General features: G+C 64.8%; 103 protein-coding genes, 1 tRNA gene, 1 other RNA gene and 1 pseudogene (1 of these 106 cut by a window edge). 60 read left to right on the top strand and 46 right to left on the bottom strand.

Annotation, left to right across the window (positions count from 1 at the left end; genetic code table 11):
* Positions 1-60, top strand: partial view of a hypothetical protein gene (locus tag N2605_RS01570; protein ID WP_036014049.1) — the 3' end only. It extends 267 nt beyond the left edge of the window; the window shows 60 of its 327 coding nt (coding positions 268-327); its start codon lies beyond the left edge, outside the window; the stop codon is at positions 58-60.
* A 184-nt stretch (positions 61-244) separates the two neighbouring features.
* Complete coding sequence (locus N2605_RS01565; RefSeq protein ID WP_260345636.1) at positions 245-1,036, top strand: phytanoyl-CoA dioxygenase family protein; 792 nt, start codon at positions 245-247, stop codon at positions 1,034-1,036.
* Between the two features lie 107 nt (positions 1,037-1,143).
* Here the strand turns inward: N2605_RS01565 and N2605_RS01560 are convergent, their stop codons facing one another.
* The 6 genes from N2605_RS01560 to N2605_RS01535 all read right to left on the bottom strand — a co-directional run bounded on the left by N2605_RS01560 (position 1,144) and on the right by N2605_RS01535 (position 7,280).
* On the bottom strand, positions 1,144-1,545 hold the full coding sequence (locus tag N2605_RS01560) for a THO complex subunit 5 (RefSeq protein ID WP_260345634.1): 402 nt from the start codon (positions 1,543-1,545) through the stop codon (positions 1,144-1,146).
* 327 nt (positions 1,546-1,872) lie between these two features.
* A complete protein-coding gene (locus N2605_RS01555; protein WP_225152040.1) occupies positions 1,873-2,775 on the bottom strand; it encodes a hypothetical protein in 903 nt (300 codons plus the stop codon).
* A gap of 87 nt (positions 2,776-2,862) precedes the next feature.
* The gene (locus tag N2605_RS01550) at positions 2,863-4,728 is read right to left on the bottom strand and encodes an adenylate/guanylate cyclase domain-containing protein (protein WP_260345631.1); all 1,866 of its coding nucleotides are present in this window, start codon (positions 4,726-4,728) and stop codon (positions 2,863-2,865) included.
* Positions 4,729-4,966: 238 nt separating this feature from the next.
* On the bottom strand, positions 4,967-5,323 hold the full coding sequence (gene queD / locus N2605_RS01545) for a 6-carboxytetrahydropterin synthase QueD (protein WP_036014055.1): 357 nt from the start codon (positions 5,321-5,323) through the stop codon (positions 4,967-4,969).
* Positions 5,324-5,407: 84 nt separating this feature from the next.
* Positions 5,408-5,484: transfer RNA gene (locus N2605_RS01540), tRNA-Arg, on the bottom strand.
* 296 nt (positions 5,485-5,780) lie between these two features.
* On the bottom strand, positions 5,781-7,280 hold the full coding sequence (locus tag N2605_RS01535; protein ID WP_036014057.1) for a sensor histidine kinase: 1,500 nt from the start codon (positions 7,278-7,280) through the stop codon (positions 5,781-5,783).
* A gap of 350 nt (positions 7,281-7,630) precedes the next feature.
* On the opposite strand from N2605_RS01535, the gene rpmH reads away from it, so the two are divergent.
* From rpmH to dapE, 11 genes are all read left to right on the top strand, one after another.
* Complete coding sequence (gene rpmH / locus N2605_RS01530) at positions 7,631-7,765, top strand: 50S ribosomal protein L34 (RefSeq protein WP_008542748.1); 135 nt, start codon at positions 7,631-7,633, stop codon at positions 7,763-7,765.
* Between the two features lie 27 nt (positions 7,766-7,792).
* Positions 7,793-8,179 carry a ribonuclease P protein component gene (rnpA, locus tag N2605_RS01525; protein ID WP_225134005.1) on the top strand — a complete coding sequence of 129 codons (387 nt, stop codon included), beginning with the start codon at positions 7,793-7,795 and terminating at the stop codon, positions 8,177-8,179.
* A gap of 16 nt (positions 8,180-8,195) precedes the next feature.
* Positions 8,196-10,046 (top strand): membrane protein insertase YidC, encoded by a 1,851-nt coding sequence (gene yidC, locus N2605_RS01520; RefSeq protein WP_036014059.1) that lies wholly within the window; start codon positions 8,196-8,198, stop codon positions 10,044-10,046.
* A 114-nt stretch (positions 10,047-10,160) separates the two neighbouring features.
* On the top strand, positions 10,161-10,814 hold the full coding sequence (yihA, locus tag N2605_RS01515; RefSeq protein WP_036026511.1) for a ribosome biogenesis GTP-binding protein YihA/YsxC: 654 nt from the start codon (positions 10,161-10,163) through the stop codon (positions 10,812-10,814).
* Complete coding sequence (locus N2605_RS01510; RefSeq protein WP_225151140.1) at positions 10,814-11,179, top strand: DUF423 domain-containing protein; 366 nt, start codon at positions 10,814-10,816, stop codon at positions 11,177-11,179. The genes yihA and N2605_RS01510 overlap by 1 nt, the downstream gene beginning before the upstream one ends.
* 166 nt (positions 11,180-11,345) lie before the next feature.
* Positions 11,346-12,233, top strand: a complete 888-nt coding sequence (gene argB / locus N2605_RS01505; RefSeq protein ID WP_036014067.1) for an acetylglutamate kinase — start codon at positions 11,346-11,348, stop codon at positions 12,231-12,233.
* Positions 12,234-12,394: 161 nt separating this feature from the next.
* Positions 12,395-13,381 carry a DUF1036 domain-containing protein gene (locus N2605_RS01500; RefSeq protein ID WP_036026517.1) on the top strand — a complete coding sequence of 329 codons (987 nt, stop codon included), beginning with the start codon at positions 12,395-12,397 and terminating at the stop codon, positions 13,379-13,381.
* A gap of 194 nt (positions 13,382-13,575) precedes the next feature.
* Positions 13,576-14,265 carry a pyrimidine 5'-nucleotidase gene (locus tag N2605_RS01495; RefSeq protein WP_225183430.1) on the top strand — a complete coding sequence of 230 codons (690 nt, stop codon included), beginning with the start codon at positions 13,576-13,578 and terminating at the stop codon, positions 14,263-14,265.
* A 199-nt stretch (positions 14,266-14,464) separates the two neighbouring features.
* Positions 14,465-15,310: a 2,3,4,5-tetrahydropyridine-2,6-dicarboxylate N-succinyltransferase gene (gene dapD, locus N2605_RS01490; RefSeq protein ID WP_225150856.1), complete on the top strand. Its 846-nt coding sequence runs from the start codon at positions 14,465-14,467 to the stop codon at positions 15,308-15,310.
* 234 nt (positions 15,311-15,544) lie between these two features.
* The gene (locus N2605_RS01485; RefSeq protein WP_225114335.1) at positions 15,545-16,138 is read left to right on the top strand and encodes a DUF805 domain-containing protein; all 594 of its coding nucleotides are present in this window, start codon (positions 15,545-15,547) and stop codon (positions 16,136-16,138) included.
* Positions 16,135-17,301 carry a succinyl-diaminopimelate desuccinylase gene (dapE, locus tag N2605_RS01480; RefSeq protein ID WP_260345612.1) on the top strand — a complete coding sequence of 389 codons (1,167 nt, stop codon included), beginning with the start codon at positions 16,135-16,137 and terminating at the stop codon, positions 17,299-17,301. Before N2605_RS01485 ends, dapE begins: the two co-directional genes overlap by 4 nt.
* 170 nt (positions 17,302-17,471) lie before the next feature.
* Here the strand turns inward: dapE and truA are convergent, their stop codons facing one another.
* From truA to def, 3 genes are all read right to left on the bottom strand, one after another.
* Positions 17,472-18,209 carry a tRNA pseudouridine(38-40) synthase TruA gene (gene truA / locus N2605_RS01475; RefSeq protein ID WP_036014097.1) on the bottom strand — a complete coding sequence of 246 codons (738 nt, stop codon included), beginning with the start codon at positions 18,207-18,209 and terminating at the stop codon, positions 17,472-17,474.
* A gap of 138 nt (positions 18,210-18,347) precedes the next feature.
* Complete coding sequence (fmt, locus tag N2605_RS01470) at positions 18,348-19,271, bottom strand: methionyl-tRNA formyltransferase (RefSeq protein ID WP_260345611.1); 924 nt, start codon at positions 19,269-19,271, stop codon at positions 18,348-18,350.
* A gap of 136 nt (positions 19,272-19,407) precedes the next feature.
* The gene (gene def / locus N2605_RS01465) at positions 19,408-19,935 is read right to left on the bottom strand and encodes a peptide deformylase (RefSeq protein ID WP_260345610.1); all 528 of its coding nucleotides are present in this window, start codon (positions 19,933-19,935) and stop codon (positions 19,408-19,410) included.
* 169 nt (positions 19,936-20,104) lie between these two features.
* Between def and N2605_RS01460 the strand changes: the two genes are divergently transcribed.
* The 3 genes and pseudogenes from N2605_RS01460 to N2605_RS01450 all read left to right on the top strand — a co-directional run bounded on the left by N2605_RS01460 (position 20,105) and on the right by N2605_RS01450 (position 23,296).
* On the top strand, positions 20,105-21,304 hold the full coding sequence (locus N2605_RS01460) for a DNA recombination protein RmuC (RefSeq protein WP_260345609.1): 1,200 nt from the start codon (positions 20,105-20,107) through the stop codon (positions 21,302-21,304).
* A 133-nt stretch (positions 21,305-21,437) separates the two neighbouring features.
* Positions 21,438-21,739, top strand: a pseudogene (locus N2605_RS01455) (GIY-YIG nuclease family protein).
* A gap of 195 nt (positions 21,740-21,934) precedes the next feature.
* Positions 21,935-23,296 carry an AmpG family muropeptide MFS transporter gene (locus tag N2605_RS01450; RefSeq protein WP_260345608.1) on the top strand — a complete coding sequence of 454 codons (1,362 nt, stop codon included), beginning with the start codon at positions 21,935-21,937 and terminating at the stop codon, positions 23,294-23,296.
* Positions 23,297-23,430: 134 nt separating this feature from the next.
* Here the strand turns inward: N2605_RS01450 and N2605_RS01445 are convergent, their stop codons facing one another.
* The 5 genes from N2605_RS01445 to ffs all read right to left on the bottom strand — a co-directional run bounded on the left by N2605_RS01445 (position 23,431) and on the right by ffs (position 26,932).
* A complete protein-coding gene (locus tag N2605_RS01445) occupies positions 23,431-23,865 on the bottom strand; it encodes a hypothetical protein (protein ID WP_036041781.1) in 435 nt (144 codons plus the stop codon).
* A gap of 88 nt (positions 23,866-23,953) precedes the next feature.
* Positions 23,954-24,556: a recombination mediator RecR gene (recR, locus tag N2605_RS01440; protein WP_036026497.1), complete on the bottom strand. Its 603-nt coding sequence runs from the start codon at positions 24,554-24,556 to the stop codon at positions 23,954-23,956.
* Between the two features lies 1 nt (position 24,557).
* Complete coding sequence (locus N2605_RS01435) at positions 24,558-24,878, bottom strand: YbaB/EbfC family nucleoid-associated protein (protein WP_036014105.1); 321 nt, start codon at positions 24,876-24,878, stop codon at positions 24,558-24,560.
* A gap of 26 nt (positions 24,879-24,904) precedes the next feature.
* Positions 24,905-26,740 carry a DNA polymerase III subunit gamma/tau gene (locus tag N2605_RS01430; protein ID WP_225127007.1) on the bottom strand — a complete coding sequence of 612 codons (1,836 nt, stop codon included), beginning with the start codon at positions 26,738-26,740 and terminating at the stop codon, positions 24,905-24,907.
* Positions 26,741-26,835: 95 nt separating this feature from the next.
* Positions 26,836-26,932: signal recognition particle sRNA small type (gene ffs / locus N2605_RS01425), an RNA gene on the bottom strand.
* 199 nt (positions 26,933-27,131) lie between these two features.
* On the opposite strand from ffs, the gene N2605_RS01420 reads away from it, so the two are divergent.
* The 4 genes from N2605_RS01420 to N2605_RS01405 all read left to right on the top strand — a co-directional run bounded on the left by N2605_RS01420 (position 27,132) and on the right by N2605_RS01405 (position 30,039).
* Positions 27,132-27,551, top strand: coding sequence for an HIT domain-containing protein (locus N2605_RS01420; protein ID WP_036041788.1), 420 nt, complete (start codon positions 27,132-27,134; stop codon positions 27,549-27,551).
* A 10-nt stretch (positions 27,552-27,561) separates the two neighbouring features.
* On the top strand, positions 27,562-28,503 hold the full coding sequence (gene nudC / locus N2605_RS01415; RefSeq protein WP_225150836.1) for an NAD(+) diphosphatase: 942 nt from the start codon (positions 27,562-27,564) through the stop codon (positions 28,501-28,503).
* Positions 28,504-28,514: 11 nt separating this feature from the next.
* Complete coding sequence (locus tag N2605_RS01410; RefSeq protein WP_260345605.1) at positions 28,515-29,432, top strand: sugar kinase; 918 nt, start codon at positions 28,515-28,517, stop codon at positions 29,430-29,432.
* A gap of 97 nt (positions 29,433-29,529) precedes the next feature.
* A complete protein-coding gene (locus N2605_RS01405) occupies positions 29,530-30,039 on the top strand; it encodes an Lrp/AsnC family transcriptional regulator (RefSeq protein WP_025032510.1) in 510 nt (169 codons plus the stop codon).
* A 162-nt stretch (positions 30,040-30,201) separates the two neighbouring features.
* On the opposite strand, the gene N2605_RS01400 is transcribed toward N2605_RS01405, so the two are convergent.
* The 4 genes from N2605_RS01400 to N2605_RS01385 all read right to left on the bottom strand — a co-directional run bounded on the left by N2605_RS01400 (position 30,202) and on the right by N2605_RS01385 (position 36,452).
* Entirely contained in the window at positions 30,202-31,701 is a 1,500-nt protein-coding gene (locus N2605_RS01400) for a phosphomannomutase/phosphoglucomutase (RefSeq protein WP_036026482.1), read from the bottom strand.
* Between the two features lie 201 nt (positions 31,702-31,902).
* Positions 31,903-32,415, bottom strand: coding sequence for a TIGR02281 family clan AA aspartic protease (locus N2605_RS01395; protein WP_260345604.1), 513 nt, complete (start codon positions 32,413-32,415; stop codon positions 31,903-31,905).
* 127 nt (positions 32,416-32,542) lie between these two features.
* Positions 32,543-35,017, bottom strand: coding sequence for an ATP-dependent helicase HrpB (gene hrpB / locus N2605_RS01390; protein ID WP_260345603.1), 2,475 nt, complete (start codon positions 35,015-35,017; stop codon positions 32,543-32,545).
* 118 nt (positions 35,018-35,135) lie between these two features.
* A complete protein-coding gene (locus tag N2605_RS01385; protein WP_225157260.1) occupies positions 35,136-36,452 on the bottom strand; it encodes a UDP-glucose dehydrogenase family protein in 1,317 nt (438 codons plus the stop codon).
* A 203-nt stretch (positions 36,453-36,655) separates the two neighbouring features.
* Between N2605_RS01385 and N2605_RS01380 the strand changes: the two genes are divergently transcribed.
* The 3 genes from N2605_RS01380 (at position 36,656) to N2605_RS01370 (ending at position 41,903) form a co-directional block, all read left to right on the top strand.
* A complete protein-coding gene (locus N2605_RS01380) occupies positions 36,656-37,723 on the top strand; it encodes an acyltransferase family protein (protein WP_225157259.1) in 1,068 nt (355 codons plus the stop codon).
* Positions 37,724-37,917: 194 nt separating this feature from the next.
* Positions 37,918-40,998 (top strand): DNA polymerase I, encoded by a 3,081-nt coding sequence (gene polA / locus N2605_RS01375; protein ID WP_260345602.1) that lies wholly within the window; start codon positions 37,918-37,920, stop codon positions 40,996-40,998.
* A 269-nt stretch (positions 40,999-41,267) separates the two neighbouring features.
* A complete protein-coding gene (locus N2605_RS01370; protein ID WP_260345601.1) occupies positions 41,268-41,903 on the top strand; it encodes a LysE family translocator in 636 nt (211 codons plus the stop codon).
* 159 nt (positions 41,904-42,062) lie between these two features.
* Here N2605_RS01370 and N2605_RS01365 read toward each other — a convergent pair whose 3' ends face one another.
* Positions 42,063-42,689, bottom strand: a complete 627-nt coding sequence (locus N2605_RS01365; RefSeq protein ID WP_036026473.1) for a glutathione S-transferase family protein — start codon at positions 42,687-42,689, stop codon at positions 42,063-42,065.
* 184 nt (positions 42,690-42,873) lie between these two features.
* Between N2605_RS01365 and pyrE the strand changes: the two genes are divergently transcribed.
* The gene (pyrE, locus tag N2605_RS01360) at positions 42,874-43,437 is read left to right on the top strand and encodes an orotate phosphoribosyltransferase (RefSeq protein ID WP_036014130.1); all 564 of its coding nucleotides are present in this window, start codon (positions 42,874-42,876) and stop codon (positions 43,435-43,437) included.
* Positions 43,438-43,654: 217 nt separating this feature from the next.
* Positions 43,655-44,458 (top strand): DUF2865 domain-containing protein, encoded by an 804-nt coding sequence (locus tag N2605_RS01355; RefSeq protein WP_036026471.1) that lies wholly within the window; start codon positions 43,655-43,657, stop codon positions 44,456-44,458.
* A 61-nt stretch (positions 44,459-44,519) separates the two neighbouring features.
* Here N2605_RS01355 and N2605_RS01350 read toward each other — a convergent pair whose 3' ends face one another.
* From N2605_RS01350 to N2605_RS01320, 7 genes are all read right to left on the bottom strand, one after another.
* Positions 44,520-44,951 carry a hypothetical protein gene (locus N2605_RS01350; protein WP_036026470.1) on the bottom strand — a complete coding sequence of 144 codons (432 nt, stop codon included), beginning with the start codon at positions 44,949-44,951 and terminating at the stop codon, positions 44,520-44,522.
* Positions 44,952-45,221: 270 nt separating this feature from the next.
* Positions 45,222-45,893 carry a ligase-associated DNA damage response endonuclease PdeM gene (gene pdeM / locus N2605_RS01345; RefSeq protein ID WP_260345600.1) on the bottom strand — a complete coding sequence of 224 codons (672 nt, stop codon included), beginning with the start codon at positions 45,891-45,893 and terminating at the stop codon, positions 45,222-45,224.
* 42 nt (positions 45,894-45,935) lie between these two features.
* Positions 45,936-48,521 (bottom strand): ligase-associated DNA damage response DEXH box helicase, encoded by a 2,586-nt coding sequence (locus N2605_RS01340; protein WP_260345599.1) that lies wholly within the window; start codon positions 48,519-48,521, stop codon positions 45,936-45,938.
* A gap of 250 nt (positions 48,522-48,771) precedes the next feature.
* Complete coding sequence (locus N2605_RS01335) at positions 48,772-49,137, bottom strand: nuclear transport factor 2 family protein (protein WP_036014140.1); 366 nt, start codon at positions 49,135-49,137, stop codon at positions 48,772-48,774.
* 113 nt (positions 49,138-49,250) lie between these two features.
* Positions 49,251-49,601 (bottom strand): RidA family protein, encoded by a 351-nt coding sequence (locus tag N2605_RS01330; RefSeq protein ID WP_025032572.1) that lies wholly within the window; start codon positions 49,599-49,601, stop codon positions 49,251-49,253.
* 128 nt (positions 49,602-49,729) lie between these two features.
* Entirely contained in the window at positions 49,730-50,647 is a 918-nt protein-coding gene (locus tag N2605_RS01325) for a CE1 family esterase (RefSeq protein ID WP_225183418.1), read from the bottom strand.
* A 3-nt stretch (positions 50,648-50,650) separates the two neighbouring features.
* Entirely contained in the window at positions 50,651-52,309 is a 1,659-nt protein-coding gene (locus N2605_RS01320; RefSeq protein WP_260345598.1) for an FAD-binding dehydrogenase, read from the bottom strand.
* A 282-nt stretch (positions 52,310-52,591) separates the two neighbouring features.
* Here N2605_RS01320 and N2605_RS01315 point away from each other — a divergent pair, with 282 nt between their 5' ends.
* The 6 genes from N2605_RS01315 to N2605_RS01290 all read left to right on the top strand — a co-directional run bounded on the left by N2605_RS01315 (position 52,592) and on the right by N2605_RS01290 (position 56,974).
* Positions 52,592-53,113 carry a Clp protease/crotonase-like domain-containing protein gene (locus N2605_RS01315; protein ID WP_036041816.1) on the top strand — a complete coding sequence of 174 codons (522 nt, stop codon included), beginning with the start codon at positions 52,592-52,594 and terminating at the stop codon, positions 53,111-53,113.
* A 145-nt stretch (positions 53,114-53,258) separates the two neighbouring features.
* Complete coding sequence (locus N2605_RS01310; protein WP_036014155.1) at positions 53,259-53,453, top strand: hypothetical protein; 195 nt, start codon at positions 53,259-53,261, stop codon at positions 53,451-53,453.
* Positions 53,454-53,477: 24 nt separating this feature from the next.
* The gene (locus N2605_RS01305) at positions 53,478-54,068 is read left to right on the top strand and encodes an SCO family protein (RefSeq protein WP_036014156.1); all 591 of its coding nucleotides are present in this window, start codon (positions 53,478-53,480) and stop codon (positions 54,066-54,068) included.
* Positions 54,069-54,157: 89 nt separating this feature from the next.
* Positions 54,158-55,093: a transporter substrate-binding domain-containing protein gene (locus N2605_RS01300; RefSeq protein WP_036014158.1), complete on the top strand. Its 936-nt coding sequence runs from the start codon at positions 54,158-54,160 to the stop codon at positions 55,091-55,093.
* 196 nt (positions 55,094-55,289) lie between these two features.
* Positions 55,290-56,207 (top strand): sulfite exporter TauE/SafE family protein, encoded by a 918-nt coding sequence (locus N2605_RS01295; RefSeq protein WP_225152064.1) that lies wholly within the window; start codon positions 55,290-55,292, stop codon positions 56,205-56,207.
* On the top strand, positions 56,204-56,974 hold the full coding sequence (locus N2605_RS01290) for a TIGR02186 family protein (protein WP_260345596.1): 771 nt from the start codon (positions 56,204-56,206) through the stop codon (positions 56,972-56,974). Before N2605_RS01295 ends, N2605_RS01290 begins: the two co-directional genes overlap by 4 nt.
* 64 nt (positions 56,975-57,038) lie before the next feature.
* On the opposite strand, the gene N2605_RS01285 is transcribed toward N2605_RS01290, so the two are convergent.
* Positions 57,039-57,950 carry a DMT family transporter gene (locus N2605_RS01285; protein WP_225114582.1) on the bottom strand — a complete coding sequence of 304 codons (912 nt, stop codon included), beginning with the start codon at positions 57,948-57,950 and terminating at the stop codon, positions 57,039-57,041.
* 109 nt (positions 57,951-58,059) lie between these two features.
* On the opposite strand from N2605_RS01285, the gene N2605_RS01280 reads away from it, so the two are divergent.
* Positions 58,060-58,923 (top strand): LysR family transcriptional regulator, encoded by an 864-nt coding sequence (locus N2605_RS01280; protein ID WP_036026460.1) that lies wholly within the window; start codon positions 58,060-58,062, stop codon positions 58,921-58,923.
* A 23-nt stretch (positions 58,924-58,946) separates the two neighbouring features.
* Here the strand turns inward: N2605_RS01280 and N2605_RS01275 are convergent, their stop codons facing one another.
* Positions 58,947-59,180, bottom strand: coding sequence for a hypothetical protein (locus N2605_RS01275; RefSeq protein WP_057027807.1), 234 nt, complete (start codon positions 59,178-59,180; stop codon positions 58,947-58,949).
* Between the two features lie 203 nt (positions 59,181-59,383).
* Between N2605_RS01275 and N2605_RS01270 the strand changes: the two genes are divergently transcribed.
* The 3 genes from N2605_RS01270 (at position 59,384) to N2605_RS01260 (ending at position 63,155) form a co-directional block, all read left to right on the top strand.
* Positions 59,384-61,900: a glycogen/starch/alpha-glucan phosphorylase gene (locus N2605_RS01270; RefSeq protein ID WP_109145472.1), complete on the top strand. Its 2,517-nt coding sequence runs from the start codon at positions 59,384-59,386 to the stop codon at positions 61,898-61,900.
* Between the two features lie 97 nt (positions 61,901-61,997).
* Complete coding sequence (locus N2605_RS01265) at positions 61,998-62,336, top strand: hypothetical protein (RefSeq protein WP_260345594.1); 339 nt, start codon at positions 61,998-62,000, stop codon at positions 62,334-62,336.
* 3 nt (positions 62,337-62,339) lie between these two features.
* A complete protein-coding gene (locus N2605_RS01260) occupies positions 62,340-63,155 on the top strand; it encodes an acyl-CoA thioesterase (RefSeq protein WP_260345593.1) in 816 nt (271 codons plus the stop codon).
* A 211-nt stretch (positions 63,156-63,366) separates the two neighbouring features.
* Here the strand turns inward: N2605_RS01260 and N2605_RS01255 are convergent, their stop codons facing one another.
* The 3 genes from N2605_RS01255 to N2605_RS01245 all read right to left on the bottom strand — a co-directional run bounded on the left by N2605_RS01255 (position 63,367) and on the right by N2605_RS01245 (position 68,672).
* Positions 63,367-64,983 (bottom strand): phosphoenolpyruvate carboxykinase, encoded by a 1,617-nt coding sequence (locus tag N2605_RS01255; protein ID WP_109145474.1) that lies wholly within the window; start codon positions 64,981-64,983, stop codon positions 63,367-63,369.
* Positions 64,984-65,269: 286 nt separating this feature from the next.
* Positions 65,270-67,858, bottom strand: a complete 2,589-nt coding sequence (locus tag N2605_RS01250; RefSeq protein WP_260345592.1) for a CHAT domain-containing tetratricopeptide repeat protein — start codon at positions 67,856-67,858, stop codon at positions 65,270-65,272.
* Positions 67,859-67,922: 64 nt separating this feature from the next.
* Positions 67,923-68,672, bottom strand: coding sequence for a HugZ family pyridoxamine 5'-phosphate oxidase (locus N2605_RS01245; RefSeq protein WP_036026441.1), 750 nt, complete (start codon positions 68,670-68,672; stop codon positions 67,923-67,925).
* Positions 68,673-68,913: 241 nt separating this feature from the next.
* Between N2605_RS01245 and N2605_RS01240 the strand changes: the two genes are divergently transcribed.
* From N2605_RS01240 to N2605_RS01220, 5 genes are all read left to right on the top strand, one after another.
* Entirely contained in the window at positions 68,914-69,615 is a 702-nt protein-coding gene (locus N2605_RS01240; protein WP_008542552.1) for a response regulator transcription factor, read from the top strand.
* A 113-nt stretch (positions 69,616-69,728) separates the two neighbouring features.
* A complete protein-coding gene (locus N2605_RS01235) occupies positions 69,729-71,525 on the top strand; it encodes a sensor histidine kinase (RefSeq protein ID WP_225130995.1) in 1,797 nt (598 codons plus the stop codon).
* The gene (locus tag N2605_RS01230; protein WP_260345585.1) at positions 71,522-72,046 is read left to right on the top strand and encodes an HPr kinase/phosphorylase; all 525 of its coding nucleotides are present in this window, start codon (positions 71,522-71,524) and stop codon (positions 72,044-72,046) included. The genes N2605_RS01235 and N2605_RS01230 overlap by 4 nt, the downstream gene beginning before the upstream one ends.
* Before the next feature lie 133 nt (positions 72,047-72,179).
* Positions 72,180-72,581 carry a PTS sugar transporter subunit IIA gene (locus N2605_RS01225; protein WP_007597752.1) on the top strand — a complete coding sequence of 134 codons (402 nt, stop codon included), beginning with the start codon at positions 72,180-72,182 and terminating at the stop codon, positions 72,579-72,581.
* A complete protein-coding gene (locus tag N2605_RS01220; RefSeq protein WP_036014186.1) occupies positions 72,578-72,895 on the top strand; it encodes an HPr family phosphocarrier protein in 318 nt (105 codons plus the stop codon). Before N2605_RS01225 ends, N2605_RS01220 begins: the two co-directional genes overlap by 4 nt.
* 65 nt (positions 72,896-72,960) lie before the next feature.
* Here N2605_RS01220 and N2605_RS01215 read toward each other — a convergent pair whose 3' ends face one another.
* Positions 72,961-74,586: a glycosyltransferase family 39 protein gene (locus N2605_RS01215; protein WP_260345584.1), complete on the bottom strand. Its 1,626-nt coding sequence runs from the start codon at positions 74,584-74,586 to the stop codon at positions 72,961-72,963.
* A gap of 112 nt (positions 74,587-74,698) precedes the next feature.
* Between N2605_RS01215 and lepA the strand changes: the two genes are divergently transcribed.
* The 3 genes from lepA (at position 74,699) to N2605_RS01200 (ending at position 79,263) form a co-directional block, all read left to right on the top strand.
* Entirely contained in the window at positions 74,699-76,510 is a 1,812-nt protein-coding gene (gene lepA / locus N2605_RS01210) for a translation elongation factor 4 (protein ID WP_036014191.1), read from the top strand.
* A gap of 546 nt (positions 76,511-77,056) precedes the next feature.
* Positions 77,057-78,022 (top strand): ABC transporter substrate-binding protein, encoded by a 966-nt coding sequence (locus N2605_RS01205; RefSeq protein ID WP_260345583.1) that lies wholly within the window; start codon positions 77,057-77,059, stop codon positions 78,020-78,022.
* A 251-nt stretch (positions 78,023-78,273) separates the two neighbouring features.
* Positions 78,274-79,263, top strand: a complete 990-nt coding sequence (locus N2605_RS01200) for an ABC transporter substrate-binding protein (RefSeq protein WP_260345582.1) — start codon at positions 78,274-78,276, stop codon at positions 79,261-79,263.
* A 105-nt stretch (positions 79,264-79,368) separates the two neighbouring features.
* Here the strand turns inward: N2605_RS01200 and N2605_RS01195 are convergent, their stop codons facing one another.
* Together N2605_RS01195 and N2605_RS01190 are read right to left on the bottom strand one after the other, a co-directional pair.
* A complete protein-coding gene (locus tag N2605_RS01195; RefSeq protein ID WP_260345581.1) occupies positions 79,369-79,782 on the bottom strand; it encodes an SRPBCC family protein in 414 nt (137 codons plus the stop codon).
* Between the two features lie 266 nt (positions 79,783-80,048).
* The gene (locus tag N2605_RS01190; protein WP_260345579.1) at positions 80,049-80,666 is read right to left on the bottom strand and encodes a TetR/AcrR family transcriptional regulator; all 618 of its coding nucleotides are present in this window, start codon (positions 80,664-80,666) and stop codon (positions 80,049-80,051) included.
* Between the two features lie 216 nt (positions 80,667-80,882).
* On the opposite strand from N2605_RS01190, the gene N2605_RS01185 reads away from it, so the two are divergent.
* The 3 genes from N2605_RS01185 (at position 80,883) to N2605_RS01175 (ending at position 84,585) form a co-directional block, all read left to right on the top strand.
* Positions 80,883-81,335, top strand: coding sequence for a (2Fe-2S)-binding protein (locus tag N2605_RS01185; protein WP_260345578.1), 453 nt, complete (start codon positions 80,883-80,885; stop codon positions 81,333-81,335).
* A 29-nt stretch (positions 81,336-81,364) separates the two neighbouring features.
* Positions 81,365-83,527, top strand: coding sequence for a xanthine dehydrogenase family protein molybdopterin-binding subunit (locus tag N2605_RS01180; RefSeq protein WP_260345576.1), 2,163 nt, complete (start codon positions 81,365-81,367; stop codon positions 83,525-83,527).
* A 113-nt stretch (positions 83,528-83,640) separates the two neighbouring features.
* Entirely contained in the window at positions 83,641-84,585 is a 945-nt protein-coding gene (locus tag N2605_RS01175; protein ID WP_260345575.1) for a Kelch repeat-containing protein, read from the top strand.
* A 130-nt stretch (positions 84,586-84,715) separates the two neighbouring features.
* Here N2605_RS01175 and N2605_RS01170 read toward each other — a convergent pair whose 3' ends face one another.
* Together N2605_RS01170 and N2605_RS01165 are read right to left on the bottom strand one after the other, a co-directional pair.
* Complete coding sequence (locus N2605_RS01170) at positions 84,716-85,669, bottom strand: tetratricopeptide repeat protein (protein WP_260345574.1); 954 nt, start codon at positions 85,667-85,669, stop codon at positions 84,716-84,718.
* A gap of 143 nt (positions 85,670-85,812) precedes the next feature.
* On the bottom strand, positions 85,813-87,114 hold the full coding sequence (locus N2605_RS01165; RefSeq protein WP_260345573.1) for a serine hydrolase domain-containing protein: 1,302 nt from the start codon (positions 87,112-87,114) through the stop codon (positions 85,813-85,815).
* A 194-nt stretch (positions 87,115-87,308) separates the two neighbouring features.
* On the opposite strand from N2605_RS01165, the gene N2605_RS01160 reads away from it, so the two are divergent.
* From N2605_RS01160 to N2605_RS01150, 3 genes are all read left to right on the top strand, one after another.
* The gene (locus tag N2605_RS01160) at positions 87,309-88,529 is read left to right on the top strand and encodes an MFS transporter (RefSeq protein ID WP_260345572.1); all 1,221 of its coding nucleotides are present in this window, start codon (positions 87,309-87,311) and stop codon (positions 88,527-88,529) included.
* A gap of 190 nt (positions 88,530-88,719) precedes the next feature.
* Complete coding sequence (locus N2605_RS01155) at positions 88,720-89,667, top strand: ABC transporter substrate-binding protein (RefSeq protein ID WP_225157245.1); 948 nt, start codon at positions 88,720-88,722, stop codon at positions 89,665-89,667.
* A gap of 82 nt (positions 89,668-89,749) precedes the next feature.
* A complete protein-coding gene (locus N2605_RS01150; protein ID WP_260347545.1) occupies positions 89,750-90,211 on the top strand; it encodes a GNAT family N-acetyltransferase in 462 nt (153 codons plus the stop codon).
* Positions 90,212-91,106: 895 nt separating this feature from the next.
* On the opposite strand, the gene N2605_RS01145 is transcribed toward N2605_RS01150, so the two are convergent.
* Together N2605_RS01145 and N2605_RS01140 are read right to left on the bottom strand one after the other, a co-directional pair.
* The gene (locus N2605_RS01145) at positions 91,107-91,271 is read right to left on the bottom strand and encodes a helix-turn-helix domain-containing protein (RefSeq protein WP_162130849.1); all 165 of its coding nucleotides are present in this window, start codon (positions 91,269-91,271) and stop codon (positions 91,107-91,109) included.
* Positions 91,272-91,517: 246 nt separating this feature from the next.
* Positions 91,518-93,683, bottom strand: coding sequence for a putative bifunctional diguanylate cyclase/phosphodiesterase (locus N2605_RS01140; protein WP_260345571.1), 2,166 nt, complete (start codon positions 93,681-93,683; stop codon positions 91,518-91,520).
* 452 nt (positions 93,684-94,135) lie between these two features.
* Between N2605_RS01140 and mepA the strand changes: the two genes are divergently transcribed.
* The 4 genes from mepA to modC all read left to right on the top strand — a co-directional run bounded on the left by mepA (position 94,136) and on the right by modC (position 97,660).
* Entirely contained in the window at positions 94,136-95,080 is a 945-nt protein-coding gene (gene mepA / locus N2605_RS01135) for a penicillin-insensitive murein endopeptidase (RefSeq protein WP_260345570.1), read from the top strand.
* A gap of 366 nt (positions 95,081-95,446) precedes the next feature.
* Positions 95,447-96,232 carry a molybdate ABC transporter substrate-binding protein gene (gene modA, locus N2605_RS01130; RefSeq protein ID WP_260345569.1) on the top strand — a complete coding sequence of 262 codons (786 nt, stop codon included), beginning with the start codon at positions 95,447-95,449 and terminating at the stop codon, positions 96,230-96,232.
* Positions 96,233-96,299: 67 nt separating this feature from the next.
* Positions 96,300-96,995, top strand: coding sequence for a molybdate ABC transporter permease subunit (gene modB, locus N2605_RS01125; protein WP_225114603.1), 696 nt, complete (start codon positions 96,300-96,302; stop codon positions 96,993-96,995).
* 2 nt (positions 96,996-96,997) lie between these two features.
* Positions 96,998-97,660, top strand: coding sequence for a molybdenum ABC transporter ATP-binding protein (gene modC, locus N2605_RS01120; protein ID WP_036014214.1), 663 nt, complete (start codon positions 96,998-97,000; stop codon positions 97,658-97,660).
* 15 nt (positions 97,661-97,675) lie between these two features.
* On the opposite strand, the gene N2605_RS01115 is transcribed toward modC, so the two are convergent.
* Both N2605_RS01115 and N2605_RS01110 read right to left on the bottom strand, forming a co-directional pair.
* Positions 97,676-97,936, bottom strand: a complete 261-nt coding sequence (locus N2605_RS01115; protein ID WP_260345567.1) for a PepSY domain-containing protein — start codon at positions 97,934-97,936, stop codon at positions 97,676-97,678.
* A gap of 136 nt (positions 97,937-98,072) precedes the next feature.
* Complete coding sequence (locus N2605_RS01110) at positions 98,073-99,866, bottom strand: potassium/proton antiporter (RefSeq protein WP_036026415.1); 1,794 nt, start codon at positions 99,864-99,866, stop codon at positions 98,073-98,075.
* 208 nt (positions 99,867-100,074) lie between these two features.
* Between N2605_RS01110 and N2605_RS01105 the strand changes: the two genes are divergently transcribed.
* The 4 genes from N2605_RS01105 (at position 100,075) to radC (ending at position 104,811) form a co-directional block, all read left to right on the top strand.
* Positions 100,075-101,391 carry a mechanosensitive ion channel family protein gene (locus tag N2605_RS01105; RefSeq protein ID WP_225145590.1) on the top strand — a complete coding sequence of 439 codons (1,317 nt, stop codon included), beginning with the start codon at positions 100,075-100,077 and terminating at the stop codon, positions 101,389-101,391.
* 120 nt (positions 101,392-101,511) lie between these two features.
* Positions 101,512-102,330, top strand: coding sequence for a type I methionyl aminopeptidase (gene map, locus N2605_RS01100; protein ID WP_036014218.1), 819 nt, complete (start codon positions 101,512-101,514; stop codon positions 102,328-102,330).
* Positions 102,331-102,703: 373 nt separating this feature from the next.
* Positions 102,704-104,005, top strand: a complete 1,302-nt coding sequence (locus tag N2605_RS01095; protein ID WP_260345566.1) for an adenylate/guanylate cyclase domain-containing protein — start codon at positions 102,704-102,706, stop codon at positions 104,003-104,005.
* Positions 104,006-104,097: 92 nt separating this feature from the next.
* Positions 104,098-104,811: a RadC family protein gene (gene radC / locus N2605_RS01090; protein WP_260345565.1), complete on the top strand. Its 714-nt coding sequence runs from the start codon at positions 104,098-104,100 to the stop codon at positions 104,809-104,811.
* A gap of 4 nt (positions 104,812-104,815) precedes the next feature.
* Here the strand turns inward: radC and N2605_RS01085 are convergent, their stop codons facing one another.
* From N2605_RS01085 to N2605_RS01060, 6 genes are all read right to left on the bottom strand, one after another.
* On the bottom strand, positions 104,816-105,622 hold the full coding sequence (locus N2605_RS01085) for a tetratricopeptide repeat protein (protein ID WP_260345564.1): 807 nt from the start codon (positions 105,620-105,622) through the stop codon (positions 104,816-104,818).
* A gap of 63 nt (positions 105,623-105,685) precedes the next feature.
* Complete coding sequence (locus N2605_RS01080; RefSeq protein ID WP_036014220.1) at positions 105,686-106,408, bottom strand: AprI/Inh family metalloprotease inhibitor; 723 nt, start codon at positions 106,406-106,408, stop codon at positions 105,686-105,688.
* A complete protein-coding gene (locus N2605_RS01075; RefSeq protein WP_036014221.1) occupies positions 106,408-107,397 on the bottom strand; it encodes a 2-hydroxyacid dehydrogenase in 990 nt (329 codons plus the stop codon). Before N2605_RS01075 ends, N2605_RS01080 begins: the two co-directional genes overlap by 1 nt.
* Positions 107,397-108,215, bottom strand: a complete 819-nt coding sequence (locus tag N2605_RS01070; RefSeq protein ID WP_057027478.1) for an ABC transporter permease — start codon at positions 108,213-108,215, stop codon at positions 107,397-107,399. Before N2605_RS01070 ends, N2605_RS01075 begins: the two co-directional genes overlap by 1 nt.
* Complete coding sequence (locus N2605_RS01065; protein WP_225141010.1) at positions 108,212-109,027, bottom strand: ABC transporter ATP-binding protein; 816 nt, start codon at positions 109,025-109,027, stop codon at positions 108,212-108,214. Before N2605_RS01065 ends, N2605_RS01070 begins: the two co-directional genes overlap by 4 nt.
* Positions 109,028-109,218: 191 nt before the next feature.
* Positions 109,219-110,241, bottom strand: a complete 1,023-nt coding sequence (locus N2605_RS01060) for an ABC transporter substrate-binding protein (RefSeq protein WP_036014224.1) — start codon at positions 110,239-110,241, stop codon at positions 109,219-109,221.
* Positions 110,242-110,394: 153 nt separating this feature from the next.
* Here N2605_RS01060 and N2605_RS01055 point away from each other — a divergent pair, with 153 nt between their 5' ends.
* The 3 genes from N2605_RS01055 to N2605_RS01045 all read left to right on the top strand — a co-directional run bounded on the left by N2605_RS01055 (position 110,395) and on the right by N2605_RS01045 (position 112,766).
* On the top strand, positions 110,395-111,201 hold the full coding sequence (locus N2605_RS01055) for a creatininase family protein (protein WP_225127055.1): 807 nt from the start codon (positions 110,395-110,397) through the stop codon (positions 111,199-111,201).
* Positions 111,202-111,341: 140 nt separating this feature from the next.
* Positions 111,342-111,605 (top strand): hypothetical protein, encoded by a 264-nt coding sequence (locus N2605_RS01050; RefSeq protein ID WP_036014244.1) that lies wholly within the window; start codon positions 111,342-111,344, stop codon positions 111,603-111,605.
* A gap of 207 nt (positions 111,606-111,812) precedes the next feature.
* Positions 111,813-112,766, top strand: coding sequence for a DUF1194 domain-containing protein (locus N2605_RS01045; protein WP_225141012.1), 954 nt, complete (start codon positions 111,813-111,815; stop codon positions 112,764-112,766).
* Positions 112,767-113,069 lie beyond the last annotated feature (303 nt).

Genomic DNA, 113,069 nt, shown 5'->3' with positions numbered 1-113,069 from the left:
GAGCTGCCGGAGCGCATCGAGATCCACCGCATCCTGATCGACGAGCAGGGCCTGCGGTGAAGGCCTCGCTCATCCGCTTGTCCGTGTCTTGATTCCCCGCTCCGCCGCGCTATACGTTCCCGCCATGATGTTCATCTCCACATTCTTCCCGCTGATCTGAACGGCCGAACGTCGTTCCGGCGCTCCTGCGCCACTCAGATCAAACGGCTACGCGCGCTGCGGTAGCCGAACGGAGAGATGTGCAATGCCCAAGACCGAACAGGTTGGCCTGACGCCCCGTCAGGTCCTGACCTTCATCGACGACGGTTTCGTCAAACTCGAGAATGCCTTCAGCACCGACCTTGCCAAGCAATGCAGGGACGAGCTGTGGGCGGATATCGGCCTGTCGCCGGACGAGCCCGAACATTGGACCCAGCCCGTTGTCCGGGTTGGCGCCAAAGCGACGCGCCCCTTCATTGAAGCCGCGAACACGCCGCGTCTGCACAAGGCCTATGATCAGCTCGCCGGCGAAGGACGCTGGCTTGCGCCCAGGGGCCTCGGAACCTTTCCGATCCGCTTCCCGTCATCGCAATCGCCAGGCGACGATGGCTGGCATGTGGACATGAGCTTTGGCACAGCCCATGCCGACTTCATGGAATGGCGTGCCAATGTGAAGAGCAGCGGCCGTGCGCTGCTGATGCTCTTCCTGTTCTCGGACGTCGGAAACGATGATGCGCCCACGCGAATCCGGAAAGGCTCGCATGCGGCCATCGCGCGGGAGCTACTGCCCCATGGCGAGGCGGGCGCAACGCTCCGGCAACTTGCTGCCGGCGACTGGGCGTCGACAAGGGATCGCGAGGTTGAACTTGCGACCGGCAAGCCAGGCACCGTCTATCTGTGCCACCCGTTCCTGGTTCATGCCGCGCAACCCCACCGCGGGAAAGAGCCGCGCTTCATGGCACAGCCTCCGCTGCTGCCGAAGCGCGAATTCGATCCGGCGCTGCCACCTTCGCCGGTTCAGATCGCGATCCGGCGGGCTTGCGGGCTGACGGTCTAGGCGGATGACATCCGGGACCTCCGAGGGTCCCGGCGGTTGCTGTCGTCTTGCATCGTTTTGCGAAACCGCATCACGCCGGCAGCGGCACGCTCAAAGGCACGGATTCTTCACCGGTGGTCGCTTGACGGACAAGAGCGTGTGTTCAAAGTTGAAACTCGCAAGTCGTGCGAAGCGGACCGCAATGCAATGCTCATGGGACGAATAGGGTTGGCTTCGCACAGCTTGCGGCGATCGTCGTCGGATTGCCCGCGCACCACGTCCCCGACGTGCTGCTTACGTTGCCGAATGGCATCCTGAAGCTCCGATTTGGTCACGGGAACGATGCTGTTCTCAACGATGAACTCGTTCATGCGAGCTATCGCATCGTCCAGATCGGCTTCAAAGGCTTGATCTTCGCTCGGCTGGCAAGCTTCGGTGTAGGCTCGAACCCCGACATAAATCTCCCAACTGCATTGCACGGCTCCGCGTCCGCTATTGTCGAACCCGGTACTCATGATTTCGGTCGCCATCGCGCTCCAAAAAGAAGGACACCCCCGAGGAGAGATCTATACGTCGCGTCGCCTTGCCCTTGTCATTGACGCCATCGACCACCTTTGCGTCGGACCGCTTCGTCAAGGCATCCCACAACGGAGACCACTGTGCCTCCTGGGCATCGGCGGTGAGGGCTGATAGCAGCAGCGCGGCAGCGACACAGATCAAGTCACTGGCTGCGGACCATGTGCGACGCTTAGACATCAAGGGCTTTCCAGCAGACCGTGCGGTGTGGGACGATAGCTGCGCCCGCGGCAAACGCAATCCAGAATTGCGCGACGCAAGTGTGACCCCGACCACCGTCGTCACAGTTTCCCATACACCCGCGCGGCAACCGCCTTCAGGCGCTCGACCGAGCCGGACTGCGGATGCGGCTTGACCGGGGCGAACAGGATCGAAGCCTGGCGGCCGTTCTTCCAGACATGGATGTGGACGGCGTTGCCGTTGCCCTTGGTGCAGGAATGCTCGCCGAAGGCTTCGCGGCCGAGCTCGGGGATCGCCACGTGCGTGCATGGCCCTGCACGCTTCATCATGCCGATGGCGGTATCGCGCGAGGTCGTGATCACCGCGACGGTCATGGTGTTGGCCTCACGATCGAACATCATGCAGCTGCCTGCCCCGGTCCGCTGCACCGTCAGCGTGCCGTTGTCGAGAAAGCCGTCGGCATCCGCGGCCGTGAGCCACTCGCAATTGCCGAACCGCTCGCTGCTCCTGCTCACATTGCCGACGGCAACGCGCGCGGCCTCAGCGATCGGCGCGAGCAGCGCATCATCGGCACGCCGGCCGACCGGATAGACGCTGATCTGCAGGATGTAATCGCCGGACAGGGCGACGACCGAGGCCTCCTGGCGTTCCGCGCCCGCCGCGCTCGTTCCACCCTGGCCCTCGTCGCCGATTCCGGACACTGCGCTCAGCGGCATGCGTTCGCCAAGCGTCTTGACGAAGGTCGCGTACAATTCCCTGGCGCGGTCCTTGTCGGGATTGCGGAACACGGAGAGCATCATCGTGTCGCCGCGCCCGGCCTGGTAGATGCAGCCGCGGCCGTCCTGGTTCGAAATCAGCGACCATTTCAGCGCCGGCATCGCCCGGGCGAGCTCCTGGGCGCTGATGAACGGGCAGGTTTCGGCCGCGCGCGCGGGAAGCACCGGGGCGGCTGCGATGGCAAGGAATAAAACGAAGCGGGAGAATAGATGATCGATCGTGCGCATCGGACGAACTTACCATCGAAACGGCGCGCGCGACGAGATGAAACTGAGAACTGCTATCTCATTGAATTTCAGCTACACAGAATCCTATTACGCAGCCCCCGGTGCCTTCGCCACCGTCAGGTCCTTCAGGAACTGCTCCATCAGCGGCTTGTTGCCAAACCGGCGATAAGAGCGCTCTGCCTCCAACGAAAATGTCGGTTGGGCCCCTACTAAGCTTGCCATCGTCAGCTGCGCCGCTTCTATATCACCGCGCCGCCCTTGCAGCGCAGCCTGGATGAGCAGGCAGTTGGCATCGCGCGGCGCCCTTACAAGGCATTCGGAGATCACGGTAGCCGACTCATCGCGACGATCAGCGGCGTAAAGAGCCTGGCCATGCACATAGGCGTAATATTCCGGTGCCATGGGATGAAGGCGACGTGCCCGTTCGGCATTGGCAACGGCGTCCGCGTAGTCCCCGAAACGGACTTGTGCTTTTGCCAATGCCATCATGCTATCCGGGTCATTGGGATTCAGTTCGACGGCGCGCTTGGCGGCCTGCAAGCCGCCCGCATAATCGCCCTGCACCGCCAGCCCGAAGCTGATCACCTGATAGCCGAGCGAGAGATTGGGATCGAGGCGCACAGCCTGGCGCGCTTCGCTAAGACCTAGTTCCAGCTCATGCGCTGTCGCCCGACCACTCGACCTCTTGGCCACATCCGCGATGTAAGTGAGGGCCAAGCCCGCACGGGCGACGGCATAGGCCGGGTCCATTTCCAGCGCGCGCTGATATAGGCCGCGTGCCTCCATAAGTGCTTCCGCATCCTGGACGCCATGCCGGTATCGATGACGGGCCCGCAGCAGAAGATCGTAAGCCTGGAGGTTGTCGGTCGGCCGTTGCGCGGCAGCGATGGCTTCACTTCGGCCGATATACGGCGCGAGCTGGGCGACGATTTCCGTGGTCAGCTCGCTTTGTACGGTGAAGACGTCGGCAACCTGCCTGTCGAAGCTGCGCGACCAAAGGTGCGCGCCCGATTTCACGTCGATCAGCTGCGCCGAGACGCGAAGCCGGTCCCCCTCGCGGCGCGCGCTGCCTTCCACCACGTAGGAAACGCCCAGCTTTGCCCCGAGCTTGCGCATATCGTTGTCTTGCCCGCGCACGGCATAGGTGGAGTCGCGCGCGATGATCTGAAGCTCGGAATTCCTTGCGAGCGCCGTGGTCACATCCTCGGTCAGCCCGTCTGCAAAGTACGACTGGTCCCCGCCCATGGTCGCAAAGGGCATGACCGCAACTGACGGGCGCGGGTCGGCGCGGGTCTGGTCGAAAGATAGCGCGGCCGGGAGCCGGCTGACCATCGCCGCCAGGGAAAGCGGTTGGATTTGGGTGCCGATGAGGACAAGGGCTACGGCGGCGACGCCATACGACCAGCGCGCAGCGGTACCGCGTAGAACGCGCGGGACTTTTCGCCAGCGAGACCACGAGGATTGCGCGCGTCGGACCCGGTAGACGTTAAGACGGTCGGGAATGTTTTTGGCGCGCCTGCGGCCCACACGCGCGAACACATCGCCGCGATTGCGGTCTGCGGCCATGACGACAGCGCCGCTAACAAAGATGCTGCCGGGATCGGCCATCGTCTCGAGCCGTGTGGCGACATTAACGCCGTCGCCGTACATATCGCCATTATCCTCGATGACATCACCGAGGTTGATGCCTATGCGCAGCTCAAACGGGGCGTTGTCGAACCCTTGCTGGATGGCAGAGCCCGCATCAACGGCTTCGTTGACGCTGGGAAACATCGCCAGAAACCCGTCCCCGGTCTTCTTGAAGATGCGTCCACCATGCTGCGCGACTGTGGGCTCGATCAGATTGTCGAAGACCGTGCGCAGTTCTTTATAGGTGGAGGCCTCGTTTTCGGCCATCATCAGGCTGTAGCTGACGATGTCGGCGGCCATGATCGCGGCGAGCTTGCGTTCCATCAACAGTTTCCCTGTACAGGGGCCAGGCACAACTGGCATTGCGGACATTCTACGCCAGCTTGAAATTAAACCTTCCAACCCGCATGCGGTGATCAACACAGCTCATATATTCGTGAGTAATGAGACCCGTCCGGCGGCGCGCAAGCAGCACCACTCCGCTCATACGGCTGATCCTGAGTTGCCCTGCGGGTTCCCATATGGCGACGGTGAGGCCGGCTGCTCGGTCAGCGGGCCGTCGTCACCGCCCCTGATATTCGGCCCAGCAATCCGTCGTTTCATAAACGCGGACCGCCCACAGCTGCGGCAGGCTGGGCTTCAAGCGGTCCCAGATCCAGACCGCGATATTCTCGGCGGTCGGATTCGCGAGGCCGTCGACCTCGTTCAGGCACTGGTGGTCCAGCGCCGCCATGATGCCGGCGAAGCTTTTCTCGATATCGAAGAAATCAGCGACGAAGCCGGTGTGCGGGTCGACCGGCCCATCCAGCTGGACCTCGACCCGATAGGAATGACCATGCAGCCGGCTGCACCTGTGAGTCTCGGGCACGTTTGGCAGCCGATGCGCCGCCTCAAACTTGAACGCCTGCGATATCCTCATCCAGCTCCCCACACGGCATGGCCATCCGGTCTCGGGCCGGTCTGGCGACCAGATGCTGTCCTGTCCTGACCTTTCGGCAAAGAATGGCGCGCCCGGAACGATTCGAACGTCCGACCCTCAGATTCGTAGTCTGATGCTCTATCCAGCTGAGCTACGGGCGCGTGTTTCGCAAACAGCGCGGGCAGGGCCCGCAAGCAGCCCCCGGCGGAGCCGGAGGGGGTGCGAAAGAGCGCTCTGACTAACCGCTCTTGTCCCGATTGGCAAGGTCCGGCTCGCCGGTATTTTGGGGCATTTCCGCACTTCTCTTCGTCATTCCGGGGCGCGACGAAGTCGCGAGCCCGGAATCCATAACCACCAGCCGGGGTTATGGATTCCAGGCCCGACCCTTCGGGTCGTCCCGGAATGACGGAAGGAATGGCGATGGCCCAGCTCGTTTCAGTCGGCCGCTGGCCTAGCCTTAAGCCCTCTGGCGCTCGTTGCGGATGGAGAGCAGTTCCACGGGACGGTCGGGGATGACGATGCGGAACGTGGCGCCGATGGTGCCCTCGACCAGGTGGATCTCGCCGCCATGGGCGCGGACCAGCTCGGCGGCGATGGCGAGGCCAAGGCCGCTGCCGCCGGGGCGGCCCGAGGTCTGGAAGGCCTCGAACAGGCGCTCCCGGGTCTTCGGGGGAACGCCGGGGCCGGTGTCGGAGACCTCGAGAATGGCGACGGCGCCTTCGCGCTTTCCGGTGATCCGGATCTGCTGCACGCGCCCCTCACCCGCCGCATGGCTTTCGAGCGCCTGGGCGGCGTTGCGGACGAGGTTGAGCAAGACCCGGAACAGCTGGTCGGGATCGGCGTCGACCGCGAGCCCGCGCTCGATCGCGGCGACCCAGGCGATCGAGGCGTCGTTGGCGAGCCCCGCGGTCTCCCGCACCTCCATCACAACAGGCTCGATCAGGATCATGCGGCGGTCGGGCGCGGCCTCCTGGGCGCGGCCGTAGGACAATGTCGACTGGCAGAAGGCGATGGCGCGCTCGAGCGAGCGCACGAGCTTGGGCGCAAAGCGCTGCACGCGCGGATCCGGCACGCTGGCGAGCTGATCCGACAGCAGCTGGGCCGAGGCGAGCAGATTGCGCAGATCGTGGTTGATCTTGGAGACGGCGAGGCCGAGGGCAGCGAGCCGGCTCTTCTGATTCAGCATCGACATCAGGTCGCGCTGCATGTCGGACAATTCGCGCTCGGCGACCCCGATCTCGTCGCTGCGCTGGCTCGGCACGATGATGCCGGCCGAGCTCTCGGGATTCTCGTGGAAGCCGACCAGGCTCGCGGTCAGCCGCCGCATCGGGCGCACGAAGAGATAATGAAGCGCGAGATAGACGAGGCCCGCGGTCAGCACCGCGATGATCAACGCGACCACGACGAGGTTGCGGGAGAAGCGGTACATCTGCTTCCGCAGCGGCAGCTCGTCGGTGACGATCTCGATGAACTGGGCATTGCCGACCCCGGGGCCGACGATGCGGATGGCCTGGTTGCCGGTCTCCAGCATCATCCGGAACGAGCCGGTGATGGCCTCCCAGGCCGTCATGTCGCGCAGGTCGATGTCGTGCTCGATGGCGGCCGGAATGTTGTCGCTGGCGAGCAGCCGGCGCTGCTGGCCCATCTTGATGGCAACAGCACGGGCGTTGATGCTCTTCAGGATCTGCCGCGACAGCGAATCGGGGACCATGCCGAGCGGCGCCGCATCCAGCACCAGCGCCGCGGTGTTGGCCGCCGCGACGCGATCATTCAGCCGGTTGACCCAGAAATTCGCGATGGCTGGCACGTAGAGCAGCACCGCGGCGATCATCACCAAGGGAATGGTGAGCAGCAGCAGCTTGCCGGACAACCCGAGCCCGCGCGAGCCGCGGGGCCGCGTCGCCGGCTGGTCTGGCTGATCCAGATCCTGGATCGGCTGGCGATCTGTGGCTGGCACGAAACTCGCCCCTGTTGGCCTTGGCTGATGGAGGATGCGACCCGACCGATGTCCGGTCAAATTACGGATCGCTAATCTGCCGAGGTGTGATGTAAGCGCTGATAGCGCGAGTCGCCACCTCAAGGGTTAAAAACGCCGCGCAAACAGCGATATTCACCACAATCGCGCGCTTGTGCGGCGTTGACGAAGACAAGGCGCTCCCTTATAAGCCGCGCGAATTGTCCGCGATGACCCGGTGCGACACCGGGAGCGGCTCTCTTGGGGCCGAAAAAGGGCCCGTTTTGGGCCGCATCTTCCGGACTTTACCATCAATTCTACAGGCAAATTGCCCGGTCAGCGGAGAAAAACCCGTGAAGCGGACTTATCAACCCAGCAAACTGGTGCGCAAGCGCCGTCACGGCTTCCGCGCCCGTCTCGCCACTGCCGGCGGCCGCAAGGTTCTCGCCGCCCGCCGCGCCCGCGGCCGCAAGCGTCTGAGCGCCTGAGCCGGACCCCCTTTTTGGGATTTCATCATGGATCGGCTGAGGCAGCGGGCGGATTTCCTCGCCGTTGCCAATGGCGCGCGGGTGAATAGTCCCGCGTTCGTCCTGCAAAGCCGCCGCCGCGATGATTCCGGCCCTGTCAGGATCGGCTTCACCGTCACCAAGAAGAACGGCAACGCCCCCGAGCGCAATCGCATCCGGCGCCGGTTGCGCGAACTGGTGAAGCGGCTCGATCCGACATCGATGCAGCCCCACCATGATTATGTCCTGGTCGGACGAAAGGACGCGCTCTCGCGCGACTTCGCCACCATGCTCGACGATCTGCGCATAGCGTTCACGAAGCCCGCGCGGCATACGGCCAAAGCGCGCGGCCACAGGCCGGGTCACGTCGCAGCGACCAGCCGCAAACCGGATTGATGACGAGACAATCGAGATGACCGACAATCGCAATACCATCCTCGCCGTCATTCTGTCCGGCCTGGTGCTGATCGCCTGGCAGTACTTCTACAACGTGCCGCAGATGGAGAAGCAGCGCGCCCAGCAGCAGGCGCAGTCCGAGCTCCAGAAGGGCAGCACGCCGCAGCCGGGCGCGTCCCCGACGCCGGGCAGCGCGCCGCAGCCCGGCGCGGCCCAGCCGTCGACGCCGGCCGCGAGCCCGCCCCAAGCGGTCGTTTCGCGCGAGACTGCCATTGCAGCGAGCCCGCGCGTCAAGATCGAGACGCCGCGGATCGCCGGCAGCATCTCGCTGAAGGGCGGCCGCATCGACGACATCGCGCTGGTGCAATATCGCGAGACGGTCGATCCGAAATCGCCGCCGATTGTCCTCTATTCGCCGTCGGGCACGGCGGAGCCCTATTACGCCGAGTTCGGCTGGGTCGCGGCGACGGGCGTGACGGCAAAGATGCCGGATGCCCAGACCGTCTGGCAGCAGGAGGGCAGCGGCAGCCTGACGCCGTCGACGCCCGTGGTGCTGAAATGGGACAATGGCGACGGCCTGACTTTCCGCCGCACCATCGCCGTCGACGACCATTATCTCTTCACCATCAAGGACGAGGTGAGCAATGTCGGCAACGCGCCCGTCACGCTCTATCCGTTCGCGCTGATCTCGCGCCACGGCGCGCCGCATGTCTCCGGCTACTATATCCTGCATGAGGGCCTGATCGGCTATCTCGGCGAACACAGGCTGCAGGAATATGCCTACAGCAAGATCGACGAAGCCAAGCAGGTGAACTTCAAGGCCACCAATGGCTGGCTCGGCATCACCGACAAATACTGGGCCTCCGCGCTGCTGCCGGATACCAACGCCCAGCTCCAGGCACGTTTCTCGTCGAACCCGGTCGGCAAGGTCCATACCTACCAGACCGACTATCTGCTCGACCCCGTCACCGTCGCGATCGGCGGCACCGCGACGGCCAACGCGCGGCTGTTCGCAGGCGCCAAGGAAGCCGGCGTGGTCGGCATCAACTTCCCGCTCGCGGGCCTCGGCGGCTACAACAAGGCGCTCGGCCTCAACCAGTTCGACCTGCTGATCGACTGGGGCTGGTTCTATTTCCTCACCAAGCCGATGTTCCTCGGCCTCGACTTCTTCTTCCGCTTCTTCGGCAATTTCGGCGTCTCGATCCTGCTCGTCACGGTGATCGTGAAGCTGTTGTTCTTCCCGCTGGCGAACAAGTCCTACGCCTCGATGGCGAAGATGAAGTCGATCCAGCCGCAGCTGCTGGCACTGAAGGAGCGCTATCCCGACGACAAGGTGAAGCAGCAGCAGGAGATGATGGAGATCTACCGCAAGGAGAAGATCAATCCGGTCGCCGGCTGTCTGCCCGTGCTGATCCAGATTCCGGTGTTCTTCGCGCTCTACAAGGTGCTGTTCGTCACCATCGAGATGCGGCACGCGCCGTTCTTCGGCTGGATCAAGGACCTCTCCGCGCCGGACCCGACCAACCTCTTCAACCTGTTCGGGCTGCTCCCGTTCGATCCGACCACGATTCCGGTGTTCGGCTATTACCTCGCGCTCGGCATCTGGCCGATCATCATGGGCATCACGATGTGGATCCAGATGAAGCTGAATCCGACGCCGCCGGATCCGACCCAGCAGATCATCTTCAACTGGATGCCGCTCATCTTCACCTTCATGCTGGCGGGATTCCCGGCGGGCCTCGTGATCTACTGGGCCTGGAACAACCTGCTCTCGGTGGTCCAGCAGGGCTACATCATGCGCCGCAACGGCGTGAAGGTGGAATTACTCGACAATCTCAAGGCGACGTTCGCGAGGAAGGCGACGTAAGCGTCGTCATTGCGAGGAGCCCTTGCGACGAAGCAATCCAGAGTCCCTCGGCGGATACATTTCTGGATTGCTTCGCTTCGCTCGCAATGACGCAAGGAAACAGCGAGGCTTCGCATGACCGACGACAAAGATGCGAAGCTGATCGAGGCCGGGCGAAAACTGTTCGCTCGTGACTGGCAGTTCATCTGGGCCTCCCCTTCGATCGAAACGCTGCCGCCGATGGCGGGGCTGGAGATCGCCTTTGCCGGGCGCTCCAATGTCGGCAAGTCGAGCCTGATCAACGCGCTCACGGGCCGCAACGCGCTGGCGCGCACCTCGCATACGCCGGGCCGCACCCAGGAGCTGATCTTCTTCGAGGTCCCCGGCAAGAACGACCTGCGCCTCGTCGACATGCCCGGCTACGGCTATGCCAAGGCGCCGAAGAGCCAGGTCGCGTCCTGGACCGAGCTGATCCACAAATTCCTGCTGGGACGCGCCAGTCTCGCGCGCGTCTACGTGCTGATCGATGCGCGGCACGGGATCAAGGATGTCGATCTCGAGGTGCTGAAGACGCTCGACCGCTCCGCCGTCAGCTACCAGATCGTGCTGACCAAGGCCGACCAGGTGAAAGTCGCCGAGCTGCAAGCACGCATCGCCGAGACCGAGGCCGTGCTCGCCAAGCATCCGGCCGCGTTCCCGACCGTGCTCGCGACCTCGTCGCGCAGCGCGACCGGCATGGCCGAGCTTCGCGCCGCGATGGCGAAGCTCCTGGAAGAGCGGGCCTCGTGATGGCAGCGCACCGCCTGCTGATCGGGCTTGCCGGCTTGATGGGCGCCGCCGGCGTCGCGCTGGCCGCCGCGTCCGCCCATGGTGCCGACGCGAGCCGTCTTGCCTCCGCCAGCGCCATGCTGCTGTTTCATGCAAGTGCCATACTTGCGACCATCGCCTTGCTCACGCGCGGCCTTCTGCACGGCGGAATTGGAATCGTGGCGACGTTCGGCTTCGCGATCGGTGCCGCGCTGTTCGCAGGCGACCTCACCTTGCGGCAGTATGCCGGGCACGCGCTGTTTCCGATGGCGGCGCCGACGGGCGGGATGGTGATGATTGCGAGCTGGCTGGCGGTAAGCGTGGCGGCGGTGGCGGCGAAGCGCTGAATCCGTAGCCCGGATGGAGCGAAGCGCAATCCGGGGCCGGTGTCTGCGGCGACGAATCCCGGATTACGCTGCGCTCCATCCGGGCTACATAGCTGCCACACCTTTGCGCTGTCCCCGCCAATCGGATAGAACGCGCACCATTCGACCCGCCAGCGAGACCCGCGACATGACCGACATCTCTCCGCTCGACCAGGCCCGCATCCTGTCCGAAGCGCTGCCGCACATGCAGCAATATGACGAGGAAACCATCGTCATCAAATATGGCGGCCATGCCATGGGCGACGAGGAGACCGCGAAGAACTTTGCCCGCGACATCGTGCTCTTGGAGCAGACCGCGATCAATCCGGTGGTGGTGCATGGCGGCGGGCCGCAGATCGCGACCATGCTCAAGCGTCTTGGGATCGTCTCGGAATTCGCCGCGGGCCTGCGCATCACCGATGCCGCGACCATCGAGATCGTCGAGATGGTGCTCGCCGGCTCCGTCAACAAGCAGATCGTCGGCTACATCAACGAGGCCGGCGGCAAGGCGGTGGGCCTGTCGGGCAAGGACGGCAACATGGTGAAGGCGACCAAGACGACGCGCACCATCGTCGATCCCGACTCGAACATCGAGAAGGCGATCGATCTCGGCTTCGTCGGCGACCCCGAGAAGGTCGACCTCACTTTGCTCAACCAGCTGATCGGCTACGAGCTGATCCCGGTGCTGGCGCCGCTCGCAACCTCGAAAGAGGGCCAGACGCTGAACATCAACGCCGACACCTTTGCAGGGGCCGTCGCCGGCGCGCTGAAAGCCAAGCGCCTGCTGCTGCTCACCGACGTGCCCGGCGTGCTCGACAAGTCGAAGAAGCTGATCCCGCAATTGTCGGTGAAGGACGCGCGAAAACTGATCGCCGACGGAACCATCTCCGGCGGCATGATCCCGAAGGTCGAGACCTGCATCTACGCGCTGGAGCAGGGCGTCGAGGGCGTCGTCATCATCGACGGCAAGATGCAGCACGCGGTGCTGCTCGAGCTCTTCACCAACCAGGGCACGGGCACGCTGATCCACAAGTGATGCGGGAACGCGAGCAGCGGAAGAAGGTCGTCATGCCCGGGCTTGTCCCGGGCATCCACGACCTTTCTTCTCGCGGCAAAGACGTGGATGGCCGGGTCAAGCCCGGCCATGACGATTTGAGAGAGCGTCATCCACGCCGCTCCCCCCTCACCCGCTTCCTGATGACGCTGCCTGCCGCAACTGTCTCCTTCTTCTTCTCCTCGGCGCCGGCGATCGCCGACCTCAAGATCTGCAACCGCATGTCCTATGTGGTCGAGGCCGCGATCGGCATCGACGACAAGGCGGCCACCGCGACGCGCGGCTGGTTCAGGATCGATCCCGCCGCCTGCCGCGTGGTGGTGCAGGGCACGCTGACCGCCGACCGCATCCTGCTCAACGCGCGCGCGCTCGGCGTCTACGGCGCGTCCCCGATCCCGCAAAGCGGCAACGACATGCTGTGCGTCGCGCAGGACAATTTCGTCATCGCGGCGGCGCGGCAGTGCCGCAGCGGCCAGACGCAGGTTCCCTTCACGCAGGTGACGCCGACGCAAAGCCCGGACGGCAACCTCGTCGCTTATCTCGCCGAGGATTCCGAATATGACGACGAGCAGGCGCGCCTCGCCGGCATCCAGCGGCTCCTGGTGATCGCAGGCTACGACGCCGCGCCGATCGATGGCGTCGACGGGCCAAAGACGCAGAGCGCGCTGGCCGCATTCCTGAAGAGCCGGGGCTTGTCGTCCGACATCGTGGGCTCGCAGAACTTCTTCAAGACCATGGTCGATGCCGTGCAGACGCCGTCCGCGACCGGCCTCACCTGGTGCAACGACACGCCGCACAAGGTGATGGCGGCGATCGCGACCGACGACGGCAAGGCCGTGACCAGCCGCGGCTGGTATCGCATCGATCCCAAGACCTGCCTGCACCCCGATGTATCAGGCCAGCCGAAGCAGATCTTCAGCTTCGCGGAAGCGGTCGACGCCGACAACCGAATCGTCAAGCTGAAGGACAAGCCGCTGAACTGGGGCGGCGACCGGCAGCTCTGCACACGCGAGACCAAGTTCGAGACCAGCGAGCAGACCGATTGCGGCGCGCGCGGCTTTGCGCCAACGGGCTTCGGCGCGGTAGACATGTCGAGCGGCGGCAAGACGCTGCGCTTTGCCGTGCCGTGAGATTGGCGCAATGATCAGCACGCAAGCATCCACAAGCTCCGCCGTCGTCCCCGCGAAGGCGGGGACCCATAACCCCAGGGAGTGGTTGCGGAGGGAAGCTGGTCACCCCGAGTCTTCGCAAAACTCCTCCCTGGGGTTATGGGTCCCGGGCTCGCGCTTCGCGCGCCCCGGGACGACAAGTTGAGAATGCCGATATGACCTTCCCCCGCAGCTTCAACCATGTCGACACCTGGGTGTTCGACCTCGACAACACGCTCTATCCGCATCACGTCAATCTGTGGCAGCAGGTCGATGCGCGGATCGGGGAGTTCGTCTGCAACTGGCTGAATGTCGGCCCGGAGGAAGCGCGGGCGATCCAGAAAGACTATTATCGCCGCTTCGGCACCACGATGCGCGGCATGATGACCCTGCACGGCGTCTCCGCCGACGACTACCTCGCCTATGTCCACAAGATCGACCACTCTCCGCTGGAGCCGAATCCGGCGCTTGGCGCGGCCATCGCAAAGCTGCCGGGCCGCAAGCTGATCCTCACCAACGGCTCGGTCGACCATGTCGATGCCGTGCTGGCGCGGCTCGGCTTCGCCGGCCATTTCGACGGCGTGTTCGACATCATCGCCGCCGAGTTCGAACCGAAGCCGGCGGAGCAGACCTACCGCAAGTTCCTCGGCCAGCATGCGGTCGATCCGACCCGCGCCGCCATGTTCGAGGACCTCGCCCGCAACCTCACCGTCCCCTACCGGCTCGGCATGACCACCGTGCTGGTGGTGCCCGACGGCACCAAGGAGGTGGTGCGCGAGGACTGGGAGCTGGAAGGCCGCGGCGCCGCCCATGTCGACCACGTCACGGATGATCTGGCGGGGTTTTTGGCAAAGTTGTCGGGGTGATTTCGTAGCCTGGATGGAGCGCAGCGTAATCCGGGGCTGGCGTAGCTGCGGAGAGACTGTCCCGGATTGCGCTTCGCTCCATCCGGGCTACGGGTCTTCCCGGGTGGTGATCCAGAACGCAGCCTTGACTCCGCTCCGCCAAATCCCGAAAAAGCGCTCCAATTCTCGCGAAACCACGCGCTTCCCAGAGGAAATCACGATGTCCCTTGCAGCCCTCGAATCCACCATCAACAGCGCCTTCGAGGCGCGTGAAGGCATCTCGACCACGACCAAGGGCGAGGTGCGCGAGGCCGTCGACCAGTCGCTGGAGATCCTTGACAAGGGCGAGGCGCGCGTTGCCGAGCGCGGCAGCGACGGCAAGTGGAAGGTCAATCAATGGCTGAAGAAGGCCGTGCTGCTGTCGTTCCGCCTCAACGACATGGACGTCATTGGCGGCGGCCCCGGCAAGGCAAGCTGGTGGGACAAGGTGCCCTCGAAGTTCGAAGGCTGGGGCCCAAACCGCTTTCGCGATGCCGGTTTTCGCGCGGTGCCGGGTGCGGTGGTGCGCCGCTCGGCCTTCATCGCCAAGAACGTCGTCTTGATGCCGTCCTTCGTCAATCTCGGCGCCTATGTCGATGAGAGCACGATGGTCGACACCTGGGCCACCGTCGGCTCCTGCGCGCAGATCGGCAAGCGCGTGCACATTTCCGGCGGCGCCGGCATCGGCGGCGTGCTCGAGCCGCTGCAGGCCGAGCCTGTCATCATCGAGGACGATTGCTTCATCGGCGCGCGCTCGGAAGTCGCCGAAGGCGTGATCGTGCGCAAGGGCGCGGTGCTGGCGATGGGCGTGTTCCTGGGAGCCTCGACCAAAATTGTCGACCGTGAGACCGGCGAGGTCTTCATGGGCGAAGTGCCCGAATATTCCGTCGTGGTGCCCGGCGCGCTGCCCGGCAAGCCGATGAAGAACGGCCAGATCGGCCCGAGCACCGCTTGCGCCGTGATCGTCAAGCGCGTCGACGAGCGCACGCGGTCGAAGACCAGCATCAACGAGCTGCTGCGGGATTGATGCTATCTCCTCCCCCTCTCCCCGTTCTTACGGGGAGAGGGTTGGGCTGAGGGGCCTCTCTCCGCGGATGAGATAGCCGCGAGACCTGTACCCCCTCACCCGGATCGCAAGAGCGATCCGACCTCTCCCCGCAGGCGGGGAGAGGTGAAAGAGCCCCTCGCAGCACCCGTCGAACCCAACTTCCCTCCATCGCGACCAATGTCCGGGCGGCCCGTTCCGCCCGGAGCCGCTCGCATGGACTGGACCCGGTTTCTCTTCCGCTTCGACGGCCGTATCAACCGCGCCAAATATTGGCTGGCCGGGCTGATCATCCTCTGCTGGATGATCTTGATGGCCGCGATCGTGGCGGCGTTCGACCCCCGCCCCTTCCGCTTTTCGGTCGACGACATCTTCAAGGTCGTCGATCCCGAAACCTATCGAGATGTATCGCGCGCCGACCTCCCGCTGATCCTGGTCAAGCTGATCGGCACGCCGCTGTTCACATGGGTGTTCGCCGCGACCTCCGTCAAACGGCTCCATGACCGCGACAAGAGCGCCTGGTGGGGGTTGCCCTTCTTTGTCCTGCCCGGCCTCATCAACCAGTTCCTGGACCGGATCAGCAACGATTATATCGGCTTCACGCTCGGGCTGATCTCGTTCATCCTCGCGACCTGGGGCGGCATCGAGCTGCTGTTCTTCCGCGGCGCGAAGAGGACCAATCGTTTCGGCGCCGATCCGCTCCACGTCCCGCCCACGGGAAGGCCGGGTTGGGATCAGCAGCGTGAGCTCGAAATGCCGGCGCAGAAGGCTGGCCCACCGCCGCAATGGCATGTTAAGCGGGGCGCATGACCGATGCTCTCTCCATTGCCCGCGACCTGATCCGTTGCCCTTCAGTCACTCCGGCCGATGCCGGCGCGCTCGGGGTGCTCGAAAAAATCCTGGGCGCTGCCGGTTTCACCTGTCACCGCGTGACCTTCAGCGAGGAAGGCACCGCCGACGTCGACAATCTCTACGCTCGGATCGGCACCGACGGTCCGCACATCACCTTCGCAGGCCACACCGATGTGGTGCCGCCCGGCGACGAGAGCGCCTGGAGCGTCGGCGCGTTCTCCGGAGAGGTGAAGGACGGTGTGCTGCATGGCCGCGGCGCGGTCGACATGAAAGGCGGCATCGCCTGCTCGGTCGCCGCGGTGCTGGAGCATCTCGCCGCCAACGGCGGCAAGCCGCGCAGCGACGGAAAGGGCTCGATCTCGTTCCTGATCACCGGCGACGAGGAAGACGTCTCGATCAACGGCACCATCAAGCTGCTGAAATGGGTCGCCGATCGCGGCGAGAAATTCGACCATTGCGTGCTCGGCGAGCCTTCCAACGTCGAGACGCTCGGCGACACCATCAAGATCGGCCGGCGCGGCTCGCAATCCGGCACGCTCGTCGTCGACGGCGTGCAGGGCCACGTCGCCTATCCGCACCGCGCCTCCAATCCGGTGCCTGACATCTCGCGGCTGATCGTCGCGATCTCCGACGAGCCGCTCGACCATGGCAGCGCGCAATTCCAGGCGTCCAATCTCGAATTCGTCTCGGTCGACGTCGGCAACAAGGCCTTCAACGTCATCCCCGGCGAGGCCCGCGCAAGATTCAACATCCGCTACAACGACAACCACACCCAGGCGAGCTTGCGTGAATTGGTGGAGACGCGTCTCGCCAAAGCCTGCGGCAACCGCATCAAGGCCCGCATCGTGTGGGAGCCCTCCAACTCGAACGTGTTCGTGACCAAGCCGGGTCCGTTCACCGATCTCGCGGTCTCCGCGATCGAGGAGGTGACGGGACGCAAGCCCGAGCTCTCGACGTCAGGCGGCACGTCGGATGCGCGGTTTATTTCAAGCTATTGCCCCGTGATCGAGTTCGGCCTGGTCGGGCAGACCATGCACCAGGTCGACGAGCGCGTGCCGGTGGCGGATCTGGAGAGGCTGACGAAGGTGTATCGCGGGATTTTGGCGCGGTATTTTGCTTGAGGCAGTGTTGCCTCCACAAACACGACCGTCATCGCCCGGCTTGACCGGGCGATCCAGTATTCCAGAGACGGCAGTGATTGAGCCGAGGCCGCGGCGTACTGGATGCCCGGTCAAGCCGGGGCATGACACCGAGGTTTGGCGAGAGCATGCCCACTCTCTGCGCCGCTCGCCTAATAATCCACCTTCATCAAATACAGCCCCTCAGGCGGGGCGACGATGCCGCAGGCGGTGCGGTTGCGGGCTTTGAGTGCGGCGGAGAGATCGTCGGCGGTCCAGCGGCCCTCGCCGACCCAGACCAGGGATCCCACCATCGAGCGCACCTGGCTGTGCAGGAACGAGCGCGCCGAGGTGATGACGTTGATCTCGCGGCCATCGCGGATCACGTCCAGCTGGTCGAGCGTCTTCTCCGGCGATTTGGCTTGGCACTCGGTGTCGCGAAAGGTGGTGAAATCGTGCTTGCCGAGCAGGCGCTGCGCCGCCGCGTGCATTGCGTCGGCATCGAGCTTGCGCGGCACGCGCCAGGCGTGGCCGACATCGAGCGCGAGATTGGCGCGAGTGTTGACGATGCGATAGCGGTAGTGGCGCTTGACCGCCGAGAAGCGCGCCTCGAAATCGTCGGGCACGATCTCGGCCTCGAGCACCGCGATCGGATGCGGGCGCAGATGCGCGTTGAGCCCGTCGCGAAAACGGCCCGGCGGAAACTGCTTGTCGACGTCGACATGCGCGACCTGGCCGCGCGCATGCACGCCGGCATCGGTGCGGCCGGCACCGTGCACGCGCAGATCCGCCCCGGTCATCGCCTTCACGGCCGCCTCGAGCGCGCCCTGCACCGACGGCAGCGTGTCCTGCACCTGCCAGCCGAAGAACGGCGCGCCGTCATATTCGATGGTGAGCTTGTAGCGGGGCATCGTGTCCAGTTTCGTCGTCATTGCCCGCCTTGTGCGCTGTTGCGCACTGGGGCGGGCAACCCAGTACTCCGCGGCTTATCCGATTGACCGAGAAGCCTCGGCGTACTGGATACCCCGCCTTCGCGGGGTATGACAGTGTCAGGTGAATTTGGATCCCGCCTTTAACGGCACGCCGCGCAGGAAGTCCGCGGCCTGCATGCGGGCCTTGCCCTCGCGCTGCAGCTCGATGATGCGGATGGCGCCGTCGCCGCAGGCGACGGTAAGCTGATCGTCGAGCATTTCGCCAGGCGCGCCGGCGCCTTGCGCCAACTCGCAACGCAGGATTTTGACGCGGGCATCGTCAAGCTCGCTCCAGGCGCCGGGGAACGGCGAGAGGCCATGGACGTGGCGCAGCACTGCGCGCGCCGGCTTTGTCCAGTCGATCCGCGCCTCCGCCTTCTCGATCTTGGCGGCATAGGTGGCGCCGTCCTCGCTCTGCGCCTTGAGCTGGAGCCCGCCGCGTTCGAGCGCGGCCATCGCGCGCACCATCAGGTCGGCCCCCAACCGGGACAGGCGATCGTGCAGGTCGAGCGCGGTCATGCTGTCGGTGATCGTGATGCGCTCGGCCATGGCGACGTCGCCGGTATCTAAGCCGACATCCATCTTCATCACCATCACGCCGCTCTCGGCATCATCAGCCATGATGGCGCGGTTGATCGGCGCGGCGCCGCGCCAGCGCGGCAACAGCGAGGCGTGCAGATTGTAGCAGCCGAGTTTTGGCGCATCGAGGATCGCCTGCGGCAGGATCATGCCATAGGCGACGACGACGGCCGCGTCCGCATCGAAGGCGCGGAACTCGGCCAGCGCCTGCTCGGTCTTCAGAGTCTTCGGCGTCAGCACGGGAATGCCGAGCTTTCGCGCGGCCTCCTCGACCGGCGTCGGCTGCAATTGCAGGCCGCGCCGGCCGCCCGGCTTGGGCGCGCGGGTGTAGACCGCCGCGATCTCGTGCCCATGCGCGACCAGCTCGAGCAGCGTCGGCACGGAGAAATCGGGCGTGCCCATGAAGATGAGGCGAAGGGGCATTTGACGAGACAATCCTTGAAACGAGCAAGGTACTCGTCATGGCCGGGCTTGTCCCGGCCATCCACGTTCGTCCTGCTCGCGGCGGCAAAGAACGTGGATGCCCGGGACAAGCCCGGGCATGACGGCGGAGGAATTATCACTCCGCCGCGCGCTTGGCGGCTTTCTCGAACTTCTTCATGACGCGGTCGCGCTTGAGCTTGGACAGATAGTCGACGAACAGCACACCGTTGAGATGGTCGATCTCGTGCTGGATGCAGGTGGCGTAGAGGCCTTCGGCATCCTCCTCGTGCACCTTACCGTTGAGATCGGTGAAGCGCACGCGCACCTTCGCGGGCCGCTCGACCTCCTCGTAATATTCCGGGATCGAGAGGCAGCCTTCCTCGTAGACCGACAGTTCCTCGGACGAGGCGATGATCTCTGGATTGATGAAGACGCGCGGCAGCGGCTTGGTCTCGCCGTTCTCATCGCGCTTGGCGAGGTCCATGGTGATCAGGCGCAGCGGCTGCGCGACCTGGATCGCCGCCAGCCCAATGCCGGGCGCGTCGTACATGGTCTCGAACATGTCGTCGGCAAGCTTGCGGATCTCCGCCGTGACCTTCTCGATCGGCTTGGAGACCAGGCGCAGCTGCTTGTCGGGCAGGATGATGATTTCTCTGAGGGCCATGGCCGCGATTTAAGCCGCGCGCCGGATGCGGTCAATGCGGCCCGGAACCCCTTAACCCCTCGCTAACCATAAAACTTCACCTTTCATTAACCATGACAATTAGGGCCCGGTTAACCCAGAATGTTCCCTCTTCGTTCGCGAGAGCGCAGCGAATCGGCTACAAGGCGGCATGAACGAGATCATTGTCATGCTGGGCGACTGGCCGGTGCGCATCGTCGATGCGCTGATCGGCTTCGGTGCGCTCGTCCTCATCCTGCTGGTTGTGATTGCGGTTGTGATCGCGCGCTCGGGGCGGCGTGGCGCGGAACTCGCCATGGCGAACGCAATCCGTGCCGACGAGCTCGAGGAGCGGCTCGCCCAGGTGCTGCACGCCCAGAGCGAGGCCTCGGGGCGGGTCGACGCCATGACCCAGGCGCTCGCCGGCCGCCAGGCCGAGATGGCGCGCGCCGTCAACGAGCGACTTGATTCGGTGACGCATCGGGTCGGCCAGTCCATGGAACATTCGACCCGCAACACCATGGAGAGCCTGCGCGCGCTGCATGAACGGCTCGGCATCATCGACAACGCGCACAAGAACCTCACCGACCTCACCACGCAGGTGACCACCCTGCGCGACGTGCTCGCCAACAAGCAGTCGCGCGGCGCGTTCGGCCAGGCGCGGATGGAGGCGATCGTCCAGGACGGTCTGCCCAAGGGCTCCTACGAGTTCCAGTTCACGCTCTCGACCGGCAAGCGGCCGGACTGCGTCGTGTTCCTGCCCGATCAGCGCCCGCTCTGCATCGACGCGAAGTTTCCGCTGGAGGCGATGACGGCGCTGCACGACGCCCGCACCGACGAGGAGCGGCGCGTTGCCACGCAGCGGCTGCGCGGCGACGTGATGAAGCATGTCAGCGACATCGCGGAAAAATACCTCGTCACCGGCGAGACCCAGGAGATGGCGCTGATGTTCGTGCCGTCGGAATCGGTCTACGCCGAGATCCACGACGGCTTCGACGACGTGATCCAGAAAGCCTATCGCGCCCGCGTCGTGCTGGTATCGCCGTCGCTGTTGATGCTCGCGATCCAGGTGATGCAGCAGATCATGAAGGACGCGCGCATGCGCGATGCCGCCGACCAGATCCGCACCGAAGTGATCAAGCTCGGCGACGATTTGGGACGCCTGCGCGACCGCGTGCTCAAGCTGCAAAAGCATTTTGCCGACGTGAACGAGGACGTCCGCCAGGTGCTGATCTCCGCCGACAAGATCGAGAAGCGCGCAGGCCGCATCGAGGAGCTCGATTTCAGCAAGAGCGATGCGCCGGAGACACCGCGGCTGGTGGCGAAGGGAGCGGCAGAGCTGTTTCCGCGCAAGCTCCAGGCGGGGGAGTGAGACTAGGGCACACTGTCGTGCCCCGCGAAGGCGGGGCATCCAGTACGCCGTGACGATCGTTGTTAAGCCGACGTGCCGGCGTTTACTGGATCGCCCGCCTTCGCGGACGATGACGGCGGAATGGAAGGCGAAGATGGATCCACGCCAGTACGACGTGTACATTCTCGCCAGCCGAATTGGCGGCACGCTCTATATCGGCGTGGCGAACGATCTCATCCGCCGGTGGCGCAGCACAGGTTGAAGGTCATCGAAAGCTTCACGGAAAAGTACGACGTCGCCCGACTTGTCTACTTCGAGCAGTTCGACGATCCCGAGAATGCGATCAAGCGGGAGAAGCGGTTGAAGAAGTGGAATAGGGCCTGGAAGGTCCGCTTGATCGAGCAGCATAACCCAAACTGGGATGACCTCTATCCTGGGATAGCCGGACCGTCATGATGGCGTCATGCTCAATGTCATGCCCCGCGAAGGCGGGGCATCCAGTATTCCGCAGCCCGTGTGGTTGAACCAAGACGCCGCGGAGTACTGGATCGTCCGCCTTCGCGGACGATGACACCGAGCGTGTTGGAAGCTCTCCCGTCTCACCAGCTACCGCGAGAGTCTTTTCTCCCAGAATCTGCTAACACGCCCCCCATGACCGCACCCGACGCGACCTCCCCCGCCGCGACTTCCACCGCCTCGCCCTCCTGGCGCGACAGCCTTGCTGTTTACCTGCAGCCGCGGGTGCTGATCGTGCTGTTTCTCGGCTTCTCCTCGGGGCTGCCGCTGGCACTGTCGGGATCGACGCTGCTGGTGTGGATGGCCGAGGCCGGGGTTGATCTTGGAACGATCGGGCTGTTTGCGCTGGTTGGAACGCCCTACACGCTCAAATTCCTGTGGGCGCCGCTGGTCGATGCGCTGCATGTGCCGTTCTTCACGCATGCCTTCGGACGCCGCCGCGGGTGGCTGGTGTTTGCGCAGCTGCTGCTGATCGGCGCGATCCTGCTGTTGGCGCTGACCGATCCGGCACGTTCGCCACTGCTTGTCGCGCTCGGCGCGCTGCTGGTCGCGACGATGTCCTCGACGCAGGACATCGTGGTCGATGCTTTCCGCGTCGAGAGCCTGCCCGAAAGCGAGCAGGCCGCCGGCATGGCCGCCTATGTCGCCGCCTATCGCATCGGCATGTTGGTATCGACCGCAGGCGCCCTGTTCATCGTCACCGGCTTCGAGGCGATCGTCCCGCGTGGCGCCGCCTGGATGTGGGGCTATGTGGTGATGGCGGCTCTGGTGCTGATCGGCACGGTGACTGCGCTCGCCGCTACCGAGCCCGCACAATCCGCGCGCGCCGAGGCCGCCACGCAGGACGACGGCGCGCTCACGCGCGTGTTCCATGCCGCGCTGGGCGCGTTCTCGGAATTTCTGAGCCGCAAGGAAGCATGGGTCGTGCTCGCCTTCGTCGTGCTGTTCAAGTTCACCGACGCGTTTTCCGGCAACATGACCGTGCCGTTCGTCATCGACATCGGCTTCACGCGGAACGATTATGCCGTGATCGTCAAAGGCGTCGGCATCGTCGCGACCCTGGCCGGCGGCTTTGCCGGCGGCTTTGTGGCCCGGCGCTATTCGCTCGCGACCAGCCTGTGGATCGGCGGCATCGTGCAGGCGATGTCCAATTTGTCGTTCTCGTGGCTGGCGCTGGTCGGCGTCAACGAATGGGCGCTGACCCTCGCGATCACCTCCGACAATTTCTGCAACGCCATCGGCACCGTGATCTTCGTCGCCTATCTCTCGGCGCTGTGCCAGAACCCGCTGCACACGGCGACCCAATATGCACTGCTGACGGCGCTCGCCGCGGTGGGACGGACCTATTTGTCGTCGGGCGCAGGCTATCTGGCGAAAGCGACGGGCTGGCCGATGTTCTTCGCGATCTCCGTCCTCGTCGCCATCCCGAGCCTGATGCTGCTTGCGTATTTGCAGAAGCGCGGGCATTTCGAGGCACTGGGGCCGGTGCGGGTGTAGGCACCCCTGTCATGCCCCGCGAAGGCGGGGCATCCAGTACTCCGAGACAGTCGTGATCGACCAAGAAGCTGCGGCGTACTGGATCGCCCGCCTTCGCGGGCGATGACACCGGAATCGGGGAGACGACTCCACCCCTACTGCTTCTTGATCAGGCTCCACTTCGTGATCACGGCCTCGCTCATCTGGCCGGGATCGCTGGCGCAGGCGACCTCGTCCACCTTCACGGAGATCTCCTTGCCGACGAAGGATTTCAGCTGGGCGGCCTGCGCCTCGCTGGAGGTGACGAGCTGGAACGTCTCGGGGCCGGTTTCGAGATTGCAGAGCCCGTTCGGCGGCGGCAGGCGGCGCGGTTCCGACGTGATCTGGTAGGTCGCGACGCGCTTGCCGTTCTTGACGTCGCGCACCTTCATCGCGTTGAGCTCGCCGGAGAGCACATCGCCAGTGTTGATCGGCTTGCCGGGCTTGGACGGCGGCAGCGCCGCGTCGCCCTGCTGCGCGGAGATGGCCGGGGTCACCAGCATCAGCATCGTCGCGACCAAAGCCCATCGCGTGGCGAAAAGTTTCGTCATGTCGTCCGTTCCGTAAAGTCTGGATGGAGATTCCTGTTTTGACGCGTTTTCTTCACGCGAACCGGTATCCACTTCGCTCGAAAACGCTCTAGAACAGGGTGCGCTGCCGCATCGCAGCCGATAGCGTACCTTCATCGAGATAATCAAGCTCGCCGCCGACGGGAACCCCGTGGGCGAGCCGCGTCACCTTCACATTGGCGTCCTGAAGCAGGTCGGTGATGTAATGCGCCGTGGTCTGGCCGTCCACCGTCGCATTCAGCGCTAGGATGATTTCATGCACTTGCGAATCATGCGCGCGCGCCACCAGCGCGTCGATGGTGAGGTCCTGCGGGCCGACGCCGTCGAGCGGCGACAATGTCGCGCCCAGCACGTGATAGCGCCCCTGGGTGGCATTGGCGCGCTCCAGCGCCCAGAGGTCGGCGACATCGGCGACGACGACGATGATGGCAGGATCGCGCTTCGGATCGGTGCAGACGGTGCAGGGGTTTTGCGTGTCGATGTTGCCGCAGGTCTTGCAGACCTGGACCTTGTCCAGCGCCACCTGCAAGGCGCTCGACAACGGCATCATCAGCGCTTCGCGCTTCTTGATCAGATGCAGCGCCGCGCGCCGCGCCGAGCGCGGACCGAGGCCCGGCAGCCGCGCGAGCAGCTGGACCAGCCGCTCGATCTCGGGACCTGCAACAGCGCCCATCTTATTGGCCGAACAGCCCCGGCGGCAGGCCGAGCCCGCCGGTGAGGGCCTGCATCTTCTCCTGCATGGCGGTCTCGGCCTTGCGGCGCGCATCAGCGAGGGCGGTGACGAGCAGGTCTTCCAGCACCTCGCGCTCCTCGGCCTTCATCAGCGAAGGATCGATCTTGATGCTCTTGACGTCCATCTTCGCGGTCATGCGCACGGCGACGAGACCGCCGCCGGAAATGCCTTCGACCTCGACGTTGGCGAGCTGGTCCTGCATCTCCTGCATCTTGGATTGCAGCTGCGCCGCCTGTTTCATCATGCCGAGAAAATCAGCCATGGGTGCGTGTCCTTGGAAAGAATGGTTCAGAGATCGTCGCCGTCGGAACCGTCGGGCGGATCGTCGCTGCCATAGTCGGCGTTAATATCGGTTTCCGGCGTCTCGGGAGCAAGCCTGCGGACCTCGACGACCTTGGCGCCGGGGAAACGCGACAGCACCTCCTGCACGCGCGGATCGGCTTCCGCGGTACGGGCATGCTCCTGCTTGGCCGCCTGGTTCACCGAACGCAAAGTCGGCTGGCCCTGCTCGTTGGAGACGATCACGGTCCAGCGGCGGCCGGTCCACAGCTCGAACTTCTTCGCAAGTTCCGAGATCATGGTCTTGGAAGCGTTGGGCTCGAGCGCGACTTCCAGCCGCCCCTCCTCGAAACGGACGAGGCGCATGTCGCCTTCGAGCGCGCTCTTGGTCATGATGTCGCGCTTCTGCCCTGCGAGCGCAACCAGCTGGGTGAAGCTCGCGATGCGCAGCTGGGGCGCCGCCCCTTGCGTATCCGGCGCGGGGGCCGCCATCTGCGGCCGGGCGCCACCGCCAAACGCTGGAGCCGAGGCTGTCGGCATGCGCACGGGCGCAGCTGACATCGGCGCTGCGGAGGCAACCGGCGCGGCCGGCGCGCCGTTGCGCGCGCTACTTCCGCCGTTCACGACCGGCGAGCCGCCGCCGTTCTGCTCGAGCATTCTGATCGCTTCGTCGGGCGTCGGCAGGTCGGCGACATAGGCGATGCGCACCAGAACCATTTCGGCCGCGGCTGCGGGACGCGTTGCGGCCTGCACCTCGGCGATGCCCTTAAGCAGCATCTGCCACATCCGCGACAGCACGCGCATCGAGATCTTGGAGGCGAACTCCTTGGCGCGCACCCGCTCGGTCTCGCCATAGGCGACGTTGTCGGCGGTCGCCGGGATGACCTTCACACGGGTGACGAAATTGACGAACTCGGCGAGGTCCGAGAGCACGACGATGGGATCGGCGCCGACATCGTATTGGTCGCGGAACTCCTTGAAGGCGGACGCGATGTCGCCGCGCGCCAGCGACTCGAACAGGTCGATGACCCGGGTGCGGTCGGCAAGGCCCAGCATCTGCCTGACGGCATCGGCCTTCACCTGCCCCGCCGCATGCGCGATCGCCTGGTCGAGCAGCGACAGCGAATCGCGCACCGAGCCCTCCGCGGCGCGCGCAATGATGCCGAGCGCTTCCGGCTCGATCTCGACGTTTTCCTTCGCCGCAATGCTGGCGAGGTGCTTCATCAGCACGTCGGCCTCGACGCGGCGCAGGTCGAAGCGCTGGCAACGCGACAGCACAGTGACCGGAACCTTGCGGATCTCCGTCGTCGCGAACACGAACTTGGCGTGCTCGGGCGGTTCCTCCAGCGTCTTCAGGAAGGCGTTGAACGCCGCCGTCGACAGCATGTGGACTTCGTCGATGATGTAGACCTTATAGCGGGCGCTGGCCGGGGCATAGCGCACGCTGTCATTGATCTGGCGGACGTCGTCGACGCCGGTATGCGAGGCCGCGTCCATCTCCAGCACGTCCATGTGCCGGCTTTCCATGATCGCCTGGCAATGAACTCCCAACGTCGGCATGTGGATGGTCGGCCCCTTCACCGATCCATCCGGCATCTCGTAGTTGAGTGCGCGGGCGAGAATGCGCGCGGTGGTGGTCTTACCGACCCCGCGGACGCCGGTGAGAATCCAGGCCTGCGGAATGCGGCCGGTCTCGAACGCATTGGAGACGGTACGGACCACGGCCTCCTGGCCGATCAGGTCGTCGAACGAGGATGGGCGGTATTTGCGCGCCAGAACCCGGTAGGGCGCATTGCCGGCCTGGCCGGCGCTATCGGGATCGGGAGGGGCGCCAGCGTCGGTCATCGGTCGATCCGCAATGAAATGTCTCTTGGCCGGCTTTTGCGGAAAGGAGCGCGCTGGCGGCTGGTGCCGCCGGCGCTGGTTCGCTCGAAAAACAGGTAGGAGACTGACGAGCGACCCGATCCGGACCTCGTTAGGGCTGCTTCCTTCCGGACCTGACCCGGTTGGCGAGTGGCTCGTCCACCGCCAATCTCCCGGTCCCTATTTGGGGCCAAAGGGAGCGGAAAGCAAGCGGGGTCTGGGGCTGTTCCGACGGCGCTTGGGGACTTCCGGCGCCGAATTCGCCCTCATTCGGCCTGCCCCACCGGGTCCGACGCATAAGGACCACGGCGCATACGGATGTTGTCTGGGGGCGTGGTCTCTGCGACGGTAAGAATCAATCCAGAGAGCCTTCATGCCCGAACCCGCCTGGTCGCTGCACTCCCGCTTGAAAGAGGACACCATCGATATCGGCGATCTGCCGCTGTCGAAGGTGCTGGTCATCAAGGACGCGCATTATCCCTGGCTGCTGCTGGTGCCGCGGCGCGCCGATACGGTCGAGATCATCGATCTCGACGAGGTGCAGCAGGCGCAGTTGATGACCGAGATCTCCCGCGTCTCGCGCGCGCTGAAGGAGATCACCAAATGCGACAAGCTCAACATCGCCGCGCTCGGCAACCTCGTGCCGCAGCTGCATGTCCACATCATCGCACGCCGCACCAGTGACGCCGCCTGGCCACGGCCGGTGTGGGGCGTGATGCCGCCGCTGGCACACGACGCCGCGGAGGTTCAGAATTTCATCAGCGCGCTTCGCCGCAAGATCTGGTTGGGTTGAAAGAACAATAATGTCAGCATTCAACGCGTTTCCGCTGGGGCAGCCGGCCTTCGTCACCAACGTCCTCGACCGCGCCGCGCATCTGCGCCGCGACGACGAAAAGCTGTTCGCGCTGGAGCAGAAGCCATCCTCGCGCGCCTACGTGGTCTATCGCGACTCGCTGCTGGTAAAGCGCGAGGGCGACAAGGTGCGCGCGCTGCTCGGAATCGACGAAGCGCTGAAATGCGGCGCCAATCCCGGCACGGTGTTCCTCGGGCTTCGCGACGGTGCGGCCGTGTTCGGCATGGGCCTGTCGCAGGCCGCCGCCGAGAAGCTGGTCGGCCGCGAGGATTATACCGTGACCGAGCTGCGCGGCATGGCGATGCAGGGCGCGATCCCGCCCGAGGAGCTCTCGGCCGTCGCGATGGCGAAGTCGATGGTGGGATGGCATCAGCGCCACGGCTATTGCGCCAATTGCGGCGTACGCACCAGCATGAAGGAAGGCGGCTGGAAGCGCGACTGCCCGAGTTGCAAGGCCGAGCATTTTCCGCGCACCGATCCGGTTGTGATCATGCTGGTGGCGTCCGGCGACAAGTGCCTGCTCGGACGCCAGAAGCAGTTTCCGGCAGGGATGTATTCCTGCCTCGCCGGCTTCGTCGAGGCGGCCGAGACCATCGAGGACGCGGTGCGCCGCGAGATCTTTGAGGAGTCCGGGATCCGCTGCACCGACGTGCAATATTACATGACCCAGCCCTGGCCCTATCCGTCGTCGCTGATGATCGGCTGCAGCGCGCGGGCGTTGAACGAGGACATCGTCGTCGATCGGATGGAGCTGGAAGACGCGCGCTGGTTCACGCGCGAGGAGGCGGCGAAGATGCTGACGCGGACGCATCCTGACGGGCTCGCCGGCCCGCATCCGTTCGCGATCGCCCATCATCTGCTCGGCCGCTGGGTACACGACAAGAGCAGCTGAGCCGAACGACGATGGCCGGGACCGCGCCGCGCATCCTCTGCATCGGCATGCCGGTGCGCGACCTCATCCTGCGCGTCGAGGCCTTGCCCGAACGCGGCAGCAAGGCGAACGCCAGCCATCTCGCCGAAGTGTGCGGGGGCAACGCGCTCAACGCTGCCATCGCGATGGCGCGGCTCGGCGGCCGCGTCGCGTTCGGGGGGCCGATGGGCGATGCGCGGGAGACGTCGACCGCTTTCATCCTCGCGCAGATGGCGCAGGAGGGCGTCGATAGCACGCACATCGTGCGCATGCCGGGCCTGAGCACGCCGGTCTCGGCGATCATGATCGAGCCCTCCGGCGAGCGGACGCTCACCATCTATCGCGATCCCGCGCTGTGGACCGTGAGGCTGCCCGAGGCCGATGCGCTGCTTGCCGATTGTCAGGCGGTGCTCGTCGAAAGCCGCTGCGCGGCGTTCGCGACCTCGTTTTGCGCCGAGGCACGCCGGCGCGGCATTCCCGTCATCGTCGGCGTCGACCGCGCGATGGCGCTGCAGGACGGCCTGCTCACGGCCGCCTCGCATCTGCTGTTCGCCAGCGCCCAGCTGCAGGAGACGGCCGGCATCGCTGACGACGGTGCGGCCTTGAAGCGCCTGGCGGAGCTGACGCCCGCCTTCCTCGCGGCCACCCGCGGCCCGCACGGCGCGATCTGGCTGAACCAGGCGGGCACGCTGGAGGAAACACCAGCCTTCCCGGTCCAGGCGGTCGATACGCTCGGCGCCGGCGACGTCTTCCATGGCGCGTTCGCGCTCGGCCTCGCCGAGGGTAAGGGGTTGCGGGAAGCGATGCGATTCGCCGCGGCCGCCGCAGCGCTGAAATGCATCCGCCATGGCGGCGGCCTGGCTGCCCCGCAACGCGCTGAAGTTGAAGAGCTTTTACAAGGCAAGCTCTAGAGCGATTCCACTGACGCGCCGAGATTATGGGCTTGCCGTGGAAAGATTTTCTCTATATCAGGGAAATCTGCCCCTGAAATGAAACAAAGTTCTTCAAATGACTGATGTCGCCGTCCAAATTCCCGAGACCAGCCGCCGCCTCGACGCCATCGACCGCAAGATCCTGATGGTGCTCCAGGAAGACGCCTCCCTCTCCGTCGCCGAGATCGGCGACCGAGTCGGCCTGTCCTCGACCCCCTGCTGGAAGCGCATCCAGCGCCTGGAGGCCGACGGCGTGATCATCAAGCGCGTCGCCCTCGTCGACCAGAACAAGATCGGGCTCGGCATCTCCGTGTTCGTGTCGGTCGAGAGCTCCGATCATTCGGATGCCTGGCTGAAACGGTTCGCCGAGGCCGTCAGCGCCATGCCGGAGGTGATGGAGTTCTATCGCATGGCTGGCGACGTCGATTACATGCTGCGCGTCGTGGTCGCCGACATGCAGGCCTATGACGTGTTCTACAAGAAGCTGATCAGCGCCGTGCCGCTGAAGAACGTCACCTCGCGCTTCGCGATGGAAAAGATCAAGTCGGTGACGGCGCTGCCGATCCCGGCGGTGGTGGCGGCTTAATTTACGCCACACGGAAAGTGTCATCGCCCGATTTAATCGGACGATCCAGTATTCCAGAGACGCCGGTGATAGAATCGAGAAGCCGCGGGGTACTGGATGCCCCGGTCAAGCCGGGGCATGACAGCGGAGCGAGAGGGACGGATCGCCTCTCTCAGGTGCTCCTCAAATCTTCTGATTGTACTCGCCGACTTCGGGATGCGTGCGCAGCACGCTGTTCACCATCTCGAACATGTCGTGCATGCGCTGCTCCGAGACCGGGCTTTCGACCACGACGACGAGCTCGGGCTTGTTGGACGAGGCGCGCACCAGGCCCCAGCTGCCGTCCTCGACCGTGACGCGCACGCCGTTGACGGTGACGAGATCGCGGATCGCCTGCCCCCCGATCTTCGCACCCTTCGCTTGCAGGCCTTCGAAGTGCTTCACCACCTTGTCGATGACGCCGTATTTGGTCTCGTCGGCGCAATGCGGCGACATGGTCGGCGACGACCAGGTCTTCGGCAGCGCGTTCTTCAAATCGGCCATCGACTTGCCGGGCGCGCGGTCGAGCATGTCGCAGATCGCGAGCGCCGAGACCAGGCCGTCATCATAGCCGCGGCCATAGGGCTTGTTGAAGAAGAAGTGGCCGGACTTCTCGAAGCCCGCGAGCGCGCCGGTCTCGTTGGTACGGCGCTTCATGTAGGAATGACCGGTCTTCCAATAGGCGGTCTTTGCGCCCTGCTTCTGCAGGACGGGATCGGTGATGAACAGGCCGGTCGATTTCACGTCGACAATGAACTGCGCGTCCTTGTGGATCGCCGACATGTCGCGCGCCAGCATCACGCCGACCTTGTCGGCAAAGATCTCCTCGCCGGTGTTGTCGACCACGCCGCAGCGGTCGCCATCACCGTCGAAACCGAGGCCGACATCGGCCTTGTGCTGCAGCACTGCGTCGCGGATCGCGTGCAGCATCTCCATGTCTTCCGGATTCGGGTTGTATTTCGGGAAGGTGTGGTCGAGCTCGGTGTCGAGCGGGATCACCTCGCAGCCGATCGCTTCCAACACCTGCGGCGCGAATGCACCGGCGGTGCCGTTGCCGCAGGCCGCGACCACCTTGAGCTTGCGCTTGAGCTTCGGACGAGAGGTGAGGTCGGCGATGTAGCGCGCCGGATAGTTCTCGTGGAACTGGTAGGAGCCCCCGGCTTTGTTCTTGAATTCCGCGTTCAGGACGATCTCCTTCAGCCGCGTCATCTCGTCAGGGCCGAAGGTCAGCGGGCGGTTGGCGCCCATCTTCACGCCGGTCCAGCCATTGTCGTTGTGGGAGGCCGTAACCATCGCAACGGCGGGCACGTCGAGATCGAACTGCGCGAAATAGGCCATCGGCGTCACCGCAAGACCGATATCGTGCACCTTGCAGCCCGCCGCCATCAGGCCGGAGATCAGCGCGTATTTGATCGAGGCCGAGTAGCCGCGGAAATCGTGGCCGGTGATGATCTCCTGTTTGACGCCGAGCTCGGCGATCAGCGCGCCGAGCCCCATGCCGAGCGCCTGCACACCCATCAGGTTGATTTCCTTCTGGAACAACCAGCGCGCGTCGTATTCGCGAAAGCCCGTCGGCTTCACCATCGGCTCGGATTCGAAGGCGTAGGTGTTGGGCAACAATACGGATTTCGGCTTCGGGAACATTGAGTCGGTCTCGTGAAAGGGGGGGGCGGGAGTTGCTGCAGGCTTAGCGAATGCCAAACCGCAGCGAAAGGCGGGAATGAAGGCTTATGGCCGATAATTGCGGCAGTTTGGTAACGAAGAAACGTTACCGGGAGGGCGGCCGGAGCAAGGATATCATCTTCTTGAAATTGGCGACCGCGCGATCGCGCGGGGGGCGCGCCTCTACTGCTCCAGCACCATCTGCCCGTTGGCGTACTCAAAACGCTTCAGGCGGGACAGAAAGGAGAGGCCAAGCAGGTTCTCCGACAGCGCCTCGTCTGGCAGGACCATGGCATCGACGTCGCGCACGATGAGACCGCCGACGTCGAGCATGGCGATGCGGGTGCGCGCGGCCTTGATGGTGCCGTTGGCGGTGGAGACGGTGGCGTTGTACTCGCCGCGCGAGGGACGGAGACCAAACCGGGCGGCCGAGGTCTCGTTCAGCGCAACGACGGAGGCGCCGGTATCGATCATGAAGCCGATGCGCTGGCCGTCGATGCGGCCCTCGGCCTGGAAATGACCGCGGGCGTCACGGGCAATGGCCAGGCTGCGGCCGCCGGCCGGCGCTGTGGCCGCGACTGCGACCGTCGTGCGCGGCACTGACGTGGCGGAAGCCGAGCTCATCTTGTCCGCCATCTGCGCCATGAAGGTGCCGAGGACGATCATGACGGCCGCGATGATCATAATGTTACGCATCACACCACTTCCGAGCCGAAAGCTCGATTTCATCACGCGACGAGGCCGGCGGCGAGCGAAGGCACGCCGGGGCTCCTGTCATTTTGACGAAAAGGATGAGCGGAGGGTTAATGCCGGTTGCGAGTTCTCACGTCCCGCGCGGCTTCGCCCGCCTTGTCGGCACGGCGCTCGCGGGATCGTCGGGCCAGGGGTGACGCGGGTAGCGGCCGCGCAGGTCGGAGCGGACGGCGGCGTAGCTGCCGCGCCAGAAGCCGGGCAGATCGCGCGTCACCTGCACCGGACGCTGGGCCGGCGACAGCAATTCCAGCACCAGCGGCACCTTGCCGGCGGCGATCGAGGGATGGGTGTTGAGGCCGAACAATTCCTGCAGCCGCACCGCGATGGTCGGTCCCTGCTCGGCCTCGTAGTCGATCGCGAGCACGCTCCCCGTAGGCGCCTCGAAATGGGTCGGCGCCTCGCGATCGAGCCGTGCGCGCATCTCCCACGGTAACAGCGCCATCAGGGCATCGGAGAGATCGCCCGCGGAGATGTCCTTGAGCGCGATCTTGTCGTAGAGCGCCGGCACCAGCCAATCATCGCGCCGCGCGATCAGGCCGTCTTCCGACAGGTCGGGCCAGCTGTCGCCCTCGGCCTTGCGCAGGAACATCACGCGATCACGCCATTGCTTGGCGGCCTTCGACCAGGGCAGCCGGTCGAGGCCCGCGGCGATCAGGCCATCTGCGAAGATGCGCGCGGTGTCCTCCGAGGGCGATACTGATAGCGTCGCCTCGGACAGCGTGATCGCGTGCAGCACGCGCTTGCGCCGCGCCCGCAGCGCCATCGCGCCGCGATCAAAGGAGATTTCCTCGGCGGTCTCGATATGCTCGGCGAAATGCCGCTCGATCTCGTCCTCGGTGATTTGCGCGGCGAGCAAGATGCGACCGCTCGCCGCCGTCCCCGTCATCTCACCGATCGCAATGTAGGGCGCACGGGCGAGCGAGGAGGTCTGCTCGATGGAAGCGCCGCGGCCGTTGGCCAGCACGAAACTGCCATTGCCGCGATTGCGCGCGACGCGGTCCGGAAACGCGTAAGCGAGCATCAGGCCGGTCGAGAGATCCTCCTGTTGCGCCACCTTCTCCGACGCCGCGACCTGCGAGGCCCAGCGGCGCGCGAGATCGCGCGCGCTTGCCGCGCGCGGCGAGCGGTCGCGGCGAAACTGGTCGCGGCGGTGCTCGAGATCGACGCTGTCGCCGCCCAGGCCGCGCTCGGTGATGATGGCCGCGATCTCGGCGGCGGCTTCGCCCTCGCCGGCTCGATGCGAATCCACGATCATGCGCGCCAGCCGCGGCGGCAGCGCCAGCGCACGCAGGCTCTTGCCTTCGGCGGTGATGCGACCGTCGCCGTCGAGCGCGTTGAGCTCGCTCAGCAGGCTCTTGGCTTCCTTCCAGGCCGGCTGCGGCGGCGGATCGAGGAACGATAGAGCCGCGGGATCGCTGACGCCCCATTGCGCCAGATCGAGCACCAGCGAGGACAGGTCGGCGCTGAGGATTTCCGGCTGGGTGTACGGCGCGAGCGATGCGGTCTGCGGCTCGTCCCAGAGCCGGTAGCAGACGCCGGGCTCGGTGCGGCCGGCACGGCCGCGGCGCTGGTCCACCGCCGCGCGCGAGGCGCGCACGGTCTCGAGCCGGGTCAGGCCGATATCGGGCTCATAGCGCGGCACGCGGGCAAGACCGCTATCGACGACGATACGCACGCCCTCGATGGTGAGCGAGGTCTCCGCGATCGAGGTTGCCAGCACCACCTTGCGCGTGCCCTTGGGTGCCGGCGCGATGGCGCGGTCCTGCACGGCGGCATCGAGCGCGCCGAACAGCGGCACGATCTCGACGGAGGCGTCCTGCACGCGCTCGGAGAGGAAATTCTGCGTGCGGCGGATCTCGGCGGCGCCTGGCAGGAAGGCCAGCACCGAGCCGCTATCGGCGCGCAGCGCAGATGCGATCGCATCCGCCATCTGCCGCTCGATCGGCGCGTCCGCCTTGCGGCCGAGATAGCGTGTCTCGACCGGAAACGCACGGCCCTCGCTCTCGACGACGGGGGCATCGCCGAGCAGCCTTGCCACCCGCGCACCGTCGAGCGTCGCCGACATCACCAGGATGCGCAAATCCTCGCGCAAGCCGGTTTGCGCATCACGCGCCAGCGCGAGGCCCATGTCGGCGTCGAGCGAGCGCTCGTGGAATTCGTCGAACAGGATCGCGGCAACGCCGGAGAGTTCGGGATCGTCGAGGATCTGGCGGGTGAAGATGCCCTCGGTCACCACCTCGATGCGCGTCGCGCGCGAGATCTTCGAGCCGAAGCGGACACGATAGCCGACGGTTTCGCCGGCGCGCTCGCCGAGCGATTTGGCCATGCGGTCGGCACTGGCGCGCGCGGCGATGCGGCGCGGCTCCAGCACGATGATCTTCTTGTCCTTGGCCCAGGGCGCATCGAGCAAGGCCAGCGGCACGCGCGTGGTCTTGCCGGCGCCGGGAGAGGCCACCAGCACTGCGGCGTTGCTGGCCTCCAGCGTACGCGACAAATCGTCGAGCACGGCATCGATCGGGAGGGGCGTGTCGAAACTGCGGGGCAAGATCTATCCACTCGTCATGCCCGGGCTTGTCCCGGGCATCCACGTCCTCGACCAGAAAACAGACGTGGATGGCCGGGACAAGCCCGGCCATGACGAATTTATGTGGAGCTGGGAACGATCAGCCCTGCACCGCCGGCCGACCGACGCTCTCGTAGACGAAGCCGGCGGCTTCCATGTCTTCGGGGCGGTAGATGTTGCGGAGGTCGACGACGACCGGCTGCGCCATGGTCGCCTTCAACCGGTCGAGATCGAGCGCGCGGAACTGGACCCATTCGGTGACGATGACGAGAGCGTCGGCGCCTTGCGCGCAGGCATAGGCGTCCTCGCAATAGGTGATATCGGGCAATTCGCCCTTGGCCTGCTCCATGCCGACGGGATCGAACGCCTTCACCTTCGCGCCCATGTCGATCAGGCCCGTTACCAGCGGGATCGACGGCGCATCGCGCATGTCGTCGGTGTCGGGCTTGAAGGTGAGGCCCAGCACCGCAACGGTCTTGCCGCGCAGATTGCCGCCGAGCGCCTGGCTCACTTTGCGCGCCATCGCGCGCTTGCGGTTCTCGTTGACCGCCAGCACCGATTCGACGATGCGCAAGGAGACGTCGTAGTCCTGCGCGATCTTGATCAGAGCCTTGGTGTCCTTCGGGAAGCACGAGCCGCCGAAGCCGGGACCGGCATGCAGGAATTTCGTGCCGATGCGGTTGTCGAGCCCGATGCCGCGCGCGACCTCCTGAACGTTGGCGCCGGCCTTCTCGGACAGATCGGCGATCTCGTTGATGAAGGTGATCTTGGTCGCGAGGAACGCGTTGGCGGCGTATTTGATCATCTCGGCAGTGCGGCGCGCGGTGAACATCAGCGGCGCCTGGTTCAGCGACAGCGGACGGTAGATGTCGCCCATCACCTTGCGGCCGCGCTCGTCGGAGGTGCCGACCACGATGCGATCCGGGAATTTGAAATCGCGGATCGCCGCACCCTCGCGCAGGAACTCAGGGTTCGAGGCGACAACCACGTCGGCCTTGGGATTGGCCTCGCGGATGATGCGCTCGACCTCGTCGCCGGTGCCGACCGGCACGGTCGATTTCGTCACCACCACGGTGAAGCCGGAAAGCGACTGCGCGATCTCTTTCGCGGCGGCGTAGACGTAAGACAGGTCGGCGTGTCCGTCGCCGCGGCGCGAGGGCGTGCCGACCGCGATGAACACGGCATCGGCATCGGCGACCGGCTGCTTCAGGTCGGTGGTGAAGTCGAGCCGCTTGGCTTTCACATTGTTCGCGACCAGCTCGTCGAGGCCAGGCTCGTAGATCGGGATCTCGCCGCGATGGAGTGCCGCGATCTTCCTCTCGTCCTTGTCGACGCAGGTGACGTCGTGGCCGAAATCCGCAAAGCAGGCGCCGGACACCAATCCCACATAGCCCGTGCCGATCATCGCAATTCGCATGAAAAATCCTGTTCCAGCTTGGTTAACGGACGTCCAACTCAGCCCAATCCGGGGCGGTTTAGCATTTTCCCGAGGCCATGGAACAGTCCGCATGCAAAAACCGGCCCGCGATTTGAACCGGTAAAGAAGTCGGAAACTACTGGGCTCCAAACTGCCCCAGGCCCGCACAGGCACGGGCGGAACGCGCCTCGAAAAGGGACACCATGGCACGATCAGGCACAATCGCGGCGGCCAGCCCCTCCACGGCCGCTTCGGGCGCGCGTATCGACTGGGTCGACTACGCCAAGGGCATCTGCATCGTCATGGTGGTGATGATGCATTCGGTGCTGGGGGTGGAGCTTGCCGCCGGGCAGACCGGGTTCATGCACGTGCTCGTAGCCTTCGCAAAGCCGTTCCGGATGCCGGATTTCTTTCTGATTTCGGGCTTGTTCCTGTCCCTGGTGATCGATCGGGACTGGCGAACCTATCTCGACCGCAAGGTGGTGCATTTCGCCTATTTTTATGTCGTCTGGGTGACAATCCAATTTGGTTTCAAGGCCCCGGCCTTTGCGGCCGAGACCAGCTGGCAGCATGTTGGCCTGCTGTATCTCGAATCTTTCATCGAGCCGTTCGGCACGCTGTGGTTCATCTATCTGTTGCCGGTCTTCTTCGTCGTCACGAAACTGACACGCAAGGTCCCATCGCTCGCGGTCTGGCTCGTCGCCGCCGCGCTGGAGACCGCGCACATCACGACCGGCTGGACCGCCATCGACGAGTTCTGCGCACGCTTCATCTATTTCTATTCGGGCTATTTGTTCGCGCCCTACGTGTTCGCCCTGTCGGACCGGGCGCGGAAGCATCCGGCGCTGGCGCTTGCAGCGCTCGCTGCCTGGGCGCTGATCAATGCCGGCCTCGTCGCAGCGGGCGCCAGCGAGTGGGCGATCGTCTCGCTCGCGCTCGGCTTCGCCGGCGCCTGCGCCATCATCGCCGCGGGCACGCTGCTCGCGCGGGCGCACTGGCTCAACTTCCTCCGCTTCTGCGGCGAGCATTCGATCGTGATCTATCTCGCCTTCTTCTTGCCGATGGCGGCGACGCGGACGCTGCTGCTGCGCACGGGCATCATTCCTGATATCGGCACGGTGTCGCTGCTCGTCACTATCGCCGGCGTGCTCGGTGCGCTGGCGATCTGGCAGGTCGCGCTCCGCCTCAATGCGCGCTTCCTGTTCGAGCGGCCCGATGCGTTCTGGATCGCGCCGAGGAAGGCGGGCGTGCGGTTACAGGCAGCGGAGTAGCTGCCCTCTCGGTGTCGTCGCCCGGCTTGACCGGGCGACCCAGTAGCGGAGGCGCCAGCGATTGAACCGAGAAGCCGCAGCGTACTGGATTCCCCGCTTTCGCGGGGAATGACAGCGGGGGATAGTCGCGCTACCGGCCCAAAAATCTGCCTCCCAAGGCTGTCAAAGTCCGCAAAAATTCATACATTGCGGCCATGCCCAAGACATCTCCGAAGACCACCGCCAAAGCTGACATCAAGGCCGCGCCGAAAGCTGCCGCAGAGACCAAGCCCGCTGTTGCCAAGGCTGCTGCCAAACCGGTCGCGGCAAAGGCGGCCGGAAAGGGCGACCACGTCTTCCTGGTCGATGGTTCCTCCTACATCTTCCGCGCCTATCACGCGCTGCCGCCGCTGAACCGCAAATCCGACGGGCTCCAGGTCAACGCCGTGCTCGGCTTCTGCAACATGCTGTGGAAGCTGCTCCGCGAGATGCCCGAGGACAATCGGCCGACGCATCTGGCCATCATCTTCGATAAGTCGGAGATCACCTTCCGCAACAAGATCTATCCGGACTACAAGGCGCACCGGCCGCCGGCCCCCGACGATCTCATTCCGCAATTCGCGCTGATCCGCGAAGCCGTGCGCGCCTTCGACCTGCCCTGCCTGGAACAGATCGGCTTCGAGGCCGACGATCTCATCGCGACCTATGTGCGCCAAGCCTGCGAGCGCGGCGCCAGCGCCACCATCGTGTCGTCCGATAAGGACCTGATGCAGCTCGTCACCGATTGCGTCACGATGTACGACACCATGAAGGACCGCCGCATCGGCATATCAGAGGTGATCGAGAAGTTCGGCGTGCCGCCGAACAAGGTGGTCGAGGTGCAGGCGCTCGCGGGCGATTCCACCGACAACGTGCCGGGCGTACCCGGCATCGGCATCAAGACCGCGGCGCAGCTGATCACCGAATATGGCGATCTCGACCAATTGCTGTTCCGCGCCGGCGAGATCAAGCAGCCCAAGCGGCGCGAGGCGCTGCTCGAGAATGCGGAGAAGGCGCGCATCTCGCGGCAACTCGTGCTGCTCGACGACAAGGTCGAGTTGGAGGTGCCGCTGGACGACCTCGCCGTCCACGAGCCCGACGCGCGCAAGCTGATCGCCTTCCTCAAGGCGATGGAATTCACGACGCTGACGCGGCGCGTCGCCGAATATGCGCAGATCGATCCTGCCAATGTCGATGCCGATCCCGGCTACGCCAGCGGCGCCAGCGTGTTCACGACGCTGCCGCCTTCGGACGTCGTGCCCACACCAGGCACGGGAACTCCGGCGCCAGCCCGGCCGAACCAGCCCAACAAATCGGCAGGCAAGGAGGACAAGGCTGCGAGCCCGAAGGGTGCGCCGATCTCGCTCGCCGTCGCGCGCGAAGAGGCGCTGCGCAAGCTTCCTGTCGATCGCGGCAAATACCAGACCATCAAGACGCTGAAGGAGCTCGACGCCTTCATTGCGCGCATCCATGACGCCGGCCATGTCGCGATCGAGACGAGAGCGAGCTCGATCGATCCGATGCAGGCCGATCTCTGCGGCATCGCGCTGGCGCTGGCGCCGAACGAGGCCTGCTACGTGCCGCTGGCGCACAAGCAATCCGGCGGCGGCGCCGGCCTGTTCGATGCCGGCCTCGCGCCGGATCAGGTCAAGCATGACGACGCGCTGCAAGCGCTGCGGCCGGTGCTGGAATCGACGGGCATCCTCAAGATCGGCTTCGACGTCAAGTTCACGGCCGTGATGCTGGCGCAGCACGGCATCACCCTGCGCAACATCGACGATGCGCTGCTGATCTCCTACGTGCTCGATGCCGGCCGCGGCTCGCATGCGCTCGAATCGTTGTCGGAGCGCTGGTTCGGCCATGCCATGCTGAAGGACAGCGAGCTGCTCGGCAGCGGCAAGGGCAAGATCACCTTCGACCAGGTGCCGATCGACAAGGCCGCACCGCTGTCAGCCGAAGGCGTCGACATCGCGTTGCGGGTGTGGCGCGTGCTGAAGCCGCGCCTGGTTTCCGAGCACATGAGTGCGGTCTACGAGACGCTGGAGCGGCCGCTGGTCTCCGTGCTTGCGCGTATGGAGCGGCGCGGCATCTCGATCGATCGCCAGGTGCTGTCGCGTCTGTCCGGCGACTTCGCCCAGACCGCAGCGCGCGTCGAGGCCGAGATCCAGGAGATCGCGGGCGAGCCGGTCAATGTCGGCAGCCCCAAGCAGATCGGCGACATCCTGTTCGGTAAGATGGGATTGCCTGGCGGCACCAAGACCAAGACCGGCGCGTGGTCGACCACCGCACAGGTGCTCGACGAGCTCGCCGAGCAGGGCCACGACTTCCCGAAGAAGATTCTGGAGTGGCGCCAGGTCTCCAAGCTGAAATCGACCTACACCGACGCGCTGCCGACCTACGTCAACCCGCAGACCCACCGCGTGCACACCACCTACGCGCTGGCTGCGACCACGACGGGGCGCTTGTCGTCGAACGAGCCGAACCTGCAGAACATTCCGGTGCGTACCGAGGACGGCCGCAAGATCCGCCGCGCCTTCATCGCCACGCCCGGGCACAAGCTGGTCTCGGCCGATTATTCACAGATCGAGCTGCGGCTGCTGGCCGAGATCGCCGATATTCCGGTGCTGAAGCAGGCGTTCCGCGATGGGCTCGACATTCACGCCATGACCGCGTCGGAAATGTTCGGTGTGCCGATCAAGGGCATGCCGAGCGAGATCCGCCGCCGCGCGAAAGCGATCAATTTCGGCATCATCTACGGCATCTCCGCCTTCGGCCTCGCCAACCAGCTCGGCATCGCGCGCGAGGAAGCCTCCGCCTACATCAAGAAGTATTTCGAGCGGTTCCCCGGCATCCGCGCCTATATGGACGAGACGCGCGATTTCTGCCGCAACCACGGCTACGTCACCACGCTGTTCGGCCGCAAGTGCCACTACCCCGACATCAAGGCTTCGAATGCCTCGGTGCGCGCCTTCAACGAGCGCGCCGCGATCAACGCGCGGCTTCAGGGCACCGCCGCCGACATCATCCGCCGCGCCATGACCCGCGTGGAGGATGCGCTGGCCGCGAGGAAGCTGTCGGCGCAGATGCTGCTCCAGGTGCACGACGAATTGATCTTCGAGGTGCCGGACGACGAGGTCGAGGCAACGCTCCCCGTCGTGCAGAAGGTGATGCAGGATGCGCCGTTCCCGGCCGTGCTGCTCTCGGTGCCGCTGCATGTCGACGCCCGCGCCGCGAACAATTGGGACGAGGCGCACTAGCGCACTTCCTTACCTCTCCCCGCTTGCGGGGAGAGGTCGGATCGCTCCTGCGATCCGGGTGAGGGGGTACAGGTTCATCGACGACCGCCGGTTGGAGAAAGCCCCTCACCCCAACCCTCTCAGGGCGAGCGAAGCTCGTCCCGGCCCCGTAAGAACCGGGGCGAGGGAGCACACCGGCGCAAGACCTCGATTGTCCTCCGAGCAATTGCGCGATGGCCGCGCGATCCCGCGCATACTAGAACCGTGCCATCTCCCGCACCGGTTCAACCATGCCCCACACCTCCGCCTTGCTCGGCTTCGCCCTCGTCAGCCTCGGCCTCGTGCTCACGCCGGGACCGAACATGATCTACCTGATCTCGCGCTCGATCACGCAAGGCGGCGCGGCCGGCATCGTCTCGCTCGGCGGCGTGGCGCTCGGCTTCGTGTTCTACATGCTGTGCGCGGCGTTCGGTATCACGGCGCTGTTGCTCGCCATTCCTTTCGCCTATGACGCGCTGCGCTTTGCCGGCGCCGGCTATTTGCTGTGGCTCGCCTGGCAGGCGGTGAAGCCGGGCGGACGCTCGCCGTTCCAGGTGAGGAAACTCGCGGTCGACAGCCCGCGCAAATTGTTCGTGATGGGCTTCATCACCAACCTGCTCAACCCGAAGATCGCGATGCTGTATCTGGCGCTGCTGCCGCAGTTCATCGATCCCACAGCGGGCAGCGTGCTGACGCAGTCGGTGGTGCTGGGCGCGATCCAGATCGCGATCAGCGTCAGCGTCAACGCGATGATCGCGCTCGCGGCCGGATCGATCGCGCTGTTCCTGGCGAACCGGCCGAGCTGGATGCTGGTGCAACGCTGGCTGATGGGCGCCGTGCTGGCGGGACTCGCGGTGCGGATGGCGGTGGAAGCGAAGAGGGTGTGAGGATGGTCTTCACCTCTCCCCGCCTGCGGGGAGAGGTCGAATTCGATCGCAGATCGAATTCGGGTGAGGGGGTACAGGTCTCTCGACCATCTCGCATGGGGAGAGAGGCCCCTCACCCCAACCCTCTCCCCGTAAGAACGGGGAGAGGGAGAAGAGAGCTTAATCCAGCTTCGCCTCCATCCCCCGCTTCACGGCCGGGCGCGCCATCAGGGCCTCGTACCAGCGCTTGACGTTGGGGAAGTCGGCCAGATCAACCTTGTGGCGAGGATGGCGCCAGGCCCAGCCCAGGATGGCAAAATCGGCAACCGAGAGCTCGCCGGCGACGAAGTCGCGCCCCTCCAGGCGGCGGTCGAGCACGCCGTAGAGCCGGCGGGTCTCGGCCATGAAGCGCTTCAGGCCGTAGGCCCGGTCCTGCTCGTTCTCGAGTGCGATGAAATGGTGTACCTGGCCAGGCATCGGGCCGAAGCCGCCCATCTGCCACATCAGCCATTCGTAGACCGGAATGCGCTGGATAAGCGATTTCGGCAGGAATTTGCCGGTCTTTTCGCCGAGATAGAGCAGGATCGCGCCGGATTCGAAGATGCTGACGGGCTTGCCCTCAGGCCCCTCGGGGTCGACGATCGCGGGGATCTTGTTGTTGGGCGAGAGGTTGAGGAACTCGGGCGCCATCTGCTCGCCCTTGGTGATGTTCACCGGGATCACCTTATAGGGCAGCCCCATCTCCTCCAGCGCGACCGAGATCTTGCGGCCGTTCGGCGTGTTCCAGGTATAGAGCTCGATGGTCATTCCGTGTCCTTCCCCAAGAGGCTTGCCCGAAGGCTTGCCCCCTCACCTACTCCAGAAGGTTGCGCCCTCACAACCGGCGGACCGGGATGGCCGATCCCTGTTGACGGGAGACGCCCCCTCTGGAATGTCGCGTCGGTCGCGGATAAATTCCGCCCCCACCAAAAACGCTGTTTGAGGGACCGCCGTGTCGAAATCCGCCTCCCGCGCCCGCCTGTTCGAGATCATCCGCCGGCGCTCATTCGGCCGCGGCGAGGTGACGCTCGCGTCGGGCCGCAAGAGCGATTTCTACTTCAACCTCAAGCCGACCATGCTCGACCCCGAGGGCGCAACGCTGCTCGCCGAGCTGACTTACGAGGCGCTCAAGGACGACCAGCTCGATTTCATCGGCGGTCTCGAGATGGGCGCGGTGCCGCTCGCCGGCGCGCTGGCGCAGATCTCCTGGATCAAGGGTCATCCGATCGCGGCCTTCTTCGTGCGCAAGAAGCCGAAGGAGCACGGCGCGAAGCTCGCGATCGAGGGCCTGCCCAAGGGCGAGACGCTGGCGGGCAAGCGCGTCGTGATCGTCGAGGACGTCACCACCACGGGCGGCTCGGCGATGAAGGCGGTGGAATCGGTGCGCGAGGCCGGGGCCAATGTCGTGCTGGTGCTGACCATGGTCGATCGCGAGGAAGGCGCCACCGACACGTTCGGTGCGGCTGGCCTGCCGTTCCGCTCGCTGTACAAGGCGTCGGAATTCTTGAAGGGGTGAAGTGGCGGAAATTTCTCCGCCGTCATGCCTCAATGTGTCCCGGTAGCAACCACCCGTCCAAAGCTGCGCCCAGCCTTAAAGAGGCCACCGCCTCGTCTTGAAACCGCCTACGCTCAACTGCTCATTTACCATCCCGCTTTATGGTGAATCGTGTGCTGAGATCGCTCGGTCCCAGCCGATTCAGTAGCGTCGGGTGGAGTAAGCATTGCGTACAGTCATGTCCCATGCGCGCCGGCGGCGTCGCGCTTCGCTTGTGGCCGCCATGCTGGCAGCGCCGCTGCTGGCGGCGCCGACCTCGGTTGCAGCCGAAGGCCTGTTCGATTTCCTCTTCGGCGGAATGCAGCAGCGGCCGCAGCGCGAGGTGCCGCCGGCGAACTCCCACGTCGATCCCTTCAGCAGCCAGCAGAATGGCGCCACGCCGCAATATGTGCCGCCGACCCGCTCGGCCGCGGCCGGTGGCTCGGGACCGGCCTTCTGCGTACGCAGTTGCGACGGGAAATACTTTCCGCTGATGCGCGGTCTCGTCTCACCCGCGCAGATGTGTCAGGCGTTCTGTCCTGCCAGCGCGACCAAGGTCTATTTCGGCTCGTCGATCGACGGTGCCTATTCACAGACCGGCGAGCGCTACGCCGACAGCGAGAACGCGTTCGCCTACCGCAAGGCGCTGCGCGCCGACTGCACCTGCAACGGCCGTGAACCCGTCGGTCTTGCCCCGGTCGACCTTGCGCTGGATTCCTCCCTGAAGGCCGGCGACGTGATCGCCACCAGCGACGGCCTCGTCGCCTATACCGGCGTCCGCGTCGGCAACGACCAGGCTGCGGATTTCACCCCGGTTGCCTCCTATCCCGGCCTCACCGCGCAGGTTCGAGCGCGGCTCGGCGAGATGAAGGTGGCGCCGGTGCGCGCCGAGACGGTGTCGGCAGATGCGCCAGCGTCAAACGAGATCGTGCGCGAGCCGCTGCCGGACGTGACAGTGCCGAAGACCGCCGCGAAGCCGGCGAAGCGGGCGGGGTTGGATTAAGCCTCACCTGTAACCACACCGTCATTGCGAGCGTAGCGAAGCAATGACGGAATTTGCGGCACTACCTCCCGATGATCACGCCGATCACATTCGGCGCCGCCAGATATTTCTCCTCGATCGCGGCGCGCGCGGAGGCGCGGTTCTCCGGCGTCAGGAGGCCGCGCTTCTCGGCCAGGATCATCCAGCAGAAGCCCCACCAATCGGTCAGCATGCCCTGATCGCCGACGAGGTCATAGCCCTGCTCCGCCGCGAAGATGCGCGCATGCGCTTCGTCCAGCGTGTCGAGAAACAGATGATCCTCGGACGAGAACAGATCGTCGCTGACATCGTCGATGGTGTAGCCCCAGATCGACTGGCACACCGCGTTGAACTCGCGGTCGAACTGGTCGTCATCGACCCTCTGGCGCCGCGCGGCCTGATGCAGCCGTGACAGCGAGCGCGCGAAATCGGCGATCCGGGTGAGGGCAAACTGGTCGAAGGCAATGGTGGACATGTAGTCCTCGCAAAGTCGGACAGACGCTAGATATTGTATCGGCGAGGCGCCGAATCACAATGATATATCAAAGACTTGCTAAAGTGTTCTTAATTTGTTCTGGGCGCGCGTGGAATCGAAAGGGGCCGCCCGAGGCGACCCCTTTGCCGGTTGCAATCTTGTTCGGGATGAAATCCAGCCCCGGCAAGCGCGGACGTTAATACCGACAGCGGGCTTTGCGCGATTCCGGAAAAATACCGGTCGTAGTGCTGTCCTAATGCAGCCGGCGCCTCAATGGCAGCGCGAGGCCGCAATGGCGTGGACGCGGCGGTCGCCGAGGAGATGGGCGACAAAGCCATTCGCCGGAAAGATCTTTGCGAAGGCTGGATCGCGGACGCTGAGGCCCCCCGCGTAAGCACCGAATGCCGGCATCACCGCCCGCATCCCGTCGCTGGCGAAGCAGCGGCGCTCCATCGAGCGGCCACGCGCCGAGACACGCGCCTTCGGATGCAGATGGCCGGCGATCTCGCCGTGGGCGCCGGTCGGCTCGTGGCGGAAGGTGATCGGGCCGATTGCGACTTCGTCCGCGATGGTGCCGCCAATATCGCGCGGCAGCATGGGGTCGTGATTGCCGGAAATCCAGATCCAGTCGCGGCCGGTCTGGAGTGCGGCCAAGGCGTCGCGGTCCTCGGCGGACAGGCGCTCATGCGCGCTGCGGTCGTGAAAACTGTCGCCGAGCGCGATGACCACTCGCGGATCATGGCGGGAGATGACAGCAGCGAGCCGGCCGAGCGTCGCAATGGTATCGTAAGGCGGCAGCAGGACGCCGCGCGTGGCGAAGCTCGAGCCTTTCTCGAGATGCAGGTCGGAGACGACGAGCAGGCGCTGCTCGTCCCAGAACAGCGCGCCGGAGAGATCGGCCGCAAAGGTCACATCGCTGATCGTGACTCTGGAAACGCGCATGTCCTCGACATCTCCCGAAATCAGCGCGCCTGCCGTCACGTCTTACCCGCTTCTATCCATCGCCTCTTTGACGAGCTCGTCGGCGGCTTCCGCCAAAAGCTCGTCTGCAGCTTCGCCATAAACTGACTCGCGGCCGATTTCCAGCATCACGGGCACGGCGAGCGGGGAGACGCGGTCGAGTTCCCGGTGCGTGATGCGGCCGTGGATGCGCATCAGCATGTCGCCGAGCCGGCGCAAATCGAGCAGGCCGGTGGCGGCATCGGCGCGCGCAGCGCGGAGCAGGACGTGATCGGCCTGGTGCTTGCGCAACACGTCGTAGACGAGATCGGTCGAGAACAGCACCTGACGGCGGCTCTTCTCCTCCCCGGTGTGGCGGCGCGCGATCAGGCCGGAGATGATGGCGCAGTTGCGGAAGGTTCGCTTCATCAGCGCGGATTCGGCGAGCCAGGCTTCGAGATCATCGCCGAGCATGTCAGGATCGAACAGCGCGTTGAGGTCGATCCGCCCATCGCGGATCATGAAGGAGAGATCACCGAGCCCCCAGATCGCCACGGCATATTCATTGGCGACGAAGCCGAGCGGACGCGCGCGAGCGCGCTCCAGCCGGCGCGTCAGCAGCATGCCCAAGGTCTGATGCGCGAGACGGCCCTCGAAGGGGTAGCAAACGAGATAATGCTTGTTGGCCCGCGGAAAGCTCTCGACCAGCAGCTCGCGGACCGCCGGCACTCTGCTGACATCCTTCTGCAGCGACAGCCAGTCGCGCACCTGCTCCGGCAAGCCGCCCCAGGCGCGGCCATCATCGAGCAGGCGGCGCACGCGCTCGGCGAGATAGGTCGAAAGCGGAAACTTGCCGCCCATGTAGGACGGCACCTTCGGGTCCTTGTCATGCGCGCGCGAGACATAGACCTGGTCCTCCACCAGCGTCTCGTAGCGCACCACCTCGCCCGAGAACACGAATGTGTCGCCGGGGGAGAGGCCCTCGATGAAGGCTTCCTCGATCTCGCCGAGCAGTCGGCCGCCGCGTGCGATCACGCCTGTGGATCCTGCACCGCTGCCGCGCGAACGCACCAGCCGCACCTTCAGCATGTCGTCCTCGACGATGGTGCCGACATTCATGCGGTAGCTCTGCCGCACCTTGGGATTGGCGACGCGCCAGCGTCCCTCCTTGTCCTGCTTGATGCGAGCAAAGCGCTCATAGGTCTTCAGCGCATAGCCGCCGGAGGCGACGAAATCGACGACGTCGTCGAAATCCTGCCGCGACAGGCTTGCGTAGGGCGCGGCGGTGCGAACCTCGCCATAGAGCTCGTCGCTGAAGAACGGCTCGCCACAGGCACAGCCCAGAACATGCTGAGCCAGCACGTCGAGAGCGCCAGTGCGCAAGGGCGGCGTATCCTGCGCATTCTCGGCGATGGCGTCGATGGCGACGCGGCACTCCAGCACTTCAAAACGGTTGGCGGGCACCAGCACCGCGCGGGAGGCCTCGTCGAGGCGGTGATTGGCGCGGCCGATGCGCTGCATCAGACGCGAGGAGCCTTTTGGCGCGCCGATATTGACGACGAGATCGACGTCACCCCAGTCGACGCCGAGGTCGAGCGAGGAGGTGCAGACCACGCCGCGCAGCCGGCCCGCCGACATGGCGTCTTCGACCTTGCGGCGCTGGGCGACGTCGAGCGAGCCGTGATGCAGCGCGATGGCAAGGCCATCGTCGTTCATGCTCCAGAGATTCTGGAACAGCATCTCGGCCTGGCTGCGGGTGTTGACGAAGACCAGCGTGGTCTTGTTGGCCTTGATCAGCTCGTAGATTTCAGGGAGCGCGTGACGCGCGCTGTGACCGGCCCAGGGCAGCCGCTCGCGCGTATCGAGCATCTCGACCACGGGCGGCGCGGCGCCGCCGGCGACGACGATGTCGGCTGCCCGCTCCTTGCCGTCGGGCTGCGGCACCAGGAAGCGCGCGAGCTGCTCTGGCTCGGCTACGGTCGCGGACAAGCCGATCGCGCGCATCTGCGGCGCGAGGCGCCACAATCGCGCCAGCCCGAGGGAGAGCAGATCGCCCCGCTTGGACGTGACCAGCGCGTGCAGCTCGTCGAGCACGATGCGCTTGAGAGAGGAAAACAGGAACGGTGCGTCGTCGGAGGAGAGCAGCAGCGCGAGCTGCTCGGGCGTCGTCAGCAACACGTCGGGCGGATAGCGCCGCTGCCGCTGACGGCGCGACACCGGCGTATCGCCGGTGCGGGTCTCGACCTTGATGGGCAAGTCCATCTCGGCGATCGGACGCTCGAGATTGCGCGCGATGTCGACGGCGAGCGCCTTGAGCGGCGAGATATAGAGGGTGTGCAGGCCGCCGCTGCGCTGCACGCTGCGGCCGGTGGAGACGAGGTTCTTCTTCGCGCCCGCGTTGCGCGTCAGCGGCTGCGCCGACAGCTCGACCAGCGTCGGCAGAAATCCGGCCAGCGTCTTGCCGGCGCCGGTCGGCGCAATCAGCAGCGCCGACCGGTCCTCGCGCGCCTTCTCCAGCAGCGCCAATTGATGCGCGCGCGGCGACCAGCCGCGGGCTGCGAACCAGGCCTGGAAGCGATCCGGCAGCAGCGCGGCCGGCTCGGTCGATGTTTGGAGGATACGGGGCGGCACGGCATGACAGGTAAGCCGTAGGGATGGCTTCGTCGAGGGGGGCTATGGCCTGCGACAGGGCGATCGCACACGCGCTGTCCATTTGAGGCACGATAGACTCGACATCGTCATGGCCGGGCTTGTCCCGGCCATCCACGTCTTACCCGCGGCACGAAGAACGTGGATGCCCGGGACAAGCCCGGGCATGACGACCGCTTGTGAGGTCCAAATTTCGGTCCTCTCCTCGCCTGCGCGACGAGGGCCAGCGCTCTCACGCCCCGGCCGGGACCTGATCGAGAAATCCGGTCACGCTTCTGATCCGGCCGTCCTTCAGCACGGCGAAATCGGTGCCCTTGATCGGGCTGTCGGCGCCGTCAGGGCCAAGTCCCCACGAGAAGCGGATGTGATCGCCGTAGCCGTTGGGCTCGCCGATCAGCTTGAATGTGAAATCGGGAAAGCGCTGCTGCACACCTGCGATCAGCGCCTCGATGCCGTCCTGGCCGTCGCCCTTCATCACGGGGTCGACGTAGCTCGCATCCGTTGTCCAGCTTTCGCTCAGCAGCTCGCGGCGGCGGCCGGCACTGCGCTCGTTCCAGAGCTCGATGTAGCGGCGGGCGATGGTGACGGGGTCGGTCATGGTTCTCTCCTTCGATGGCGCCGTGTTGTCCGGCTGACTGTGACTATCGAAGGTTCACGCGCGTTGATCGATTACCTCGGAGGTCATCAACGCGCGTGAGGTTTTCGCAAAAATTACTTCGCCGCCGTCACCATGATCTCGACGGTGTATTGCGGGGCGGCCAGCTTGGCTTCGACGGTGGCGCGCGCAGGCGTATTGCCGGGCGAGACCCAGGCGTCCCACACAGCGTTCATCTCTGCGAAGGTCTTCATGTCGGTGATGTAGATCGTGGCCGAGAGCAGCTTCGACTTGTCGGTGCCGGCCTTGGCGAGGTGACCGTCGATGGTCGCCAGGATGTCCTGGGTCTGCTTCGTCACGCTTTCGCCGGCCGCCTTGTTGGCGACGACACCGGCGAGATAGACGGTGTTGCCGTGCACGACGACCTGGCTCATGCGCGGGCCGGTTTCAAAACGCTGAATGCTCATCTGGATCTCCTGGCTGGAATGGCGGCCCTGTCTAGCCCAGCGGTTTGCACTGTGCCACCCCTTGGCACGCGTGCGTTGCCTGCCACGCATGCGTTGCCCGGCACGCATGCGTGGGCCAGCAACGCTGCTCACGGAAACCGACTGAAGAACGTCCAGATCGTTTCGGCGCCGTCGATGTCGCCGTTCTGCGCTCCGAGCAGGTTTCTGGCGACCTTCGGGAATCGGGCATCCGGAGCAAAGCCTGGCATGCGGTGGCCGCCGTGGTTGATGCGATAGAGCACGACGTCGTGCCCAGCCGGACAGCGCGAGCTGATCCGCGTCACCGTGGACTGGTCCGCCGGCGTCGCGTCGGGCATGTCGGTGATCCCGGCGTCGTCGGTCTCGCAGCCATTGAGCCTGCGCCAGAACGCCAGCGTCTCGTCCGTCGACCAGAATCCCTCTGCGGCAAAATAGCTCGATCCGCGCCCGCCCTCATAAGGGACCAGCGGATCTTCGGTCCCGTTCATGAGCAGCATCGGCAGCGGCCGCGACGGATGACAGGTGACGGCGGCTTCATCGTTGAGGTTCATGATCACACTCGCAGCCGCCGCAAACAGATCGGCCCGCGCGCAGGCCATGGTCATCGCCATGGCACCGCCATTGGAGACGCCGGCGACGTAGACGCGCTTCGCATCGGCCGTGCCGTCGGCCACCAGCTTCTCGACCAGCCTTGCGATGAAGGCGACGTCATCGGTGCCGACCGGTGGTCCGCGCAGGGCCGGCCCCGCCTTGGTGCGCGCGTCCGCCCATGCGTTGTTGAGCCCGTCCGGAAACACCACGGCGAGGCCCTCGCGCTTGGCGACCTGCGGCCAGGCCGTCCGTGTGACCATGTCGGCGCCGCGCTGGGTCTTGCCATGCAGCACGATTACGAGCGGTGCGGGCCGCTTGGCTGGCAGTTGCGCGGTGTAGGAGCGCTTCACCCCGTTGACATCGACCGTATCGGCGGACGCAGCCGAAGCTGCCGTCAAAGCAGCGATCAGCGTGGCGATGCGCATCCGCCGCCGCATGGTCTAGCCCACTGCCTTGGCGGCGGCACGGCCCGCATTACGGCCCGAGAACAGGCAGCCGCCCAGAAAGGTGCCTTCCAGCGAGCGATAGCCATGCACGCCGCCGCCACCGAAGCCGGCGGCCTCGCCGACGGCGTAAAGGCCGGGAATGACGCGGCCCTCCTCCCCGAACACGCGGGAGTCGAGATCGGTCTCGAAGCCGCCCAGCGTCTTGCGGGTGAGGATGTTGAGCTTCACCGCGATCAGCGGTCCATGCGCGGGATCGAGGATGCGGTGCGGGGAAGCGGTGCGGATCAACTTGTCGCCGATATAGCGGCGCGCATTGTGGATGTTCATGACCTGCGCATCCTTGACGTAGGGATTGGCGATCTCGCGGTCACGCGCCTCGATCTGCATCCTGATGTGCTCGAGCTTGAGGAGATCGCTGCCGGCGAGCTTGTTCATGGCCGCAACGAGCTCATCGAGCTTGTCGCGGACAATGAAGTCGACACCATGGCTCTTGAACGCCTCCACCGGCGCCGGCGCGCCCTTGTTGGTGGCGCGGCGAAGCGTCATGCGCCAGCTCTTGCCGGTCAGGTCCGGGTTCTGCTCCGAGCCCGACAGCGCAAACTCTTTCTTGATGATGCTCTGGGTCAGGATGAACCAGGAATAGTCGTAGCCGGTCGACATGATGTATTTGAGCTGGCCGAGCGTGTCCGAGCCCGGGAATAGCGGCGCCGGCAGCCGCGTGCCTGTGGCGTCGAACCACATTGAGGAAGGACCCGGCAGGATGCGGATGCCGTGACGCGGCCAGATCGGGTTCCAGTTCTGGATGCCCTCGACGTAGTGCCACATGCGGTCGCGGTTGATCAGCCGCGCGCCGGTCTTTTCCGTGATGCCGATCATGCGCCCATCGACATGCTCGGGCACGCCGGAGATCATGAACTTCGGGGGCTCGCCGAGCCGCTTCGGCCAGTTCTGCCGCACCAGCTCGTGGTTGCCGCCGATGCCGCCGGAGGCGACGATCACGGCCTGCGCCTTCAGTGCGAAGTCGCCGACCACGTTGCGCGAGGAGCTCTTGCCGCGCTCTGCATCATCGGGCGCAAGAACGACGCCGCTGACGCCATCCACCGTGCCATTGGTGACCGAGAGCGCATCGACGCGATGGCGAAATCGGAAGATCAATCGGCCGGTCTTCATCGCCTCGCGCGCGCGGCGCTCGAACGGCTCGACGATGCCCGGGCCGGTGCCCCAGGTGACGTGGAAGCGCGGCACCGAATTGCCGTGGCCCATCGCATCATATCCGCCGCGCTCGGCCCAGCCGACCACGGGAAAGAAGCGATGGCCCATCGCGCGCAGCCAGCCGCGCTTCTCGCCGGCCGCGAAGGCCACATAGGCTTCGGCCCATTGGCGCGGCCAGAAATCCTCGTCGCGGTCGAAGCCGGCGGTGCCGAGCCAGTCCTGCATGGCAAGCTCGTAGGAGTCCTTGATGCCGAGCCGGCGCTGCTCCGGCGAATCGACCAGGAACAATCCGCCGAACGACCAGAACGCCTGGCCGCCGAGCGACTGCTCGCCTTCCTGGTCGATTACCATCACGCGCTTGCCCGCATCAGCGATCTCGGTGGCGGCGACGAGGCCCGACAGTCCCGCGCCGACGACGATGACATCCGTTTCTTCAACCATGCGTTTCCCCCTCCAAGTTCTTCTCCTCCCCAAGGGTTCCCCCCTGTAGTTGCCCGGATTGAAGCCAGCCGTTGCAACTGAGATCAAGGGTATGGCGCGCAAGACCTCGTTAACTTGTTCCACTTTGGGATGGAGACTGGCCGGGTGCAGCGCGGACGCAACACTGGATTTGAATTTGTTTTGAGCCAGCAGGCCTGCCTAGACAAAACCTTGGTTACGACCGACGCTAGCCGTGCATCACCACCTGACACACAGATTCGAATTCGACTGGGGCGGGGGAAAATGAAGTTTCTGACGGGGTTGCTTGCGGCGGTTCTCTTGATCGCAGGCATGGGGGCTTCTCACGCGGTGGTTCGGATCGCGGACGACCGCGGCGGCCGGATCGGAACCTACGTCGACAAGTACCAGGACCTCAGGCAATCGGGCGAGACGGTCATCATCGATGGCCTCTGTGCCTCGGCCTGCACCATCGTCCTCGGTGCTATCCCGCACGACCGCATCTGCGTGACCTCGCATGCGACGCTGGGCTTCCACGCCGCCTGGGATTTCGGCGCCAACGGCCGCGCCATCACCAATCCCGAAGCGACCCAGATGCTGTACGCGATGTATCCCTCGCAGATCAGGCGCTGGATCGGCCAGCGGGGCGGCCTCACCCCGCGGATGCTCTTCCTGAGGGGCAAGCAGCTCCAGGCCATGTACAAGCCGTGCTACCTGGACGCGCAGGCCTCGACGACCAGGCCGTCGCGCCGGTCGCTCCCGCAAGCGGAGCCGCTCGAATCCGCCCGGGGCCAGCTCCTCCACTGACATCCACAGGCTGGCGGCGTCCTTTGGCGCCGCCGCGGCGTCTTGCCAGCTGGCGGAGCCTTGCCTGCTGGCGGCGCCTTGCCGGCAGCCGGCGCAAAGCCTATCTGAAAGCCAGGGAACCGGGGCCTTCGTCCCGATCGTTGTCATGGCTCAACCGCTGCACCCGGCACATCGGCTATCGGACAATTCGCCCACTGCCGGGCGGATGCCATCCGTGCTGCTGTGGGCGGGCGCTGCAATCGGCGGTCTCGCCGTGATCGGCGCGCTGGCGCTCTGGTTCCACTATGGCAGCCAGGTGTTCTTCGAAATGATCAGGACCGGCTTTGCCGCCTGCTTCTGACCTGCGACAGGAAGTTTTCCGCCCATGAGCTCCGCCACCCGTCCGCTGGTGATCGCGACCGCCTTCGCTACAAGCCTCGTCGTCGGCCTCCTGATCATGTTCTGGGCGATGGGCGGGGTCGGCAAGGTGGCACAGCCGGCCGCGATCGGCGGCCCGTTCCAGCTGACCGACCAGAACGGCAAGGCCGTCACCGACAAGAGCCTGAAGGGCAAGCCGACCCTGATCTTCTTCGGCTACACCCATTGCCCCGACGTCTGCCCGACCTCGCTGTTCGAGATCTCGGAAGTGCTGCGCGCGCTGGGCAAGGACGCCGACAAGGTCAATGCCATCTTCATTTCGGTCGATCCCGAGCGCGACACGCCGGCGACGATGAAGGATTACCTGTCGAGCTTCGATCCGCACCTCCAGGGCCTGTCCGGCGACCCCGCCGAGACCGCCAAGGTGATCTCCTCCTACCGGGTCTATGCCAAAAAGGTCCCGACCAAGGACGGCGATTACACGATGGACCACACCGCGCTGATCTACCTGATGGACCGCGAGGGCAGGTTCGTCTCGCCGTTCAATTTGAAGCGGACGCCGGAAGAGGCAGCGGTTGATTTGAAGCGGTATCTCTGAGCTTCACGCTGGCCACAATCGGCGCTCGCGTTCCCGGCGGGATGGTCTATAAGGCCCTCCGATCCCGACGAAATTCATTCCTTCGGCCGATGGCTCCATCGCAACAGGCGAAATCGCTCAAATCTGTCCGTGGCTTGCTGGCAGGGCTGGCTGCTGGCCTTTGCCTGCTCGGCGGCCTCACCGAGGCGAACGCGCAAGCTCCCGCCAAGCGGCCTCCGGCTGCGCCACAGACCACCCCTCAGGCGGCGCCCCAGGCCGCCCCGCAGGCGGTGCCCGGGTTCTGGGACCCGCGCCGGCGCCCCGAACGGCCGGACCTGTCCCGCCTGACCGTGATCCGCTTCCTGACCGAGACCGACTATCCGCCGTTCAACTACACCGGTGCGGACGGCAATCCGGCCGGCTTCAACGTCGATTTCGCCCGCGCCCTGTGCGAGGAGATCAAGGTCACCTGCACGGTGCAGATGCGGCGTTTCGAGACGCTGGTCGATGCGCTCACCTCCAACCGGGGCGATGCAATCATCGCCTCCATGGCGGTGAGCCCGCAGCTGCGCGCCCGCGTCGACTTCACCGATCCCTATTACCGCGTGCCGGCGCGCTTCGTCTCGCGCAAGGATGCGGTGATGCCGGAGATCCGCCCCGAATATCTCGAGGGCAAGAAGGTCGGCGCCATCGCCGGCTCGGCGCACGAGGCGTATCTCAAGGCGATGTTCACCGACGCCGAGCTGCACGCCTACCCCAATGACGATGCGATGCGCGCAGCTCTGCGCAGGGGCGAGGTCGACTTCATCTTCGGCGACGCCATCTCGCTGGCGTTCTGGATCAACGGCACGGATTCGGCCGATTGCTGCGCCTTCTCCGGCGGTCCGTTCGTCGAGAGCCGTTTCTTCGGCGAGGGCATCGGCATCGCCGTGCGCAAGGGCAACGACGTGCTGCGCCAGGCCCTGAACTGGGCGATGTTCCGGATCTGGGAAAAAGGCCGCTACACCGATCTTTGGCTACGGTATTTCTCGGTCAGTCCGTTCTGACCTTTCGCCTCTCCGCCTGCAGCGGGAGTGCGGACGACCGCGGAGATCATCACGCGCGCGTCACACCCGTTCACCACGCCTGAAATTCCCGGTCCCGCCCGCCGCCGAATTCCGCTATTGAGGGACGCGGCAATCGTTCCGTCCTCTCCGCGAGCATTCCGCGTTCGTCGATCCGTCTCGCCGGTGCGCAGGTTCAATGCAGCTCTACCTCCCGATCGCCGATCTTCCGGTCAACGTCTTCCTGGTGCTCGCCATGGGCGCGGCGGTCGGCTTCGTCTCCGGCATGTTCGGCATCGGCGGCGGCTTCTTGATGACGCCGCTTTTGATCTTCATCGGCATCACGCCGGCGGTCGCGGTGGCCTCCGTGGCGAGCCACATCGCGGCCTCCTCCTTTTCCGGCGCCCTCTCCTATTGGCGGCGGCGCGCGATCGATCCGGCGCTGGCGAGTGTGTTGTTATGCGGCGGCGTGACCGGCACGACGCTCGGCGTCTGGACCTTCACCCAGCTGCGGGCGCTCGGCCAGCTCGATCTGATGATCGCGCTCTCCTACGTCGTGCTGCTCACCACGGTCGGCAGCCTGATGTTCTCGGAAGGATTGCGCGCCTTGATGCGGACCCGGCGCGGGGCGCTGCCGCCGCGCCGCACCCACAACTGGATCCACGGCCTGCCGCTGAAGGTGCGGTTCAAGCGCTCGAAGATCTATCTCTCGGTCATCCCCGTGGTGATCGTCGGCATCGTGATCGGTTTCATCGGCGCCATCATGGGTATAGGCGGCGGCTTCATCCTGGTGCCGATCATGATCTATCTCTTGAGGGTGCCGACCTCGACGGTGATCGGGACCTCGATGGTTCTCACCGTCGTCACCATGCTGTTCGCGACCATGCTGCACGCGGCGACCAATCACCTGGTCGATGCCGTGCTGGCGCTGATCCTGATGGTCGGCGGCGTCACCGGCGCGCAGTTCGGCGCCCGTGCCGGCCAGAAGATCCGCGGCGAGCAGCTGCGGCTGCTGCTGGGCTTGCTCATCCTCTCGGTCGGAATCCGCTTCGCGATCGAGCTGGTGATCCAGCCCTCCGATCTCTTCACCATCCGTGAGCTCGGAGTGAGCCGATGAGGCGCATGCTTCTCGCCATCGTCCTCGTCCTGCTGCTCGGCGGCGCTGCGCGGGCCGAGCGGCTGATTGTGTCGGTCTCGAATCACCGGGTCACGGTGACGCCGAACTATTCCGGCGAGGAGCTGGTGCTGTTCGGCTCGGTCGAGAAGGATACGACGACGCCCGCGGACGGCACGGCCTACGACCTCGTCGTCACCGTGATGGGCCCGCGCGCCGACATGGTGACGCGGCGGAAGGAGCGCACCTTCGGCATCTGGATCAACACCGACTACCGCCAATTCCTGCAGGTGCCGAGCTATCTCGCGCTGTTCGCCAACCGCCCGCTCGACGCCATCACCTCGCCCGAGATCGCGCGGCGGCAGCAGATCGGGCTCAACAACGTGCTGCTGACGCAGCGGGTCAGCGGCGACTTTGCCGACGTGGTGCCCAACGATGCGTTCCGCTCGGCCTTCATTCGCCTGCGCACCCAGCGCGGGCTCTACCGCGAAGACGGAAGCGCGGTCACGTTCCTGACGCCGACGCTGTTCCGCACCGGCATTCCGCTGCCCGCGGAGGTGCCGATCGGCACCTATGAGATCGAGATCAAGTTGTTCGCCAACGGCGCGTTCATCGGCAAGACCGAGACCGCGTTCGAGATCGTCAAGGTCGGCTTCGAGCAGTTCGTCGCCACCACTGCCCGCCAGAACGGCCTGATCTACGGCCTCGCCACCGTGGCGATGGCGCTGATGACGGGGTGGATGGCGTCGATCGTGTTCAGGAAGGACTAGCCCCCGTCATTGCTTCGTCGCAAGAGCTCCTCGCAATGACGATAGTGAACAGCGGGGCCTCCACCTACACCACCGCCTTCGCCGGTCGCGTCACCAGATAGATGCCGAGCGCGACCGGAATGATGCCAAGCAGGTCGCGCGCCTCGATGTGCTCGCCGAGGACGAGGAATGCGAACAGCATGCCGAGCGGCGGCATCAGGAAATGATAGGCGCTGGCGGCGGTGGCGCCACACGTCTTCAAGAGACGAAACCAGAGCCAAGAAGCGATGATCGAGCCGCCGAGCACGAGAAAGGCGAAGGCGCCGATCAGGCTCGGCGTATAGTCGATCGCGTCGACATCGGCGAAGGTGAGCGCGACCGGTGTCAGTACGATGCCGGCCGCGAGGTTCTGCACGCCATTGCCGATCCACAGGGATCCCTTCGGCGCCAGCAGCTTGAACAGGATGGTGCCGGCCACGATCGAAGCGAGCGAGGCCAGCGTAAAAACGATGCCGTGCAGCGAATCGGTGCCGACCGACAGGCGGTGCCAGACGATTGCGGTCACGCCGATGATGCCGAGCAAGAGGCCGCTCGCCTTGCGCCAGGTCATGCCTTCGCCGAGCAGCAGCGCGGCAAGGCCCGCGGTGAACACCGGATTGGCTGACACGATCAGGCCGCCGAGGCCGGCGGAGACCGATTGCAGGCCGGTGTAGCCGAGGCCGAGATAGAGCGCATTGTTGGCGATGCCGAGCACCGCGAAGATCGCGGCATCGCGCCACGACAACGACCAGGCTTCGCCGCGGATCAACGTGGCGCCCAGGATCAAGATACCCGCGAGCGAGAAGCGCGCGGCGAGCAGGATCAGCGGCGGGCAATGGGTGACGCCGATCTTGCCAGCGATGAAGGCGTAGCTCCAGAGCAGGCAGAACAGGCCGATCGCGAGCGGCAATGTGTTGAAGCGGCTGCGGGGGGCGGGAAGCGAGCTGGCGAGCGACATGAGGGGCATTCTCGGATGTTTTTTTCTGCCCTCGATCTAGGGAGGCCGCTTGCCATTTGGAAATTAAATGATTAACTCGCGCCCAGTGGATTTCTTAATGGAGGCGGCCGTGCTCGATCTCGAGCTGCTGCGCAGCTTCGTCTCGGTGGTCGAGGCCGGCGGCTTCACCCGTGCCGGCGAGCGCGTCCACCGCACGCAATCGACCGTGAGTCAGCAGATCAAGCGGCTGGAGGAGGATGTCGGTCAGGTGCTGCTGCACCGCGACGGCAAGGACGTGCGCCCGACCGAGGCCGGCGAGCGGCTGCTGTCCTATGCGCGGCGATTGCTCTCGCTGGCCGAGGAGGCGCGCGACGTGCTGCGCCAGCCTGATAGCGATGGCGCGATCCGGCTCGGCATCCCCGAGGACTTTGCCGCGTACCGGCTGGCAAAACTGCTGGGCGCGTTCTCGCGCTCGCATCCGGGATTGCGGCTGGACGTGCGCGCCGACCAGAGCAAGCATCTCGCCCGCGATCTCCAACGCGGCGAGCTCGACCTTGCGCTCTACAAGCGCGAGGCTGGCGCGAAGGACGCGATCGCGGTGTGGCCGGAGCGGGTGCACTGGGTCACCAGCAAGAGCCACCCGGTCGACGTCAACGTGCCGTCGGTGCCGCTGATCGGCTTTCCGCTCGGCTGCATCTACCGCGCCGGCGCCATCCACGCGCTGGAAACGGCCGGCCGCGCTTGGCACACCGCCTACACCTCATCGAGCCTCGCCGGCATTCAGGCCGCGGTCGCCGCCGGCATGGGCCTCAGCATCCTGTCGGAGATGGCGATCCAGACCGACCACCGCGTGCTGACGGCGAAGGACGGCTTTGCGCCGATCAACAAGACCGAGGTTGCACTGATGGCTTCGCCGGATGCGAGCCCGGCGACGCTGCGGCTTGCGGACCGTCTCGCGGAGTTTTGCGATGCGGTGCAGAGCAAGGCGGCTTGAGCTCGCCAAAGCTCCTACGGCTCTCAATTCGCTGCGGATATCAGCTTGTCGCCGCACGCGCTTGCGTAAAACTTGCCGCCGCATTGGCGTTTGATCGCAGCGCAGCGGGCTGCGGGCGACGCCTTCTGCGGCGCTGTGAAGCCGCAGCTGAGGCCATCGGCGCTGCGACCGGTCGTGCCGGCGGCAAACGCCGCACTGGTGGCGCTGATGCAGACGACGAGCAGGGCCGCAGTGGCGATTTCGATCAGCAGTCTCACGGTCCGCTTCTCCACACTGATGGCTGAATCTTTCGTAATCTAGCACCGAATCTGGGTTTCTCCGTGCTCCTCCGGGTTCCCAATTCGGCCCATTCCTTGCATAAATTTGCGCCAGCGCAGTGCACGACCTCGCGGGCGACAGTTCCGGTGCAAGGGCAGGACGCGTAGAGTTGAGAGTTGTTTCGACCTAGGAAGTAACGGCTTTGCAGGATTCATCGTTCCAGCCCAGTTATCCGGCCCCCGGGCAGCCCATCGACGAACTCGCGCTGGCCGAGATCAAGGGCGCAATCCTGGCGAAGCTGCGCCTTGCCATCGGCAAGGACGCTGGCATGGCGACCAGGCACGATTGGTACCAGGCCGCAGCGCTCGCGCTGCGCGACCGCATCGTGCATCGCTGGCTCACGGCCGAGAAGCACAGCTACGACGCCGGCCGCAAGCGGGTTTACTATCTCTCGCTCGAATTCCTGATCGGCCGGCTCTTCACCGACGCGCTCAACAACATGGGCCTGCTCAAGATCTTCGAGGTCGCGCTCGGCGATCTCGGCGTCTCGCTGCCGGAGCTGCGCAAATGCGAGCCGGATGCGGCGCTCGGCAATGGCGGCCTCGGCCGGCTCGCCGCCTGCTTCATGGAGAGCATGGCGACGCTGTCGATCCCCGCGATCGGCTACGGCATCCGCTACGATTACGGCCTGTTCCGTCAGATCATCAATCAGGGCTGGCAGCAGGAATATCCTGACGAATGGCTGAGCTTCGGCAACCCCTGGGAATTGCAGCGACCCGAGGTGATCTACGACGTCAATTTCGGCGGCGGCGTCGAGCATGTCGACGACAAGGGCCGCGACCGCTCGATCTGGCATCCTGCTGAAACCGTGCAGGCAATCGCCTATGACACGCCAATCGTCGGCTGGCGCGGCCACCACGTCAACGCGCTGCGGCTGTGGTCGGCGCGCTCGCCCGATCCGCTCAAGCTCGATGCCTTCAACAAAGGCGATTACGTCAGCGCCAGCGCCGAGCAGGCGCGCGCGGAGGCGATCTGCAAGTTCCTCTATCCGAACGACGAGAGCCCGGCGGGCCGCGAGCTGCGGCTGCGCCAGGAATATTTCTTCGTCTCCGCCTCGCTCCAGGACCTGGTGAAGCGGCATCTCGCCTCCGACGGCCAGCTGCGCAACCTCGCCGGCAAGGTCGCGGTGCAGCTCAACGACACCCATCCGAGCCTTGCCGTCACCGAGCTGATGCGCATCCTCGTCGACCTCCACAATTTCCGCTGGGACGAGGCCTGGAAGATCACGGTCGCCACCCTCTCCTACACCAACCACACGCTGCTGCCGGAGGCGCTGGAGACCTGGCCGGTCGAGCTGTTCGAGCGGCTGCTGCCGCGGCATCTGGAGATCATCTACCGCATCAACGTGCAGCATCTGGCGCTCGCCGAGGCGCGCTGCCCCGGCGACATCGACTTCCGCGCCTCGGTGTCGCTGATCGACGAGAAGAGCGGCCGCCGCGTGCGCATGGGCCAACTCGCCTTCGTCGGCTCGCATCGCATCAACGGGGTCTCGGCGATGCATTCGGACCTGATGCGCGAGACCGTGTTCCACGACCTCAACCATCTCTATCCCGGACGGATCACCAACAAGACCAACGGCATAACCTTCCGACGCTGGCTGATGCTGGCGAACCCGAAGCTGACCGATTTGTTGCGCGAGAGCTGCGGCGATGCCGTGCTCGACGATCCGACCCAGCTCTCGCTGATCGAGGCGCGCGCCAGCGACGTCGAGTTCCAGAAGAAGTTCCGCAGCGTCAAACACCACAACAAGGCCCAGCTCGCCCGCCTGATCGGCGAACGGCTCGGCATCAGGGTCGACCCGGGCGCATTGTTCGACGTGCAGATCAAGCGCATCCACGAATACAAGCGCCAGTTGCTCAATGTCATCGAAACGGTCGCGCTGTACCAGGCCATCAAGGATGAGCCCAACGGCAATTGGGTGCCGCGGGTGAAGATCTTCGCCGGCAAGGCGGCCGCGAGCTATCGCTACGCCAAGCTGATCATCAAGCTGATCAACGACGTCGCCGAAATCGTCAACAACGATCCCGCGATCGGCGGCAAGCTCAAGGTCGTGTTCCTGCCCGACTACAATGTCAGCCTCGCCGAGGTGATCATTCCCGCGGCCGATCTGTCCGAGCAGATATCCACCGCCGGCATGGAAGCCTCCGGCACCGGCAACATGAAGCTGGCGCTGAACGGGGCCATCACCATCGGCACGCTCGACGGCGCCAATATCGAGATCCGCGACCATGTCGGCGCGGAGAACATCGCGATCTTCGGCATGGAAGCCGGCGACGTGATGATCCGCCGCAAGCAGGGGCTGGATGCCTCCGACGTGATCCGCAGGTCGCCGAAGCTGCAGCGTGCCATCAACGCGATCGGCGCAGGCGAGTTCTCGCCCGGCGACCCCGGCCGTTTCGAATCCATCGCGCACGCGCTGCGTTATCTCGACCATTACATGGTGAGCGCCGATTTCGATTCCTACTACGAGGCGCAGCGCGCGGTCGATGCGCGCTGGCAGGTGGCGCCGGCCTGGACCCGCGCCTCGATCCTCAATGTCGCGCGCATGGCCTGGTTCTCCTCCGATCGCACCATCCGCGAATATGCCGAGGAAATCTGGAACGTGCCGGTCAATCCGACGACGCCGTTGCTGCCGAACCTGCGCGACGCCGCGGGCTGATTTTCCGCGACGTGGAAGCGGCCTTACCTGCCAGGTTATTGCTTTAGCAGGATAGCCATCATATCACGGCTTGAGATTTTTCTGGCCGGAGTTGATCGTGCCTGTCGGCGAGTATGTCACCCCGGATAGGCAGTTTCGATTCCTCGTCATCTGTCCCGATGGGGACTGGACGTTGGGTTTCGACGGCTTCCCCTGGCACACGCACGGCAGCATCCTCGCCAGTCTCTCCGGGAAGGACGAGGAAACTGCCATCGACGACTTCGTCGCCCACCTGACGAGCGGCAAGAGCATCATCGCTGTAAAGCGCATAGGAGGCTCGATCACAGACGTCTGGGTTACAGACGATCCAGCGGATGATGCCCTGAGTTCGCAATATGGCCCCGATGACGAGACGATGGAGTTTCGTCGTTGGGACGGAAGCTCAGTAGAGGTCTAACCCATGCACGCCAAGCTCCCGCACCCGTTCGACGATGCCACGCGCGTCACCGCCGGTGACTCTAGCTGGCAGGGACACACCAGCGACGATTACTGGGCCTTTGTCGGCCCGTTCGGCGGCGCCACCGCCGCAACGATCCTGCGGGCGCTGATCGAGCATCCGCAAGCCGCCGGCGATCCGCTCGCCCTCACCGTCAATTATTGCGCGCCGATCGCCAATGGTCCGTTCGATCTCGACGTGCGCCTCGTCAAGGCCAACCGCTCCAGCCAGCACTGGAGCGTCGAGCTCAGCCAGGGCGGCGGCGAGGTCGCAACGCTCGCCACCGCGGTGTTCGCCGAGCGCCGTCCGTCCTGGGAGCACAGGGTGGCGCAATATCCGGATGCCAAGCCGTTCGAGCAGACGCTGCCATTCCCGAAGATCTCGGCATCTTGGGCCAACCAGTACGAATTTCGCTTCGTCGAGGGCGAGATGCGGATCGGCCCGCCGCAGGCCGAGCCCGCCAGCACCTATTCGAAGATCTGGATCAGCGACCGCACGCCGCGCAAGCTCGACATGCTGTCGCTGATGTCGATGTCAGACGCCTTCTTCGGCCGCATCTTCCATGCCCGGCGCCAGCTGGTGCCGTTCGGCACGGTGTCGCTGACGACCTATTTCCACACCGACGCCAAGGAGCTCGCGGCTGAGGACATCACGCGCGTGCTGGCGACGGCCGATTCGAAGATTATGCACAAGAGCTACGCCGACCAGAACGCCGAGCTGTGGTCGCCGAACGGGCGGCTGCTCGCGACCACGACGCAGATCGCGTATTTCAAGGCGTAGCTTTTCTTCCCCTCTCCCCTTGTGGGAGAGGGTGGATCGCCGCGTAGCGGGAAGACGGGCGAGGGGTTCTCTCCGCGGGCACTTCCCTCGCACTTGAGTTTGCGGATAGAACCCCTCATCCGGCGCTTCGCGCCACCTTCTCCCGCAAGGGGAGAAGGAAAGAAAAAGGGCGGCCTTTCGGCCGCCCTTTCGCAATTCAAACAATGCGACCTTACTCCGCGGCGAGCTTCACGTCCGGCGCGGCCGCGCGCACCTCGGCGTCCACCTGTGCTTCGAACTTGGCAAAATTCTTCTGGAACATGCCGACCAGGGCGCGGGCGGTCTTGTCGAACTCGTCCTTGTCCTTCCAGGTGTTGACCGGGTTGAGGATCTCGGCCGGCACGCCCGGCAGCGCGGTCGGGACCGCAAAGCCGAAATACTTGTCGGTGCGGAATTCGACGTTGCGAAGCGAGCCGTCGAGCGCGGCGGTGAGCAGCGCGCGCGTCACCTTGATCGGCATGCGCGAGCCGACACCATACTTGCCGCCGGTCCACCCGGTGTTGACCAGCCAGCAATCGACATTGTGCTGGGCGATGAGGTCGCGCAGCATGTTGCCGTAGACGGATGGATCGAGCGGCAGGAAGGGCGAGCCGAAGCAGGTCGAGAATTCCGGCTGCGGCTCGTTGCCGAGGCCGCGCTCGGTGCCGGCGACCTTGGCGGTGTAGCCGGACAGGAAGTGATACATCGCCTGCGCCGGCGAGAGCTTGGCGATCGGCGGCAGCACGCCGAAGGCGTCGGCGGCCAGCATCACCACGTTCTTCGGCTGCGGCGCGCGGCCGGTGCGCGAGGCGTTCGGGATGAAGTCGAGCGGATAGGCCGAACGCGTGTTCTCGGTCTTGGAGCCGTCGTCGAAATCGACGACGCGGGTGTCCTCATCGAGCACGCAGTTCTCGAGCACCGCGCCGAAGCGGGTCGAGGCGGCATAGATCTCCGGTTCGGCTTCCTGCGACAGCTTGATGCACTTGGCGTAGCAGCCGCCTTCGAAATTGAAGACGCCGTTCGGGCCCCAGCCGTGCTCGTCGTCGCCGATCAGCGTGCGGTTGGGATCGGCCGACAGCGTCGTCTTGCCGGTGCCCGACAGGCCGAAGAAGATCGCGGTGTCGCCCTTGGCGCCGACATTCGCCGAGCAGTGCATCGGCATCACACCGCGCTCGGGCAGATAATAATTCAGCGTCGTGAAGACCGACTTCTTCATCTCGCCGGCATAATAAGACCCGCCGATCAGGACGATCTTGCGGGCGAAATCGATCGCGACCACGTTCTCCGAGCGGCAGCCATGGCGTTTAGGATCGGCGCGGAAGCTCGGCATGTCGATGATGGTGAGCTCCGGCACGAAGGTCGGCAGCTCGATCGCCTCGGGGCGGATCAGCAGCGTGCGGATGAACAGCGAGTGCCAGGCAAGCTCGGTGAAGACGCGCGTCTTGATCCGGTAGGCCGGGTCGGCGCCGCCATAGAGGTCCTGCGCGAACAGGCGCTTGCCTTCGGCGTGCTTGAGGAAGTCCTGGTAGAGCGTCTCGAATTGCTCTGCGGTGATCGACTGGTTGCCGGCCCACCACATCTTCTTGTCGGTGGTGGCGTCGCGCACCGTGAACTTGTCCTTCGGGCTGCGCCCGGTGAACTCGCCGGTGTCGGCGCAGAGCGCGCCGTCGGCGGAGAGCACCGCCTCACCCGCTGCCAGCGAGTATTGATAGAGTTGTGGCGCACCCAGATTCCAGTGAACCTGCTTGAGATTCTTTAAGCCGAATTTGTCGGCGCCGAAGGCACCGTTGCGCACGCCCGTCTCTTGCACGAAAAATCCCTCCTAGAACCCGCGACATCAAGCGCGGCCAAGTTTGGCGCCGTCGCGATCACCGTGAATATGGGCCGTTCGGCCTCGGCTGAACGACCTAATAATGATGAACGCCGGCGTTGCCAAGCTGATCCCGCAGGATTTGGTTTATTCAAGGACCGCGCCAAACGCCGCGCATGTCAGCTCTGAAAGGCCGCATCGAGAAAGTGCGGATGATCGCGCAACCAAATGCACATCTGCGCGTTATGTCCGGTTATTGCGACGCACAATCACTGCGTCAACACCCCTATCTTACCTCGCCCTCTCCGATCAACGCGAACGGTCCCCACATCGCGGGATAAGCGTTGCGCGGCGACGAGGCGTCGTCGAGATAGGTTAACATCGCGCGGCGCAAGGCTTCGGCGCGGCCGAGCTTTGGCTCGTTCTTCAGCAGCTCGAACGTCGACGTTGTCAAGCGGGTCGCAGCCTCCGAATCCACGGCCCAATGCGACACCAGGAGCGCGCGAGCACCTGCGTAGAAGAACGAGCGCGCCAATCCCGACAACGCCTCGGCACCGGGCTTGTCGCCCGCGATGGTGTTGCAGGCGGACAGCACTACCCAATCGGCATTGAGCTTGAGCTGGGCCACTTCGCTCGCGGTGAGAAGACCATCGTCGAGCTCCGTCGGCTGGTCGGGGATGGAGAGCGCCAGCGAGGGCTCCCCCAATCCCTTGACATCGCCGGCGACGAGGCCGTGGGTGGCAAAGTAGATGATGCCGTATTGGGCAAGCGCTGCACGCTTGAGCGTCGTTTCGCTGGCGTCGCGGCCGAGATGGATGTCAGCCTCGGCAGCGCCGACGTCCCTCGCCACCGCGTTCAATTCGTCGGCGGTATCGGGCAGCTGCGGCAGCGCCTGGGCCAGCCGCGCACGATCCACGCCCGCGCCGCGCCAGAAGTCGGCATAGGCGATCGTCGCGATGCTGCGTGCGGCGACCTTGCCGTTCGCGGCACGCCGGTCGGCAGGCCCTTCGGCTGCAGGGTTGAACACGGGATCGCCGAAACCGGTCATCGGCTTGACGCTTTGATCCCTGCGGGCAAAAGCGCGCAGCGATTTCAGGCTGATCACTGACGGCAGGACCGAAACGGCCTGACGCCGCAGCAGCCAGGCAGCACTGCGATAGCCCTCGAGCCGGTCCGGGATCGCAGCCTGTGGCTTCTCCGTGACCAGCAGATGAAACGGCATTGCGGTCAATGCCGCCGACGGCACGACCAGCAGGTTGCGCTTGTCCTTGGTCAGCGCCTCAACCGGGCCGAGCAGCGCGACATAGAGCTCGTTGGCAAGACCGAGGTCGAACAATCCCGATTTGCCGGATGCATCGCGCGCCTTGCCGACATCGAGCCCCCTGCGGAAGGCCGTGACCTTCTGTGCGACCGCGTCCGCTCCGAGCGGAATCTCCTTCCAGTCGACGCTCTCGCGCGTGATCGCGACGACATAGCTCCGCCTGTCGACGACGGAATAGACCACCATCGCCTCGTCGGACGCCAGCAGCGGCTGGATGTCCTTGACGGTCAGCGGCAGCGGGTTGGATAGCGAGGAATAGTCGGGAAACTCGACGGCGAGCGTCTTCTGCAATCCATTGCGCGCGCCCGCGATCGCCGCGATCCGCGCGCGGCTGCGCTGCTCGGCCGCGACGTCGCGCTGCGCCGATGGCTTCGACACCGCAGCGATGATCGCCTTGTCGAGCGCTTCGGACTCGGCCGCGAGATCCTGATCCTTGCGCACGAGCTCGGCGAGCCGGTCGCTGCCGGCGGCGAGCCGCACCGCGAGCTTGTTCACGGCAGAAGCGGCAGAGGATTGCGTGCCGCGCTGGATCGCAGCAAGCGCATCGTCGAGCGCCTTCTCGCTCGCCAGCAGCGATTGCTGCCGTGCCGCGAACAGGATCGGCAGCACGACGCGCAGCTGCGCACGATTGGCCGCAAGCGTCTTCTGCGCCAACGGCAAGGCATCCGCCGTCCGCCCCGTCGCCTGCAGAAAGTCGGCAAGATTGCTCGTCGAAGTCGCAACATCAGGGTGATCCGGCCCGAGCGCGCGTTCGCGGATCGCCAGCGCGCGGCGATACAGCGGCTCGGCATCGGCATAGCGTTGCTGGTGCTGATACAGCCCGGCGAGATTATTGAGCGAGCGCGCGATGTCGGGGTGTTCAGGCCCCAGCACCTTTTCGCGGATCGCGAGCGAGCGCTTGATCGGCGCTTCGGCATCGGCGTCGCGATTGAGGTCGCGCTCGACCTGTCCGATGTTGTTCAGGACCGTGGCGACCGCGGGATGCTCGGGACCGGCAGCCTTCTGATAGATCGCGAGCGCACGGCGGAACAGTGGCTCGGCATCGGCCGGACGCTGCTGCTTGGCGTAGAGCGTGGCGATATTGTTGAGGGATTGACCGACGTCGGGATGCTCGCGCGGCAGCGCCTTCTCGCGCACGGCAAGTGCACGCTTGAACAGCGGCTCGGCCTCTGCGAAGCGACCCTGCCGCTGATAGAGCGCGGCAAGATTGGTCAGCTCGGCCGCAACCAGGGCGTTGTCGGAGCCGAGCGATTTTTCCATGAGTGCGATCGCGCGCTTGTAGAGCGGCTCAGCCAGATCGTCCCGTCCCTGACCGGCATGGACCTGGCCGAGATTGTTCAACGCGCCCGAGAGATCGCGGCCGTTGTCCTTCTCCAGGCTGGCGACCATCGCCTGCGCCAACGGCAGCGCTTCCGAATATTTTCCGGCACCGATGAGCGCGGTGAGCCGCGCGCTCTCGGCGGCGAGACCTTTCTGCGCAAGGGCTGGCGTGGCGAGCAAGGTGGTGATGGCGAGCGCGAGAGCCGCCGTCCATGCCAAACGTTGACGCGTCATGACCCCTCTCGCTGCGAGCCCGAAAACCATCACGGTCATGGGTCGCGGCGATCGGTAGCCGCGTTCAAGCGGTTGCGCCCTGGTCCACCTTCGTGCGCGCTTCGCCAGCGAGACGGACCAGCATCTTGCGAAGCGCCGTGCCATCCGTCACCCGCTCCGGGAAGTCCAGCCGCAGCGTTGCCTGGCCGACCTGCATGTCGAGGCCTTCAGGATCACAGCCGGTACAGCGCCAGTCGCCCTCGGTGGCGCCGAGCAGCTTCGTGGCATAAAGATTGAGGGCGTCGCGATGGTCGGCGTTCATGTGCTCGACGGCGCCCTCCTCCGCCGCCAGCAGGTCCTCGGCGCCGGTGAGGTCCGTCAGGAATTGCTCCGGCTTGAGGTCGACGATCCGGCCAAAGCCGGCGACCAGATGTGTTCCCGTGGGCCGGATCCGGAAGAAGGAGAAATCCTTAAAAGAAACAAAGCCTTCTGCCGAGGGATGAGCACTCAGATACCGTCGCTGGAGCAGATCCTTGTTGGAATCGGCCTCCTCGGCCCGGCCGGACAGCATGATCCGGGCGCCTTCCAGGGGATCGCCGGCCGCGCGCTCGTCCAGCATCAGCGAGACCCTGGAGTCCGCGAGGACGTTCTTGGTGTGCACGGCGAGGCGCGAGATCAGCAGGATCGGCGAGCCGTCGGGATGGCTGGCCAGATTGACCAGGGAACAATAGGGATCGCCGTTGCCGACCATCAGCGTCGCCAGAGCCCCCTGCCGGGACCGCCTCAGCAGCGATTTGGCGAGCTTTGCGGGGTCGAAATTGGGGGTCGGTTGCATTGGCTTTCTCGGCTCAGGTGGTTGCAAGGAGGGCCTTTTTTCGGGTAAACGGGGGCCCGGTTATGGGTCGAGATGCGGCGAATCTGCCGTGTTTCGTGGAACTTGGTCACACTTCAGCCCAGCTTGCATTGCTCGGTGACAAGGTTCGAACGCCACTTCGGCACCCATGTATGCGGCGCATCACTGATTGCTCGCCGTTTCAAGCCACGACCCAAACGGAAAGCAGAAAGCAGAGAGGCTCATGCCCACAATCGCTTTGGTCGACGACGACCGCAACATTCTCACATCCGTCTCGATCGCGCTGGAAGCCGAAGGCTACCGTATCATGACCTACACCGACGGCGCTTCCGCGCTCGACGGTTTCCGTACCACCCAGCCCGATCTCGCCATCCTCGACATCAAGATGCCGCGCATGGACGGCATGGAGACGCTGCGCCGTCTCAGGCAGAAGTCCGACCTGCCGGTGATCTTCCTCACCTCCAAGGACGAGGAGATCGACGAGCTGTTCGGCCTCAAGATGGGCGCCGACGACTTCATCCGCAAACCGTTCTCGCAGCGTCTGCTGGTCGAGCGCGTCAAGGCGGTGCTGCGGCGCTCGGCGCCGAAGGATCCGACCGTTGCGCCGAAGGAGAACGACGCCAAGGCGCTCGACCGCGGTCTGCTGCGCATGGACCCCGAGCGCCATACCTGCACCTGGAAGAACGAGCCGGTGACGCTCACCGTGACCGAATTCCTCATCCTGCAGGCGCTCGCGACCCGGCCCGGCGTGGTGAAGAGCCGCAACGCGCTGATGGACGCCGCCTATGACGACCAGGTCTATGTCGACGACCGCACCATCGACAGCCACATCAAGCGGCTGCGCAAGAAGTTCAAGGTGGTCGACAACGAGTTCGAGATGATCGAGACGCTCTACGGCGTCGGCTACCGTTTCAAGGAAGCCTGAGGGCGCCTCCTCCACGGCGATCGAGAGCATCTCCGGTTCTCGTTCCATCGGAACGAGGATCGCTCTAGGATGCGGGGACCTTCGCACGGGCCGTCCTAACGCGGGCGTAAGCATTGCTTGACCGAACGCAGCCTGACCCTAACCAGAGCGCCGGGGATATCGCATCCGACGGCGTTCAGGAGCACGTTGCCGACAACAAGCCGCAGGGCTTCCGGCCGCTGAACTGGTTGAAACGCGCCGGGCAGTTCTTCTTCGCGCTGTCCTTCTCGAGCCTGACCCGCCGCATCGTCTCGCTCAACCTCGCCGGCCTCGTCGCACTGGTGGCGAGCATCCTGTACCTGTCGCAATTCCGTGCCGGCCTGATCGATGCGCGCGCCCAGAGCCTCCTGGTCCAGGCCGAGATCATCGCCGGCGCGATCGCGGCCTCCGCGACGGTGCAGACCAACGCCATTACCATCGACCCCGACAGGCTGCTCGACCTCAAGCCGGGCGAGACCTATGGCGGCTCGGATGAGTATTCGCCGCTGGACTTCCCGATCAATCCGGAGCGCGTCGCGCCGGTGCTGCGCACCTTGATCTCGCCGACCAAGACGCGCGCCCGCATCTACGATCCGAACGGCAGCCTGCTGCTCGACAGCCGCAACCTCGAAAACGTGCTGCGCTTTCCGCTGCCGCCGCCGGCCGAGCAACCCGGCATCATCGAGCGCGGCAAGGTCGCGGTGCGCACCTGGCTGAACCGCGGCGACCTGCCGCTCTATCGCGAGCTCGGGCCCGAGAACGGCAACGGCTATGCCGAAGTGGGCGACGCTCTGCAGGGCCAGAAACGCTCGATGGTGCGGGTCAACGCACGCGGCGAGGTGATCGTCTCGGTCGCGGTCCCCGTGCTGCGCTCGCGTGCGATCCACGGCGCCTTGATGCTGTCGACGCAAGGCGACGACATCGACCAGATGGTCACCGCCGAGCGCCTCGCCATCCTGAAGGTCGGCGGCGTCGCCGCCGCCGTCATGATCATGCTGTCACTGCTGCTGGCGAGCACGATCGCAGGTCCGGTGCGCCGGCTCGCCGACAGCGCCGAACGCGTCCGCCGCCGCATCAAGGCCCGCATCGAGATTCCCGATTTCACCCGCCGCCGCGACGAGATCGGCCACCTCTCCGGCGCGCTGCGCGACATGACCAGCGCGCTCTACAGCCGCATCGAGGCGATCGAGATGTTCGCTGCCGACGTTGCCCATGAACTGAAGAACCCGCTGACCTCGCTGCGCTCGGCGGTCGAGACGCTGCCGCTGGCGCGCAACGAGAACAGCCGCGCCCGCCTGCTCGAGGTGATCGAGCACGACGTCAAGCGGCTCGACCGGCTGATCTCCGACATCTCCGACGCCAGCCGCCTCGATGCCGAGCTGCAGCGCCAGGATGCGATCCCGGTCGATTTGCGCCGGCTGCTGACGACGCTGGTGTCCGTCGCCAACGAAACCAAGCTCGGCCACGACGTCGCGGTCGAAACGCGCTTCGAGGGCCGCAGCCCGACCGACACCTTCGCCGTGAGCGGCCACGATTCCCGGCTCGGACAGGTCGTCTCCAACCTGCTCTCCAACGCGCAATCCTTCTCCGAACGCGGCAGCAAGGTGCGCCTCACCTGCCGCCGCGTTCGCTCCGAGATCGAGATCGTGGTCGACGACGACGGCCCCGGCATTCGCGAGGACGCGCTGGAGCGCATCTTCGAGCGCTTCTACACCGACCGCCCGCATCAGGGCTTTGGCCAGAACTCCGGCCTCGGCCTGTCGATCTCCAAGCAGATCGTCGACGCCCATGGCGGACGGATCTGGGCGGAGAACCGCCCTGGCCCGCCGGACGCCGACGGCACTCCGACAATTGCCGGTGCGCGCTTCGTGGTGAGGCTGCCGGCGCTATGAACGAAGGCGGGCCCAGCGTTCACGCCTCTGCCGTCAAGGTCGGGCCTTACGCCGTGCTGATCCGCGGGCCCTCGGGGTCCGGCAAGTCGCGGCTTGCCTTCGATCTGATCATGGCGGGGCGCTCGGGCATCGTGGAAAGGGCCGTTCTGGTCGGTGACGACCGTGTCCATCTGGCGACACTCGGCCACGAAATTGAGGTCCGCCCCGCGCCTCGCCTGGCGGGCCTGATCGAGATCCGGGGCCTCGGAATCCGCCGCTGCGACTTCGTGGAGCATGCGACCGTCGGTCTCGTGGTCGATCTGGCCGCAGTCGACGCGGAGCGCCTGCCGCCGGCTGAAGCCCTGAAAACCAGCATTTTTGGTGTCGAAATACCGCGAATCCCTGTTGCCCGCGACTATTCGCCCCTTCCCCTGGTTGTTGCGGCCTTGACCACTACCAAGAGTTCATCTTCCGTTAACCGATCAGGCGATTGTTTGAAGGGAAATGGTAACCATATGAACCCCACTATCGCGACCGAATAGACCGGCGCAGCTCCCCTCATCCATCCGTCTAGATTCAGGGAGATACGCAACATCCCCTCTTGCGCGGGGGCTCTGGATGGTCAAAGTGGCGCGTTCGTGCGGTGCACCAAAAGCGCCCGCGAGGAGTTTTCCGATGATTGGTCTAGTACTTGTGACCCACGGGCGCCTTGCCGACGAGTTCAAGGCAGCGCTTGAGCATGTCATGGGCCCACAAAAGCAAATCGAAGCGATCACGATCGGCGCCGAAGATGATTCCGATCTCTGCCGAAGCGACATCATCGAGGCGGTCAACCGCGTCGATTCCGGCGACGGCGTTGCGATCCTCACCGACATGTTCGGCGGCACGCCGTCGAACCTGGCAATATCCTGCATGAGCCGGCCCAAGGTCGAAGTGCTCGCGGGCATCAACCTGCCCATGCTGGTCAAGCTTGCCAAGGTGCGCGAGGAGCGACCGCTGCCCGACGCGATCGCGATGGCGCAGGAAGCTGGCCGCAAATACGTCACCATCGCCAGCCGGGTGCTCGCCGGCAAATGAGCGAGGAGGCGCCACAAGCCGCGACCGGCGTGCCCGCGGGCGCGATCTCCAAGGATCTCCTGATCATCAACAAGCGCGGCCTGCACGCCCGCGCCTCGGCGAAATTCGTCCAGGCGGTCGAGCGCTTCGATGCGCAGGTGTGGGTGACACGCGGCGGCGAGACCGTCGGCGGCACCTCGATCATGGGCTTGATGATGCTCGCCGCGGGTCCCGGCACGACGATCACGGTGGCGGCGGCAGGGACCGACGCCGAAGCCGCGCTCGCGGCGATCACGGAGCTCGTTGAAAGCAAGTTCAACGAGGAAGGGGTTTAGGCCCTTCTCTCACCACGCGGCCAGGTGCGCTCCCTCGCCCCGTACTTGCGGGAGAGGTGACGAAATCATTTCCCCGGCGGCGCGAAGTAGATGTTCCAGCTCATCGACGGGCCGGCCTTGCCGTTGGTGAAGCGGCGCGTGGCCATCACGATGCGCTCGGCGTTGGGCGCAACGTCCGCCACCCATTTCTCGAACGCAGGCAAGCGGCCGTCGGTCGGATCGAACACGCCGATGAAGCCATACTTCCTGGCGTCGTCGCGCGAGGTCAGTCCGGAATCCCAGGCCTCCAACGGCAGCAGCGCGGCTGGATGGTCCGGGCTGTAGAACACCAGCGGCTGGATCTGCTCCATCGTGCCGGCAACGACGGCCCAGCGCGAGCCGAAGCGGGTGTGCCAGGCCTGGGTCAATTCGCGTGCGAGCTCCGAGCGCGCGCCATAGATCTGGGCGTTGCCGATATTGGCGGCCATCTCGCGCGCGGCGATCCAGGGCGAAGCGGCGAGCGTCGCGGCGCTGAGCACGAGCCAGATCGCGGCGATGTTGAACAGCGCGGCGCTCTGCACCCGCAGCGTCGGGATCGCGACCAGCGCGAGCGGCACCAGGAAGAACAGCGAGATGCCCCAATCCGTCTTCATGTAGATGCTGAAGGCGAGCGCGCCGAGCGGCGGGCCGACTGCGACGATGACCTGGACGATCCAGACATTCAACGCCTGCGGGACATTGACCCCTGCATTGCCGCCGCGCGCCCAGGCGCGCGTGACGATGCGCAACGGCGCAGCCAGCAGCAATCTGCCCCATGGCGGCACCAGCGCCATGGCCAGCGCCGCGAGCGCCACCGGCAATGCCAGCAGCGCGAAGTTGTGCAGCACATAGCCCGCGACGAGCTGATGCACCTGGGCCTTGTCCTGAAGGCTGTAGGTGTCGCCGGCATAGGTCAGCGGCACGAAATGCGCATCCGCCAGCCAGACGAGGTGCGGGATCATCGCCGCGACCATCGTGGCAATCGCGACCCACGGCGCGGGCGACGACAGGAAGCGCAACCGGTCGGGATGGATCAGCGCGGCGAGGCCGATCGCGCCGATCATGGTCAGCACCCAATATTTGGTCATCAGCGCCAGCGCGCCGGCAAGCCCGAGCAGGATTCCGGATTGCCAGCTCCGCTTCTCGAAGGCGTTGAGATAAGCCAGCACCAGGAGCGGCAGCGTGACGAGCTGCAGCAGGTCCGGGTTGTACTTGAAGCCCTTGAAATTGAAGATCGGGTAGAGCGCGATCATCACCACGACCAGGAACGCGCGGCGCGCATCCACCACGCGCAAGGCGATCAGCCAGCAGATCACCATGCCGACGCTCACCGTCGTCATCGCCAGCGCATAGGTCGCCCAGTCCGCCGCCGGGAGCGCCTTGAACCAGAGGCCGGCCACCCAGCCCGACAACGGCGGGTGCTTGCCATAGCCCCAGAGGAATTTCTGGCCCCAGCCCCAGGCTTCTGCGACGTCCATATGAACGTCCTGCGCCGCCTTAAGATTGATCAGGATGAAGGTCCAGAGCACTGCATGCAGGATGGCAAATTGGATCACCAGCCACAGGCGCGCCTCGGGGCGGACCGCACAGGCAACCAGGAAGGCCCGGAAGCGGTTGTAACTCAAGCGGGTCTTTGCCCGCGCTCCGGCAGTGGGAAGAGAGGTCGTGGACATGGCCGTGCGTAGCGCGTTTTGGCCCGTCATGGAATCAGCTTGGCGTGAACAAAGGCCCTGAAAATACAGCAATATGGTTGCCGCACGGGGATGTGAGTGGTATCCCGCGCCCATGACGACCGTCCCTATTTCCAACATCCGCAATTTCTCCATCGTCGCCCATATCGACCATGGCAAATCGACGCTGGCCGACCGCCTGATCCAGATGACCGGCGGCCTCTCCGACCGCGAGATGGCGGGCAAGGAACAGGTGCTCGATTCCATGGACATCGAGCGCGAGCGCGGCATCACGATCAAGGCGCAGACGGTGCGCCTCGCCTACCGCGCCAAGGACGGCAAGGATTACATCTTCAACCTGATGGACACGCCCGGCCATGTCGACTTCGCCTACGAGGTCTCGCGGTCGCTGGCGGCGTGCGAGGGTTCCCTGCTGGTGGTCGACGCCAGCCAGGGCGTCGAGGCGCAGACGCTCGCCAACGTCTACCAGGCGCTCGACAACAATCACGAGATCGTCCCGGTCCTGAACAAGGTCGACCTGCCCGCGGCCGAGCCCGAGAAGGTCAAGCAGCAGATCGAGGACGTCATCGGCATCGACGCCTCCGACGCAGTGATGATCTCGGCCAAGACCGGTCTCGGCGTGCCCGACGTGCTGGAAGCCATCGTCACCCGCCTGCCGCCGCCGAAGGGCGATCGCGACGCGACCTTGAAGGCGCTCTTGGTCGACAGCTGGTACGACGTCTATCTCGGCGTCGTCGTCTTGGTGCGCATCGTCGACGGCACGATGAAGAAGGGCCAGCGCGTGCGCATGATGGGCACGGGCGCGGCCTACGACGTCGAGCGCGTCGGCTTCTTCACGCCGAAGATGCAGCAGGTCGAGGAGCTCGGCCCCGGCGAGATCGGCTTCATCACCGCCGCGATCAAGGAGGTCGCCGACACCCGCGTCGGTGACACCATCACCGACGACAGGAAGCCGGTCGCCGAGATGCTGCCGGGCTTCAAGCCGGCGATCCCGGTGGTGTTCTGCGGCCTGTTCCCGGTCGACGCCGACGACTTCGAGACGCTGCGCGCCGCGATGGGCAAGCTGCGCCTCAACGACGCCAGCTTCTCCTTCGAGATGGAGACGTCGGCCGCGCTCGGCTTCGGCTTCCGCTGCGGCTTCCTCGGGCTGCTGCACCTCGAGATCATCCAGGAGCGGCTGTCGCGCGAATTCGATCTCAACCTGATCGCGACCGCGCCGAGCGTCATCTACAAGATGAAGCTCACCGACGGCCAGGAGATCGAGATCCACAATCCCGTCGACATGCCCGACGTGGTCAAGATCGCCGAGATCGACGAGCCCTGGATCGAGGCGACGATCCTCACGCCCGACGAATATCTCGGCAGCGTCTTGAAGCTGTGCCAGGACCGCCGCGGCGCGCAGAAGGAGCTCACTTACGTCGGCTCCCGCGCCATGGTGAAGTACGACCTGCCGCTCAACGAGGTCGTGTTCGACTTCTACGACCGCCTCAAATCGGTCTCCAAGGGCTACGCCTCGTTCGACTATCACCTCACCGACTACAAGCCGGCCGATCTCGTCAAGATGCAGATCCTGGTCAATGCCGAGCCGGTCGATGCGCTCTCGATGCTGGTCCACCGTACCCGCGCGGAGGGGCGCGGCCGTGCCATGGTCGAGAAGATGAAGGAGCTGATCCCGCCGCATATGTTCCAGATCCCGATCCAGGCGGCGATCGGCGGCAAGGTGATCGCCCGCGAGACGGTGCGCGCGCTGCGCAAGGACGTCACCGCGAAATGCTACGGCGGCGACATCACGCGTAAGCGCAAGCTTCTGGAGAAGCAGAAGGAAGGCAAGAAGAAGATGCGGCAGTTCGGCAAGGTCGACATCCCGCAGGAAGCTTTCATTGCCGCGCTGAAGGTGGATAGCTGAGGCGACGGCAGCGCCTGTCCCACGGGTATCTCAGTTGCAATCACGCTCGGGCTCATCCCGCCTGCGTGGCCGAAGCCGCTTCGGCAAGGCGAAGACCCGGGTATTTGCGCTCTTGAGGCCGCCACGAACCGGCCTGACGACGAAAGCGTCGGAACAACCCCATGCACAGTAGCCATGGCCTTGCTTGCATTGGTTATTTTTGATTTACCGAAATTTGCTTGACCGCCGGGCAAAACAGTGGCATGATGCCACCATCGGAGCCCTCGGGAATCGCCGGCATTTGGTAGCCACGAAACGCTTCTAAAGCTGATCGTGGGCCTTGAAGCGTCGACGTATCGTCCCATTCGACCCGAACTTCAGGTTCAGTAGGCCGTAGGATGGGTAGAGCTCTTGCGAAACCCATCGCCCTGTCGTCAGCTGCCAGGCCTCTGATCCAGGCGCGCAATGGCTTGCTCGGTATCTAACCCGTGATCCACGTGGGATGGCTTAGGAGCATTTGAAGCGTGCTATAGTCGACCATCGCACGACAGCTTCGAGCGAGGTCAGATGAGACGGCGGGCATTCATCGGGCTGATGACGGGAGCAATCGGCGGATCGCTCATCGCACGCGCCCAGCAGTCTTCCACACCGCGCGTCGTCTATCTGGGACCGGTCGAAATCCCCGCGCAGATGGCGGCAACCAAAAGGCTGCTTGCTGAGCTTGGTTACGTCGAGGGACGGATTCGACTCGAATTTCGTGATGCGGCCGGAGATCCCGACCGGCTGCCGGCACTCGCGCAGGAGATCGCGCGGGACGGTCGGGTCGACGTGATCATCGCCATCAGCACACCTGCCGCTCTCGCCGCTTACAAGGCAACCCGAACCATTCCGATCGTGACCCTTGCCGCGGTTGACCCAGTCGCGTCCGGATTGGCCGACAGCCTCGCCCGTCCCGGTGGCAACGTGACCGGCATCGCGATTTTTTCGGAGGAAACTACTGAAAAGCGGGTCGAGCTCCTGCGGGAGATCCTGCCCCAGGCCGTTCGCCTCGGAACTGTCACGACAAAGGTGTCGCGCGGTGCACAGAGTCTCACGCCTGTTCTGGAGGCCGGCCGCAAGCTGGGCTTTGAGGTTGAAGCGATCAACATCGATGATCCCGCCAGCATCGGGACAATCCTGAGCCCGGACAACCTCGCCCGCTTCGACGGTCTTGTTTTCGTTCCGGACGTCGTGCTCAGCGCCCACCTGGCCGAAGTCGTCAGGCTGGTGAATCTGAGCAAGAGGCCTGCGATCTTTGCTTCACCAGACTGGGTCGCGAACGGCGCTTTCATGTCGTTCGGCCCCGACTTTGCAGACGCAGGGCGTCGCTTGATTGCGCAGGTCGATCGCATTCTGCGGGGCGCAAAGCCGGGCGACCTGCCCTTCGAACGACCCACCAAGTTCGACCTCAGGATCAATCTCCGCATCGCCAAGGCCCTGGGTCTCGACTTGCCTGCAACCGTCGTCGCCCGCGCCGACGAAGTGATCGAATAGTCCCAAGTAGCCCGTAGGATGGGTTGAGCTCTTGCGAAACCATCACCCTGCCGGACGGATGGAGTATCTCTGCTTCTGGTTAGAGTCGATCGGGGGAATGAGTTTGATGGGTTTCGCTTCGCTCTACCCATCCTACGAGCTGCAATAGCGTCAAGGGCGTCACGGAACAATTGCGGGGCGTTGGGCAAGTGGTTGTTGGCTCGGGTCGGCGCTCGCGTTATCGTGGTTGAGCCTCAATGAGAGGAAGTGTCATGCAGCGACGCGAATTTCTCGCACTGATCGGGGCCGCGGCGGCCTGGTCACCGCTTGCTCGCGCGCAACAGCCGAAGAAAGTGCCCCATATCGGCTTCCTGACCACCGGCTCGATCGAGCAAACCCGAGCCTCGATGGCCGCCTTTCATCAAGGACTACGCGAACACGGTTATATCGACGGAGAGAATATCGTCGTAGAGCTTCGAGCAGCCGATTCAAAGGTCGAACAACTCCCGGCCTTGGCGGGTGACCTCGTCCATCTCAATCCTGCTCTTATCGTTGCACAGAATTCGCTGGCTGCGCGGGCAGTACAGCAGGCTACCAAATCGATTCCTGTCGTTGTGCCAGTCATGGGCGACCCGATCGAAGACGGACTCGTCGCCAGCATCGCCCGACCAGGAGGCAACATCACCGGACTAACCTTCATCGGCCCGCAGCTTGTTCCCAAGCGGCTTGCGCAATTGAAGGAAGCATTGCCCATGGCGTCTCGGATAGCAGCAATCTGGCACCCGGCTGCATACGGCAAGACGACAACTCAAGGCATGATCAGCGGTGCGGAGTCCGCATCAAAAACCGTGGGCGTTCATTTGCAGCTCATTGCCGTCCAAGATCCTGACGGGCTGCGCGAGGCGTTTTCGGCGCTTGCGGGCGCGCGTGCCGATGCAGTCTTCCTGTTTCCCAGCCCGATGTTCTTCATTGCACGCAAGCGTATCGTCGACCTCGCTGCAGAACATCGGCTGCCGCTATTTGCCATTGGCAAGGAGTTTGTTCAGCTTGGTGCGCTCCTGTCCTACGGAGCGGATATCATCGACTTGAACCGGCTATGCGCTGATTACGTCGACAAAATCCTCAAGGGCGCCAAGCCCGGGGATCTGCCAGTCGAGCAACCAACCAAGTATGAACTATTCATCAATCTCAAGACTGCAAAGACACTCGGGATCGAAGTTCCTGCTGCATTGCTGGCCCACGCGGACGGGGTGATAGAATGATTGACTGAGGCAAGTCGATGCATTCGATGGCTTCGTAGGGTGGGCAAAGCGAAGCGTGCCCACCTTACGAAAGCTGTGCTCGCCCTCGCTCCTCGCGGCAAACCCTCACGACACCTTCTTCGCCTCGACGTACCGTGCGAAATTTTCGAGGATCGCCTGCCAGCCGCCTTGCTGCTGCTCGACCGAGTGCGTGGTTTCGGCATCGAAGACGACACGGACGACAACGCCGTTCGGGCCGGGTACGAACTCGACCTCGGCCTTCCGATCGCCGAACGCGTATTCGATCCGCTTGTGCTCGACGATCTTGGTGTAGGTGCCGGCGAAGTCGAAGCCCATGCTGCCGTCCTTGGCTTCCATGCGCGAGGAGAAGGCGCCGCCGTCCCGCAGGTCGACCGTGGCCCTGGTCGTATGCCAATCGTCGGACGCGGCATTCCACTTCACGATGTCGGCCGGCGTCGTATAGGCACGCCAGACCTGATCGATCGGGGCGGCTACGGTGGTTTCGACGGTGATCCTCATGGGCATTGCTCCAGTTGCGACTTTGACGCTCGAATTGACGGAATCACGTCACGTGTGCCGGGTCCATTTCCAGCACGTCCAGGACGTGTCGACCCGAGGACGATCGAGACCGACCCATGCCGACATGGTCCGGTCGTCAATGTGCCAAAAAAGTTGGAAAAGTTGTGGTGTGGGCAGAGGGAATGTGCGCAGCCGCGGTCAAGCCCGAGATCGCCCATGGACGCACGGGGTACGTCTTTTCCCTGGCCTGTCCATGGCAACGGCCACTAGCCATCGCGCTTGATGCTCCGCCTTCGCCGTGGATGGTGTCGTCCACTCTCGTGCTCAACTACGACCATCTGAAGCTCGGCGAATGAGTTTTGGACGTGGTGCGCGAAGTTGCGCTCTGCCTCGTCGCTGCTCCACCGTTCAAGCGCCACGCTCCAGATCGCGACGGCAACTTCGGAGACCATGCGTGCTGAGGGCGCCGACACTCCGCGCTCCCGCAATGCCGTCTCGATGGCGGACGCGAGCGCCCGCAGCTTCATCATTTCGCGCTCTTGAAAGTCGGTATGAGACGAGACAAAGGCCTGGCGTAGCTTGACCTTCGCCCGATGCCCATCGATGAAAGCGCCGATGGTTTCGAACGCACGAGTCACCGTTGTCAGTGGATGTGCGTTGCGGGGGGCGCTCGCGATGGCGTTGACGATCTTGTCCCGATGCTCGTTCGCGCGCCAGAAGAACACCTCGCGCTTGTCGGTAAAGTATCGATAGAAAGTGCGCTCCGTCAGCCCGGCACGCGCGGCGATCTCGGGGACCGTCGTGCCGACGTAGCCGCGTTCCTGAAAAAGCGCCACCGCTGCTTTTTCGAAGCGCTCGCGCGCGTTTGCTGCCTTCTGAACCATTGGGTCCTCATTTTGGCATTGTCAGTCCCTGACAATGCTGCTAGAACATTGTCAGGGACTGACAATGACGACTAATCGTTATCAGGCTCGAACATCAAGCGAATTGCGGGGTGCGCGACAAGCCGAACCTTTGCGACGGCGCGATGCCCGAGCCTGAATATCCTCGCATGTGACTGTCGCATCACTGTCCAACGCAAACACGAATGGAATTCACGAATGATCCGATTCACGTTGAACGGTCGTGAGACGACCGTGGACCTCGACGAGGCCACGCCGGTCCTCTGGGTGCTCCGCGACACGCTCGGCCTAACTGGCACGAAGTTCGGCTGCGGCGTCGCGCAGTGCGGCGCCTGCATGATCCATCTCGACGGTAAGCCGACACACGCCTGCGTGCTGCCCCTGTCCGAAGTGGCGGGCAGGCGCGTCGTCACGATCGAAGGCTTGTCGCAAAGCGGATTGCATCCGGTGCAGCAGGCGTGGGCCGACGTCGATGTGCCTCAATGCGGGTATTGCCAGAGCGGCCAGATCATGAGCGCGGCCGCGCTCATTGCCGCCTCGCCGAAGCCGACAGATGCAGAGATCGACGCCGCGATGAGCGGAAACATTTGCCGATGCGGAACATACCCACGCATTCGCGAGGCCATTCATCGCGCGGCGGGCTCCCGCTGACACAGCCCTTGTCCCCAGGAGGTTCTTTGATGACGCTCCAGTCGTCCCGCCGCGCATTTCTTGCCGCAAGCTCGGCAGCAGCCGCCGCGCTCTTGATTCGCATTCCCTTCGACGCGTTCGGGCAGTCTAGCCCAACGCCGCCGCCGGCGCGGACGCCGGCCTCCTTCCTACGTATCGGCACCGATGGTCGCATCACGCTGCTTCTGCCGACCTGCGAGATGGGTCAGGGCACGCATACGGGGCAGGCGCAGATCCTCGCCGAGGAGCTCGGCGCGGACTGGTCGTCGATCGAGATCGACATGCCGAAACAGCCGCATTCCGATTATCGGCTCCCATTCGGGCAAATGCGCTCGGTCGGCTCGTTTGGCATCCGCTTCTGGCATGATCCGATGCGCCGTGCCGCGGCACAGGCTCGCGAGATGCTGACAGAGGCGGCTGCGCGTCGCCTGGGCGTGGAGACCGCGAGCCTGACCGTCCGCGACGGATTCGTCATCCACGCAACGACCGAGCGACGCCTCGGCTTCGGTGAGCTGGCAACTGCAGCGATGGCGTTGCCCGTTCCGCCGAATCCGACGCTGCGCCCTGCAGCCGAACGCACGCTGACGGGCCGGACCGTTCAGCGGCGTGACACGCCGGCGAAGATCACCGGCAAGGCCGTCTTCGCCATCGACGTCAAGCGGCCCGGAATGCTGCACGGAGCAGTCCGGCTCGCGCCGGTCCACTCCGCGCAAGTGGCGCGCGTGAACGAGGCGAGCGTGCGGGGACTGCCGGGCGTCGTCGCCGTCGCGCGCGTTCCCAATGGCGCGGTGGTCATCGCAGACACCTGGTGGCAGGCCAAGCAGGCCGCAGACAAGTTGGACATCCAGTTCACGGCCACGGCGGCGGACACGCTCTCGAGCGCAGAAATCGACCGCCGCCTGCGGGCGGCGCTGGACCGGACCGATGTCCCGGTCTCCCTCGCACGCGGCGATGTCGAACGGGCTTTCGCCGGACGAGGGCGCGTGGTCGAGGCGGAGTATGCGGTGCCGATGCTCACTCACGTCTGCATGGAACCGATCACCTGCACGGCAGAGGCTGCAGCCAGCCGCACTGAGCTGTGGATCGGCACACAGGGTCATGACACGGTGCGGATGGTGCTGGAGCGCACGCTTCAAATCCCGGCCGAACAGCTCTTTATCAACACAACCTTCCTGGGCGGCGGATTCGGACGCAGGACGCACGGGGAGATCGCGGTCCACGCCGTGGCCGCAAGCCGCGCCGTGGGTGGCCGGCCCGTGAAGGTCGCTTGGGCACGCGAGGACGACATTCAGCAGGGGCAGTATCGCCAGGCCATGATGGCGCGCTTTCGTGCCATGCTCGGCGAAGACGGGCGTATTGCCGCGCTCCGCATGCGGATCGCTGGGCCGCAGATGGGCCGTGCCTATGGCGTCAATCCGGATGCGGTCGCACGCGCGCGAGGATTCGTCGCGAATGTCGATCCGTTCTCATTGAGCGGTCTGATCGACATGCACTATGGCATCCCCCATGTAACGCTCGATCATGCGGTGGTCGACCTGCCGATCCTATTCTGCCCCTGGCGCTCCATCGCCAACTCCTTCACCGGGTTCTTCCTCGAGAGCTTCGTCGACGAGTGCGCCGCGGCCATGGGACAGGATCCCCTGGCGTTCCGCCGCGCCCATCTCCCCGACAAGCCGCGGATGCTTGCCGTGCTCGATCGCGTCGCGGAAATGGCGGAATGGCAGCGGCCTGCGCGGCCGGGGATCACGCGCGGCCTCGCCGTCGTGGAGAGCTATGATAGCTACGTGGCCGAGGTGGTTGAGATCAGCCTGGCCGCTGGCCGGCCGAAGGTCGAGCGCGTTCACGTCGCAGTAGACTGCGGCCGCGCCATCAATCCGGGGCAGGTGCAGACGCAGATGCAGGGGGCGGTCATCGAAGCGCTTGGCGCGGCGTTGCGCGTCAAGATCACGGTTGCAGACGGGCGCACCGAACAGTCGAACTTCCACGACTATCCGATCCTGCGCATCGGCGAGGTGCCGCGCATTGACGTGTCCATTGTCGATACCGGTTCTCCGCTCGGCGGCGTCGGCGAACCTGGCGTTCCTCCGCTCGCGGCGGCCTTGATGAACGCTCTGCATGCTGCGGCCGGCCGACGAATCCGCAGCACTCCGCTCGCCGACCACGGACTGGCCTAGGTCCTCTGCGTACGGTTCGAGAGGGCTCTTTCCCGTGCTCGACCACGGGAGCCGCCATGCTTTGCTCCGCCGGGTCACATGCAGAAGATCCCGCATCGAAAGAGAGAACTTCCATGTTGAGGTCGTCATTGAGAATGCTGGCGGTCTTCGCCGCCGCGGCCATGACCACCGCGAATGCGCAAAGCGGAGCCTGGTCGAGCAAGGCGCCGATGCCTGCCCCCGTCTATGAAGTGGCGTTGGCGGCGGTCGGAGACAAGGTCCACGTGATCGGCGGCAGCGTCCTTGGCGTCGCCGGGCCCTATCACCTAGAATACGACATTGCCAAGGACACCTGGCGTGCCCGCGCGTTCCTGCCCAAGGGCCTCGACCACGTCGGCGTCACCATGCTCAACGGCAAGATCTATACGGTCGGCGGGTTCGTCGCGACGCTGCATCGCGACGGTCAGAACGCGGCTTACGAATACGATCCGGCGAGCGACACCTGGCGCATCCTGCCGCTGATGAAGGCTGGCCGCGGCTCAGTCGGCGTGGCGGCGCTCGGCGGCAAGATTCACGCGGTGGGCGGCCGCAATGCGGATGGAAACGTCGTGACGACGCACGAGGTATTCGATCCCACGACCAACGTTTGGAAGGAGCTCGCGCCGCTGCCGCACGCGCGTGACCACACCGCGACCGTCGCGATCGACGGAAAGCTGCACGTCATCGGCGGCCGCACTGGAGCATCGACCGAGAAGACCGACCTGCACGACATCTACGATCCTGCCACCGACACCTGGACATCGGGACCGCCGCTGCCGACCCCCCGCTCCGGTCTTGCCGCCACCGTCTACAAAGACATGATCCTGGTGATTGGCGGCGAGCTGCCACCGAACACGTTCGCGCAGAACGAGGCTTACGATCCCAAGACCAGGAGTTGGCGGGCGCTGGCGCCGATGCCAGAGGGACGTCACGGCACCGGTGCGGCGGTGAGCGGCAACAACGTCTACGTGGCGGGTGGTTCGCTCAAGCCGGGCAATCGCGGTCTCACCAACGAGCTGATCGTCTTTACCTTCCCATAGGGGTGAAGACGCGCGGCAAACATCGTCCAACTCATCTTGTATCGTTTTCTGACCGGAATTGGCTTGGGCGACGCGATGCCAAACATCATCGCGTTCATTCACCTGTCCCGCTTGCGGGAGAGGTCGGTCTTCAGATCGGCCTTGTCTTGCCCCGAATGGCCGCCGACCGTTTCAGGACCTGCTGGGCATCGGCATAGCGGCCTTGATACTTGTAGAGACCGGCGAGGTTTTCCAGAACGCCGGCGAGATCCGGATGGTCGGGGCCGAGGGTTTTCTCGAAAGTGGCCGCCGACCGCTTGAACAGCCGCTCGGCCTCCGCGTTACGGCCCTGACGCCCATAGAGCGCCGCCAGATTGTTCTGTGCCTGCGCGATGTCGGGATGATCCGGGCCGAACGCCTTCTCGGTCACCGCCATCGACCGCTTCAGCAGCCGCTCGGCATCGGCATAGCGATTGCGATTGATATAGGCGTCGGCCAAATTGTTCATCAGCACCGTGGCTTCGGGATCGTCGGGACCGAGCGCCTTCTGCAGCACCGCGAGGCCGCGCTTGAACAGCGGTATGGCCTGATCGTACCGGCCCTGATGGCTGTAAACGGCGCCGAGGTTGCTCAACGCCATCACGATCGATGGATCACCGCTTTTCTCGTGAATGGCAATCGACCGCTTGAGCACCGGCTCCGCTTCGGCGTAACGCTCTTCCGCGCGATAGAGGTCGCCGAGATTGTTCAGCACCATCGCGACTTCGGCATGATTCGGACCGAGTGTCTTCTCGTCAATGGCCAGCGCGCGCTTGTACAGCGGTTCGGCGACGGCATATTGGCCGAGATTGTAATGGATCGTGCCGAGGTCGTTCAGCGGCGTCGCGACGTGCGCATCATCAGGGCCATATTCCTTCTCGCGAAGGGCCAGCGACTTCTGGGCCAGAGGCAGTGCTTCCATGTACTTCCCGGCCCGATAAAGCTGCTTCATCTGCCGGGCCAGCGTGCCCGCCTCGTCCTCTTCGGCATGGGACGGCACGCCGAACGACAGGCTCAAGGCGAGCGCTGTGACTGCGACGCAAATCGATGCTGTCAAGGTCCTCATCGCGCCTTCCCTCGTCGCGGCTATTGGGACTTACGCGCCATTGGTGCTCCCGGAAGCCGGACAGGTTCAATGCAACCGCGGCTTTCCGACGCGACCGACCGCGCCAGCGCGGCTGTATGCCATTGGCAGGCATCAGCAATTGATCATTGCCCGAGCTGCTGCAGCACAGCAGACCACAACGCGAGCGGCTCCCTGAAGGCTCCGGGTTCGTTCGGCTTCTGGCGAACGGCCGTGTGCACCATGACGAGCTTGGAGGCGGGATCGACCAGGATGAGCTGACCGCGAATGCCGATGAGGGCAAATCGGCGCTGCTCGCCGGGGAGGAGCCACACCTGATAGCCGTAGCCGAAATAGCGCGTGGCCACGCGCGGAGCGAGATGACCCTCCTCTGGCCTGACGGTCGTGGCATCCAGCAGCCACTGCCGGGGGATCAGCTGCCGGCCTTCCCAGGCGCCGTCATGGGCGAGCAACCGGGCCAAGCGCGCATAATCGCGCAAGGTCGCGTTGAAGCAGCAATAGGCGATCTCCTGCCCGCTGCCGTCGATCACCCAGGAGGCGTCCGCCTCGGTGCCGATGGGGTCCCAGATCCGGTCGCGGAGATAGTCGGCGACCGGCGTGCCCGTGGCGGCGCGCAGGACCAAGCCGAGTATCTCCGTTTCAACGCTGGCATAGTGGAATTTGGTGCCTGGCGGCGCGGTCCGCGTGTTGAACTGCGCGACGATGGCGGCGGGATCTTTCGGCGGGCCGGCGAACAAGGCCCGCCCAAGCCGGGCGATGTCGTCGTTCCCGTCATAGACTTCCGAGAATTCGACGCCCGACGACATGTTCAACAAGGCGCGGATGGACGTGTTGCCATATTCCGTGCCTGCAAGGCCGTCGACATAGGTCGCGACGAGGTCGTCGATCGACTTGATCCGTCCCTCCGAGACCGCGATCCCGACCAGCATGGCTACCAGAGTCTTGGCCATGGACATCGAAACAAAGCGGTGGTGGTCGGTCCGTGCATATTGATAGTGCTCGTACAGGATGGTGTCGTCCCTGGCGATCAGGAGGCCCGTCGCCGGGTTGCGCTTGAGGTAGTCCGCAATGCCGAGCTTTTCGGTGCCAAGACTGTAGGTGACCTGTGGCTCCGGCGCGCGCTTGAATTGCCAGAGCGTCGTCGCGCGAGCGACCCGGCGCGAGGGATAGATCTCGCCGAAATGGCTGTAGCTGCCGACGAGCTTGTCGAGCGGGGGAGCGGCGCCGCGCGTGCCGACCGGATAGCCTTCAGCCGCGCCGTAGAGCTCGGCATCGGGACCGCTATCCGAAAAGACCGGCCCCGGCGCGGCGGGAGCGCTTCGGACGTCCTGCGCGCACGCCAGGGGCGACCAGATCGCGGAAGCAAAAATGACGGGCAGGAAAAGCCGGCGGCACCCGCGCGGCCTAAACGACGCTCCCCAGTTCATTGCACTTGCCTCCCCGCACGTTGGTGGGTGTGCGCTTCACGAGAACAACTTCGCAGGCTGGTGACGCGCGGCATGCTATCATTGCGGGCGGGCCGTGTCAGCCTGCGGTGGCAACCCGCCTTGCTCTCGCCCCGCGGATCAGTCACCATCCCTGCCGCGCACCATCAACAAGAGCAAAAGCGCCAAGGAAACGCATGAGCAAGCCGTCACGTTTCGACTATGGCTGGGTCGTTGTCGCCGCGGGCGCGCTGATGACCTGCATCGGGTTCGGCACGATGCTGTCGCTGGCGGTGTTCCTGCAGCCGATCTCGGAGGCGATGGGCTGGTCGCGCGCCGGGGTGTCGGCTGCCGCGACGCTGGATTTCCTCTTTATGGGATTCGCCGCATTCCTATGGGGCACGCTGTCGGACCGGTTCGGCACCCGCATCGTGGTGCTCTCGGGAAGCGTTCTGCTGGGACTAGGTCTCGTCACAGCGAGCCAGGCAGCAAGCCTGTGGCAATTCCAGCTTTGCTTCGGCGTGCTGATCGGGATCGCCGTGGGCAGCTTCTACGCACCGATGATGGCGCTCGCGAGCGCCTGGATCGAAAAGAACCGCAGCCTCGCGGTGGCGCTGGTCTCGGCCGGCATGGGCGTGTCCCCGGTGACGGTCGCGCCGGCCGCGAGCTGGCTGATCACGGCCTATGATTGGCGCACCGCGATGCTGACGATCGGCATCGCTTCGTGGGCGCTGTTGATCCCCGCCTGCTTCCTGGTACGTCCGGCGCCGCCAGCCGCGGGCTCCGCAACGACGGACGCTGTGCCAGAGGTCGAGATGGGCGCGGCGCAGGCGCTGCGCACGCCGCAATTCATCGCGCTCGCAGCGGCGCATTTCGCCTGCTGCGCGGCGCATTCCGGCCCGATCTTCCACATGGTGTCCTATGCGATGGTCTGCGGCATCGCTCCGCTCACGGCAGTGACGGTCTATAGCGTCGCCGGCGTCTCAGGCCTCGGCGGACGCCTGCTGCTGGGCGCGCTGGCCGATCGCATCGGCGCGAAACCGGTCCTTGTCGGCGGGCTGTTCGTGCAGGCGATGTGCATTGCGACCTATCTGGCGGTGGCGCAGCTCGGCGAGTTCTACGCGCTCTCGGTCGTGTTCGGCCTCGCCTATGGTGGGGTGATGCCGCTCTATGCGGTGCTGGTCCGCGAGTTCTTCGGCCCGCGCATTATGGGCACGGTGTTCGGTGCCGTGTCGGCCTTCGCCAGCCTCGGCATGGCGCTCGGGCCCTGGGCCGGCGGGATCGTGTTCGATACTTTCCAGCAATACACCTGGCTGCACGCCGGCTCCTTCGCGATCGGGCTTGCGGCGGTCGCGGTGGCGCTGAGTTTTCCGACGCGGCGCAGGCCATCGCTCGATCTTAGCCGCGCGACGGCGTGACACCGGATAGTGGCGAATACCGGATCTGACTTTGCATAAATGTAAGTTTGATGGATTTCGCCTCCCTCGGTCATCCTACTTCCTGCCTTCTGGCACCGATTATCTTCGTGTACCATTGCCCTTGTGATCAGATCGTTCTGGCATCGCGAGAGGCCAAATGAGGCGGCGGACGTTTCTGAGCTTCTTGGGAATGACGGCGATATCGGCGCGCGAAGCCTTGGCCCAAAAGCGCGTTCCGGTCGTGGGATTCGTCGGATTTGCCACGCCGGAAATCGACAATGCGGTGCTCGTTCCGTTCCGGAAGGCGCTGGCCGAGCTGGGTTACGTGGAAGGCCGCACCATCGTCATCGAGGCCCACTCGACCGCCGGCGATGTGTCGCGGGGCCTTGCATTGATCGACGACCTCGTGGCCAGACAGGTGGACGTCCTGCTTTCGCCCGGCCCAGCCGCAGCACGCGCGATGATCAGGAAAACCAATATTCCCGTCGTCGCCGTGGCGCTGCCTGCGGTGCAAAGCGACCCTGAATTGTTTCAGAGCCTCGCGCGGCCGGGCGGCAGCCTCACCGGCTTCGCCGCGTTCGGCGAGGAGATGTCGGCCAAGCGCATCGAGATGATCCGGGAGATCCTGCCCTCGCTGAAGCGGATCGGCGTCTTGAACAATGCGACGGACCCGACCTTCAGCGCCTGGGGCGCGCAAACCATCGAGGAAGCACGACGCGCCGGGCTGGAGCCGGTGCGCCTCGGACTGACGAGCGCGTCGCCGGCGGCGGTTGCCGAGCAATTCAACGTGCTCGCGGCCGCTGGCGGCAACGCCGTGATCGTCATTCGCGACTACATGACCGCCGCGATGCAGGACGCCATTTGCCGTATCGGCATCGACATGAAGATCGCCGTCATCGGCCAGCACAGGGAGTTCGCCCATGCCGGCGCTCTGATCAGCTATGGTGCCGACATCGGCGACCTGTTTCGTCGCGCCGCGGGCTATGTCGATCTGATCCTGAAGGGACAAAAGCCGGCAAATATGCCAATCCAGCTGCCAACCAAATTCGAGCTGGCCGTCAATCTCAAGACCGCGCGTGCGCTCGGCGTGACGATCCCGCCCACCATCCTCGTGCTGACGGACGACGTGATCGAGTGACAGGTCGTTGAAAATCCGCCGATTACCGCGCCGTGAGGCGGGCTCAAATCCAGTCATTCGCGAAGCTTCGGCGGAGCAGTTCATGGAATGCAGCATCCGGCCCGCGCTCGACGATGACGCCGCGGCCATCAGCGCCGTCATCTTGCGTGCGCTGCGCGAAACGAATGCAAGGGACTATACGGCGGAGATCATCGCGCGGATCGAGCCCAGCTTCGGCCCGGATGCCGTGCGCCGGCTGATCGGGCAGCGCACCGTTTTCGTCGCCACGATCGGCGGCCGCCTGGTCGGAACGGCAAGCCTCGACGGAAGCGTCGTCCGCACAGTCTTCGTTTCTCCGGACGTTCAGGCTCGCGGGATCGGCAAGCTACTGATGGCCGAGATCAAGCGCACGGCGCGCGAGCGGAACATTCCGTCCTTGGCGGTCCCTTCATCGGTCACTGCAGAGACCTTCTATGCGCGACTGGGGTTCAATGCCGTGCGCGACAGCTATTATGGGGACGAACGCACGATCATCATGGAGCGGGTGCTCATCGAGCGGACCTAGACCTGGTCCACACCATGGCAATCGCCGCGGAGAGCCCGACGCGTGGTGATAGTTCGAGCTCTTGCGGAACCCATCGCCGACGGACGGGCGCGAGTATCTCGCCGTTCTTGCCAGTTCTGATTAGTAAGCACGAAGCCTGATGGTCCGGTCTCGATCTACCGATACGAGCTGAATTGCGCCAGTTGTGTTCGATGCGCGATTTGTAGCCGCAACGAAAGTCGAGTCGCGCTTCGAAAAGTGGAAATTAGTTTTGCGACATAATCGTAATGACTCCGACGCAAAAAAAGAAAATAGGGTGCAATCAACAAGAATATAATGGGAGGAGCAGATGGATACTGCGGGTCGCCTGCGCGCGATGGCATTATTGTGCCGTCAGACAGCCGCGCGTCATCCGGATCGAGGTTGGAAACTACTCGCGGAAGCTGAATATTGGGAGCACTTGGCCAATGATGCGCCGCTCGAGCATGTCGACCATTGCTCGGTTCGCTCACCGCTTCACCGTGAGCACGCTATGATACAATCGGCCACGGCCGACGCGAGGTGAGAGCGAAACAGAATAATTTGTTAGCTTCTGTATGCCTAACCTGAAGAGTGCCGCCCACCGCCGATGCGGCACATTGGAATGGGAATGCCGGCCCCGGCTGTTACCCCATCCTGCGGCTGGGGCCGTTTTGAACTTTCGCAGCATCGTTCAAACCCGATCCACAACCATGCTCAGAAGCATCGCTATAGCGCTCTTCGGAAAAGGCATCTTGTCTCGGCTCGATCGAGCGCTCTCCCATGGTCGCAATACTGAGGCTGCGCTCAGCCTTGTGCGGGACATCGGCCGAGGCTTCGGGCTGTAGGGCGCCGTCCACGCGCCTCGTCGATCAGACAGCGCCTGCCCTACCGGCGACTATTTCTTCAACAATATTCCTTTCGCTCGCGCCATTCGCCTGACTGATCCGGCGTGGCGGCCCAGTTCGGCGGCAATCTTCGATACCCCAATGCCCTGCCGGGCCAGCGTGACCAGCCGTCGAACCTCCTGCTCGGCCCATTGCTTCGGCTTCGGTGTCTTCATGGTGCGACCCCACGACCGCACGACTTAACGACGGCAGCTGACGGTCCGCACTTGGGAAATTTACGGGTGGCGCGCCCGGGCCATTATCCATCCGAACCTCCAAACGGAAATTGACCGACGCCGCGCTGTCATGCGCCCCGGCCTTTGGCCTCGTTGTTGAGGCAGATCAAGGCTGCTGGCGCCGGGCAAGGCGGGAGAGGCCGATGGGCGAAGCGGTGCGTTCTTAGATATCGTGGAGGCGAGCGGTCACGCCACCAGCGCGGCATCCTCGTCGCCGTCGATGCCGCGCTGTGCGGCCAGCAGGCTGACGATCTCCGCATTCGGCCGGGCCTTGCTGAACAGGAAGCCCTGGCCCTCATGGCAGCCTTCGGCGCGGAGGCAGCTGAGCTCGGCTTCTGTCTCGACGCCTTCGGCGGTGATGGTGACGCCAAGGCCCTTGCCGAGGCTGACGATCGAGCGGATGATCGCCTGGGCCTCGCGGTTGGCCGCGAGATCGCGCACGAAGGACTGGTCGATCTTGATCTTGTCGAACGGGAAGCTGCGTAGGTAGCTGAGGCTGGAATAGCCGGTGCCGAAATCGTCCATGGAGATGCGCACGCCGAGCGCGCGCAGCGCATGCAGCGTCGCCAGCACCTGCGCGCTCTTCTCCAGGAGCAGCGTCTCGGTGATCTCGAGCTCGAGCCGCCGCGGCGCCAGGCCGGAATGTTTCAGCGCGTCAGTGACCATCGAGAGCAGATTGCCGCTGCGGAACTGGAGTGGCGACAGGTTGACCGCGACGCGGACGTCGTCGGGCCAGGCCGCGGCGTCGAGGCAGGCCCGGCGCAGCATCAGCCCGCCGAGCGGATTGATCAGGCCGGTGTCTTCGGCGACCGGAATGAACTCGGCCGGCGACACCATGCCGCGCTCGGCATGCGGCCAGCGCACCAGCGCCTCGAAGCCGGTGATGCGGCCGCTCGCGAGGTCGATCAGCGGCTGGTAGTACGGCCGCAGCACGTCATTCTGGATCGCATCGCGCAGCTCGACCTCGATCTTGCGGCGGCTCTGCGCCTTCGCGTCGAGTGCGGCCTCGAAGAAGGCGAAGCTGCCGCGCGCGTCCAGCTTGGCCCGCGACAGCGCCATGTCGGCGCTCTTGAGCAGCTTTTCGGAATCCTCGCCGTCGCCCGGCGCCATCGCAATGCCGATCGAGGCACCGATCACCACGGAGTGACCGTCGAGCAGATAGGGATCGGCAATGGCCGCAAGGAGGCGTTTTGCGAGACCCACCGCATCTTCCGGCCGAGCCAATCCGCTCTGCAGAACCGCGAACTCATCGGAATTGAGCCGGGCCAGCCCATCCTCGTCGCGCAAGGTGGAACGCAGCCGCTTGGCGACGCCGCGCAGCAGCTTGTCGCCGACCGCGTGCCCCAGCGTGTCGTTGACCGCCTTGAAATTGTCGAGCCCTAGTATCAGCAGCGCGACCTTCTCGGAGCCGCGGCGCGTGTGCAGCAGCATCTCGTCCATCTGCTGCCGCAGCAGGCTGCGATTGGGCAGACCGGTCAGCCCGTCATGCTGGGCCATGAAGGCGAGTCGCGCCTCGGCGCGCTTGCGCTCGGTGATGTCCATCAGCGCGAGCAGCACCGCGGGCCGCTCGGCATAAGTCAATTCGCGGGAATAGATCGCAAGGTCGATCAGCGCGCCGTCGGCCTTGACGTGCTTCCAGGTGCGGCCGGCCTGATCCTCGCCGGTCCCATCGACGGTCCAGGGCGGCACGCTTTCGAATGCCTGCAAGGACCGGATCTTCAATCGCTCGAACTCGGCGCGGCTGTAGCCATAATGCGCGACCGCGGCATCGTTGACGCCGAGGATGCGCTCGTCGTCCAGCGCGCAGACGATCATGGGCACGGGATTGCCGTCGAACAGCAGGCGGAACGAGGCCTCGCGCTGCTTGAGCTCGGTGATATCGACGCGCAGGCCGACGACGCCGCCGTCATCGGTCAAGCGCTCGTCGATCAGGATGACGCGGCCGTCCGACAGCTTCTGCTCGTGGCGCGCGCCGGGCTTGTAGAGTTTTTGCAGGCGCTCTGCGATCCAGGCTTCTTCATTGCCGATGGCCTCAGGATAGTCGCCGCGGGCGACGCCGATGCGCAGCGTGTCCTCGAGCCGCGCGCCCTCCTCGAACAGATCGGCGGTCTTGCTGTAGATCTCGGCGTATTTCCTGTTCCAGAGGACGTAGCGGCCTTCGGCGTCGAGAAACACGATGCCCTGCGGCAGGATGTCGATGGCCTGGCGCAGGCGCTCATGCGACTTGCGCGCCTCCGCGATCGCGGCTTCCGCCTCGGCACGGCTGCGCAGGATTTCGTCGTGTTCGGAAAGGGCACGGTGCGCGCGCGCGAAGCGCGGCTTGCGCGCCTTTTGGCCGGCGCGGGCAAGCATGCTTTGCTTTCGCTTTCTTGTTCTTCGAGACCCCAAACTCAACTTCACTCGTCCCAGTCGCGTCCAGCGGCCGCAAGTTTTGAGGCAAGTGTCTGAAAAAAAAGTAATCTTAGCCAGCCGCGGTCCGCGCGCGGCGCGCTTGCTGCCTGTTTGCGCGGCGTGGCGAGCGGCGGCAGGCGCCATCAGACTGAGTGCGGCGCCGCAATCAATGAGCGATCTGGCGCAAAATTGCGCGCGCGCCTGAATCGGTTCCGAAATTGCGCGCGATTGCATGCGAACCGCAAAATTTTCTGCGCGCTGCGCACGAATTTTGGTCAATGCAGGATACGGTTATTACACCCTTAAGAAACGGCGGGTCGAGACGCGATTCGGGGCGCGCTGCGATGAGCCGGCGGCGGGCTCGTCGCCTCGTTCTTAACCCTGGTGCAGCATTGGGTTATAAGAGCGTCAGCATGAGTCGCCGCGGCATCACCCTCCTCCTGCTCTCGTTCGTCTGCCTGGGCGCCGGTGGCGCGCTGGCCCAGGACCGTGGCAGCATCAACCCGAAGCCGCTGCCGTCGCTCGCCAATCCCAACGACCCCGATCTCGCCGCCAAGGAATTGTTCGCGCGCAAGCTGCTGCCATCGAAGGGGCCGGCCCATATCATCGGCTCCTACACCAGGGGCTGCATCGGCGGCGCCGCGCAGATGCCGGTCAACGGCGACAATTGGCAGGTGATGCGGCTGTCGCGCAATCGCAGCTACGGTCATCCCGACATGATCGCGCTGATCAGGCGGCTTGCCGCGAAGGCGCACAAGGACGCAGGCTGGCCCGGCATCCTGGTCGGCGACATCGCCCAGCCGCGCGGCGGGCCGGCGCTGTCAGGCCATGCCAGCCACCAGATCGGTCTCGACGCCGACATCTGGCTGACGCCGATGCCGGACCGCCGGCTCTCGCGCGAGGAGCGCGAGGAAATGTCGGCGGTGATGATGGTGCGCCAGGACCGGCTCGACATCGATCCCAAGGTGTTCACGCCAGGCCACGTCCTGGTGCTGCGCGCCGCGGCGCGAGAGCCCGCCGTGCAGCGCATCTTCGTCAACGCCGCGATCAAGAAGGCGCTGTGCCGCGAGGCCAAGGGCGACCGCGCCTGGCTGTCGAAGATCCGCCCCTGGTGGGGCCACGACTACCACTTCCACATCCGCATGCACTGCCCGCCGGGGGCCGGCGAATGCGAGGGCCAGCCGTCACAGGCCGAGGACGAAGGCTGCAAGCCCGCCGATCTCGCCTACTGGTTCTCCGATGCGGTGCTGCACCCCAAGCCGCCGCCCGAGCCGCCCAAGCCGAAGCCGCCGATGACGCTCGCGCAAATGCCGGCAACCTGCAAGGCGGTGCTGCATGCAGGGGATGCGAAGCCGTAAGGTTCGCTGCCACGGAGGTCGTCCCGGGGCGCGCGGCGAGCCCGGGACCCATAACCACAGGGAGTGATACTTGCGCGAAGCAGGTCACTCCGAGTCTTCGCCCAACGCAATCCTGTGGTTATGGATCCCGGGCTCGCGCTACGCGCGCCCCGGGATGACGAACTCGCCGGCCCGATAGAAGCTGGCCGACAACGGCCGGCTTTGACCTGCGGCCACGGCCTGCTATGTTTGCACTGCGATATCCCCGCCGGCCGTAAGCCGTCGCCAGGGACCGTGGAACAGCGCGTCCGCTCGTCGCATCTGACCAGCCAACGCCAGATTTCGCGCGTGCAACCTTGCGCGCGCGAGCCCGCACGGAGCGCATCCATGTTTCGTCTATCAGGACTTTTCACCGCCTTCGTCATTCTCGCCGGCACGGCCGTCGCGCCCGCCGCGGCCGAGGACAAGACCATCACCGTGTTCGCCGCCGCCTCGATGAAGAACGCGCTGGACGAGATCGACGCCGCCTACACCGCCAGGACCGGGGTCAAGTTCAGCGTCAGCTATGCCGCTAGCTCGGTGCTGGCCAAGCAGATCGAGCAGGGCGCGCCGGCCGACGTGTTCGTCTCGGCCGACACCGACTGGATGGACTACGCGATCGCCAAGAAGACCATCAACGAGCCTTCCAGAGTGAATCTGCTCGGCAACAGCATCGTGCTGATCGCGCCGAAGGATTCCAAGATCGACAGCGTGACGATCGCGCCAGGTTTCGATCTCGCCAAGCTCGCCGGCGACGGCAGGATCGCGACCGGTGACGTCAGGTCGGTACCGGCAGGCAAATACGCCAAGGCAGCGCTGGAAAAGCTCGGGGCCTGGCAGGCGGCAGAGCCGAAATTCGCCATGGCCGAGAGCGTGCGCGCGGCGCTGACGCTGGTCGCCCGCGGCGAGGCTGTGCTCGGCATCGTCTATTCCACCGACGCCAAGGTCGAGCCGGGCGTGAAGATCGTCGGCACCTTCCCGGCGGATTCGCATCCTGCGATCATCTATCCGGTCGCGGCGACCAGCACTGCCAAGCCGGAGGCGAACGGCTATCTCGCCTTCCTGCGCTCGGCGGCGGCCAAGGCCATCTTGGAAAAATACGGCTTCAAGTTCCTGATCAGCCCCACAACCTGATTGTTGCGACCTGATTCCTGCAAACCTGATTTTGCAACCTGTTTCTGCGACCTGATATGACGGCTTGATGTTCGACATCTCTCCCGCCGAATGGACGGCGATCCTGCTTTCGCTCAGGGTCGCCGTCATTGCCACGCTGGTCGCGACGCCGTTCGGCATTGCGCTGGCGTGGCTGCTCGCGCGGCGTGATTTCTGGGGCAAGTCGGTGCTCGACGCACTCGTGCACCTGCCCCTGGTGCTACCGCCCGTCGTCACCGGTTATCTGCTGCTGCTCAGCTTCGGTCGCAAAGGCCTCATTGGCAGCTTTCTCGCCGACCATCTCGGCATCGTCTTCGCGTTCCGCTGGACCGGTGCTGCGCTCGCCTGCGGCGTGATGGCGTTTCCGCTGCTGGTGCGGCCGATGCGACTGTCGATCGAGGCGATCGACCGCCGGCTTGAGCAGGCTGCGGAGACCCTCGGCGCAGCGCCGTGGAAAGTGTTCTTCACGGTGACGCTGCCGCTGGCGCTGCCGGGCGTGCTCGCCGGCATGGTGCTGGGCTTTGCCAAGGCGATCGGCGAGTTCGGCGCCACCATCACCTTCGTCTCCAACATTCCAGGAGAGACCCAGACGATTTCGTCCGCGATCTATTCGCTGATCCAGACGCCGGACGGCGATGCCGCTGCGGGAAGGCTCGTGATCGTCTCGATCGTGCTCGCGATCGGTGCGCTAATCGCGGCCGAATGGTTCGCCCGCCGCGCCACGCAGCGGCTGCACGGGAATTGACCATGCTGCGCGTCGACGTCGAAAAACAGCTCGGCGAATTCTCGCTGTCCGCTTCCTTCAGCAGTGAGGGGCGCGTCATCGGGCTGTTCGGCGCCTCGGGCGCCGGCAAGAGCTCGCTGGTCAACATGATCGCCGGCCTGCTGCGGCCTGATCGCGGCACCATCGCGATCGACGGCGAGATCGTCGACGACACCGCGGCCGGCATTCACGTGCCCACTTACCGCCGCCGCATCGGATACGTGTTCCAGGATGCGCGGCTGTTTCCGCATCTGAGCGTGGCGCAGAACCTCGACTACGGACGGCGAATGAACGGGCTTGCGCCCGATCCGGCGCAGCACAAGCGCATCATCGACCTGCTCGACATCGGCGCGCTCAGGGATCGCCGTCCCGGGAAGCTGTCCGGCGGCGAGCGCCAGCGCGTCGCGCTCGGCCGCGCGCTGCTGTCGAAGCCGCGCCTCCTGCTGCTCGACGAGCCGCTCGGCGCGCTCGACGAGGGCCGCAAGCTCGAGATCCTGCCCTATCTGGTGCGGCTGCGCGACGAGGCCAATGTGCCGATGGTCTATGTCAGCCACGACGTCGCCGAGCTGCGCCAGCTCGCGACGCAGATCGTGATGCTCAAGCAGGGACGGGTGACGTCGTTCGGCGGGGTGAAGGTGCTGACGTGATCGGGCCAACCCCGGCTACCAGCCGCGGTCGACGTTTCGCACTTCGCCGGTCTGGGCGTCCACATCGACCTCGATCCAGCGGCCGGCGCGGTCGCGGCCCTCAATCTGCCATTCGTCGCCGAGGAAGTTCGTGTGCGACACTGTCGCAACGCCAAGATCGGTCGCGACGTCAAGCGCAACCTGCATCGAGATCTGATCGCCGGTGTCGTAGGCCATCGCCGGCGCCGCTGCGCCCAGCACGAGGACAGTCGCGATCGGAAGGACGAACTTTCGCATTGGCGTACTCCTGTCAGTCCAAACTTCTATACAGCTTAGAACGAGAGGCAATGCGGAGCGTTCCGGATCCGGATGTCACGAAGCCGCGCAAAACTTCGGCGGTTGCGGCGATTTGGTGGCAGTTCCTCTTCGCAAGTCAAACTCCGGCGACCGAAGTCCAGACATCGGCGAGCTTCTTTCTCACCGCCTGCGCGCGGGTCAGCGGCGGCGGCGTTTCGTCTTCTTCCGGCAGACGCAGGCCGACGACGTTGACGCGGCCGCCGGAGATTGATCGTGCGACCAGCACGATCTCGTCCAGCGGCAGCTCGGCGCCCTCTTTCGGCGCGTGGTCGAGATGGACGTCGAAATAATCTGCCAGGGTCAGCTTGCCGTCGTCCTCGCCGACCTTCACACCGTAGATCGCGGCGAGCTCGGCGAGCGTGTGCTCGCCGGAGACCATGAAGTCGCCGAGCAGATGCGGATCGGGCGCGGTGCTCGGCTGCATGTCGACGAAGAAACGGTCGAGCGCTTCGGCCTTTTCCGGCGGCGCCAGCAGATAGATGTAGTCGCCCGGTGCGATCGGATCGGCCTCCGTCGGCGTCAGGATGTGCTCGTTGCGGATCACCAGTGTCGGCTTGGACCAGGACGGGATCAGGCCGCGACGGAAATACAGGCTCTTGGGCCGCACCGGATAGCCGACCAGCTGCTGCTCGAGCTGGCCGGGCAGATCGAGCTCGACGCGGCGGGGGCCGCGGTCGGCGCGGGGCAGCGCCACGTGCAGCTTGCGCGCGGCCGGCGCCAGGGTCCAGCCTTGCAGCAGAAGCGAGATGATGACGACGACAAAGGCCACGTCGAAATAGAGATAGGCCTTGGGCAGCCCGACCAGCATCGGGATCGAGGCCAGGAAGATCGCGACCGCACCGCGCAGGCCGGTCCAGGCGATGAAGATCTTCTCACGCCAGTTGAAGCGGAACGGCGACAGGCACACGAACACCGCGAGCGGGCGCGCCACCAGCATCAAGACCAGCGCGACGGCGACCGCTGGCAGCACGCTGGATCCCAACCGGCTCGGCGAGACCAGAAGGCCGAGCAGCACGAACATCACGATCTGCGCCAGCCAGGTCGCGGCGTCGAGGAACGTCACCACCGAATTATGCGCGCGGGTCGGCCGGTTGCCGATGATGATGCCGGCGAGATAGACCGCGAGGAAGCCGGAGGCGTGCATGATCTGCGAGCCGCCGAAGATCACGAGCGCGGCCGTGGTCACGAAGGGCGCATGCAAGCCCTGCGGTAGGGCGACCTTGTTGAGCGCGATGACGACGAGGCGGCCGCCGATGACGCCGACGACGGCGCCCAGCACCGCCTCCTGGATGAACTCCATCAGCACATGGCCGGGCGAGCTGGTACCGACCGAGATGTATTCGACCAGCATCAAGGTGAGGAAGATCGCGAAGGGATCGTTGGTGCCGGATTCGGCCTCCAGCGTCGCGCCGACGCGCGGGCGCAGACGCAGGCCCTGGGTGTGCACCAAGAGGAATACAGCGGCCGCGTCGGTCGAGGCCACCACCGCCCCGACCAGCAGCGACTCCGACCAGTTGAGGTCGAGCGCGTATTTGGCGAACGGCGCCGTGACCAGCGCGGTCAGCAGCACGCCTGCGGTCGCGAGCACCACGGACGGCGCAAGCACGGTGCGGATGCTGGCAAAGCGCGTGCGCAGGCCGCCGTCGAACAGGATCAAAGCGAGCGCGACGGAGCCGACCAGATAGGTGGTGCGGACGTCGTCGAACTGGAGCTGACCTGGGCCGGAATCGCCGGCGAGCATGCCGATGATGAGGAAGACGAGCAGCAAGGGCGCGCCGAAGCGCAGCGCAAGCAGGCTGGAGAGGATGCCGGCCATGACGAGGACGGCGCCGAGCAATATGGCGAGACTGACGGAGTCGAGGGAAGCCATCCACCTTCCGGGTAAGAAATCGCTGGAATTTCATCCTTATCGTTGGTGGACTCGCGCGCCAACCCATTTTCGCGCTTCGCGGCAATCTGCCCGTGTTTTACGGCCTTAACGCGCTTCACTTCACGGTGTATCGATGGCCCGGCCGCGTCCTTTGTGGGATTGTCCGGCGCCCTCGAATCAATTCCTCCCCGCTTGCCGACGAGACCCGATGGACATGGACCTCAAAGACTTCATGGAGCTCGTGCAGACCACCGCACGCAGCGTCGGGGCAGAATTCTCCTCACCCTGGTTCTACCTGCAATTCGGCCTCATCCTGGCCGCCGCCGGCATCGCCTATGCCGCGGAGGCCGCCATTCGCAGCCGTGTCGACCTGACCTCGCTGGCGATGCGCTGGCCGCTGCCGCTCCGGCATTTCGTCCGGGTCATGGTCGCCAGCGCCTCGACGGCGGTGTTCACGCTGCTCGTGATCGTCTCGCGCGTGGTGATGTATCACGCGACCTGGCCGAGCCGTTCCTATCTCCTGATGGTCGCAGCCAAGCTTGGTTTCGCATGGCTCGTGATCCGGCTCGTGACCTCGGTGCTGCGCAACGCCTTCATCGTCAAGCTGGTGTCGATCACGGCATGGTTCATCGCCGCGCTCTCCATCGTCGGCCAGCTCGATGCGACGGTCGACCTATTGGATTCCTTTGCGATCGTGCTCGGCGGCCTCAGGCTGACCCCGCTCCTGGCGCTCAAGGCCGGCGCACTGCTGCTGATCGCACTCTGGCTCACCAACATCGCCAGCAATTTCGCCGAGAGCCGGATCAATTCGACCACCGACCTGACGCCATCGGTGCAGGTGCTGCTGGTCAAGATCATCCGCATCGGGCTGCTCACGGTCGCCATCGTGATCGCGCTCGGCGCGGTCGGAATCGACCTGTCGGCGCTCGCGGTGTTCTCCGGCGCGGTCGGCGTCGGCATCGGTATCGGCCTGCAGAAGATCGTCGCCAATTTCATCTCTGGCATCATCCTGCTCGCCGACAAATCGGTGAAGCCCGGCGATCTCGTCACCATCGGCGACAACACCGGCCGCATCAGCGCGATGAAGACGCGCTATATTTCCGTCGCTGCCGGCGACGGGCGCGAATTCCTGGTCCCGAACGAGGATCTGGTGACGCAGAAGGTCGTTAACTGGACCTATACCGACAAGAACACGCTGGTGAAGATCGCCTTCGGCACCAATTACGACGCCGACCCGAAGCTGGTTTGTACGCTCGCCGCCGAGACCGCCGCCGCTCATCCGCGCGCGCAGAAGGGCAAGCCCCCGACCTGTCTCCTGAGCGAGTTCGCGGAAGCCGGGATGAAGTTCTCGCTGACCTTCTGGATCGCCGACCCCGACGGCATGGACAAGGTCAAGAGCGACGTGATGCTGGAGCTGTGGGACGCCTTCAAGCGTGAGGGCATCCGAGTTCCCTATCCCGTCCGCGAAATCCGCATCCGCGGCGGCGCCCTGCCGGTGGAAACCGCCGTGGAAGTGCCGAATTAGGTCACTTTCACCCCCCAAGCAGGCCCTTCGGCTTGCATGAAGCCTGCCAATCATTAGATTGGGGCCTGAAATCAAGCCTTTCCACCGACATCGAGATCAGCCCGAGAAGACCTGACACGCATGAGCTACGTCGACGCCACCGAGACCTCCCTGCGCAAGACCGGACAGATCAAGCTGCACGGGCCTGCCGCCTTTGCCGGCATGCGCAAGGCGGGCGCGCTGGTGGCCAGGTGCCTGGACGAGCTCACCGACATCGTCGGGCCGGGCGTGCCGACCTCCAGAATCGACGAATTCGTCCGCGACTTCGCCTTCAGCCATGGTGCCTATCCGGCGACGCTGATGTATCGCGGCTACCGCTACTCGACCTGCACCTCGCTCAACCATGTTGTCTGCCACGGTATGCCCGGCGACCGTCCGCTGAAGGAGGGTGACATCGTCAACATCGACGTCACCTTCATCGTCGACGGCTGGTATGGCGATTCCAGCCGGATGTATGCGATCGGCCCAATCGCCCGCAAGGCCGAGCGGCTGATCGAGGTGACCTATGAAGCCATGATGCGCGGCATCGCCGCGGTGAAGCCCGGCGCCACCACCGGCGACATCGGCCACGCCATCCAGAGCTTCGTCGAGCCGCAGGGCATGAGCGTGGTGCGCGATTTCTGCGGCCATGGTTTGGGGCGCATGTTCCACGACGAGCCGAACATCATCCATATCGGCCGGCCCGGCGAGGGCGTGCAGCTCAAGCCCGGCATGTTCTTCACCATCGAGCCGATGATCAATCTCGGCAAGCCGCACGTGAAGATCCTGTCCGACGGCTGGACCGCGGTGACCCGCGACCGCTCGCTGTCGGCGCAGTTCGAGCACTCGGTCGGCGTGACGGCGACCGGCGTCGAGATCTTCACGCTATCGGCGCGGCACGGCGAGAAGCAGATCGGGTGAGCCCGGTGCGTCAGCTATTGCTAGCGGCGGCCCCCTTTGGCGGGTGGCGATTCTGCCTTTGCGCACCAACGCGTCGAGGACGCGCTTACTGACCTAGGCCCGAGTCCGGGTCTCGGTTGATCGTCCCAGATCTTGCCTTCGCCAGAAGGCCCCCCACAACAGCGCTGAGACGCACGCGACGGGCAACAGGCGGCCGACGTCGAGGTGAAAGCACGTGCATGATAGGAAAAGCATGACCACAATCACGTCGGTTTCGCTGACTGCGCAGGGAGTCGCACCTTTCCATGATCCGCCTCCGGTGTTCTAATGCAGGCGTCTTGACTGGGCATGGAGATATGGTCATGGCGGGTTCTGTCGAGCGGTGGCGGACGACATGAAGATCTACCTGCCGGACAACGAGCAGGCGCGGCAGCAAGCCCTCGAAACCTATCGCATTCTCGATACGCCGCCGGAGATCGCCTATGATGAACTGGCGGACTTGGCGGCGCAGATCTGCGGCTGCAGCGCCGGGCTGCTGACCTTCCTCGACGACAAGCGACAATGGCTCAAGGCCAAGTGCGGCCTGCCGCCTGACCTTACGCACGTGCCCAAGGAGATCTCGATCTGCCAGGCGACGATCTGCCATGACGATCTCATGTATGTGTCTGACCTCACGAAGGATCCGAGGTTCAGCGATTCGCCGTTGGTCGCCGGCGAGTTCGGGCTGCGCTTCTATTGCGGCATGCCGCTGATCAGCGAGGAGGGATACGCGCTCGGAACGCTGTGCGTCATCGATTTCGAGCCGCGCGAGCTCAGCTTCGAGCAGCAAGAAGCAGTGCGGCGGATCTCGCGTCAGGCCGTGGCTCAGCTCGAGCTCAGACGTAGACTCCGCGAGCGCGACGAGATGCTGGCCGAGCTCGACAAGGCGCGCGCAATGGCGGAGGCGGAGCGGAGCAAATCAGATGCGCTCCTGCTCAACATCCTCCCCCCTGCGATCGCCGAGGAGCTCAAGGCCAACGCGAAGGTGCGGCCGCGCTTCTACCAGTCGGTCAGCATCCTCTTCGTCGATTTCGCCGACTTCACCCGGCACGTCGAGGCGATCGAGCCGGCGCAGGTCGTGCACCAGCTCGACGAGTACTACAGCACATTCGACGAGATCATTGCGCGCCATCGGCTCGAAAAGATAAAGACCATCGGCGATGCCTATCTCTGTGCCGGCGGCCTGCCCGAGATCAACCGGACGCACGCTGTCGATGCCGCGCTGGCGGCGCTCGAGATTCAGGACCTGCTCGCCAAGGCGAACCGTCAGCGCGAACGGCTGAGGCTGCCGCTCTGGATGGCGCGAATCGGCATCAACACCGGCCCGGTCATCGCTGGCGTCGTCGGAACGCGCAAGTTCAGCTACGATATCTGGGGCAACGCGGTGAACGTCGCCGCGCGCCTGCAGGCGGCCGCCGATCCCGGACGGATCAACATTGCCGAGGCGACCTGGAACCTGGTCAAAGCGCGCTTCACCTGCGAACCGCGCGGCAGCATCGAGGTGAAGGGCAAGGGGCCCACCCCGATGTACTTCCTCGATCGTATCAGGCCGGACCTGGCTGCCGATCCCGCAGGCGTCGTGCCCAACGATAGCTTCTGGCGTCACCAGGGCCATGATCGCCAGCTGAGACGAAGGGCGGGAAAAACGGTCGGCTGATCATCATCCGCTTCATGCCGGAAGTGCACCTATGCAAGGCGCGCACAATTGACGGTTGCAAAAACCACCATCCCCGGCAATGCTGGCGGCCGATGCCCGCCAAGCCGGACCACGACAAGAGCAGACCTGACGACACGCCGCACTATCACGGCCATCGCGAGCGGCTGCGCGAGCGCTTCTATAGCGCGGGCGCGGATGCGCTCAGCGATTACGAGCTGCTCGAGATGGCGCTGTTTGCCGCGCTGCCGCGGCGCGACACCAAGCCGCTGGCGAAGACGCTGATCAAGACCTTCGGCTCGTTCGCCGAGGTCGTGCATGCGCCAGTGGCGCGCTTGCGGGAGGTCGAGGGGGTCGGCGAGTCCGCGATCAACCAGCTCAAGCTGATCGCCGCGGCCGCGCATCGCGTTGCCAAGGGCGAGGTCAACAGCCGCAACGCGCTGTCATCCTGGAACGAGGTGATCGCCTATTGCCGCACAAGCATGGCGTTTGCCGACAAGGAGCAATTCCGCCTGCTCTTCCTCGACAAGCGCAACCAGCTGATCTCCGACGAGGTGCAGCAGACCGGCACGGTCGACCACACCCCGGTCTACCCGCGCGAGGTGATCAAGCGCGCGCTCGAGCTGTCCGCGACCGCGCTGATCCTAGTGCACAACCACCCCTCCGGCGATCCCTCGCCCTCGCAGGCCGACATCCAGATGACCAAGGCGATCATCGACATCGCAAAACCGCTCGGGATTGCCGTGCACGACCACATCATCGTGGGCAAGAGCGGGCATGCGAGCTTGAGGGGGTTGCGGTTGATCTAGACGATCAGAACGCCTGGTTCTTGGCGGCTTTCAAATGGTCTTCCGCGGCCGTGATGCCGGCGAATGCCTTCAGCGTCAGGGCGGTCGGTTGCGGCTTCCATTCGGCAACCATTTTCTCGGCCTTCTCGAGCTCAGGCTTGGACAACAGGGAAGCCATCTCGTTCACGTTCTTGGCCGGCGCCACCTTCGAGAGCTTGAAATAGGCATACGACAGGGACAGGTCCCTCGGCGTGCCCTTTCCTGCGGAATATGCGCGGGACAGGCTGAAGAGGGCGCTGGGGAGACCCTGGTCGCCCGCCATCTTCCACCATTTCAGCGCTTCTTCCGAATTCCCTTGTCGGTCATACATGAGAGCGACGTCGTGCTGGGCACGCGCGTAACCGGCCTTGGCGGACACAAGCTTGTACTTCAATGCCTGATCCGGATTTGTTGCGACGACGCCCACGCCTTGCCCGTCATAATAACAGCCGAGCTTGTAGGCTCCGAGCGGATCGTCGGCCGCAGCCGATTTTTGAAACCACTCGAATGCCTGGCTGCGGTCCTGCTGTGTGCCGATGCCGTTATTGTGCATCATGCCGACATGATATTGCGCCTCCGCATCTCCGCGATTGGCCAACGCAACCATCGCATTGAAGGTGCGGGTGTCATTCGCGCTGGCGGGCGCCGCGACAAGCAGAAGGCACGAAAAGGCCAGGGCAACGAATTTCATGTCAAAGCCCGATCGAGTTTGAACGATTCCTGTCTTGGTCTCTCCAGATGCGAGAAAAGTTCGAGCCGGCAATATTCCGGGGTCAAGGCGATTTTGGCCCATCCGAGTTCGTCCCGTCAGGGCACGACCAAACGCCGCGCGGCCTTAGCGGTCTCGGCCGACGCCCTACTGCCGCAGCATGATCAGGGGATCGGCGGTGTCGGGGACGCGGCGCCATTGCGCGTTGTCGTCGGCCTCGAACTGCCAGGCTTCGCCGGATTTCGACATCAGGATGATCTGGCCGCGCTCGAGGCGCCATTGCGTCGGGTTGAACTGCGCGATCGTGGCGTCGCATCTCGGCTTGAGGAAAACCTGGAAATTGTCCGCATCAGCCTCGGTGTTGGTCAGCGTCAGCCCGCACACCGGCTGGCCGTTGCGGCGCACCATCGACCAATCGCCGATCATCTGGTCCATCGACTTCGCCATCGAGCGCGCGGCGGCGAGATCCTGCAGGATGTAGACGCCCTCGCCCTGGCGCAGGCCCTCGAAGATGCCGGCCTCGACCTCGGTGAAGTCGATCACGGCTTCGCCGGTCGCATCCTGCAGGCGCACGATGTCGAGGCCCCTCACGCTCCAGGCCACGATGTCCTTGGTGAAGGGCAGCGCGGTCTTGCAGGACGGCTCCAGCTCCAGCTTGAAACCCTGGCCTGCGGCGTCAGCCTTCAGCGTGACGACGCAGGTCTTGCTGCGCTCGGTGGTCGAGAGCTCCCACTGTCCTGGCATCTGCTTCTTCAGGCTCGCCGCATCCTGCGCATGCGCGATGCCGATCGCGGCCAAGGAGGCCGCGACGGCGCCGATCGCGGCCAGGCAGGCCGCAACGACATATGCGAGAAGGCGACGAGCGATCATCAGCGTCCCTTGACCGGCGTTTCCGCAACCGGCGTCAGCGGCGCCTTGCCGGCGAACCAGGCCTTGAGATTGTCGACCACGAGCTGGTCCATGGCGTTGCGCGTCACCACCGAGGCCGAGCCGATATGCGGCAGCAGCACGACGTTCTGCATGGTCTTGAGCTCGTCGGGCACGTTCGGCTCGGCCGCGAACACGTCGAGCCCGGCGGCGAGAATGGTGCCGGATTTCAGCGCCTGGATCAGCGCCGGCTCGTCGATCACCGAGCCGCGGGCGACGTTGACCAGCACGCCGCGCGGGCCGAGCGCCTTGAGCACCTCTTCATTGATCATCTTGTTGGTGCTGGCACCGCCGGGCACGATCACAACAAGCGTGTCGACCGCTTTCGCCATCTCGATCAGGTCAGGATAGTGCTTGTACGAGACGTCCTTGGAGGGATTGCGGGAGTGGTAGACCACCGGCACCAGCGAGGCATCTAACCGGCGCGCGATAGCCTGGCCGATCCGGCCCATGCCGACGATGCCGACCTTGCGGTCGCGCAGCGAGCCGACGCTGAGCGGATAGTTCTGGGTCTGCCAGAGCCCGGAGCGGACATAGCGGTCGGCCTTGATGAACTCGCGCAAGGTGGAGATCAGAAGGCCCATCGCGACGTCGGCGACCTCCTCGGTCAAGACGTCGGGCGTGTTGGTCACGATAATGCCGTGCTCGGCCGCATATTTGGCGTCGACGTGGTCGTAGCCGACGCCGAAGCTCGCCACCATCTCCAGCTTCGGCAGCTGCGACAGCGAGTCCTTGTCCGCGCGCACGGTGTGGTAGGTCACCGCGACGCCGCGGATCTTGTCGCGCACCGCGGGCGTCAGCCGCTCGAGATCGCCGCGCGTCTCTGCCTTGTGTACGACGAAATGATCGGAAAACCCGTTCTCGAGGATCGGCCGCACCGGCCCATAGATCAGAAGGTCGATCTTTTCGGACGAAATCGAACCGGCAGCCATCAGTTTTCCTTTCCAAGCGCGCTCTCATGCCAGCGCCGTAAAACGAGGTGGGAAACTAGCGCCAGCACCCCATAGATGACAATCCCGGCCAGCGACAACAGAAGCAGCGCGGCAAACATGCGGGGTATGTTCAAGCGATAGCCTGACTCGGCGATCCTGTAGGCGAGCCCGGAGCCGGCGCCGGCCGTTCCGGCCGCGATCTCGGCCACGACCGCGCCGATCAGCGACAGCCCGCCGGCGATGCGCAGGCCGCCGAGAATGTAGGGCAGCGCCGCCGGCAGCTTGAGGAAGCGCAGGGTTTGCGGCTTCGATGCGCCATAGAGCTGGAACAGGCCGGCGAGGTTGCGGTCCACCGAGTTCAGCCCGAGCGTGGTGTTCGACAGCACCGGGAAGAAGGCGACGATGAAGGCGCAGACGACCACCGCGGTCTGCTGCTCCAGATAGATCAGCAAGAGCGGCGCGATCGCGATGACAGGCGTCACCTGCAGCACGATTGCATAGGGGAACAGCGAATATTCCACCCATTTCGACTGGTTGAACAGCAGCGCCAGTGCGATGCCGCCGATGCTGGCGGCGACAAAACCTTCGAGCGTGGTGACAAGCGTGGTCGCCAGCGATTGTGACAGCACCGCCCAGTCCTTGATCAGTGTCAGCACGATGACGGAGGGCGCCGGCAGCACGTAAGGCGGGATCTCCCTGATGCGGACCACGAGTTCCCAGGCAAAGAGGCCGGCTGCGAAGACGATGACGGGCAGCACGAAGCGCATCGCGCGTTGCGCGCCGGACGATTTTGCGGGCACGGGAGCTTGAGCGTTCATAGCGTCGACTGCCCCGAATAGGACGGCGCCAGCGCGGCCGACACGCGTCGGCAATAATCGGAATAGGCCGTCGAGGTGCGAAACTCCTCGCCCCGCGGCTCGACCGTCTCGATGCGGATGTCGGCCTGGATGCGGCCGGGGCGCGCCGTCATGACGACGACGCGCTGCGACAGATAGACGGATTCGAACACCGAATGGGTGACGAAGATGACGGTCTTGCGTAAGCCTCGCCACAGCGCCAGCAGATCGTTGTTGAGGCGGAAGCGCGTGATCTCGTCGAGCGCGGCGAACGGCTCGTCCATCAGCAGGATATCGGGATCGGTGACGAGCGCACGCGCCAGCGACACCCGCATCTTCATGCCGCCGGAGAGCTCGCGCGGGAAGCTATCTGCAAAATCGGCAAGGCCGACGCTCGCCAGTGCCGCGTCGGCACGCGCGCGCCCCTCCGCTTTCGGCACACCGCCGAGCTTCAGCGGCAGTCGCACGTTCTCACGGACGTTGGCCCAGGGCATCAGGGTGGGCTCCTGGAACACGAAACCGATACCGTGGCCCGGCTGCGGCACGCCCTCTTGCCGTGCCACCCGCACCGTGCCCGACGACGGCGCGCTAAGCTCGGCGATCAGCCGCAACACTGTCGACTTGCCACAGCCGGAGGGGCCCAGCAGCGAGATGAACTCGCCCTTGCGAACGGCAAGGTCGAACGGGCCGAGCGCCATCACGCCGTTGTCGTAAGTTTTCGTCACGCCACGCAGGCTGACGGCGAGATGCGTCAGGCTGGCCTCGACGGCGGGCGCGGTTCTGCTCTCTGTCATCACGCGCTGAACATGGCGGGGCACGTCACCTCCCCCCAGCGGGGAGAGGTCGGCGCGCAGCGCCGGGTGAGGGGCCTCAGGTCCAACGAGGGAGCGTTACCCCTCACCCGCACCGCATCTGGCGATGCGATGCGACCTCTCCCTTCGGGAGAGGTGGGCGCCAGCCTCACCGGCGTGCCTGATCTCAACATTTACGGCTTGTTCGGGCGCAGCTCGACGCCGACGCCCTTGTTGACGAAGCGCAGCGTGTAGGATTTGCGGTAGTCGAGATCCGCCTTCACGACCCCAGCCTTGACCATCTTGTTGAAGAAGGAGGCATAGCGCTCGTCGCTCATTGCGCCGATGCCGTTCTTCAAGCTGTCGCCGGAATCGACGATGCCGTGCTCCTTCATCTTGACGACGGAATAGGCCAGGAGATCGTCGGTCATCTCCGGGTTGAGCTGCTTGATCAGGGCGTTGCCGGCGGAATTGTCCCGGTAGAGGTAATTGTACCAGCCGATCATGGAGGCATCGACGAAGCGCTGCACGAGGTCAGGCTTCTTCTCGACGATCTCGCGGCGGGTTTCGATCAGCGTCGAATAGGTGTTGAAGCCGTAATCAGCGAGCAGTAGCACATTGGGCTTGAAGCCGGCGGCCTTCTCCACCGCAAACGGCTCGGAGGTGACGTAACCCTGCATCGCGCTCTTCGGGTTGGCGATGAAGGGCTGCGGATTGAAATTATAGGGGCGGACGTTCTTGTCGCTGAAGCCGTATTCGGATTTCAGCCACTGGAAGTAGCTGGTCATGCCTTCCTTGGAGACGAACAGCGTCAGCGGCTTGAGGTCCTCGATCTTGGCGACCTTGGCGTCGGGCTGCGTCAGCATCACCTGCGGATCCTTCTGGAAAATCGCGGCGATGGTGATGACGGGAACGTTGTTGGCGACGGCATCGAACGACATCAGCGTGTTCGCGGCCATGAAGAAATCGATCTTGCCGGCGATCAGCAGCATCCGGTTGTTCTCGTTCGGGCCGCCAGGGACGATGGTGACGTCGAGGCCGTATTTCTTGTAGGTGCCGTCGGCGACCGCCTGGAAGAAGCCGCCATGCTCGGCCTCGGCGACCCAGTTGGTGCCGAAGGTGACCTTGTCGAGCGTTTGGGCGCGCGCCGGCGCAAAGGAGGCAAGAGCGGCCAACAAGCCCGCAACTAACGCTCGCCGCAGATGAAAGGGGGTCATATTGGCACTCCGTCGATCGTGGCTGGCCCAATCGCGACTGGTCCGGGTGAAGGCAACGCGATAGAACCGCATGACATCAGGGGATGCGAGCCGCCCGGGCCCGCATCCCCTCATACCGCAAATTACGTGACAAATTCGGGCAAGGAAACCTCGATGACGCCCTCCCGCGACTGGATCGACATCGACTGGGCTGATGCGAGCCCGGACGAGGCGTCGCGCTGGATCGCGGTGCTGCCGCTGGCGGCAACCGAGCAGCACGGCCCGCATCTGCCGCTGACGACGGACGTGCTGATCGCGGACGCCTACCTCGCACGTGTGCGCCAGCTGTTACCCACCAGCATTCCGGCGAGCTTCCTCCCGGTCGAACGGGTCGGGATTTCGACCGAACATATCGACTATCCGGGCACGCAGACGCTGCCGACTGAAATCGCGCTGAGGAAATGGGCAGCGATCGGCGCGGACGTTGCACGCCGCGGCGTGAGGAAGCTCGTCATCGTCACCAGCCATGGCGGCAACAGCGCGGCGATGATGCTGGTCGCGCAGGATCTGCGTGCGCATCACAAGCTGTTCGTGGTGACGACGTCGTGGTCGCGGCTCTCAGGCGCCGACAAATTGTTCCCGGCCGATGAAGTGCGGCACGGCATTCACGGCGGCGCGGTCGAGACCTCGATCATGCTGGCGCGCTATCCGGATCAGGTGCGCAAGGATGCGATCGCCGATTTTCCCGCGAGCAGCATCGCGATCGAGCAGCAATATCGCTGGCTGTCGACGCAGCGGCCGGCGCCGTTCGCCTGGCAGGCGCAGGATCTCAACACCAGCGGTGCTGTCGGCAACGCGACGCTGGCGCAGCCAGAGAAGGGCGAGCAGCTGCTCGATCAGGGCGCGACGGCGTTCTGCGAGCTGCTGGGTGAGGTCGATAACTTCGACGTGAACAGGCTTGCCAAGGGTCCCCTCGGCTAGGGGGCATCTTCCTGGATTCATTCAGGAAAGATCTATTCTTCGCGAGCGCATTTGCAGTCTTCGAACCGGACGCGAGCAGCCTCCGTCCAACTGGGCACGCGGGCCACAACGGACCGCCTCAACCCCGGATGGAGTTTCACATGTCGATCAAGACCAAGATTGCCGCCGCAGCTCTCGCTGCTCTCACTGTTGCCGGCAGCATCGCATCCACCACCACCTCGGCCGAAGCCAAGCAGCCCGGCTGGGTCTGGGGCGTCGGTGCCGGCATCGCCACCGCCGCCGTCGTCGGCTCCGCGATCGCCGCCAGCAACGATCCCTATTACCACGGCTATCACCGCTGCGGCTGGGTCGCCCAGTACAACGCCTTCGGCCAGTACGTCGGCCGCGTTCGCACCTGCTACTGATCTGAGTATCTGAGGCCGATCTCCACGTGGATCCCGCGTCCGACACGGGCGCCTCATCCACCCCGTGTCGTGCCCCCGACCCCGCCCGGCTGTCCCCCCGGGCGGGGTCATTCGTGTTGCGGCCAGAACAGCCCATGATGAGTCGGACAACCCCTCCGATTGCACGTTCCGCGTGTCAGGATACGAATGGGTGGCTGGAGGGCGAGCGTGAGTTGGCAGATCTCAATTGGATCGATCCTGATTGCGATCCTGACATCGACACAGGCATGTCCCGAGCCGGCCTCACAGCCGCTAACGGCGACCCAGGGCGACAGCCGCCCTGCCGTAGACCTCGAGCTCGTCATCGCAGTCGACGTTTCTTACTCAATGGAGCCGGATGACCTTGCAGCCCAACGCGAAGGCTATGCCAAGGCCATCGTCTCGCAGGAGTTTCTCCGGGCGGTGCGAGCCGGTCCTGCCGGCAAGATCGCGCTGACCTATTTCGAATGGTCATCGACCAGCGACCAGAAAATTGTCGTTCCCTGGCGACAGATCGACGGGCCGGGAGCGGCTGAGGCGGTCGCAACTGAAATCACCAATGCACCGATCCGCCGCGGTTCGCGCACCTCGATTTCAAGTGCAATTAAGTTCGCCGCCTCGCTATTCGAGCAGAACCCCTACAGTGGTCCGCGCCGTATCATCGACGTCTCGGGCGATGGCCCCAACAGCAATGGCGATCCGGTCACCTCAGCGCGCGACAAAGCGTTGCAGCAAGGCCTCGTCATCACAGGCCTGCCGGTCATGACCAACGCAACACCCGCTGCTCCGACAGACTTTCAGCATATCGACCATATCGATTGGTACTACGAGGATTGCGTGATCGGCGGCCCGGGTTCCTTTGTCGTACCGGTCACCGATCGCGAAAATTTCAAGGAGGCGATCCGGACCAAGCTGACTCTCGAGGTGGCGGGCCAAACGCCAGATCAATCGCCTGCCCCCTCTACGGACAAGGAGCCGCGCGTTCTCTGCACGATCGGCGAGAAACTCTGGCAGGAGCGCTGGGGCGCGATCACACCGGGGAGCAATAGTCCGGCCATGAGCAAACCGGCGGCGAGCAGTCAGTCCAGCAAGGATGACGCGCTGCTCGACAAGAAGATCAAGGGCATCTGCCGCGGCTGCTAGGTCCTTCCGCGGGCCGGGAACCGGCCATCGCCCCCCATGGCCCACCCATCCCTGACAGGTCCTCCCGCAAGCGGCCGGGCTCCGCTCGGGCTGTTCAGGTTGCTGAGCAGAGGGGCGATGTTGCAGCCGCGTCACATAGTGGTGCGAACTGTCCTCTATGGCGATGGGGATCAGTTGCTATTGCGAATTATTCGCAATAAGGCTTGTCGCAGATTCAGGAGCTTGGGACGAAGTCGAGGCGAATCGAGACCATCCCGGCCGGTCGCCTCGAACGCGGAGGCATGGTGACAGAATCGCCGCGAC

The sequence above is a fragment of the Bradyrhizobium yuanmingense genome (assembly GCF_025200905.1).
Lineage (GTDB): Bacteria > Pseudomonadota > Alphaproteobacteria > Rhizobiales > Xanthobacteraceae > Bradyrhizobium > Bradyrhizobium yuanmingense.
Note: the sequence above shows the minus strand (reverse complement) of the source record. Positions and strands in the feature narration are given on the sequence as shown.

Bases quoted from the DNA above. Each gene is read 5' to 3' on its own strand.
- N2605_RS01565 (WP_260345636.1), top strand. From the start codon at position 245: ATGCCCAAGACCGAACAGGTTGGCCTGACGCCCCGTCAGGTCCTGACC.
- N2605_RS01560 (WP_260345634.1), bottom strand. From the start codon at position 1,545: ATGGCGACCGAAATCATGAGTACCGGGTTCGACAATAGCGGACGCGGA.
- N2605_RS01555 (WP_225152040.1), bottom strand. From the start codon at position 2,775: ATGCGCACGATCGATCATCTATTCTCCCGCTTCGTTTTATTCCTTGCC.
- N2605_RS01550 (WP_260345631.1), bottom strand. From the start codon at position 4,728: ATGGAACGCAAGCTCGCCGCGATCATGGCCGCCGACATCGTCAGCTAC.
- queD (WP_036014055.1), bottom strand. From the start codon at position 5,323: ATGAGGATATCGCAGGCGTTCAAGTTTGAGGCGGCGCATCGGCTGCCA.
- rnpA (WP_225134005.1), top strand. From the start codon at position 7,793: ATGGATCGGCTGAGGCAGCGGGCGGATTTCCTCGCCGTTGCCAATGGC.
- yidC (WP_036014059.1), top strand. From the start codon at position 8,196: ATGACCGACAATCGCAATACCATCCTCGCCGTCATTCTGTCCGGCCTG.
- yihA (WP_036026511.1), top strand. From the start codon at position 10,161: ATGACCGACGACAAAGATGCGAAGCTGATCGAGGCCGGGCGAAAACTG.
- N2605_RS01510 (WP_225151140.1), top strand. From the start codon at position 10,814: ATGGCAGCGCACCGCCTGCTGATCGGGCTTGCCGGCTTGATGGGCGCC.
- argB (WP_036014067.1), top strand. From the start codon at position 11,346: ATGACCGACATCTCTCCGCTCGACCAGGCCCGCATCCTGTCCGAAGCG.
- N2605_RS01500 (WP_036026517.1), top strand. From the start codon at position 12,395: ATGACGCTGCCTGCCGCAACTGTCTCCTTCTTCTTCTCCTCGGCGCCG.
- N2605_RS01495 (WP_225183430.1), top strand. From the start codon at position 13,576: ATGACCTTCCCCCGCAGCTTCAACCATGTCGACACCTGGGTGTTCGAC.
- dapD (WP_225150856.1), top strand. From the start codon at position 14,465: ATGTCCCTTGCAGCCCTCGAATCCACCATCAACAGCGCCTTCGAGGCG.
- N2605_RS01485 (WP_225114335.1), top strand. From the start codon at position 15,545: ATGGACTGGACCCGGTTTCTCTTCCGCTTCGACGGCCGTATCAACCGC.
- dapE (WP_260345612.1), top strand. From the start codon at position 16,135: ATGACCGATGCTCTCTCCATTGCCCGCGACCTGATCCGTTGCCCTTCA.
- truA (WP_036014097.1), bottom strand. From the start codon at position 18,209: ATGCCCCGCTACAAGCTCACCATCGAATATGACGGCGCGCCGTTCTTC.
- fmt (WP_260345611.1), bottom strand. From the start codon at position 19,271: ATGCCCCTTCGCCTCATCTTCATGGGCACGCCCGATTTCTCCGTGCCG.
- def (WP_260345610.1), bottom strand. From the start codon at position 19,935: ATGGCCCTCAGAGAAATCATCATCCTGCCCGACAAGCAGCTGCGCCTG.
- N2605_RS01460 (WP_260345609.1), top strand. From the start codon at position 20,105: ATGAACGAGATCATTGTCATGCTGGGCGACTGGCCGGTGCGCATCGTC.
- N2605_RS01450 (WP_260345608.1), top strand. From the start codon at position 21,935: ATGACCGCACCCGACGCGACCTCCCCCGCCGCGACTTCCACCGCCTCG.
- N2605_RS01445 (WP_036041781.1), bottom strand. From the start codon at position 23,865: ATGACGAAACTTTTCGCCACGCGATGGGCTTTGGTCGCGACGATGCTG.
- recR (WP_036026497.1), bottom strand. From the start codon at position 24,556: ATGGGCGCTGTTGCAGGTCCCGAGATCGAGCGGCTGGTCCAGCTGCTC.
- N2605_RS01435 (WP_036014105.1), bottom strand. From the start codon at position 24,878: ATGGCTGATTTTCTCGGCATGATGAAACAGGCGGCGCAGCTGCAATCC.
- N2605_RS01430 (WP_225127007.1), bottom strand. From the start codon at position 26,740: ATGACCGACGCTGGCGCCCCTCCCGATCCCGATAGCGCCGGCCAGGCC.
- N2605_RS01420 (WP_036041788.1), top strand. From the start codon at position 27,132: ATGCCCGAACCCGCCTGGTCGCTGCACTCCCGCTTGAAAGAGGACACC.
- nudC (WP_225150836.1), top strand. From the start codon at position 27,562: ATGTCAGCATTCAACGCGTTTCCGCTGGGGCAGCCGGCCTTCGTCACC.
- N2605_RS01410 (WP_260345605.1), top strand. From the start codon at position 28,515: ATGGCCGGGACCGCGCCGCGCATCCTCTGCATCGGCATGCCGGTGCGC.
- N2605_RS01405 (WP_025032510.1), top strand. From the start codon at position 29,530: ATGACTGATGTCGCCGTCCAAATTCCCGAGACCAGCCGCCGCCTCGAC.
- N2605_RS01400 (WP_036026482.1), bottom strand. From the start codon at position 31,701: ATGTTCCCGAAGCCGAAATCCGTATTGTTGCCCAACACCTACGCCTTC.
- N2605_RS01395 (WP_260345604.1), bottom strand. From the start codon at position 32,415: ATGCGTAACATTATGATCATCGCGGCCGTCATGATCGTCCTCGGCACC.
- N2605_RS01385 (WP_225157260.1), bottom strand. From the start codon at position 36,452: ATGCGAATTGCGATGATCGGCACGGGCTATGTGGGATTGGTGTCCGGC.
- N2605_RS01380 (WP_225157259.1), top strand. From the start codon at position 36,656: ATGGCACGATCAGGCACAATCGCGGCGGCCAGCCCCTCCACGGCCGCT.
- polA (WP_260345602.1), top strand. From the start codon at position 37,918: ATGCCCAAGACATCTCCGAAGACCACCGCCAAAGCTGACATCAAGGCC.
- N2605_RS01370 (WP_260345601.1), top strand. From the start codon at position 41,268: ATGCCCCACACCTCCGCCTTGCTCGGCTTCGCCCTCGTCAGCCTCGGC.
- N2605_RS01365 (WP_036026473.1), bottom strand. From the start codon at position 42,689: ATGACCATCGAGCTCTATACCTGGAACACGCCGAACGGCCGCAAGATC.
- N2605_RS01355 (WP_036026471.1), top strand. From the start codon at position 43,655: ATGTCCCATGCGCGCCGGCGGCGTCGCGCTTCGCTTGTGGCCGCCATG.
- N2605_RS01350 (WP_036026470.1), bottom strand. From the start codon at position 44,951: ATGTCCACCATTGCCTTCGACCAGTTTGCCCTCACCCGGATCGCCGAT.
- pdeM (WP_260345600.1), bottom strand. From the start codon at position 45,893: ATGCGCGTTTCCAGAGTCACGATCAGCGATGTGACCTTTGCGGCCGAT.
- N2605_RS01335 (WP_036014140.1), bottom strand. From the start codon at position 49,137: ATGACCGACCCCGTCACCATCGCCCGCCGCTACATCGAGCTCTGGAAC.
- N2605_RS01330 (WP_025032572.1), bottom strand. From the start codon at position 49,601: ATGAGCATTCAGCGTTTTGAAACCGGCCCGCGCATGAGCCAGGTCGTC.
- N2605_RS01325 (WP_225183418.1), bottom strand. From the start codon at position 50,647: ATGCGGCGGCGGATGCGCATCGCCACGCTGATCGCTGCTTTGACGGCA.
- N2605_RS01320 (WP_260345598.1), bottom strand. From the start codon at position 52,309: ATGGTTGAAGAAACGGATGTCATCGTCGTCGGCGCGGGACTGTCGGGC.
- N2605_RS01315 (WP_036041816.1), top strand. From the start codon at position 52,592: ATGAAGTTTCTGACGGGGTTGCTTGCGGCGGTTCTCTTGATCGCAGGC.
- N2605_RS01310 (WP_036014155.1), top strand. From the start codon at position 53,259: ATGGCTCAACCGCTGCACCCGGCACATCGGCTATCGGACAATTCGCCC.
- N2605_RS01305 (WP_036014156.1), top strand. From the start codon at position 53,478: ATGAGCTCCGCCACCCGTCCGCTGGTGATCGCGACCGCCTTCGCTACA.
- N2605_RS01300 (WP_036014158.1), top strand. From the start codon at position 54,158: ATGGCTCCATCGCAACAGGCGAAATCGCTCAAATCTGTCCGTGGCTTG.
- N2605_RS01295 (WP_225152064.1), top strand. From the start codon at position 55,290: ATGCAGCTCTACCTCCCGATCGCCGATCTTCCGGTCAACGTCTTCCTG.
- N2605_RS01290 (WP_260345596.1), top strand. From the start codon at position 56,204: ATGAGGCGCATGCTTCTCGCCATCGTCCTCGTCCTGCTGCTCGGCGGC.
- N2605_RS01285 (WP_225114582.1), bottom strand. From the start codon at position 57,950: ATGTCGCTCGCCAGCTCGCTTCCCGCCCCCCGCAGCCGCTTCAACACA.
- N2605_RS01260 (WP_260345593.1), top strand. From the start codon at position 62,340: ATGCACGCCAAGCTCCCGCACCCGTTCGACGATGCCACGCGCGTCACC.
- N2605_RS01250 (WP_260345592.1), bottom strand. From the start codon at position 67,858: ATGACGCGTCAACGTTTGGCATGGACGGCGGCTCTCGCGCTCGCCATC.
- N2605_RS01245 (WP_036026441.1), bottom strand. From the start codon at position 68,672: ATGCAACCGACCCCCAATTTCGACCCCGCAAAGCTCGCCAAATCGCTG.
- N2605_RS01240 (WP_008542552.1), top strand. From the start codon at position 68,914: ATGCCCACAATCGCTTTGGTCGACGACGACCGCAACATTCTCACATCC.
- N2605_RS01230 (WP_260345585.1), top strand. From the start codon at position 71,522: ATGAACGAAGGCGGGCCCAGCGTTCACGCCTCTGCCGTCAAGGTCGGG.
- N2605_RS01225 (WP_007597752.1), top strand. From the start codon at position 72,180: ATGATTGGTCTAGTACTTGTGACCCACGGGCGCCTTGCCGACGAGTTC.
- N2605_RS01220 (WP_036014186.1), top strand. From the start codon at position 72,578: ATGAGCGAGGAGGCGCCACAAGCCGCGACCGGCGTGCCCGCGGGCGCG.
- N2605_RS01215 (WP_260345584.1), bottom strand. From the start codon at position 74,586: ATGTCCACGACCTCTCTTCCCACTGCCGGAGCGCGGGCAAAGACCCGC.
- lepA (WP_036014191.1), top strand. From the start codon at position 74,699: ATGACGACCGTCCCTATTTCCAACATCCGCAATTTCTCCATCGTCGCC.
- N2605_RS01205 (WP_260345583.1), top strand. From the start codon at position 77,057: ATGAGACGGCGGGCATTCATCGGGCTGATGACGGGAGCAATCGGCGGA.
- N2605_RS01200 (WP_260345582.1), top strand. From the start codon at position 78,274: ATGCAGCGACGCGAATTTCTCGCACTGATCGGGGCCGCGGCGGCCTGG.
- N2605_RS01195 (WP_260345581.1), bottom strand. From the start codon at position 79,782: ATGAGGATCACCGTCGAAACCACCGTAGCCGCCCCGATCGATCAGGTC.
- N2605_RS01190 (WP_260345579.1), bottom strand. From the start codon at position 80,666: ATGGTTCAGAAGGCAGCAAACGCGCGCGAGCGCTTCGAAAAAGCAGCG.
- N2605_RS01185 (WP_260345578.1), top strand. From the start codon at position 80,883: ATGATCCGATTCACGTTGAACGGTCGTGAGACGACCGTGGACCTCGAC.
- N2605_RS01180 (WP_260345576.1), top strand. From the start codon at position 81,365: ATGACGCTCCAGTCGTCCCGCCGCGCATTTCTTGCCGCAAGCTCGGCA.
- N2605_RS01175 (WP_260345575.1), top strand. From the start codon at position 83,641: ATGTTGAGGTCGTCATTGAGAATGCTGGCGGTCTTCGCCGCCGCGGCC.
- N2605_RS01170 (WP_260345574.1), bottom strand. From the start codon at position 85,669: ATGAGGACCTTGACAGCATCGATTTGCGTCGCAGTCACAGCGCTCGCC.
- N2605_RS01165 (WP_260345573.1), bottom strand. From the start codon at position 87,114: ATGAACTGGGGAGCGTCGTTTAGGCCGCGCGGGTGCCGCCGGCTTTTC.
- N2605_RS01160 (WP_260345572.1), top strand. From the start codon at position 87,309: ATGAGCAAGCCGTCACGTTTCGACTATGGCTGGGTCGTTGTCGCCGCG.
- N2605_RS01155 (WP_225157245.1), top strand. From the start codon at position 88,720: ATGACGGCGATATCGGCGCGCGAAGCCTTGGCCCAAAAGCGCGTTCCG.
- N2605_RS01150 (WP_260347545.1), top strand. From the start codon at position 89,750: ATGGAATGCAGCATCCGGCCCGCGCTCGACGATGACGCCGCGGCCATC.
- N2605_RS01145 (WP_162130849.1), bottom strand. From the start codon at position 91,271: ATGAAGACACCGAAGCCGAAGCAATGGGCCGAGCAGGAGGTTCGACGG.
- N2605_RS01140 (WP_260345571.1), bottom strand. From the start codon at position 93,683: ATGCTTGCCCGCGCCGGCCAAAAGGCGCGCAAGCCGCGCTTCGCGCGC.
- mepA (WP_260345570.1), top strand. From the start codon at position 94,136: ATGAGTCGCCGCGGCATCACCCTCCTCCTGCTCTCGTTCGTCTGCCTG.
- modA (WP_260345569.1), top strand. From the start codon at position 95,447: ATGTTTCGTCTATCAGGACTTTTCACCGCCTTCGTCATTCTCGCCGGC.
- modB (WP_225114603.1), top strand. From the start codon at position 96,300: ATGTTCGACATCTCTCCCGCCGAATGGACGGCGATCCTGCTTTCGCTC.
- modC (WP_036014214.1), top strand. From the start codon at position 96,998: ATGCTGCGCGTCGACGTCGAAAAACAGCTCGGCGAATTCTCGCTGTCC.
- N2605_RS01115 (WP_260345567.1), bottom strand. From the start codon at position 97,936: ATGCGAAAGTTCGTCCTTCCGATCGCGACTGTCCTCGTGCTGGGCGCA.
- N2605_RS01110 (WP_036026415.1), bottom strand. From the start codon at position 99,866: ATGGCTTCCCTCGACTCCGTCAGTCTCGCCATATTGCTCGGCGCCGTC.
- N2605_RS01105 (WP_225145590.1), top strand. From the start codon at position 100,075: ATGGACATGGACCTCAAAGACTTCATGGAGCTCGTGCAGACCACCGCA.
- map (WP_036014218.1), top strand. From the start codon at position 101,512: ATGAGCTACGTCGACGCCACCGAGACCTCCCTGCGCAAGACCGGACAG.
- N2605_RS01095 (WP_260345566.1), top strand. From the start codon at position 102,704: ATGAAGATCTACCTGCCGGACAACGAGCAGGCGCGGCAGCAAGCCCTC.
- radC (WP_260345565.1), top strand. From the start codon at position 104,098: ATGCCCGCCAAGCCGGACCACGACAAGAGCAGACCTGACGACACGCCG.
- N2605_RS01085 (WP_260345564.1), bottom strand. From the start codon at position 105,622: ATGGGCCAAAATCGCCTTGACCCCGGAATATTGCCGGCTCGAACTTTT.
- N2605_RS01080 (WP_036014220.1), bottom strand. From the start codon at position 106,408: ATGATCGCTCGTCGCCTTCTCGCATATGTCGTTGCGGCCTGCCTGGCC.
- N2605_RS01075 (WP_036014221.1), bottom strand. From the start codon at position 107,397: ATGGCTGCCGGTTCGATTTCGTCCGAAAAGATCGACCTTCTGATCTAT.
- N2605_RS01070 (WP_057027478.1), bottom strand. From the start codon at position 108,215: ATGAACGCTCAAGCTCCCGTGCCCGCAAAATCGTCCGGCGCGCAACGC.
- N2605_RS01065 (WP_225141010.1), bottom strand. From the start codon at position 109,027: ATGACAGAGAGCAGAACCGCGCCCGCCGTCGAGGCCAGCCTGACGCAT.
- N2605_RS01060 (WP_036014224.1), bottom strand. From the start codon at position 110,241: ATGACCCCCTTTCATCTGCGGCGAGCGTTAGTTGCGGGCTTGTTGGCC.
- N2605_RS01055 (WP_225127055.1), top strand. From the start codon at position 110,395: ATGACGCCCTCCCGCGACTGGATCGACATCGACTGGGCTGATGCGAGC.
- N2605_RS01050 (WP_036014244.1), top strand. From the start codon at position 111,342: ATGTCGATCAAGACCAAGATTGCCGCCGCAGCTCTCGCTGCTCTCACT.